This is a genomic window from Gottfriedia acidiceleris (assembly GCF_002128425.1).
GTDB lineage: Bacteria > Bacillota > Bacilli > Bacillales > Bacillaceae_G > Gottfriedia > Gottfriedia acidiceleris.
This window is the reverse complement of record NZ_NESS01000005.1, coordinates 230,685-346,027: the sequence shown is the minus strand read 5'-3', so window position 1 is coordinate 346,027 and position 115,343 is coordinate 230,685. Positions and strand designations below refer to the sequence as shown.

Sequence of the window (115,343 nt, the reverse complement as noted above, 5' to 3'; positions counted from 1 at the left end):
ATTTCTCAAAGCAAAAAAGAACAAATTGAGAAATTAAAGCTACCTGGTATTGTTTTTACTCCTTCACAACAACGATATTATCCAAATGGTGTATTTGCATCACATACGTTAGGTTATACGAATGTAAATGATGATGGCGATCTAATTGGAGAAATGGGATTAGAAAAATCATTAAATAATGAGTTAACTGAAAAAGATGGAAAAAGAAGCTTTTTACGTGATCGAAAAGGAAATATTCTACCATATGAAAATGAGAAGGTTACTCCCCCGCATAATGGTGATGATGTGTATTTAACAATAGATACAAAGATTCAAAGTTTACTAGAAGATGCAATGACTAAAGTGGAAGAAAAATATGAGCCAGAAAAGATTATGGCAATCGTTTCTGATCCGAAAACCGGTAAAATTGTTGCGATGAGTAATCGTCCTAGCTTCAATCCGAATCTTCATGACATTACAAACTATACGAACGATCCGATTTCATATGCGATTGAAGCAGGTTCTACGATGAAAATATTCACTTTAGGTGCTGCAATGAATGAAGGAGTTTATAATGGGAATGAATATTTCCAATCTGGCCGATATAAAGTACCAGGTGGAGGCACTGTCCATGACGTAAATCGAAACGGATGGGGTTCCATTACTTTTGACGAAGGGATTCAAAGGTCTTCAAATGTAGGTATTTCAATCCTACTTAATGAAAAAATAGGTCCGGATCGATTTTTACAATACTATAAAAACTTTGGGTTTACACAAAAAACTAATATTAATCTGCCAGGTGAATCAAGCGGTAAATTAGTATTTAATTATCCACTTGAAAAAACAACAACTGCTTTTGGACAAGGGTCTACAGTAACAGGAATTCAAATTATCCAAGCTGCAAGTGCTATTGCTAACAATGGAAAAATGATGAAGCCTTATATTGTTGATAAGATTGTCGATCATGATACGAATAAAGTTATTAAAGACTATAAATCTCAAGTTGTTGGTAATCCAATTTCAGAAGAAACGGCAAAAAGAGAAAGAGCATTGTTAGAAACAGTTATTACAGCACCACATGGTACTGGGCATAACTATGCGATTGATGGCTACTCTGTTGCTGGTAAAACTGGTACTGCCCAAGTTGTTGACGATCACGGGAAATATCTTAAGGGACGTGGTCAAAACCTATTTTCATTTATCGGTATGGCCCCAGCAGATAATCCAAAATTAGTTGTTTATGTAGCTATGCTTCGTCCAAAACTTGAAGCGACTGAAATAGGTTCAGATGGTGTTTCTGAAATATTTAGAACAGTGACTAAGGGCGCGTTAGAGTATATGAAGGTTAAGCCTGTTGAAAATGCTAAGGTAGATAAATTAATCGATAAAGAAAGTATAGAAATTCCGAATTTGAAAGGTCTAACTTTAGATGAAGCAAAATCATTAGCTATTTCCGAAGGGCTAAAACCTGTTCTATTAGGTAATGGGTTAGAAGTTACTGGTCAATCAATTAAGTCAAAAACTCAAGTTGTCAGAGGTACTAAAATTTATCTTAAGACAAATGGAACAAATACAATGCCGTCGATTATTGGTTGGTCAAAATCAGATGTTAACCGTTTAGGGAAATTATTTAATCTAAATATCTCATCAAAAGGATCCGGATTTGTAACAAGCCAGAGTATTAAAGAAGATTCAGAGCTAAGGGATCATGACTATTTAACGATTGAATTAGATAAACCTAATGGAACTACCAAAGATGAAAAAGATGTAAAAGTAGATGTACAAGAGTAAAAAAAGTTGAAATAAAATCAATTAAATAAAAAATACAATAGACCATTCTAGGACAATAAAGAGCTAGAAGGTCTATTGTATTTGGTACAAGCATATATTGAAACGAACATAATGTAGAGGAGTGTTCGTTTCGATGCGAGTATCTAATGTAACGGTTCGAAAACGATTATTTTTTGTATTTATTGGTGGTTTATTAATTTTTTCTATTATTGCAACGAGGCTTGGTTATGTACAATTTGCTATGGGTGATCTTTTAACAGAGCGCGCGAAAAATTCGTGGAGTCGAGACATTCCATTTGAACCAAAGCGTGGTGAAATTTTAGATCGTAATGGTGTTGCTCTTGCTACAAATAAAAGTGCTCCATCTGTATTAGTCGTTCCTAGACAAATTAAAGATCCTAAGGAAGCGACTGAGAAACTTGCCCCAATTTTAAAAATCTCCGAAGTAAAGCTTTATAAAATTTTAACGAAAAGATCTAGTATGGAACACATTCGCACAGAAGGTATAAAAATTACTAATGAGAAAGCTAAACAAATCCGAGATCTTAACATAGCTGGTGTTTACATAGCAGAGGATTCTAAAAGGTATTACCCATTTGGTGATTATCTTTCTCATGTTTTAGGTTTTGCAGGAATCGATAATCAAGGTTTAAATGGATTAGAATTATATTATGACAAGCAATTAAGTGGTGAAAAGGGTAGTGTGCAATTCTATTCTGACGCAAAGGGACAAAGAATGCCCAATATTGCAGATGACTATATTCCGCCTATTAATGGTTTAAACTTAAAATTAACAGTAGATTCACGTATACAAACAATTCTTGAACGAGAAATGAATAATGCAATAGCTCAATATAATCCTGATTCAATGATTGGAATTGCTATGAATCCGAATACGGGTGAGATACTTGCAATGAGCAGTCGTCCAAGCTTCGATCCTACTAATTTTAAAAATGTTTCACCAGAAGTATATAATCGAAATTTACCTGTTTGGTCAAATTACGAGCCAGGTTCAACATTTAAGATTATTACACTTGCAGCGGCATTAAATGAGGGATTAGTAGATTTGAATAAAGACCATTTTTATGATGATGGGGCTGCTGAAGTAGCGGGAGCTCGTTTACGTTGCCATAAAAGAGGTGGACATGGCTCTCAAACATTCTTAGAGGTAGTTCAAAATTCGTGTAATCCAGGTTTTGTAGAATTAGGTAATCGTTTAGGAGAAGACCGTTTATTTAAATATATTCGTAATTTTGGTTTCGGCCAAAAAACAGGAATTGATTTACAAGGTGAAGGTTCAGGGATTTTATTCAGCATGGATAGAGTCGGTCCAGTTGAAGCAGCAACAACTGCTTTTGGTCAAGGTGTATCAGTTACACCAATTCAGCAAGTTGCAGCCGTTTCAGCTGCTATTAATGGAGGAATTCTTTACCAACCATATATTGCTAAAGAGTTTGTAGATCCGGTTACAAATGAAGTAGTAAGTCGTAAAACACCAATATCAAAAAGACGAGTTATCTCTCCTGATACATCTAAAGAGGTACGATTAGCTTTAGAAAGTGTTGTTGCACAAGGTACTGGTAAAGGAGCATTTGTGGAAGGGTATCGTGTAGGTGGTAAAACTGGAACGGCGCAAAAAGTAAAAGATGGACGATACGATGATAGTAGCTTTATCGTTTCGTTCGTAGGCTTTGCACCTGCTGACGATCCTCAAATAGTAGTATATATCGCAGTTGATAATCCAAAAGGTACTGTTCAATTTGGGGGAGTTGTAGCTGCTCCAATAGTAGGGAATATTATTCGTGATAGTATGCAAGTTTTAGGCGTACCACCTAGAAAAAATCAGATTGAAAAAAAATTCGTATACGGTGATACACCAACGTATGAAGTGCCAAATTTAATCGGTTTGGAGAAAAAAGATTTGCAACCTTTGCTAGATACTTTTACTATTGAATATAGTGGCAGCGGAAATATTGTTGTTGACCAAGCACCAAAAGCAGGTGTTAAACTAAAAGAAGGTTCTAAAATTAGAATTTATTTAGGAACGAAAGAAGAAACTAAATCTAAATCTAAAGATAAAAAATGATTTAGTGAATACGAAAGGAATTACTATGAAACTTCATACTTTATTATCAAGATTAAAGCCTTTAGTGAATCTTCCATCTGAAAATCCGGAAATCACTGGAGTTGAAATGGATTCAAGAAATGTAAAACCAGGTTATTTATTCATCTGTATAGAAGGGTATACAGTTGATGGCCATAAGTACGTAGATCAAGCAATTGAAAAAGGCGCAGTAGCAATACTTGCACAAAAACCAATTGAATCGAATGTTCCAGTAGCTTATGTGAAAGATACAAATCGTTCGATGGCTGTTGTTGGTAATGCCTTTTATGAAAACCCAACACATAAACTAAATCTAGTTGGTATTACTGGTACGAATGGTAAGACCACAACTTCATATATTATTGAAGAAATCGTTAAACACAATAAGAAAAAAACAGGTGTCATTGGCACTATTGGTATGAAAATTGGAGAAGAGATTTTTGAAACAAAAAATACAACTCCTGATAGTTTAACTTTACAATCAATGTTTGCAAAAATGGTTGACGCAAATGTGGATACTGCTGTAATGGAAGTTTCTTCTCATGCATTACATTTAGGGCGTGTTCATGGTTGTGAATATGATATTGCTGTTTTTACAAATCTATCACAAGATCACTTAGATTATCATGGAACGATGGAAGAATATAAAAAAGCTAAAGGTTTATTATTCTCTCAACTAGGTAATAGCTTCTCTACACAAAAACCTAAATTTGCAATCCTAAATAATGATGATCTTGCTTCCAATGAATATATGAAGTTTACACAAGCAAATCTAATAACTTATGGTTTAAGTCAAGAGGCTGACTTGTTTGCTGATGAAATCGAATTAACGAATGCTGGTACTAGATTCACATTGCATTTTTTAAATAAACAATATGTTGTAGAAATGAACCTAATTGGAACATTTAACGTATATAATGTGTTAGCTGCAATTGGTACAGGAATCGCATTAAATATAGAAATGGAGACAATCCTAGACGCTGTTGCAACGATTGAAGGTGTTCCAGGACGTTTCCAAGCAGTTAATGCTGGTCAAGATTTTACTGTAATTGTAGACTATGCTCATACACCAGATAGTTTAGAAAATGTATTAAATACTGTTAAGCAATTTGCAAAAAATGATATTTATACTGTTGTTGGTTGTGGTGGAGATCGTGACCGAACAAAACGACCACTAATGGGTAAGATTGCAGCGGATCTTTCAACAAAAGCGATTTTTACATCAGATAACCCAAGAACAGAAGACCCAACTTTAATTTTAGATGACATGAAACGCGGATTAGAGCATAATAATATAACGGTAATAGAAGATCGTAAAAAAGCTATAACATTTGCGATTCAAAATGCAAAAAAACATGATATTATTGTTATTGCAGGTAAAGGTCATGAGACATATCAGATTGTAGGAACGAATGTTTCACATTTTGATGATGTTGAAGAAGCTAAAGAAGCAATTTTGCAAAGAAGAGGATAGTATCCTCTTCTTTGTACTGTGAAAAATTGATTTCATAATTCTTAATAAAAGAATTAAACTATTAAGTAAAGAACGAAGAAGAGAACTTTAGAAAGGAGGGCGTATAATGCTAGAACCGTCAATTTTAGTTGCTATGATCTCAGCATTTATCATTGCAGTCATTTTATCGCCTATTTTTATACCGTACTTAAGAAAACTTAAATTTGGACAGAGTATTCGAGACGAAGGTCCACAATCTCATAAAAAGAAATCAGGAACCCCAACAATGGGTGGGATTATCATATTAATCGCTTTAAGTTTATCTGCACTTTTAATTTCTATGTATTTTGATGTTTTATCAACACGTACATATGTATTATTATTTGTCACAATTTGTTTTGGAGTAATTGGATTTTTAGATGACTATATAAAGGTTGTTAAAAAAAGAAATCTAGGATTAACATCTAAACAAAAATTCATTTGCCAAGTTATAGTATCAATCATTGTCTTTTTCGCAATTCGTGCAATGGGAATCTCTACAACTATATCTATACCAGGGACAAATTATTCATTTGATTTAGGCTTTATCTATGTATTATTAATTATCTTTATGCTAGTCGGTACTTCAAACGCTGTAAATTTAACAGATGGATTAGATGGACTTGTGTCAGGTACAGCTGCAATCGCGTTTGGTGCATATGCAGTTCTTGCATATAACCAACACCAGCTTGATGTTGCAATATTTTCAATCGCAGTTGTAGGAGCTGTATTAGGTTTCTTAGTATTTAATGCACACCCTGCAAAGGTCTTTATGGGAGATACAGGCTCATTAGCGTTAGGTGGGGCGTTGGCTGCAATTGCAATCGTTACACACTTAGAAATTTTACTTGTTATTATTGGTGGTATTTTTGTAATTGAAACACTATCAGTAATGATTCAAGTTGCATCTTTTAAAGCAACGGGTAAAAGGGTATTTAAAATGAGTCCGCTGCACCATCATTATGAATTATCTGGATGGTCAGAATGGCGAGTTGTTGTAACATTTTGGTTTGTAGGATTACTTTTTGCATTATTAGGAATCTATATTGAGGTGTGGATGTAATTGAATAACGTATCGAACTTTCAAAATAAAAATGTATTAGTATTAGGAATGGCAAAGAGTGGTTATGCAGCCAGTAAATTATTAAAAAAATTAGGTGCGACTGTTACTGTTAATGATCGAACTCCTTTTGAACAAAATGCAATTGCACAAAAGTTAAAAAGTGAAGGTTTTAAAGTAGTATGTGGTGAGCATCCATTATCATTATTAAATGATCAACCATTTTGTATAGTTAAAAACCCAGGAATTCCATATACGAATCCATTATTAATAGAAGCTATAAAGCGTAATATACCAATCTATACGGAAATAGAGCTTGCTTATCTAATAAGTGAAGCACCATTTATCGGAATTACAGGCTCAAATGGGAAAACGACGACTACAACTTTAGCATTAAATATGTTACAAGAAGGCAATAAAAAACCACTTGTTGCAGGTAATATTGGTACTGTCGCTTGTGAAGTTGCTGAAAATGCAAATGAAGATAATATTATTGTAACTGAGCTTTCTTCATTTCAATTGATGGGAATCGAAAATTTTCGTCCAAAAATTTCATTAATCACAAATATTTTTGAAGCTCATTTAGACTATCATGGTACAAAAGACGAGTATATTAAAGCAAAAGCCAATATATTTAAAAATCAAACAGAAAATGATTTTGCCGTCGTTAATTTTGATGATGAGAATGTAATGGCAATGGCCTCTTTAATTAGAGCGAAAATTATTCCATTCTCTACAACTAAAATTGTGCAAGATGGTGCATATGTTCAAAATGGCTTTGTTTATTTTAAAGAACAAAAAGTAATTGAAGTTGAAAAAATTGTCTTACCAGGTAAACATAATTTAGAAAATATATTAGCAGCAGTAGCAATTTCTAAACTTCTCGATGTTGATAATGATGCGATTGAAAAGGTATTAACAACTTTCACTGGTGTAGAGCACCGACTTCAGTTTGTGACAGAAATAAATAAGAGAAAGTTTTATAATGATTCAAAAGCTACTAATATTTTAGCGACACAAAAAGCAATTTCCTCATTTCAAAAACCAGTCATTCTAATTGCTGGTGGATTAGATCGTGGAAATGGCTTTGACGATTTAATTCCATATTTTAAAAATGTAAAAAAAATGGTCACTTATGGTCAAACTGCAGAAAAATTAATTGAATCAGCAGAAAAAGCAGGAATGAAAGCAGTAAAATCGGTAGATAATGTTGAAGATGCTGTAAATGAAGCATTCGCTCATTCAGAAGTTGGAGATATTATTTTATTGTCACCTGCTTGTGCAAGCTGGGATCAATTTAAGACTTTTGAAGAACGTGGTAATAAATTTATACAAGCAGTGCATAAATTAATGTAAGGCTTGTTTAATTCAAAAGTTGAGGTGTATTTAAGTGCCAACAAAGAAAAATAGTCCTGACATGATTCTTGTTCTCGTTACGCTATCATTATTAACAGTAGGTATGATTATGGTTTACAGTGCTAGTGCAATATGGGCATCTTATAAGTTTCATGATTCGTTCTTTTTTGCTAAACGGCAATTATTATTTGCTGGGGTTGGAGTAGTCGGAATGTTTGTTGTTTCAAATATTGACTACTGGTTTTTCAGAACACATGCAAAAAAAATATTAATCGCTTGTTTTATCTTGTTGGTACTTGTACTTGTTCCAGGAGTTGGTCTAGTACGAGGTGGAGCGCGAAGTTGGATTGGAATCGGTGCATTCTCTATTCAGCCCTCTGAGTTTATGAAACTTGGAATGATGGTATTTCTATCAAAATACTTAGCAGATAATCAGAAAAATATTACGTCTTTTAAAAAAGGTCTAGTACCAACATTAGGTCTTGTGTTTTTGGCATTTGGTTTAATTATGCTTCAACCTGATTTAGGAACAGGTACAGTAATGGTAGGTACTTGTGTAATCATCATATTCGTAGCTGGAGCAAGAATATCTCATTTTATGGGGTTGGGTATTGTTGGGGTTGCAGGATTTATTGCCTTAATTGCTTCTGCTCCATATCGTATAAAGAGGATTACATCATTCCTAGATCCATGGTCTGATCCATTAGGAACTGGATTCCAAATTATCCAATCACTATATGCGATTGGTCCAGGTGGATTATTTGGTTTAGGATTGGGACAAAGTAGACAAAAGTTTATGTATTTACCTGAACCACAAACTGATTTTATTTTTGCTATTCTATCAGAAGAACTAGGATTTATCGGTGGATCTTTTGTCATTTTATTATTCTCTTTATTACTTTGGAGAGGGATTCGAATTGCCTTAAGTGCCCCTGATTTATTCGGTACTTTTTTAGCAGTAGGAATCGTCTCAATGATTGCAATACAGGTAATGATTAATATAGGCGTTGTAATAGGCTTAATGCCTGTTACTGGGATTACATTGCCATTCTTGAGCTATGGTGGTTCATCATTAACCTTAATGCTTTTAGCTGTTGGAGTGTTATTAAATATAAGTAGACATGCACGTTCATAAATGGACCGACTCAAATTGAAACAAGTATATTATGTACTTGAATTTTTCAAAGATGAGTCGGTCATTTTTATGAATTAGAAGAAGAAAACTCAAAGTAGTGGCCAATTTTAGAAATTATGTAAATGTTCAACCACGCCTCTTTCTTCTCCTAAAAACTCGCCAATCGGTGGGTTTTCTTTATTTTTTAAGAAAAAACAATTAGAATGATAGTGATAAAATTGGTATAATAACTACTTAAACTGCTTAAAGTTATTTATGTTTTGTAATTTAGGAGGATCTTTATGAAAATTTTAGTTAGTGGTGGGGGTACTGGTGGTCATATTTATCCAGCACTTGCGCTAATTAAAGAGTTAAAAAAACAAGATTCCAATGTAGAATGTTTATATGTTGGTACAGAAAATGGATTAGAAAAAGGGATTGTATCTAAAGCAAACATACCTTTTAAATCTATTGTTATTACAGGGTTCAAGAGAAGCATATCTTTAGAGAATTTTAAAACAGTCTATCGATTCCTAAAGGGTGTATCAGATAGTAAGAAAATAATTCGTGAATTTAAGCCAGATGTAGTCGTTGGAACTGGTGGATATGTTTGTGGTCCTGTTGTTTACGCAGCAGCAAAACTAGGGATCCCTACAGTTATACATGAACAAAATAGTATACCTGGATTAACAAATAAGTTCTTAAATCGTTATGTAACAAAAGTTGCCATTTGTTTTGAAGAGGTTGCTGAATATTTTAATAAAGAGAAAGTAGTATTTACAGGGAATCCGAGAGCTTCTGAAGTACTTGGGGAATCAAATCCAACAGTATTAGAATCATTAGGATTAAAATCAGGTAAACGCACAGTACTAATTGTTGGTGGTTCGAGGGGAGCAAGACCGATTCATCAAGCATTTTTAAAAAGTGTCGATCAATTAGGTGAAAAAGATTACCAAATGATTTATGTAACAGGTGAAGTACATTACGATTCTGTCATTGAGGAAATAAATAAAGTAGGTAACCCGGAAAATGTAGTTGTTAAACCATTTTTACATAATATGCCTGAAATTTTACGAGAAGTGGATTTAGTAGTTTCAAGAGCAGGGGCAACTACATTAGCAGAATTAACTGCATTAGGAAAACCTAGTATTTTAATACCAAGTCCTTATGTAACGAATAATCATCAAGAAGTTAATGCTAGATCACTTGAGAAAAATGGTGCAGCTATTGTTATATTAGAAAAAAACTTCAATAATGAATATTTAGTAACTGAAATTGAAAAAGTATTACTAAATCCTATTAAACTTGAAGAGATGAAAAATGCATCATTGAAAATGGGTGTACCAGATGCTGCAAAAAAACTAGTAAATGTATTAGAAAAAATGAGTAAATGAACTTGCACGAACAAGTTTGAAATAAAATAAAAATGTAATAGAGGAACTATAAGCTAAAGGGGGAAATATATCGAATGTTTGAATCAAAATTAAAGGAAATATTAAATGACTCGAGTCTTCTAATAAATGAGCCTTTAGCAAATCATACGACAATGAAAATTGGGGGGCCAGCTGAGTATTTGGTCATTCCTAAAACTGTGAATGAAATGAAAGAAATTATTAACCTTGCAAATGAACATGGCGTAAATGTGACTGTAATCGGAAGAGGCTCAAATTTACTTGTTTCAGATCAAGGTATTGAAGGTGTCGTAATTAAAATTAGTGATTGCTTAGACCACATTGAAGTAGAAGGTACAAAAGTAATTGTAGGTGCAGGATATTCAGTTATTCGTTTAGCTACTCAATTAAGTAGAAAAGGATTATCTGGTCTAGAGTTTGCAAGTGGGATTCCTGGTAGTGTTGGTGGCGGTGTATATATGAATGCGGGTGCTCATCAATCAGATTTTTCAAATATTACTTCTAGAGCACACATTCTATTTCCTGATGGAACAATGGAATGGTTATCAAATGAAGAATTAGATTTTTCTTATCGAACTTCAGTCTTACAACATAAACGTAAAGGGTTTGTATTAGAGGCAGAACTTCAGCTTCAAGAAGGATCAAAAGAAGCTTCAACTGCTTTAATGCAAAAAAACAAAGATTATCGAAGAGAAACACAACCGTGGAATTATCCATGTGCTGGAAGTATTTTCCGTAATCCATTACCACAGTATGCTGGTAATTTAATTGAGCGTGCAGATTTAAAAGGATATCAAATTGGTGGTGCGAAGGTTTCTGAAATGCATGGTAACTTTATTGTAAATGCTGGAAATGCTACTTCAAAAGATGTACTGGACCTAATAGCATTTATCAAGAAAACTATATTAGAAAAATTTAATGTGCAACTTGAAACAGAAGTTGAAATTGTTGGGAAAAAAATGTAAGTTTCTTCTAAACTAACCAAATTATATGCTATAATTTACATAGCATATGATGACCAAGATAGAATGGCATTCATTTGCTATTCTATTTTTTATTATTCTTAAATTACTTCTTGAGCAAAAGTAAATTAAAAAGGTATTTTCAGTTGAACATTGATAATGGAGGCATATTTATGCAGGAAAATAAGATTATTAGTTTAGAAGACCGTGTACCTGTTTTACGTAATAAAAAACGTAAAAAAGCAAATATGCGATTACTAGTGACAATTCTTGTGTTTTTTTCTTTGCTTTTATGCGTATTATATTTCCAAACATCAATTGGTTCAAAAATTCATTTAGTAATTAATGGAAACAAGCTGTACTCTGATAAAGAAATTCAAAAATTAGCCGATTTAAACGTTGATGATAGCTTTTTGACTATTAGGTCAAAAAGGGTAGTAGATCAGCTTGAAAGTGAAAACACAATTCAATCTGCAATCGTACATAAAAGATTTCCTAATAAAGTAGAAATCGATGTAAAAGAATTTCAGCCTGTTGGACAAGGTTTATTCAGCGGGAAAAAGTATCTATTATTAGAAAGCGGAGTCCTTATTAAAGAGAAAAATTCACTAGGAAATACTACAGCACCTGATTTAATTGGTTGGAAACAAGGAGACGAGTTACAGGAAATGGCTGCGGAATTGAAAAAAATGCCACAAAGTATATTTCATTCAATTTCTGAAATAGATTATACACCAAGTAAGGATGATCCTTTGTTAATAACGGTTTTTACAAATGAAGGGTATGAAGTAAGGACAACGATTCGAAAATTCTCAAATAAAATGTCAAATTACCCATTAATTTTAAAGTCAATACCTAAAAATCAAAAAGGGGTTATTCATTTAGAGGTTGGTGCATATTTTTCTCCGTATAGTACTGATATTAAATAGTGGATTTAACATTAGTGAACAGTACTTTCAAGTCTTTTTTAACTTTTCATGTTAGTGTAGACTAGTAGTTAAATAGAAATAATGAAAAAAATTAAAAAGATTATGAAAAATCAAACTTAAAAAAGAGGAAAAACCCCGTAAATGTTGAATAGATGTCATATATGATATTTAAGAATGAATTGATGTTCGATTATAATAGATAGAGAAAAAAAGGAGGTGCCATCATGAACAGCAATGAGATCTATGTGAGTCTTGACGTTGGAACTTCAACAATTAAAGTAATCATAGGAGAACTAGTTAACGACACACTTAACATTATCGGTGTTGGTAATGTTAAATCTTCAGGCTTAAAACGTGGGTCAATAGTTGATATAGATGAAACAGTCAAATCAATCAAAAAAGCAATTGATCAAGCAGAAAGAATGGTTGGCATTCATATTGACAAAGTAATTGTAGGGGTAAGTGCAAATCAAGTGCAATTGATTAGTACTAACGGCGTAGTAGCAGTATCTAAAGAAAATAAAGAAATTGACAATGAAGATGTTTTAAGGGTAATGGATCAGGCTCAAGTAATTTCTATACCACCGGAAAGAGAAATTATCGATGTTGTTCCACATGAATACATTGTTGATGGCCTTTCTGAGGTAAAAGACCCAAGAGGAATGATTGGTGTACGATTGGAAATGGAAGGTACATTAATCACTGGTTCAAGAACTCTAGTACATAATATACTTCGCTGTGTTGAAAGAGCGGGGTTAGAAGTAACGGATATATGCTTACAACCTATGGCTGCGAGTACAATAGGACTAAAGCAGGATGAAAAAAACCTAGGTGTAGCTCTTGTTGACATCGGTGGAGGCTCAACTACAATTTCTCTTTTTAGAGAAGGAGTATTAATAGCTACTTCAGTACTACCCGTTGGAGGAGACCATATTACAAAAGACATATCAATTGGATTGAAAACTTCAACAGATGATGCAGAAAAAATTAAAGTGAAATTTGGACATGCCTTTTATGATACTGCATTACCTGAAGAAGTATTAAGTGTTCCAATAATGGGTAGTGAACAACATCAGCAATACAGTCAACAAGAAATTTCAGACATTATTGAAGCTAGATTAGAAGAAATCTTCCTTATGGTTCAAAATGAGCTTGTAAGAATGAGAGGAAGCAATTTACCAGGTGGATTTGTTCTAACTGGTGGTACAGTAACAATGACTGGTGTAATTGATTTAGCACAAAAGGTATTTAAAAATAATGTAAGGGTAGCAACACCAGATTATATTGGTGTAAGAGAACCTCAATACATTACTGGCGTTGGACTAATCAAGTATGCTTTTTATAAATCAAAAATGCGTGGAAAAAAACTTAGCTCTAATATAGCATTCGAATCAAATGAGCGAAAACCTGTAGCTGTTACAAATTCAAATACAAAACCGAAACAGCAGGATGAAGAACGCGTCATGAGTAAAGTTAAAAGCATTTTTAAATATTTATGGGATTAAATTTGTGATGAATTTGAATAGTAGGGGGATCAATCATGTTAGATTTTGATACAAATGTAGATGCTTTAGCGAAGATAAAAGTAATTGGTGTAGGTGGCGGAGGAAATAACGCTGTTAACCGAATGATTGAACATGGAGTACAAGGTGTAGATTTTATTGCAGTAAATACTGATGCACAAGCTCTTAATCTATCAAAAGCAGAAGTGAAAATGCAAATCGGTGGCAAACTTACTCGTGGTTTAGGGGCAGGAGCTAATCCAGAGGTTGGTAAAAAAGCAGCAGAAGAAAGTAGAGAACAATTACAAGAAGCTCTTAAAGGAGCAGACATGGTATTCGTAACTGCTGGAATGGGTGGCGGTACAGGAACAGGTGCAGCTCCAGTAATTGCACAAGTAGCAAAAGAATTAGGTGCATTAACTGTAGGTGTAGTTACTCGTCCATTTACATTTGAAGGTAGAAAACGTTCAACTCAAGCAGCAACAGGAATCGCTGCAATGAAGGAAAGCGTTGATACTTTAATTGTTATTCCTAATGACCGATTATTAGAAATCGTTGATCGTAATACCCCAATGCTAGAAGCATTCCGCGAAGCAGATAATGTACTTCGTCAAGGGGTTCAAGGTATTTCTGACTTAATCGCTGTTCCGGGATTAATTAACCTTGACTTTGCAGATGTTAAGACAATTATGTCTAACAAAGGTTCTGCATTAATGGGTATCGGTGTTGCTGGTGGAGAAAACCGTGCAGCTGAAGCAGCTAAAAAAGCTATATCTAGTCCATTACTTGAAACTTCAATTAATGGTGCGCAAGGTGTACTTATGAATATAACTGGTGGAACTAACTTAAGCTTATATGAAGTTCAAGAAGCAGCAGATATCGTATCAACTGCATGTGATGCAGAAGTAAATATGATTTTCGGTTCTGTAATTAATGAAAACTTAAAGGATGAAATTATTGTAACGGTTATTGCGACTGGATTTGAAGGTGTCATTACAGCACCACCTACTCCAAAACCAATGGCAAGACAAACAATTTCAACACCTACTCAAACTCCACAACCAACTATTAAACGTGAACCAATTCGTGAAGAAGCTCCGGTTGTAGAAACGACTAAAAATGTAACTAGTCTTGATGACTTAGATATTCCGGCGTTCTTACGTAATCGTAAAAGACGCTAATAAATGTAAAAAACCAAGATAAGATTATTCTCTTATCTTGGTTTTTTTTTATTCTTTCGAGTAGTGATTTTGTAAAATATGTTGATTGCTAATGACATTTTCAAACTGATCGCTACAACCCTTAGGTAATAAAACGCCTAATCCATGTGAGTGCGTAAATTCAAAAGAAGGATGTTGTTGTTTAATGTCTTCCCAGAACTTATAAACCCCAAAATCTTGTATTCTTACTTCAGTATCATGGATTAGAACAATACCTTCTTTCGATACTTTTGGAAGCCAAGTAGTGTAATCATGTAGTACGGCTTCAAATGTATGAAACCCGTCTATATGAAGTATGTCGATCGAATCATCTTTGAAATTTTTAATTGCTCCATCAAATGAATTACGTAACATTTTAGCTTCTTTTTGATAGTGTTTTTGAATTACTCCAGAAACTGTATCAAAAACTTCATTACTATACATTCCACTATGCAAATCACCTTGCCAAGTATCAATTGCAAAACATTCACTGGAAAGCTTATGATCTTTCACACTTTGACAAAAACAAAAAAAAGAAAAACCATAGTGAGTACCTAATTCTACAATTTTTTTTGGTTTCACGAATTGAACTAAATCGTAAGCGAACTTTGCGTGACCTTTCCACGCAGAGTGCTGTCTTATTGATGGATTATTTTGATCAAACTCAAAAATAGGAGAATTATATATCCATTTATCCATATTCTCACTCCTTTTTTACGGTAGATTTAATGGTAAGTGAAGGGGATAAAGGGTAAAGATTTCTATAAAAACCTGACCTGTCCAATCCATATTTCGCAAATGTATTGTCGAAAAACTCTTCAATGATGATACCTTTTTTTGACAGACTTCTTACCGTGCTCATCCTATACTTACATATAAATGAATATTCTATAGAGGATGGCGAACAAAATTGGTGATATATGGCGATCTTGTTTGGTTATTAAACTTGTTAATGGACTTCTTGATTATTCAATTGACAGGCTTAATTCTAAAAAGAAATGTATCTATTTTGCGGTCATTGTTAGGGGCGTTATTAGGTTCAATCGTTGTTTTAATGACGTTTACTCCTTATGCATATGTTGTTGGCTCACCCTTTATGAAAATATTATTATCGTTTTTCATAGTATTTTTTGCATTTGGACGTCAACGGATTATCACTTTTTTACAGCTAATAAGTATCTTCTATTTTTCAACATTCATTTTAGGTGGCGCATTATTAGGCTTACATTACTTATTTGCTTCTAATGAATCAAATTTAACCAAATCATCTTTTTATGGGGATCCTGTTAGCTGGTATTTTGTAATTGGAATGCTACCGATCGTAATATTTTATGCTAGAAAATCAATCAATCATATCTCGTTTACAAAATGGAAATTGAATGAAATGTATGAAATGGAAATAGTGTGGCGTAACACTTCAATTAAAATTAGAGGGTTAATGGATAGTGGTAACTCTCTTCATGAGCCTCTTTCTAGGAAACCAGTTATTATTTTAGATTGTTCCACTAGTGATTATGGATTACCAATCGAACTAGTAAAGTTGGTAAGGGACACAGAAAATACGTTACATAATACTGAAGCACTCGATGTCTTAAGCTTCTTCCAAGGATCTTTTATTCCTTATAAAAGTATTGGTCAAAGTAATCAATTCCTCGTCGCAATAAAACCTACTGTTGTTAAATTGAAAATTAATGGGAAATGGTATTCATCGAGTTCGGTTTTAGTTGGATTGAGTCATGTTACTTTGTCTTCAGACAATTTATATGAATGTATCCTTCATCCAAAAATGATGCAAGGAACAATTAATGAAATTGCATAGGAGGTAGAAAATGAATCGATTTTTCTTAAAACTAAAGTTAGGTTTTTATAAGCTATTAGTAAAGCTTGGTTTGAAAGCCGATGAAGTATACTACATTGGAGGAAGTGAAGCATTACCACCTCCTTTGACAAGGGAAGAAGAAGAAAAGCTGTTACAGAAACTACCGAATGGAGATTTAGGTGCTAGATCACTATTAATTGAGAGAAATCTACGATTAGTAGTATATATCGCTAGAAAATTTGAAAATACTGGGATTAATATTGAAGATCTAATTAGCATTGGTACAATCGGATTGATAAAAGCTGTAAATACCTTTAATCCGGAAAAGAAAATTAAATTGGCTACTTATGCTTCAAGATGTATCGAAAATGAAATTCTGATGCATTTACGTAGAAATAATAAAAACCGTTCTGAAGTATCGTTTGATGAACCATTAAATATTGATTGGGATGGTAATGAATTATTACTTTCTGATGTATTAGGTACAGAAGACGATATCATAACGAAGGACTTAGAAGCCAATGTTGATAAATCATTATTAACAAAGGCATTAGATCAGCTTAATGATCGTGAAAAACAAATAATGGAACTACGATTTGGACTAGATGGAACTGAGGAAAAAACCCAAAAAGATGTAGCTGATATGCTTGGAATATCGCAATCATATATTTCCAGATTAGAAAAACGTATTATTAAAAGACTTCGAAAAGAGTTTAATAAAATGGTTTAAAAAAATAGAAGAACCGATTAGATTTGAGTTTTTCAAATACTAATCGGTTTTTTCTATGTATTTGAGGAATCCGAATAATTTTTAAAAATATTTTCTAAAACCCTACCTGCAAATTTTCATTGATTCAGCAAAGATTATCCTTGCTTTTTACCTATTCACTAGTTTTTTTATAGGCAGAATTTATTATTTTTGTATATTTTATTTTGTGCATAAATTTTCCACCGAAGGAGATACTTACCTATAGTACAGCAACTCCAAGTAGGAGGGAACATCATGACACGAAACAAAGTAGAAATATGCGGTGTAGATACATCAAAGCTTCCAGTTTTAAAGAATGATGAGATGCGTAAGTTATTTCATGCAATGCAAAGCGGTGATCGAAGCGCAAGAGAAACAATCGTAAATGGTAATTTGCGACTTGTCCTAAGTGTAATTCAGCGTTTCAATAACCGCGGAGAATTTGTGGATGACTTATTTCAAGTAGGCTGCATAGGCCTTATGAAGTCTATTGATAATTTTGATTTAAGCCAAAATGTAAAATTTTCGACGTATGCTGTACCTATGATTATTGGTGAAATAAGAAGATATTTACGGGATAATAACCCAATAAGAGTGTCTAGATCATTAAGAGACATTGCTTATAAAGCTCTACAAGTTAGAGAGCGATTATTAGCAGAGAATTCAAAAGAACCAACTCCTGTTCAAATCGCAGAAGTATTAGGCGTAACACATGAAGAAATCGTCTTTGCATTAGATGCAATTCAAGACCCAGTTTCGTTATTTGAACCGATATATAATGATGGCGGAGATCCAATTTTTGTAATGGATCAGCTAAGTGATGATAAAAATAAGGACGAGCAATGGGTTGAAGAACTTGCACTACGTGAAGGAATGAAACGATTAAACGATCGAGAAAAAATGATCATAAGCAAACGATTTTTCCAAGGAAAAACACAAATGGAAGTTGCCGAAGAAATCGGAATTTCACAAGCACAAGTATCCAGACTAGAAAAATCAGCAATTAAACAAATGAACAAAAATATACAGGGCTAACGAAAAGCGGAGGCGACTATTCAGCTCCGACAAGCATAAGACGATTTCCGGTAAATGTTGCTTTTTAACCTTTACCGGAAATTGGCTTATGACCTCGAGGAGCTAGGAGCCGGACAGCGAACACACTTCTTTCCCTGAGCAAAGAGAAACTTTATTTCAATCAAGCTTTATTCTTGTTATAAATTGCTTATTCTAATTAATGAAATTATTATAAACAAACAATTGTAAAAACTTAATAATCCAATAACTACTAAATAGTTAAACTGGAAGAATGAAAATACGATCATTATGTGTTAGACAATGGATGAACATCGAACAACATTGTCTAACACATTTTTATTTGAATTTTATCATGATGTTTGGCCCTTACTTCATATATTTTATAAAAAGGATGGTGAAGTTAATGGCCAGAATTTCAGATTTTCAAGTTAAAGATGTTGTAAATGTTGCAGATGGAAAGAAATTAGGAAATATTGTTGATTTAGATATTGATCAATCAAACGGAAAAATCACTTCGATTATTTTAACAAAGCCAGGGAAAGGTTTAAATTTTTTTAGTAAAGAAGAGGAAATGATTATTTATTGGAATGATATTGTAAAGATAGGTGAAGATGTCATTTTAGTAAAATATCGTTCATCTGTAGATTTAGATGAAAACCAAGCAAGTCCTGTAAAATTCACATAAAGAAAACTTGACGACTGAGAGACTTTTAGGAGAAGTAAGAGACGTTATACTTTATTCCTAAAATTGGTTACCACGTCGATTTGATTCCTCGTTGCCAATATATACTTTCTGAAGTGAAAAAAAATATGTGTGTTTTGTCAAAAATAATCAAAAATGTGAAATCTATGGTAAAATATAGGAAACCATCAACTGGTTTACATATATATTTACTAAAAATTAGTTTTTTGTGAGGTCTTATAAATATGAAAGAGAGCTTCATTCAATCGACTGAAAGTACTTTTATGATTCAACCTTGGGAAGACTCATATAAACATATAGTTGCAGGATTTACAACAAAAAATGATGGAGTTAGCCAAGGTTGTTTCACTTCTTTTAATCTTGGATTACATGTAAATGACTCGAAGGATACTGTAGTAGAAAATAGAGAACTCCTTGCAAGTATTCTAGAGTTTTCAAAGACAAAATGGATTTGTTCAGAACAAGTTCATGGGAATAATGTAGTGAAAGTAACAAAAAACGATTGTGGCAAAGGTGTTACTGGTTACGAGAGTAGCATCCCGGTGACAGATGGTTTTTATACGAATGAGGAAGATATATTATTAACTTCTTGCTATGCAGATTGTGTTCCACTGTATTTCCTTGAACCAACAAGTAAATTTATTGGTTTAGCTCATGCAGGTTGGAAAGGCACTGTTCAAAACATTGGCGGACGTCTAATTGAAAAATGGATTACAGAAGAAAACTTACAACTAAATAATATCCAAGTTGCAATCGGTCCATCAATTGGTGATTGTTGTTATGAAGTGGATGATTTTGTAATGAATAAGTTAAATGATGCTTTTGAACACAAGATTCCTAATAATATTTTAACCATTTTACATAACGGGAAATTCAAACTGAATTTAAAAGAAGCAAACAAACAATTACTCATTAAATCGGGTATTAGTGAAGAAAATATAATAATGACAAATTATTGTACAAGTTGTAACCCGAGCATGTTTTTTTCTCATCGTAGAGATGGTGGGAAAACAGGAAGAATGATGAGTTATATTGGTTGGAGGAAATAGCATCATGACAGTCAAACAAAATTATGAACGTATTAGTGAACAAATTAGTGCTGCTAAAGTAAGAGCAAATCGAAATGATGAAGTCACTTTAATAGCTGTTACAAAACAAGTATCTACAGAAGTGGCTAAAGAAGTTTTAGCTGAAGGTATTATTCAATTAGGCGAAAACCGTTTTGAAGGTCTAAAAGAAAAACAAGATCACATCCAAAGTGGTGTTGTATGGCATTTTATTGGCTCACTTCAAACTAGAAAAGTAAAAGACGTCATACATAGAATAGATTACTTACACTCTTTAGATCGACTATCTTTAGCACAAGAGATACAAAAAAGAGCAGCAAAACCATTAAAGTGCTTCCTACAGGTCAATGTATCTGGAGAAGACTCAAAGCATGGCTTACATCCAAATGATGTAATCGAATTTGCTAGACAGCTTTCAGAATTAGATAAAGTACAAGTTGTAGGGTTAATGACGATGGCACCTTTCACAGAGGATATAACGATCATTCGAAATAGTTTCAAAGGATTAAAGGAATTACAAGAAAAAGTAAAAGATCAACATATTGCAAATATTCCATGTTCTGAATTATCAATGGGTATGTCTAATGATTTTGAGATAGCAATAGAAGAAGGTGCTACATTCATAAGAATAGGTACTGATTTAGTAGGAAAGGGAAGGTAGAGAAAATGAGTATTATTGGAAAAGTAAGAAACTTTTTTGCTATGGAAGATGAGTATGAAGATGATTATGAGTACGAAGAGCAACAACAACATCAACAATACCAACAACAGCAGCAACAACAACAAACGTCCAAATATGTAAATGAAGAAATTAACCATGAGCGAAATGCATCAAAGCAAAAATTAGTAAGTTTACCAGGAGGAGCATCATTGACGTCAAAAGTTGTATTAGCGCAGCCGCGTGAATATGCAGAAGCACAAGATGTTGCAGACCATTTGAAATCAAAAAAAGCAGTTGTGATCAATTTACAACAAATGCAAATCGATCAAGCTAAACGCTTTGTTGATTTCTTAAGTGGTACAGTTTATGCAATAAGTGGAGATATTAAAAAAATTGGTACAAATACATTTATTTGTACACCTGATAATATAGATATTTCTGGAACGATTACAGATATGTTATTTGAGGAAGACAATTCCATTAAAAGGTGGTAATTAAATGGCTGTATTTTTATATTTATTATACAGATTAATCGGAATCTATAAAATCATCATCATTATTCATATCATTTTATCTTGGTTCCCTCAAATAAGACAATCCGGTTTCGGTCGTTTTATTGGTTCGATCTCAGAGCCATATTTAGAACCATTCCGTCGAATTGTTCCATCAATCGGTATGTTTGATTTTTCTCCAATTGTTGCATTATTTGCATTAGAATTTGCTGGATATGGAATAATAAGTATTTCTCATTACTTTTAAAAAGAGAATCTAATAGGTTCTCTTTTTTAATTAATATTGATAGTTTGATGAAAAAGAGGATTGCATCCAATGAGTATTTATGATCATTTTCGAAAAGAAGAGCATGTTTTCGTAGATAAGGTCCTCAGTTGGAAAGAACAAGCAATAGAACGCTATTCTATTAAGCTGACGGATTTTCTTGATTTAAGAGAACAAATGATTATGCAATCAATTATTGGTAATCAAGGGGAGTGTTTTGTCGCTTTTTTTGGTGGACGTGAGGATTGTGAACGAAAGCGTGCAATTATTTATCCAAGTTTTTATACACCAGTTGAAGAGGACTTTTGTTTAGTTGCATTTGACTTAGTTTATGCAACTAAGTTTCACACCTTATCTCATCGGCAAGTATTAGGAACATTAATGTCACTCGGAATAACAAGAGGAAAATTTGGTGATATTCTAATTAAAAATGATATGATTCAAGTTATTGTTGCTGATGAAATAGCAAGTTTTGTAGAAAACAACCTAAATTCTGTAGGGAAATCGCCGATTAAATTAAGGAGAATTTCATTTAAAGAATTGGTTGAATCTGATGATGTTTGGCAAACTAATAATGGGACTGTATCATCATTACGATTAGATGTCTTATTGAGTGAATTCTACAATATATCGAGACAGAAAGCTCAAAGCTTAATCAAAGCCGAACACGTTAAGGTAAATCAACGAGTTATTGATTCTACTTCGTTTATATGTGAAGAAGGAGATTTATTCTCTGTCAAAGGATTTGGTAGAGGAATGTTGATGTCAATTGATGGTTTATCAAAGAAAGAAAAATGGCGGATAAACTACGGTGTTAAAAAATAGTCAGAAATTGTAGAAGGAAAAACGTAGAAACTGTCGAAAATTTATTATAACCTATTAATAAAGAACATACATGGAGGTGGCTTAATTGCCTTTAACACCACTTGATATTCATAATAAAGAATTTGGGAAAAGTTTTCGTGGCTATGACGAAGATGATGTTAACGAGTTTTTAGATCAAGTCATTAAAGATTATGAATTAGTTATTCGTGAGAAGAAACAATTAGAAGAACAAATTCTTGATATGAAAGAAAGATTAAAGCATTTTTCTACAATAGAAGAAACTTTAAATAAGTCAATTTTGATTGCGCAAGAAGCTGCTGAAGATGTAAAAGGTAGTGCCCAAAAAGAAGCTAAATTGATCATTAAAGAAGCAGAGAAAAATGCTGATCGTATTATAAATGAAGCATTAATTAAATCTAGAAAAGTTACGATGGAATTTGAAGAGCTTAAGAAGCAATCCAAAGTTTTCCGAACTCGTTTAAGAATGGCAATTGAAACTCAATTAGAAATGTTAGGTCATGAAGATTGGGATCATATTTTAGAAGATAAAGAAACAGAAGAAATTGCAAACTAGTCGTATAAGCCTTGACGATTTGTAAAGTTTTACATATAATTTATTAGATATTAATAGTAAATCGGTGACAGGGAAGAGTACTTCTATAAAACTAGGTAGCGAGTCAAGGATAGTGTAAGCTTGATATAGAAAATAGAAGGAAAATCACCCTAGAGTGCTTTTCTGAAAATGAGTAAGAAAAGACGTTTCATTCACGTTACGAATGCTAAGTGGACAATGAATTAATGTAATTTATTGTCAATTAGGGTGGTACCACGGGAAACCTTTCTCGTCCCTTTTTGGGATGAGGAAGGTTTTTTTTCGTCTTATGCGATTTATTATACATATTTAATCCATCCAATTTTAAAGAAAGCTTTAAAATTATACAGTGTATTCATTAATTTTATTTTTTTTAGCTTTTGCAAATAGAACAAGCGCTAATAAAAGGTTTGTAAGATGGATACAATGCGTTAATGTGGAATTTAAAAAATGTAAAGTAAGCTGGCATAGAGTAGTTAGACTTGCCTAAAACGGCTAGCTTTAGATCAATCTTTTAAAAAGTTTAAAATGGAGGAAAGCAAATGGAGTACAAAGATACGTTACTTATGCCAAAAACTGAATTTCCTATGAGAGGAAATTTACCTCAACGTGAGCCACAAATTCAAGAAGAGTGGAACAAAAAAGATATTTATACAACAGTTCAAAAACATAACGAAGGAAAACCATCATTTATTTTACATGATGGACCACCTTATGCAAATGGTGACCTTCATATGGGACATGCACTTAATAAAGTATTAAAGGATTTCATTGTTCGTTTTTATAATATGAATGGATATCGTTCTCCTTACGTTCCAGGTTGGGATACTCACGGTTTGCCGATTGAACAAGCATTAGCAAATAAGAAAGTAAATCGTAAAGAAATGTCAGTAGCAGAATTCCGTAAACTATGTGAAGAATATGCTTACGAGCAAGTAGAACGTCAAAAAGAACAATTTAAACGTTTAGGAATTTTAGGTGATTGGGACCGACCATATATCACACTTGAAAAAGAATATGAAGCCGAACAAATTAAAGTATTTGGTAAAATGGCTACTAAGGGATTAATCTATAAAGGTCTTAAACCAGTATATTGGTCTCCATCAAGTGAATCTGCACTTGCAGAAGCGGAAATTGAATACCAAGATAAACGTTCAGCATCAATCTATGTTGCATTTGCAGTTGAAAATGGAAAAAATATTTTAAACGGTGGAGAGAAATTCATTATTTGGACGACAACTCCATGGACAATCCCAGCTAACCTAGCTGTATGTTTACATCCTGACTTAAGCTATGATGTAGTTTCTGTAAATGGTGACAAGTTCGTTGTTGCTAGTGAGTTAAAAGAAACTGTAGCAAAAGAACTTGGTTGGGAAGATGCAGTAGTTGAAAAGACATTCAAAGGCGCTGAACTTGAAGGAATCATTTGTAAGCATCCATTATATGACCGTCAATCAGTTGTAATTTTAGGTGATCATGTAACAACTGACGCTGGTACTGGTTGTGTTCACACTGCTCCTGGTCACGGTGAAGATGACTTCCGTGTAGGTCAACAATATGGATTAGAAGTATTATGTCCAGTAGATGAAAAAGGTGTTCTTACGAAAGAAGCTCCTGGATTTGAAGGTTTATTCTATGATGCTGCTAATAAAGAAATTACAAATGCATTAGAAGAAAAAGGTGCATTATTAAAATTACAATTCATTACTCACTCGTATCCACACGACTGGAGAACGAAAAAGCCAATTATCTTCCGAGCTACTGCACAATGGTTTGCATCAATTGAAGCAATTCGTGAGCAATTAATGCAAGCTGTTCAAGATACGAAGTGGTTCCCAGCTTGGGGTGAAACTCGTCTATTTAACATGGTTCGTGATCGTGGAGATTGGTGTATTTCACGTCAACGCGTATGGGGTGTTCCAATCCCAGTATTTTATGCCGAAGACGGAGAAGCAATTATTACTGAAGAAACGATTGAACATGTTTCAAACTTATTTAAAGAGCATGGTTCAAATATTTGGTTTGAAAAAGAAGCGAAAGAATTATTACCAGAAGGATTTACACATCCTGGTTCACCAAATGGTAATTTCACAAAAGAGAAAGATATCATGGATGTTTGGTTTGATAGTGGTTCATCACATCAGGCTGTATTAAATACTCGTGAAGAATTATCTTTCCCTGCTGACATTTATTTAGAAGGTTCTGACCAATACCGCGGTTGGTTTAACTCTTCATTAAGTACAAGCGTTGCTGTAACAGGTCAAGCTCCGTATAAAGCTGTAGTAAGCCATGGTTTCGTTTTAGATGGTGAAGGTCGTAAAATGAGTAAATCAATTGGAAACATCGTCCTACCATCAAAAATTATGAATCAGTACGGTTCAGATATTTTACGTCTATGGGTAGCTTCTGTAGATTATCAATCAGATGTTCGTATTTCTGACGCGTTAATGAAACAAGTTGCAGAAGTATATCGTAAAATCCGTAATACGTTCCGTTTCTTACTAGGAAACTTAGATGGATTTAACGCTGAACAAGATGCTTTAAAATACGAAGAGCTACGTGAATTAGATCAATACATGTTAGTTAAGTTAAACAATGTGGTTAAAACTGTACGTGAATCATACGAGAAATATGAATTTGCTAATGTTTACCACACAATTCAAAACTTCTGTACAACAGAATTAAGTTCATTCTATTTTGATCTTTCAAAAGATGTTTTATATATCGAGCCTAAAACGAATAAAGATCGTTTAGCAATTCAAACAGTATTACATGAGTCATTACAAGCACTAACTCGTTTAGTTGCTCCAATTTTACCTCATACAGCTGAAGAAGTTTGGTCACATATGGAAGGAACTACAGTTGATAGTATTTTCTTAACTGAAATGCCAGACGTTAAAGATTTCGGTGATACTCAAAGCTTAGAAGCTAAGTGGGAAAAATTCATGGATTTACGTGATGACGTTCTAAAAGCACTAGAGGTTGCACGTAATGAAAAAGTAATCGGTAAATCTCTAACTGCATCAGTGAAAATCTATCCAAATGCAGAAGTAGCAGAGCTATTAAATTCTATTAATGAAGACTTCAAACAATTATTAATTGTTTCTCAAGTAGAAATTGCAAATAGCGATGAGCAGGCTCCTGAAAAAGCGCAAAAATTTGATACATTAAGTATTGAAGTAACTCCTGCGACAGGTGAAACTTGTGAACGATGCTGGGTAGTTACAGAAGAAGTAGGAAAAGATGAAGAGCACCCAACACTGTGCTTGCGTTGTGCAAGTGTTGTAAAAGGTATGTAATCAAAAAAGTGTTTAATCACTTAAAAGAAGAGTCGAAAGATAAAACTTTCGGCTCTTTTTAATCTTTGATCATACTACTCAATGATAGGTATTGTAGTGAGGAAAACCCGAACGAGGAAATTGATCTTAAACGGGTTTTCTTTTTTGTTTGTTTTTTATTTTAACAAAAAAAAGAATCTTTAAAATTACGCTTTACATCACAATTATGAATGGAAATATCTTTATGCATTTCCTTTAAAGGAAAAAGTTTCACCTATTATCGACTTCACTTTGAGGGAAAAGTATGTTTACAAAAATAAATTGGGAGTGAAGAAGATGAGGAGCAATGAAATTTTCTATATTAAACAAGAGCTTGAACTAATTAAAAATGAATTGCTACATCGTTTATTTTCTGAACCAATAAGTTCTCTTGATATTGAGCAGCATCATTCAATTTTTGAAGAGACAAATAAACATCATATACTCGTTGAAGACATGCAAAATGATTTATATGATATTGAAATTGCTTTGCAAAAAATAGATCATGGATTATTTGGTTATTGTGAAGTAACTGGGCAAGCTATTCCAATTGAAAAATTAAAAGTGCTTCCAACAGGTCGAACGTTGGAGGATTTTAGTTTTGTAAGGAATCATTACTAATACTATTCATTGTATAAACGTTTCCCCTATGCTAAAATTTGATGAGATATCTAATAAGGTAGGGGATAAATATGGCATATATTATTGCGCTAATTGTCATTTTAATTGATCAACTGACAAAACTTGCAGTATTAAAGAAGATGTATTTAGGAGAAAATATTGAAATTATTAAAAATATTTTTTACATAACATCACATCGCAATAGAGGAGCGGCTTGGGGAATGCTCCAAGGAAAAATGGGCTTCTTTTATTTAATTACATTAGTCTTTGTAGCAGCAGTAATTTACTTTATTCAAAAGCACGCAAAAGGAGATCGCTTCCTTGGTTTATCTTTAGGGTTAGTTTTAGGTGGTGCGATTGGTAATTTTATTGATCGATTCTTCCGTAAAGAAGTAGTTGACTTTATTCATGTTTATATTTTTAATTATGATTTCCCTGTATTTAATATCGCAGATTCAGCTCTATGTGTAGGAGTTATTTTATTATTTATTATTACTTTATTGGAAGACAAAAGAGGAGTTAAGAAATGACAGTTTTTGCTTTTACAGTTCAAGAGGATCAACATTTAGAAAGAATCGATACGTTTATAGCAACTCAAAATGATGAGTGGTCAAGGTCTCAAGTACAAACATGGTTAAAAGAAGATTTTGTATTAGTGAACGGCGAAAAAATTAAACGTAATTATAAAGTAAAACAAGGCGATGAAATATCAGTTTCAGTACCTGATCCAAAGCCATTAGAAGTAATGCTTGAGAATATTCCACTGGATATTTATTATGAAGATGCGGATGTTATTGTAGTAAATAAACCACGTGGAATGGTTGTTCATCCTGCATTAGGTCATGAAACGGGTACTTTAGTGAACGCTCTAATGTATCATTGTAAAGATTTATCTGGCATTAATGGTGTATTAAGACCTGGTATAGTACATCGAATCGATAAGGATACTTCAGGTTTATTAATGGTTGCAAAAAATGATGTAGCTCATGAGAAGCTTGCAGAGCAACTACGTAAAAAAACCTCTGTTCGAAAGTATATTGCGATTGTACATGGGGTAATTCCGCATGAAGAAGGCACAATTGATGCACCAATCGGACGAGATAAAAGTGACCGTCAAAGTATGACAGTTACTGAAGATAATAGTAAAGAAGCAGTTACTCATTTTAGAGTATTAGAGCGATATGAAGAATTTACATTAGTTGAATGTCAGCTTGAAACAGGTCGTACACATCAAATTCGTGTTCATATGAAATACATAGGATACCCTTTAGCTGGTGATCCTAAATATGGACCACGTAAAACATTAGACATAGATGGTCAAGCACTACATGCAGCTGTTTTAGGATTTGAACATCCGAGAACAAATGAGTATTTAGAGTTTTCAGCACCTATACCAAAAGTACTAGAAAATATTATTGAACAATTACGCAGATAACTGTTGACAATGATCGTGATATAGGTCATAATGAGGACAGTTGAATGAACCTTTAACACAACCCCGTGAGGTTGAGAAGGAAGCGGAAAAATGAAAAGGGATAATTGTATCCCTTTGCGCTACCCTCTTGTCCATCGGGCAAGAGGGTTTTTTGCTTCTACACTATAAAAGTAGGAGGTAAGGTTAATGACGGAAAAAGCAATCATCTTAGACGAACTAGCAATCAGACGTGGTTTAACAAGAATTGCACATGAAATGCTAGAAAATAACAAAGGTATTGAAAATGTTGTTTTAGTGGGTATTAAAACAAGAGGTGTTTATCTAGCAAAACGTATTGCAGAAAGAATTAAACAAATTGAAGGTAAAGATGTAATCATGGGTGATTTAGATATTACTCTTTATCGAGACGATTTATCGACAAAGACAGAAAACAAAGAACCATTAGTGAAGGGTTCAAATGTTCCTGTTGACCTAACAAACAAAAAAGTAATTTTAGTTGATGATGTGCTTTACACAGGTAGAACAGTTCGTGCCGCAATGGACGCTGTTATGGACTTAGGTAGACCGGCACAAATACAATTAGCAGTTTTAGTAGATCGAGGACATCGTGAGCTTCCAGTAAGAGCAGACTATGTTGGAAAAAATATTCCAACATCGAGTAATGAAAAAGTAGTTGTTGCATTAAAGGAAACAGATGATCACGATAAAGTAAGTATATTTGAAAAATAGAAGTCCCTTTTAAATTTGGTCCAGAGAGGCTAACAAAGGGTCTAGTTAGTTGCTGCCTTCTTTAAAGCAACGTATTGGACTCTTTGTGTAAACCACAAAGAGTTTTTTTATTGGAAAATTGGAGGAAACAACATGATAAAACAAAAACCTGTCCTAGAGATAAATGAAAAACCGAATTTAGGTCAATGGATTTTCCTAAGTTTACAACATTTATTCGCAATGTTTGGATCAACAGTATTAGCTCCAATCTTGATCGGCATAAACCCTTCAATCGCACTAATTTCAAGCGGGATTGGAACAATCGTATTCATTCTAATCACAAGAGGTAAAGTACCATCTTACCTTGGATCATCATTCGCCTTCATCGCTCCGATGATATACGCGAAAACAAATTTAGAACCTGGTGCAGCGTTCGTAGGAGTTTTCATCACAGGTATTATTTATGCAGTAATCGCACTAATCATTAACAAAGTAGGCGTGAAATGGTTATTCAGAGTATTACCACCAATCGTAGTTGGGCCGGTAATCATCGTTATTGGATTAAGCTTATCAACCGTAGCGGTTGGAATGGCAATGAACGGAGCAAACGGTAAATATAGCACAACATCAATCTCAATCGCATTAATTACACTAGCAATCACAATAATCACAGCATTGTTTACAAGAGGTTTCTTATCAGTCATACCAATCTTAGTAGGAATTATTGGTGGTTATATTACGTCAATCTTCTTTGGAGTAGTAGATTTTACAGGAATTGAAAAAGCAGATTGGATAGCAGTACCTGATTTCTCAGTCCCATTTGTTCACTACACACCACATGTCACATTCCAGTTGCTAATCATCTTTGTACCAGTAGCAATCGTGACAATCTCAGAACATATTGGACACCAAGTCGTACTAGGAAGTGTCGTAGATAAAGATTTAATTAAAGATCCTGGATTAGATAAGTCATTATTCGGAGATGCAGTTTCAACAATGATAGCAGGCTTAATTGGTGGACCTACAACAACAACATATGGTGAAAACATCGGTGTTCTAGCAATCACAAGAGCTTACAGCGTATACGTATTCATAGGTGCTGCAATCTTGGCCATGACATTTGGATTCGTCGGAAAAATCTCAGCGGTCATTAGCTCAATCCCAACACCTGTAATGGGTGGTATCTCAATCCTACTGTTCGGTATCATCGCTTCAAGCGGATTACGAGTACTAGTAGAAAACAAAATCGATTTTGCTAAACAACGAAACTTAGTTATCGCTTCAGTCATTCTAGTATTAGGAATTGGTGGAGCAGCAATACACATTGGTAAACAATTCGCATTAGAAGGAATGGCTTTATCAGCTTTAATCGGAGTTGTACTAAATTTAGTCCTACCAGAAAACATTGGTGGCGATCGTACAATTGAAAATAAGGATGAGAGCTTAACTTCATAATTGAAATTTAAATGGGGCATTATGACAGTGAGAAGACTCCAAAAATAAAACAGATGAAATTCATTTAGGGGGATGACGGATGAATCATTTATTAACCATGTCTGATTTAACAATCGAAGAAATTCAAGATTTGCTTAACCAAGCACAAAGCTTTGCAAATGGAGAAATAAGTAGCCTAAAACGTCAGACATTTGTTGCAAATTTGTTTTTTGAGAATAGTACGAGAACTCGCTTTAGCTTTGAGGTAGCTCAAAAGAAACTTGGACTTGAAGTCATTAACCTAGCAGTTGAAAGCTCAAGCATTCAAAAAGGTGAAACTTTGTATGACACGGTTAAAACCCTTCAAGCAATTGGTGTTGAAGCAGTCGTAATTCGTCATACTCAAGACGAGTATTTTCAAGAAATAAAAGATGCAGGAATGCCAATCCTGAATGCCGGCGATGGATGTGGAAATCACCCAACACAATGCCTTCTTGACTTACTAACGATCAAACAAGAATTCGGATGCTTTAAAGGGCTAAAAGTAGCAATTGTGGGAGATTTAAGACATTCAAGAGTTGCTCGCTCTAATGCTGAAGCACTAACTAGACTAGGAGCAGAGGTATACTTCGCAAGTCCTGATGAATGGAAAGACGATAAAAATACTTATGGAACATATAAAAATTTGGATGAATTAGTCGAAGAAGTTGATGTCATGATGCTACTAAGAGTACAACATGAAAGGCATGACGAAGAGACTAATCACATAATGGAAAATTACCTACAAAAGCATGGCCTAACGGTTGAAAGAGCAGCAAAAATGAAACCTAGTAGCATTATCATGCATCCAGCGCCATTTAATCGAGATGTAGAAATCGCAAGTGAATTAGTAGAATGCGATCGATCAAGAATCTTTAAGCAAATGGAAAACGGAGTATTTGTACGAATGGCTGTGTTAAAAAGAGCCTTACCAACTGTATGGGGAGAGATGAAAAATGAAGTACTTGTTTAAAAACGGTGTCATCTTACAAGAAAATGGTGAACTTCTAAATAGAGACGTATTAGTAGTTAATGGAAAAATCTCAGTAATCGCTGAAACAATTGTTGATGAAGATGCAAAGCCAATTGAATTAGACGGCAAATTGCTTTCACCAGGTTTAATAGATGTTCATGTGCATCTTCGTGAGCCGGGTGGGGAACATAAAGAGACAATCGAAACAGGTACGAAGGCAGCGGCAAGAGGAGGATTTACTACAATTGCTGCAATGCCAAATACTCGACCAGTACCAGATACAATCGAGCACATAAGCGCATTAAATAAAAAAATAGAAGAAACAGCAGTCGTAAATGTATTACCATATGCATCAATTACGATCCGACAAGCCGGTGAAGAACAAACTGACTTTGAAGGCTTAAAAGAAAATGGCGCTTTTGCATTCACAGATGATGGTGTAGGAGTTCAATCTGCTGAAATGATGTACAAAGCAATGCAAAAAGCAGCAGAGCTAAATGTATCAATCGTTGCACACTGTGAAGAAAACACACTGATTCAAAAAGGTTGTGTCCACGAAGGTAAGTTTTCAAAAGAAAATGGATTAAATGGAATCCCTTCAATCTGTGAAAGTGTTCAAATTGCTCGAGATGTTCTATTAGCTGAAGCTACAGGTTGTCACTATCATGTTTGCCATATCAGTACAAAAGAATCAGTAAGAGTAGTACGCGATGCAAAACGTGCTGGAATTAATGTAACGGCTGAGGTTTCTCCACACCATTTAATTCTTTGTGAAGATGATATCCCAGGCTTAGACACAAATTTCAAAATGAATCCTCCATTAAGAAGTGCAGTCGATCGTGAAGCATTAATCGAAGGATTACTTGATGGAACAATTGACATGATTGCAACAGATCATGCACCTCATACAGAAGAGGAAAAAGCTCAGGGAATGCAATTAGCACCGTTTGGAATTGTAGGGTTAGAAACTGCTTTTCCATTATTAAACACTCATTTTGTTGAAACAGGTAAAATGACTTTACAACAAGTAATAAACTTTTTAACAACTAAACCTGCTGAAGTTTTTAACTTAAATAGAGGGAAAATTGAAGTTGGAGCGGTAGCAGACCTAACTGTAATCGACTTAGATTTAGAAGAGGAAATCGATTCAACAACATTCCTTTCAAAAGGTAAAAACACTCCATTTAATGGTTGGAACTGTAAAGGTTGGCCAGTAATGACAATGGTAAATGGCAAATTAGTATATGAAAGAGAGGAACTAACAGTATGATGCGTCAATTAATATTAGAAGACGGAACAGTTTTTGTAGGAGAAGGATTTGGTAGCGAAGTTGAAACAACAGGAGAAATCGTATTTACAACAGGTATGACAGGATATCAAGAGGTATTAACTGACCCATCTTACTGTGGACAAATCGTAACATTCACTTTCCCATTAGTTGGGAACTACGGTATCAATTTAGAGGATTTTGAAAGCATCGTACCAGCAGTTCACGGCTTAATTGTAAAAGAATATGCTGAGCATCCATCAAATTTCCGAAACAAAATGAGCTTGGATCAATATTGCAAAGATAAAGGAATTCCAGGTTTAGCAGGAATTGATACACGTATGTTAACTAAAAAACTTCGTGAAGTTGGAACGATGAAAGGGAAGTTCTGCAGCATGGAAGCAAATGTTGATGAAGTAGTTGCAGAATTAACAAACACACCTCTATTCACAAACCATGTTGAACGAGTTTCAACACAAAAACCTTATAGAAGTCCAGGTAGAGGACATCGAGTAGTATTAGTGGATTTCGGTATGAAGCATGGTATTTTAAGAGAATTAACAAACCGTAAATGTGACGTTACAGTCGTTCCATATAATATCTCAGCAAAAGAAATTTTCTTACTTGCTCCAGATGGAATTATGTTAAGTAATGGACCTGGAGATCCAAAAGATGTTCAAGTAGCAATCGAAATGATTAAAGAAGTAGTAGGCAAAATACCATTATTCGGAATTTGCTTAGGTCACCAATTATTTGCTCTAGCTAATGGAGGAAATACTTCAAAACTTAAATTCGGACACCGTGGTGCGAACCATCCAGTTAAACATTTAGAAACAGGAAAAGTAGCAATCACTTCACAAAACCACGGTTATGCTGTAGAAATGGATTCAATTGAAGGAACTGATTTAGAAGTAACACATGTTGCACTAAATGATGGAACTGTAGAAGGACTTAAACATAAGAAATACCCGGCATTCACAGTACAATATCACCCAGAGGCATCACCTGGACCAGAAGATGCAAACTATTTATTTGATGAATTTATTACCATGATGGAAGCACAGAAAAGAGAGGGGAACTTACAATGCCAAAACGCGTAGACATTGAAACAATCTTAGTAATCGGATCAGGACCAATCGTAATCGGTCAAGCAGCAGAATTTGACTATGCTGGAACACAGGCTTGTCAGGCATTGAAAGAAGAAGGGTACAAAGTAATTCTTGTAAACTCAAACCCTGCAACAATTATGACGGATGTACAAACAGCTGATAAAGTATATATTGAACCACTAACAGTAGATTTCGTTAGCCGAATCATTCGTAAAGAACGTCCAGATGCACTTTTACCAACATTAGGAGGTCAAACAGGACTTAACCTAGCGGTAGAACTAGATAAATCTGGCGTGTTAAAAGAGTGTGGAGTAAAAATTTTAGGAACAACTCTAGAAGCAATTAACCGTGCAGAAGATCGTGACTTATTCAGAACATTAATGAATGACTTAAGCGAGCCAGTACCAGAAAGTACAATCATTCATTCTTTAGAAGAAGCATATGACTTCGTTGAAGAAATTGGCTACCCAGTTATCGTAAGACCTGCATTCACACTTGGTGGAACAGGCGGCGGTATTTGTCACAATGAAGAAGAACTAATTGAAATCGTAGCAAGCGGATTAAAAAATAGTCCAGTTACACAATGTTTATTAGAGAAAAGTATCGCAGGATTTAAAGAAATCGAGTATGAAGTAATGCGTGATGCAAATGACCATGCGATTGTAGTATGTAACATGGAAAACATCGATCCAGTTGGTGTTCATACAGGAGATTCAATCGTAATAGCTCCTTCTCAAACATTAAGTGACCGCGAATATCAAATGCTACGAAATGTATCATTAAAAATCATTCGTGCTTTAGGAATCGAAGGTGGATGTAATGTACAGCTAGCACTAGATCCAGATAGCTTCCAATACTATGTAATCGAAGTAAATCCACGTGTATCACGTTCAAGTGCGCTTGCTTCAAAAGCAACTGGCTATCCGATTGCAAAATTAGCAGCAAAAATCGCAGTAGGCTTAACATTGGATGAAATGATTAACCCAGTTACAAAGAAAACATATGCTTGCTTCGAACCAGCATTAGACTATATCGTATCAAAAATTCCACGCTGGCCATTTGATAAGTTTGAAACAGCAAACCGTCAGTTAGGAACACAAATGAAAGCAACTGGAGAAGTAATGGCAATCGGTAGAACACTTGAAGAGTCATTATTAAAAGCAGTGCGCTCTCTAGAATTAGGAATAAATCACATCGAGCTTAACGCAGTAAAAGATCTGACTAAAGATGAAATGATTACTCGCATGGCAAAAGCTGACGATGAAAGACTTTACATTGTTGCTGAAGCAATGAGAACAGGTATGACGTTAGAAGAAATACACGATATTACAAAAATTGACTTTTTCTTCCTACACAAAATTGAAAACATTATAAAAATGGAAACACAAATTAAAGATAACCATTTTGAACTAGATGTACTTTTAAAAGCTAAGAAAATGGGCTTCAGTGATGACTACATCGCATCACAATGGAATGCAACAAATAAAGAAATTTACGAATTTAGAAAACAAAATCAAATCATCCCAATATATAAAATGGTTGATACATGTTCAGCAGAGTTTGAATCTACAACACCATACTTCTACGGAACATATGAAATCGAAAATGAATCAATTGTAACGGATAAGAAGAGCGTAGTAGTTCTTGGCTCAGGTCCAATTCGAATCGGTCAAGGGATCGAGTTTGACTATGCAACAGTACATTGTGTAAGAGCAATTAAAGAAGCTGGCTACGAAGCAATCATTATTAACAACAATCCAGAAACAGTTTCGACAGACTTCAGTATCTCAGACAAACTGTATTTCGAACCATTAACGATTGAAGACGTAATGCACATTATCGACTTAGAAAAACCGATGGGAGTAGTTGTTCAATTCGGTGGTCAAACAGCAATTAACCTTGCAGGTAAATTAGTAGAACGTGGTGTGAAAATTCTTGGAACTTCACTTGAAGATTTAGATCGTGCTGAAGACAGAGACAAGTTTGAAGAAGCACTTCAACATTTAGGAGTACCACAACCTCTAGGAAAAACAGCAATGACACCTGAAGAAGCAGCAAATATCGCTGATGAAATTGGTTATCCAGTATTAGTAAGACCATCATATGTACTAGGTGGACGCGCGATGGAGATTGTCTACCACCGTGAAGAAATTCTACATTACATGCAAAATGCAGTGAAAATTAATCCAGAGCATCCAGTATTAGTAGACCGTTACTTAACTGGTAAAGAAATTGAAGTAGATGCAATCTCTGACGGAATCGATGTATACATTCCAGGTATTATGGAGCATATCGAACGAGCTGGAGTTCACTCAGGAGATTCAATCGCAGTATATCCTACACAAAATGTATCAGAAGCTGCAAAGCAAAAATTAATCGACTATACAATCAGACTAGCAAAAGGCTTAAATATCAAAGGATTACTTAACATCCAATTTGTTGTAACAGATAAAGATGAAGTATTCGTACTAGAAGTAAACCCAAGATCAAGCCGTACAGTACCATTCTTAAGTAAAATTACAAATGTACCAATGGCGAATATCGCAACAAAAGTGATTCTAGGTCAAACATTAGCTTCATTCGGATATGCAACAGGCTACCATCCAGAAGGAAATGAAGTTTATGTAAAAGCACCAGTGTTCTCATTCGCTAAACTACGCTCAGTAGATATAACATTAGGCCCTGAAATGAAATCAACTGGAGAAGTAATGGGTAAAGATGTAAGTCTTCAAAAAGCGTTATACAAAGCACTAATTGCTGCGGGAATGCAAATCCCAACACACGGTTCAGTAATCATTACAGTAGCTGATAAAGATAAAGAAGAAGTAGTAAATATCGCAAAACGCTTCCATGAAATTGGATTTACAGTATTCGGTACAGAAGGAACTAAAAATCATTTAGAAAACAACGGTGTACCTGTAAAAGCGGTAAACAAAATTAACGAGCATGAAGACAATATGCTAGATATGATCAAGCGTGGAGATGCACAGTTTGTGATCAATACGTTAACAAAAGGTAAAAAACCAGCTCGTGATGGATTCAGAATTCGTCGTGAATCAGTTGAAAACGGAGTAGTTTGCTTAACTTCACTAGATACAGCAACTGCAATATTATCAGTAATTGAAAGCTTAACATTCTCAACTTCTGCACTACCAAACAAAGAAATGAAGGCTGGCGTATTAGTATGATAAAAAAAGAACTCATGACAATTGTCTCAAACAGAGAAATTGCCCATCAAATTGTCGAAATGACATTAAAAGGTGAACTAGTTCAGGAGATGCACTCTCCTGGGCAGTTTGTCCATATAAAAGTGACTGGTGGACTAACGCCACTATTAAGAAGACCAATCAGTATATGTTCGATCGACAAAGAGAAAAGTGAGTTCACGATGATATTCCGCGCAGAAGGTGAAGGAACTAAGCTTTTAAAAGAAGCAAGCGTTGGACAACAAGTTGATGTATTAGGTCCTCTAGGTCAAGGTTATGATGTTGAAACTCTTTCAGAAGGAGATACTGCACTACTAGTTGGTGGTGGAATTGGCGTACCTCCGATGTATGAACTTTCGAAGCAATTTAAAGCTCGTGGTGTAAATGTAATTCATGTGTTAGGGTTTGCATCAAGCAATGTAGCTTTTTATGAAAAAGAATTTTCAGAATTAGGTCCAACCTTTATGGCGACAGTAGACGGAACTTTAGGTACAAAAGGTTTCGTTACAGATGTAATACGTGAAAAAGAGCTTCAATTTGATCAATACTTTGCTTGTGGTCCAACTGTTATGTTAAAGGCTTTACAACAGCAGTATAAAGGTATGAAGGATGGATATATATCACTTGAAGAACGAATGGGTTGTGGAATAGGAGCTTGTTTCGCATGTGTATGCCATACTGAAGACGGGTCATATCGTAAAATTTGTAGCGATGGACCAGTATTCCAAGCTGAGGAGGTAGTACTATGATTTCATTACAAACAAAACTTCCTGGCTTAGATTTAAAAAATCCTATTATGCCAGCTTCTGGTTGCTTCGGATTTGGTAGAGAGTTTGCAAATCTTTACGATCTAAGTATTCTTGGAGCTATTATGATAAAAGCAACAACAGTTGAAACACGATACGGAAATGAAACACCTCGAGTAGCTGAAACTCAAGCGGGGATGTTAAATGCGATTGGACTTCAAAATCCTGGTTTAGAAAAAGTAATTGCCGGTGAATTAAAATGGTTATCAAATTATGATGTACCAATCGTTGCAAATATTGCTGGATCAACTATTGAAGACTATGTAACAGTCGCAAAAGAAATTTCAAAAGTAAGTAATGTAAAAGCACTAGAATTAAACATTTCTTGTCCAAATGTAAAATGTGGCGGGATTGCATTTGGAACGGATGCACAAACAGCGGCTGAAGTAACTAAGAAAGTTAAAGAAGTAAGCGAAGTTCCGCTATATGTAAAATTATCTCCGAATGTAACGAATATTGTTGAAATCGCAAAAGCAATTGAAAATGCAGGAGCAGACGGTTTAACAATGATCAATACATTACTAGGGATGAGATTAGATTTAAGAACTGGTAAACCAATTCTAGCTAATAAAACTGGTGGATTATCAGGTCCTGCAATAAAACCAGTAGCAATTCGTATGATTCATGATGTGAGCCAAGTAGTAAACATCCCAATCATCGGAATGGGCGGGGTTATGAATGCAGAAGATGCACTAGAGTTTTTCCTAGCAGGAGCAAGTGCAATCGGTGTAGGTACGGCAAACTTTGTTGATCCATTTGTTTGTCCAACAATCATAGATGAACTACCTGAAGTGCTACACAAATATGGATATCAGTCAATTGAAGAATGTATTGGAAGGAGCTGGAAACAACATGTCATCACAAGTGGTCATCGCGCTTGATTTTTCATCAAAAGATGAAGTAATGAATTTTGTAAAAAAATTTCAAAAGTCTCTTTACGTAAAGGTAGGGATGGAGCTATTTTACAAAGAGGGTCCAGCGATCATAAAGGAATTAAAAGAATTAGGACATCAAATCTTCCTAGATTTAAAACTTCATGATATTCCAAATACAGTAAAACATGCAATGAAAAATATCGCATCTCTAGAAGTAGACATGGTTAATGTTCATGCAGCTGGTGGAACGAAAATGATGAAGGCAGCATTAGAAGGTCTAGAAGAAGGCACTCCAGCTGGTAAAAAAAGACCTTTACTAATTGCAGTAACTCAACTGACAAGTACTTCAGAAGAACAAGTAATCCATGAACAAGGAATTTCTTCTTTACAGGATTCAATTAAGCTATATGCTGCTATAACAGAAGAAAGCGGTCTTGACGGTGTAGTTTGCTCTCCACTTGATGTACAGTTAGTTCAAGCAGCAGTTGATGGTGAGAACTTCCTTACTGTAACACCTGGTATTCGCCTAGCAGATAATAGTGTAGATGATCAAGTACGTGTAACAACTCCAGCGAAAGCTAGACAATTTGGAAGCAGCTATATTGTAGTAGGACGCAGTATTACAAAAAGCGAAAATCCAGTAGAAGCATATGAAGAAGTAATTGCACAATGGGAGGGCGTAACAATATGAAAAAAAATATCGCAGCAAACTTATTAAGCATTGGGGCAGTAAGCCTTCAACCTGAAACTCCATTTACATGGGCATCAGGAATCAAATCTCCAATCTATTGTGATAATCGCCTAACTCTTGGCTATCCAGAAATTCGTAAAAACATTGCAAAAGGCTTAGTAGAACTAATCCAAACTAAATTTGGTAACGTAGATGTAATCGCTGGAACAGCAACTGCTGGAATTCCACACGCAGCATGGACAAGTGATTTAATGGAATTACCAATGGTTTATGTACGTAGCTCTGCAAAAGGCCACGGCAAAGGAAACCAAATCGAAGGCCCAATTAAAACTGGACAAAAAGTAGTAGTAGTAGAAGATTTAATCTCAACTGGCGGCAGCGTAATTACATGTGTAGAAGCTTTACGGGAAGCGGGCTGCGAAGTACTAGGAGTAGTCTCTATCTTCACATATAATCTTCCAGCAGCAGTAGAGAAATTTGATGCAAACGACGTAACATACTATTCTCTAACTGACTATGACACACTAGTAGAAGTAGCAAAAGAACAAGGCTCAATCGAAGCAGAACATGTAGCAAAACTAACTGCATGGAGAAAAAATCCACAAGATGCTAGTTGGATGACTGTAGAAGTTTAATACTTAGAATCGGAAAGATGACTTTTTGGAGTCATCTTTTTTTTGTGGGGTGAATTTGGGATGCAGATAAATAAATTGGGAGTGCAAATAAAAGTGGACTGCAAATAAATCGATCGGGAGTGCAAATAAAAAATCGACTGCAATTAACCGATCGAAAGTGCAAATAAAATCGTCGAAACTACAATTAAAATAGTCAGAAGTGCAAATAAAAAAAGTGGACTGCAAATAAAAAAGCCAAAAATGCAATTAAAAATGTCAATTCTGCAAATAAAATAATCAAAACTGCAATTAAAAAATTCAAAAGAGCAAATAAGTCTTAGATTTACCTTGGTTTAAAAGAAAAAAGGTCGTATATTGTTTAATCGTAACAAAACACATTATTAAAAATGAGGCATCGCTAATAAAAACTGGAAATCGCAAATAAAAAACAGCCATCGCCATTAAAAATAGAGAACAGCAATTAAAAAACGAAAATGGCAAATAAAAATAAGGAATCACAATTTAAAATAGTAAAATCGCAAATAAACTATAAAAGGTACACTCAACCTGACTGCTCCACAATAAAAAATTCACTTAAAACAATCATCCAAGCATAAAATCATCTAAAATGATTAGGATACATATGAAAAATCATACAAAATGAAAAATAATCTCTACTTTCGCACCATACGCCTAAACATATTATTTGATAAATAATTAATAAATTTTTAAACTATTCATAAAATTGATTGAATGAAACTTTAAATTGGAGGGCCAAGGATGTCAATCGCAAAACAATTTCTTTCGAATAGTTTAAAGGAATTCAAAGGGATAAAAAAGCTTGGTGATCGTTCGATGGATCAGCTAAATAATGAGGAGTTGCACTTACAACCATCTAGTGAATCGAATAGTATTTCCATAATTGTAAAGCATTTAAGTGGTAATATGATTTCTAGATGGACGGATTTTCTCACGACTGATGGTGAAAAACCATGGCGAAATCGTGACGTTGAATTTGAGGGGATTTACCAATCAAAGGATGAGTTATTAGCTGATTGGAATAAAGGATGGAATGTTGTTTTTAACACGCTAGAGAGCCTACAAGAAGAAGATGTATTAAAAACGATTAAAATTCGTGGTGAAGATCATACTGTTTTACAAGCAATACATAGACAAATTAGTCATTACGGGAGTCATATCGGTCAAATCATTTATATTACTAAGTTAATAAAAAATGATGAATTTAAGAGTTTGAGTATTCCTAAAGGAAAGTCTCAAGAATTCTTAGAATACAAACTGAATGAATCAAATAAATCTACGACTTAGGTTGTAGATTTTTTTACGCATTAAGAAAGTATAAATTTGCAGCGGTGAAGCAAGCTTCTCGAAGTAGCAAATTTTAGTAAAAATATTATTGCAACTACGCCCTCAGTATTCGCCTAAAAACTCTCCAATTTGCTAGTTTTCTTTAAAAATTTCTAACTTTATCTTTCACTTTACCCTGTACTATTTCGGATTGAAATATGATTAACCATATTTTAAGAAGTTAAAAACTGTCACAAAAGAGACTAAAATTTAGTAAAAATTAGTAAACTTTTCCTTATATAATATTCTTGTATAGAATTGTGATGAATGATTCATCAGTAAAAATTTAAACAACACATATCACTCTAAAATGAAAGGATTGGAACTTGGTAGCGTTGGGTTAGGAGAAGCTGGCCTATTATTAGAGGATAAAGAAACACTACGTTTAATTGGTCATAAATATAAAGAAGTTAAAATGAAGTATCAACATACAGGAGATCTAACAGGATATTTAAAAAGTTCAAATCTTTATTTTACTATTTTTAATTCAGGTTTTGTAAAAAATGGTTATGCTTCAAATGTATTATATGGAAATGACAAAGGATTTGAAAAAGGAAATATCCCCCATTTTATTTCTACATCGGGTGTTGATAAAAATGAAATACTTATTTTAACAGAAGATAATGAGACTTGTCATTTACGTAAAGTTGGTTTCGATGACAACAAACTAAAAATAAAAGATTTAACTCAGTTTAAAAAACGAAATGGTTATGACAGCTACGGTCCTAGGTCACAGATTATTAGTGATGAAAATTATTATTACATGGTACTTGGGGAAAGTAAATCAGAGAGTTTGAGTGATGAGAATGAAGTACTAGTGCGAATAAATAAGAAAACATTAAAGCAAGATATGTTCACACTTGTTTCCTATAAAAATAAAACGATCAATCAATTGTCCGCAACAAGTCCTTACAGCCCTAATCATTCGATCTATCTTTATGGAAAGGAGCTTTTCTTTGTAAATGGATTAGGTGAAGTTTACACAATGGACACTACTAGTAATCTAGTGAAAAAGAAATTTACAATTGAAAATCCACGAAAAGGTCCGTATCGGTATGGAGAGCAAACGTATTTCAAAAATGATTCACTGTATGTGGTAAGGTATCATTCAAAAAAGAAAGTTAAATATTATATTGAACAATATTCTTTAAAAACTGGCAAAAAGACAAAGGTAGTTCAAATGAAAGGAGTAGAGGAAATTTTGTCGTCAGTAAAAGGGAAATCAGTTCATTCTTATGATTTTAAAATATTGAAATAAAAAAAGGAATTATTATTTTATAAATGAACATTGTTTATATTTAAATACAAACAAAAAAATAATAGTTTAAAGTTCGCCATTTATTGTAAATTCTCTTTATGTAAAGTTTGTTGTTTTTTTAATGAATAATTTTATCAATTTATCCTTTTTTGTGTATAAAACACTAAGGGGTAATTTCAAATGAATGGAGGAATGATTATGAAGAATTTCCTTGCAACAATATTACCAAGTATAGTTTTATTAGCATTTATTTGGATAGATTCTATGTTTCCTGAAAGTAAATATATAATTTTAGGAATATATTTACTCTTCCCAATAATATTCATTATTCAGGGCATTATTTATTCAAATTCAAAAGAAAGTATGATAGTTGGCTTCACGCTATCAGCTGCTGCAGTCATTCTACCTATTTCAATATGGTATAATTTAGGAAATATAGTTACTCCAGTAATCATATATCTTTTATTAGGAATGTTATCATTCTATTTATTCAGGAAAATAAAATATAAGTCAGTCTAAAAAGTTGATTTGACTAAAAAGAATTTTACTTTTTGGTATTTCAAATATAACCCATTTTAGTCGTCAATTGACGGTTTTTTCCTTTATGAAAAACCTTTTAAAATGTTGACAGTTATTCTTTAGAAACTGGCAAAAAAACAAATGTAGTTCAAATGAAGGGAGTAGACGAAATTTTGTCGTCAGTAAAAGGGAAAACAGTTCATTCATACGATTTTAAAATATTGAAATAGAAATAGGTAATTTTTAAAAGGGAAAGTCCTACAACAATAATGTTTGGCCAAGGTAAATGATGCTTATAATCTTAAAAACTACGACTTAAGTTGTAGTTTTTTTTATAATCCTAAAGACTAATAGTGTACGAATGTTCATTCAATTTAATGAAGAAATTGATTAATTGAAAGATTAAAATGTATTTGAGACCAGATAAAAGTAAAAATATCGCACCAAATCCATTTTTAAATACATTACTTTAATCCTGATAAAAATTTTAATAGTGAAAATAGTTCGAAAATATTGTAAAATGTTACAGGTTAGGGGGATGGCAATAGATGAAAATTTTAATCGAAACAGTTAATCATTTTAAACCGTATTGGAAAGTATTTCTAGTTGCTTTTGCATGTTCATTAATTGCTGGCGCATTTGCGATTATTCCGCCGATTTTGACTGGTAAATTGGTCGATGAGATTGTAGGGGGTCCTGATTCAAAAATTATCTTTTATTTAATTTTAGGAATTATGCTTTCATTCTTATTTAAGGTCGGTTTTGAATCATTACAAGAATTTATTCAAGTAAAAATTGGTCTAGATGTAATTACAGATATGCAATTACGTGCATTTACAAAGCTTCAAAAAGCACCGATGACGTTTTTTTCAACTACACCTCGCGGGGATATGTTATATAGGTTAACGCATGATGTGGAGTCTGTTCAAAACTTGAATAATACAGTTATACCTCGTTTTATTCAACAAGTAATTGCGGCAATTGCAGCTTTTATAGCGGTGTTTCCTTTATATTGGCCAGCCGCTGTGGTCATGCTTATAGTATTTGCAATTTATTTAGTTCCTTCATTTATGATTGGTAAAAAAGTAAGGAAAATGGGGGCTATAGCTCGTGATATGAGTGCTGATTTATATAATCACACTCAAGAAAGTATTGAATCTGTTCGTCTAGTGCGAACATTTCAAACACAGGATAAAGAAAATAAAAAATTAGAAGATAAGCTGTCTGTTTGGAAAAGATTTGCTATTCGTTTGGCTTTAATTGGGAAGGTTAATTGGCGTTTAGGAAATGTGTTTAATAATGGTGCGCCAGGGGTCGTTATGTTAATTGGTGGATACTCAATATGGCAGCATGAAATTACAGTTGGTACATTAATTGCTGTTCTAGGTTTTATCCCAACAATGTTTATGCCTGTTCGCTCGTTAGCTGAAAATGCATTAACCATTCAACAAGCAATTCCAGCACTTCAAAGAATATATGAGTACTTTGACCTACCTGCCGAACAACCTGATGATTTACCGAAATTTGGAGAAGTGAAAGGTGATATAGAAGTTAAAAATATTCGATTTACTTATCCAAATTCAACTGAAGAAGTCCTAAAAGATGTTTCATTCACAATTAAAGCAGGTCAACATATTGGGATTGTTGGTTCAAGCGGTGGAGGAAAAAGTACTTTAATTCAGTTATTACTCGGATTATACGAGCCTTCTTCCGGATCGATTTCAGTTGATCATAAAGATTTATCTTCTCATGATTATCAATCATTACGCCAAAATATTGGTGTCGTTTCTCAAGAAACATTTCTTTTAAATAGTACATTAAAGCAAAATTTACTATATGCCAAACCAAATGCAACTGATGAAGAACTAGGGCTTGCTGTTGAAGCAGCAGACTTATCTGATTTAGTTGAGTCACTACAGGAAGGTTTTGAAACGATTGTTGGTGAAAGAGGGCTAAAATTATCTGGTGGTCAAAGACAACGCGTAGCACTTGCAAGAGCAATTCTACGCCATCCTCCAGTATTAATTTTCGATGAAGCTACATCATCATTAGATGGAGAAACAGAAGAAAAGGTACAATCATCGCTTGAAAAGTTAATCCCAGGTCGTACAACAATTACAATCGCCCATCGACTTGTAACAGTGAAGGATGCGGATTGCATTTTATTATTAGATAAAGGTCGCATTGCAGAACAAGGTACTCATGAAGAATTATTATCACTAAAAGGTCAGTACTATCAATTATATATGGCACAATACAGTGAACTAGAAAAGGAGAATGCTGTATGATGCAGGGGAATACTAAAAAAATAGGCGATGGAAAAAGAGTCATAAACTTTCTTAAGCCTCATAAAAAATGGGTATTTGCAGATTCGTTTGTCATCGCTTTAAGTCAAGTTTGTGCAGCATTAATACCAACTTTAGGAACGGGTTGGTTAATTGATCATATTATTCCTAATCATGACAATATGCTATTATGGGGATTAATGTGGCTACTTGTTATTGCAGCTATTCTTGATTTAATTTTAATGGTTATTGATGAGTATTTTTGTCATCACGTTGCTAAATCAGTTACTAATTGGCAAAAACTACGCTTATTTAAGCATTTGCAAATTTTACCTTATTCATATTTTCATCAATCTAAATCTGGTGAATTATTAGCAAGAGTTTCAGATGACCCAGATACACTGCATAACTTTTTAGCTTGGGAAGGCTCTACTTTTATGGCTTCTGTACAAGGAGTATTTATATATAGTATTGTCTTACTTTGGATTAATCCTTATTTAATGATTACTAGTGTTGTTTTAGGTGTTTTATTTTACGTGACTTCAAATAAAGTAGGAGCTCGTACTAGAGTTGCTTCCGCAAAAGCTAGAACTGAAGCGTCACGTTATTTAGAAAGATTACGAGAATCAGTTACAGGAATCCAGCTTTCGAGAATTCTTGGTGCAACGGATTATGAAATTCAAAGTGTTGCCGATATCCGTAAATCATTTATTAAGGAATCGATTATCGAATTAAAAGCAAGAATGCAATCAATCGTCGTAATCGGAAGCTATAATGGATTTGCTTTAGCTGCTGTCTATTTTATAAGTGTTTTACTTATTTCAAATGATCAAATCACAACGGGACAAATGTATACGGCAGGGGGACTTGTGACTATTGCAGCTAATGAGATTCAAAGAATGCTTAGAAACTGGTTATCAGTCCGTAGAACAGGCCCAGCATTAGATCGATCTGAAAAATTATTAGCTGAAGAAGTTTCAGAATTTGAAGTACAAGAAGGTGAAAGATTAAATTCTGTTAATGGGTTAATTGAATTTAAAGATGTTAAATTTGCTTATCCAACGAAGGAAGAATTTGTGTTAAATGGATTGTCATTTCATGTGAAACCAGGAGAAGCAGTAGCCGTCGTAGGTCCAAGTGGTGCTGGAAAATCAACAATTGTAGACTTGTTATTAGGTTTCTATCCGTTAAATAATGGAACAATTGAAGTAGATGGTTTACCAATTGAAAAAGCTAACGCAAAGTGGATCAGAGAAGCTATCTCATTTGTTTCACAGGATGTACAGCTAAGAAATGGTAGTTTAGCTGATAATATACGTATAGGAAATGAATTAGTGACAAATGAAGAAATGATTCAAGCTTTAAAAGATAGTGGATTATCAGACTATCTAAATTCATTACCAGAAGGACTAGAATCATCAATTGGTGAACGAGGGGCACTATTATCTGGAGGTCAAAAACAAAGATTATCTTTAGCAAGAGCTTTAGTTAAAAACTCTCCTATCCTTATTTTAGATGAAGCAAGTTCGGCTTTAGATCCGATTACAGAATTACAAATAAATGAAGCGATTCAACAGCGAAAATCAAAACAATCTGTCATTGTAATTTCGCATCGATTATCTACTGTATTAACAGCGGATCGAATCGTCGTATTAGAAAACGGAAAAGTAGTCGAAGAAGGTACGCATCATTCATTATTAGAAATAGATGGCGTTTATTCAAGATTATTTAAAAGAGAAGCTGAAACTGGTGAAAATGTAATCAGTGTATCGTAAAAAGATTAATAAGGAGTGTTAGTATGTCTAATATTTCAGTAAAACTTTACGAAACAAAAGAAGAGTTAAGAAAAGGCTTTGAAGTATTAAAACAACTTCGTACTCACTTAAATGAAGAATCATTTTTTAAAATGTACGAAGAAATGAAAAATCAAGGGTATCAATTATTTGGGTTAGAAGATCAAGGAGTGACGGTTGCAGTTGCTGGAATTAGTATATTAACTAATTTCTATAATGGTAGACATGTATTTGTTTACGATTTAGTGACCGATGAAAGTAAACGCTCAAATGGATACGGTAAGAAATTACTAGATTTTATTTCTGATTTTGGAAAAGGAAATGGGTGTCAATTAGTAACTCTACAATCTGGTGTCCAAAGAATTAATGCGCATCGTTTTTATGAACATAAAATGCAATATAAAAAGCTATCTTATTCTTTTAGTAAAAATATTGAATAACATAAAAACCCTAATTTTATTTAGGGTTTTTTTCATGTTGTCTAAAAAGACCTTTGTCAATTAAGTTGGAAATTTATCAATGATAAATAAGTTGTGTAATCTTGATTTCCACTACAGTGTGCTCGCTTTCCATGGGGCAAGATTCTTTAGCCTCCTCGGCCGTACGCATGTGGGGTCTTTAGCCTTCCCGCTAATCCCATAGGAGCCTGGCACCCTTTCGTTCCAATCAATTTCTTAATAAAAAAGAATAATCTAAATGAATTTCCCTTTATTAATCTAGTCAACGACCTAAAAATCATTATAAATATTGAGCTTCAAAAAAGATTCTCGTCATAATAAAACAATATATATCAACACTTGTTTTTTTATTTAGCACTGCTTTATCTAAATATTTATATAGCATGAGTGTATCTACACTACACTTGAGGATAAATATTGACATTTCAATAAATATGGGCCGAGTAATATGAAAAAGGAGAGAGGTTTTTAACTATTTTCAAACTTTGATCTCGGTTCCATTAGCAATAAAAAAAGATGTCTCAAAACATATGCTGGATATTGTATTGAGACATCTTTTTTATTCTATAGTTTTATAATTTTAATACCATAACTTTTAAGTGTAAACTCTGTATTATATGATTCTTTTTTATTTGTAAGAACATTTATTAAAGTTTTGCCAACTAATAAATCAGGTGTTTTAACGGTGATTTTTTTAGGATTATTACTTAAGATAAAAATAAATGTATCATTATCAAATATTTTTGAATAGACAATGATATTTTGTTCGTTATTTACTTCGATAAAGTTAAATGAACCGTCACTACCGATTGCTTTATATATTTTTCGAAGTTTTATTAATGTTCGGATAAAGTTAAATAATTTACGATTTTGACGTTCTTCATCCCAAATCATACATTTGCGACAGTCTGGGTCTTGTTTACCCGTCATGCCGATTTCATCTCCATAATAAATACATGCAGCTCCTGGAAATGATAATTGGAATGTGTATAAAAGCTTTAATTTATCTAGATTTTCGTTACAAACTGTTAAAACACGAGGAGTATCGTGACTTCCAAGTAAGTTAAAAGCTACTTCATTAATATTTTGAGGATACGAATGAAGTACCTCACTAATAATATTTGTAAATTTTTCAGCAGAAATTTTATCCTTTGCAAAGAAATCTAATGCTCCATTTGTAAAAGGATAATTCATTACCGCATCAAACTGATCTCCAAGAAGCCAAGGCATTGAATCATGCCAAATTTCTCCTAAAATATAAAGTTCAGGATTGATTGCTTTAATTTCTTTTCTAAATTCTCTCCAAAATGCGTGATCTACCTCATTTGCAACGTCTAATCGCCATCCATCAATTTTAAATTCTTTGGTCCAGTATTTACCAACCTCTATTAAATAGGATTTAACTTCAGGATACTCAGTATTTAATTTTGGCATTGAAGGTACAAAAGCAAATGCATCATAGTTAGGCATCGGATCAGTTACAACCGGGAATTCTTTTAAATGGAACCAATCTTTGTATTCTGATTTATCTTGATTTTTTAAAACGTCCTGGAATGGTGCAAAGAAATAACCACTATGATTAAACACAGCATCTAACATAACTTTTATATTTCGTTTATGACACTCATCTACTAATCTCTTAAATGTTTCTTTCGTACCAAATTGTGTATCAATTTCCATATAATCAATTGTGTCATATTTATGATTTGAGTATGCTTTAAAGATTGGTGTAAAGTAAATTCCACTAATTCCTAATTCTACAAGGTGATCTAAATGTTGAATAACTCCTTCAAAATCGCCCCCAAAGAAGTTGTTTGGAGAAGGCTCTTCACTTTCCCATGCTAATACACCTTCAGGATTGATTGACGAGTCTCCATTCGCAAAGCGCTCTGGGAAAATTTGATACCATACCGTTTCTTTTGCCCAGCTTGGTGCTTTAAATACATCTATTTCGTTTAAGAATGGAAAGCAGAAGTAATAAGCTGTATCGTCGGTTGGAATTTCATCATAAAATCCTCTTTCAGTATATGTAACAGTTTCTTCTAAACTACTAATCTCAAATCCGTATCTTAGTCTACGAAAAGGAGGTTTAATTTCTATGAACCAATAATCAAATAACTCAGTACTACCACTCTTTATCATTTCTGTTTTATTAATTACCCAAGCCCCATCTTTCCAATCATATGGATCACCATGTATTAAATGAACAGAAGTTACGTCATTTTTATTTGTACGTAAACGTATATGAAGCGTTTCGTTATTGTAAGCGTATGCATAGTTGTTTTTAGGACGGTGATATATGGCTTGCTTTAACATTATGCTACCTCCATCTCGTAATTTAGACAATCGTTTGCTTAAAAAAAGAGTATAATTAAACGTTTTCATTGTCAATTGTTTTCAAACGTTAAACGACAACCCAATTATTTTAATATTCAGTTTAATAAATCTAGAATGTGTGTTAGAGTCTAAAAGAAAAGTTAATTATAGGAGGTGAAAAATTGATTAGACGCTTTTTTAATAATCGCTTTCGTTTAAAAGATATATATGAATCGAAAGATAATAAACTAATTTTTGTTTTCATTCAATGTATCTTAGTTGGGTCACTAATTGCATTTCCACTAGTTTTCCAAATAGTACAAACAGATTCTGAGAGATTAAGTGAAAGAGTATTTGCACCATTTTACGAAAATAAAGAATGGCAAACTAAAGTTCCTAATTGTAATTTTGATAATCATTTGGCTTGTTCTATTGAAAAAACGAGAATAATAGAAAATAAAAACCAACGACTTGTAATAGATCCTAATGATCAATTTGTGATAAATGATAAAGAGAAGATAACAATAATCTTAGGAAAAACACACATTCATGTATATGTTTTAGGATTTGATTTATATGGCGGATATAATAGTCAACTAGTTGATGTATTTAATCTACAAAATTATAATCAATTATTTATCGGAGTTGTATCAAGCGTGAAAATGCAAGCAGTTGCAATAGTAATGCAACTATTATACCCAATTACGATTATTACAAATAGCATTTTTATCGCTATTATTGCTTTGATGTCTTTGTTATTTAATATTGGAAATTCAAATAAACTGACTTATAGGCAATCTTTCTCATTTCTAGCCTATTCAGCTACCATACCAGCAATCTTTGCATTTATTGTTGGATCAATGATTTCAATGGCTTTTGTCTATATTGTATTTAACTTCGGTTTTATTTTATTTAGTTATTACATTTACAGAAAATATAATAGAGTAGCCTAATTACTTTAAGTAGGAAGGGAGACTTAAAAAGGTCTCTCTTTTTTTATTTTGAAAAATTAGAATTCTAAACAATATTTTGGAGTGTAAATCTATTAGGCTTTTCTCCCTAGCTATCTATTGATTAGTAGTAAACCATGTTAAATATAAGCTTTTGGTTTTAATTTTTTAAAAAGTTTAAATATACTAAATAGTTTGACTTTAATTTATTAGTAGATTATTATAAAGTTGTGAAAACGCTTGCTATATTTTATGAAAAAAATAATCTTTTTAGGGGGAAACCAAAGTGAAGCTAAAATCAATGTTTGCTGTATTTGCCACGGTAAGCTTAAGTTTAGGTGCATTAACTGGTTGTGGTACTTCAAAGGAAACTGCAAATACTGCTAAAGAAAAGAAAGACGATCTTCCATGGGACGCACAAGCAAAAGGTTACAAAATGGAAAAGGACGTACTGAATGGTAAAGAACCATTAAAAGTCTGGCTAGATAACGATGATTATGCAAACGCTATCATTGAAGCATTTAATGCTAAGTATCCAAAAGTAAAAATTGAGTATGAAAAAGTTGGTGCTGTAGATACTCGTGCAAAAATGGAACTTGATGGTGAAGCTGGATTAGGTGCAGATGTTTTCGTTCAACCTCATGATGGTATCGGTGCATCTTTAGAATCAGCAATTATTGGGCCAATGGGGAAATACACTGATCAAATTAAAGATCGTTTCTTAGATGCTTCTGTTGGAACAGTGATGAAGGATGGTCAAGCATATGGCGTACCAATTTCTACGGAATCGGTTGCACTTTTCTATAACAAAACATTATTAAAACAATTAACAGGCTCAGACACTGCTCCTACAGAGTGGGATCAAATTACTGAATTAGCTAATACATATAATGACAAAAAGAAAAATCAATGGACGATTCGTTGGGAAGCAGGAAACTCTTACACTAGCTATTTCTTCTTATCGTCATATGGTTATGATTTATTTGGTAAAGATGGTAAAGATGCATCTAAAATTGGCTTTGATACACCAGAAGCAAAAGCTGCTCTTGAAGCTATAAAAGCTGCGCGTTCAATCTGGGATGTAAACTCGGCTGATGCTACGAATGATACAACAACTCTTGAATTTGCTAAAGGAAAAACACCATTCTTAATAACTGGTCCTTGGGCAATTGCTGATGTGCAAAAAGGTGCTGACAAAAATAAATTTGAATTTGGAATTGCTAAACTTCCAAAAATAAATGGTAACCAACCAATTACATTCTCTGGTAACCAAATTGCAAACGTATCTTCTTACTCTAAACATCCAGCAGCTGCGCGTATATTTGCAATGTTCTTAGGATCTAAAGAAGGTGCGGAAGTTCTTTATAAAACAACTGGAAAATTACCAGCTCTTAAAGAACAATATGCAAGTCAAGTTGCTGGATTAGGCAATGATGAATTGCTTAAAGGTGTTGCAGCTCAAGCTGAATTCTCAAAACCAATGCCTTCAATTCCTGAAATGGCTAACTGGTGGGATCCAGCTAAAAACATGATTGTTAACGTATGGGATGGCTTAATGTCTCCGGAAGATGCTCAAAAGAAAGCGGTTGAAGATTACGAAGCACTACAAGCAGGAAAAAAATAATTCTATTAAAATACAGCCTCTCAAACTAAATGAGAGGCTGTATTATCAACTAATTATGCAAGTGATTTCGAAAATTTGCATAATTTGAGATAATGAAATATTATTTCGAAGATTTTAGTGCCGAATTTTGGTGCGGGAGGGGGAGAGTATGGAAGCGGCTAGAGTAATTGAACATCAGCCTAAGATACCTAATAAAGGATCGAATAAAATGAACCCATCACTACCTGCCATTCTCTCTGTTTTGATTTGGGGATTAGGACAAGTAGTAAATAAACAATATTTAAAAGCTTTGTTCTTTTTTACGGTTCAAATGTTAGTTTTAGCCATTGAAGTTTTAACAGGTCATTACAATAATCTTTCAGAAGGATATTATTTAAGAGAAAATGGTGGATTTTTTATTAAAGGTTTTTGGGGATTAGTGACGTTAGGTACACAGCCCCGTACGATGGGGATTACTGGATTAACTGAAGGGGATCACTCAATTGTACTATTAATAAATGGAATAATTGCACTCATTTTTATTTCTATTCTTCTAGGAATCTATTATTGGAATATTAAAGATGCTTATAAAGTAAGAAAGATGTTTAATGAAGCAAAAATTCTTCAAACTTCAAAAGAATATCTTAGGGATTTATGGGATGGAATGTTTGAATTTATTGTTTTAATTCCATCGATCATTATGCTAACATTTATCTCTTTAATGCCAATTATCTTTGGAATATTAATTGCCTTTACAGATTATAATAAATTCCACTTGCCGCCTACTAAACTAGTAAACTGGGTTGGATTAGAGAACTTTATCAACTTATTTAGCTTACCAATTTGGACTCATACATTCACAGGGGTATTTACATGGACGTTTGTTTGGGCAATCCTTTCTACTGCTACATGTTTCTTTGGTGGTTTATTCATGGCAGTAGTTATAAATAGTAGTCTTGTAAAAGGTAAGAAATTCTGGCGTACAATCTTTATTTTACCTTGGGCGATTCCAAGCATGATTTCTCTTCTTGTATTCAAAACTTTGTTTAATGGACAATTCGGACCAATCTCACAATTTTTAGTAAATATCGGTTTGACAGATGAACGAATTAATTGGTTTACAGATTCTAACCATCCTAATTTAGCTCGACTCACAATTATTGTTATTAACTTATGGCTAGGATTTCCATACTTTATGGCTTTAATGACAGGGGTAATGACTAGCTTAGATAAAGAAATATATGAAGCTGCTAAAATAGATGGGGCATCAAAATCTCAGGAATTCTGGAAAATTACTTTCCCCTTAATAATAGCAGCAACAGCACCATTGTTAATTATGTCATTTGCAATGAATTTTAATAACTTCAATGTCATCTATTTCTTAACTGAAGGTGGACCAACAAATCCGAATTATCAATTTGCAGGATCTACTGATATTCTTATCACATGGATTTACAAATTGACCCTTGATAATCGTATGTATAATATGGCTTCTGTCATGTCTATTCTAATATTTTTAGTTATTGGATCAATTTCTGCGTGGAACTTTACTCGTACAAAGCAATTTAAAGAGGAGGAGTAAAATGTCTACTTATACACAATTAAATAGAAAAAGATTAAACTTTGGAAGAGGAGTATTAACGACTTTAATTTATTTATTATTAACTTTAATTGCTCTAATTGTTTTGTTTCCAATTATTTGGATATTGGGATCGTCGTTTGGCGAATCAACTGGACTCGCCAATGCAACACCTATTCCAAAAAATCCAACAATTATCCATTACCAAGAATTATTTGAGAAGACGAAATTTTCTCTATGGTATTGGAATACATTAAAAATTGCTTTAATAAATATGGTTCTTTCAATCTTTTTATCTACATCAGCTGCATATGTCTTTTCTCGTTTTAAATTTAAAGGAAAAAAATTTGGTATGATCGCAATGCTAGTTCTTCAAATGTTCCCTTCGTTTATGGGGATGATTGCTATTTATATCTTATTCTTAAACTTTGGTCTATTAGATAATCATTTAGGACTAGTATTAGTTTATGCAGCTGGACAAATTCCTTTTAATACGTGGTTAATAAAGGGGTATTTAGGAGCTGTTCCGAAGTCACTTGATGAATCAGCGATGATTGATGGGGCAACGAAAACACAAGTGTTCTTTAAAATAATTCTACCATTATCAAAACCAATATTAACTTTTGTTGCGTTAACCCAATTTATGGTCCCTTGGATGGATTTTATTCTGCCACGTTTATTAATTAGCTCAAATGAAAAGAAAACACTTGCCATTGGCTTGTTTGATTTAATTAAAGGACAGACAAACCAGAATTTTACAATGTTCGCAGCTGGTGCAGTGTTAGTAGCAGTACCGATCACTATTCTATATGTAGTACTTCAAAAATATGTCATCCAAGGTGTCACTGCTGGAGCGAATAAAGGTTAATCATTTTTTACTTAATAATAATACAAAAAGAGTGGGGGCTTGCATCTCACTCTTTTTTTCAAAAGAGGGTTGAAGATGATAAAAACAAGAAATATTCTTGTAGCTTTATGTTTCATTTCTTATCTTGTTGGTTGTTCAAATCAAACGGCATCAAAACCTATAGTCCCAATTGAAGAGAAGAAAATTAAGAATTTTAAAATCAGTAATACATTTACTGAAAATATTCGTACTTGTTATTCAATTTTTCCTATCTCATTTTCGGATTCTAATAATGATGGATATGGGGACCTAAAAGGAATCGAACAAAAATTAGATTATTTAAAGGATCTAGGAGTTCAATGTATTTATCTTAATCCGATACACCCTTCTCCTTCATATCATAAATACGATGTATTAGATTATTACGCAATTGATCCAAAATTTGGTACAATGCAGGATTTTGATGAATTACTAAAATCAGCTAAAGATAAAAATATAAAAATCATTATGGATATGGTTTTTAATCATACATCTATTCAACATCCATGGTTTAAAAAGGCTATAAAAGATGAGGCGAAATATAAGGATTACTATATTTTTAATGATGGTAAAGACAAAGCATTTCCTTTAAAAGGGCCATGGTATCGCGCTGGAAAGCAATATTATCATGCTTATTTTTGGGAAGGAATGCCTGACTTAAATTTAGATAATGAGAATGTAAGAAATGAAATAGATAAAATTTCAAATTATTGGCTAGATAAAGGTGTTGATGGTTTTCGTTTAGATGCCGCAGCAATGGGATTTGAATCAAGTGAATACAAACGCGGTACAAATGTCTTAGGTAAAAATATTAATTTTTGGAAGGAATATACCTCTAATGTAAAAAGGGGAAACCCAGATGCATTTGTTATCGCAGAATTATGGAAGCCAGTATATGATCAAAAAAGATATTATGAATCTTATGATTCGATGTTTAATTTTGAAGGGGCTGATCAAATAATTCATGCTGTAAAGACTGGAACCGCGTTTGACTTTTATTCGTTCTTTTCAAAAGAAATCGAAGGGAAAAAATTAAAGGATGGACAGCGTTTCATCGACTCAATTTTTATTAGTAATCATGATCAAAATCGTGTTGCTAGTCAATTAAATGGTAATATTGATCAAACTAAGTTAGCAGCTAGTATTTTACTTACAATGCCTGGATTAGCATATATTTACTATGGTGAAGAATTAGGTATGTTGGGTCAAAAGCCAGACGAACAAATCCGCGAACCATTTAAATGGAATTATAACTTAACAGATGGTACAACAAAGTGGGAACCAATTCGTTTAAATAAAGATTTAAAGTCACAAGAAGAGCAAAGTAAAGATCCTAATTCAATGTTTAATCATTACAAAAAACTAATCTCAATTAGAAATAATAATGAAGCATTTGATATTTTTAGTAATTTTATAGATGGACCATATAATATAGGTTCTAGCCTTTCGTATATAAGAGAAAGTGCAAATCAAAAAATTCTAGTTATTCATAATATCGAAGCTGAACCAATTAAGCTCGACTTAAAAGAGACGGTAAAGCGTAATTTATTCATGAATAACGCTTCCATTCATCATTCAAAAGTGATCATAAATGGGTATGGAACAATTATACTTGAGATTCAAAAATAAGGTTGTTCGACTTTTTTGACTATGTAAATGGTATCATTAGTGTATCCTTACTTAATGAAAAATCTGAAAATTTTTTTAATGATAGATCGAGCTAGAAATGAGGTTATTAGGATGGGGATTACAATAAATGAGGTAGCAAAAGCAGCCGGAGTTGCACCTTCTACAGTTTCACGAGTAATTTCAGATAGTCCACTTATTAGTGATCGTACAAAAAGAAAAGTAAAAAGAATTATGGAAGAGTTAGGTTATCACCCAAATATTAACGCAAGAAACTTAGCAAATAAATCCTCTCAAACATTAGGTATTGTCATGCCTAGTTCAGCAAGTAAGGCATTTCAAAATCCTTTTTTTCCTGAAGTAATTAGGGGAATTAGTTCAACAGCTCATATTAAAGATTATTCACTTCTAATTTCAACAGGTGAAACGGAAGAGCAAATTCTTGAAGCAGTTAAAAAAATGGTAATGGGTAAACGGGTAGATGGTATTATTTTACTTTACTCACGTGAAAATGATCCAATTATTAAGTATTTATTAAACCAAGAATTTCCGTTTGTACTTGTAGGAAAACCGTATCAACATGTTGAAAGAATTACTTATATTAATAATGACAACTATGGTGCCGCTAGGGAAGTAACAAATACGTTTATTCGAAAAGGTCATACGAAAATTGCTTTTGTTGGTGGAAGTAGAAATTTTCTTGTTACTCAAGATCGATTAAACGGATATTGTGACGCAATGAAATTAGCGGACTTACCCCTTTCCGATGAATACATTTTCCATGATGATTTCTTATTCGAAAGCGGAAAAATATCGATTGATCATCTAATGTCTCTAAAAAATCCACCAACAGCAATTGTAGCAGCAGACGATATTATTGCATTAGGAATATTAAGTTCACTTGCAGAACAAGGTATACAAGTACCTGAAAAGATTTCAATTATAAGCTTTAATAACTTAATTTTAACAAAACTTGCCACTCCAAGTCTTTCATCAGTAGACGTTAACATTTTTCAATTAGGCAATGAAGCTACTAAACTAGTAATTGAAAAAATCCAATCAAATGATTCACTTTCAAAAAGTGTCGTTGTGCCATATCGAATTATCGAAAGGCAATCTAGTATGAGTTCAAAATATTCATTTCAAGACGAAACTTGAAAACTAGATACTATAACATTGGAAAATGAATTCTGTTTTTCACTCAAAGAAAACATCAAATGAATGAGAGTGCTTTTTCGGATTTTATCGATGAATTTTCAAGAGTAGAAAAAGGACTATTTGATAGTCCTTTTTTTACATTCAATAATTTTAACGAAAGCGCATTACAAAAACAGGTATACATTTATGTTCGTTTAGTAGAATGAACATATTAAATCAGAGTTTTTTTATTATTTAAGTGTTTTTTTATTAATTCAACAACATCTAAAAGATAATTACTTTCGTGTGAAACAAACTGATTTTTATTTACAGTTTTTTGAATTGGAATTTTTTCATCATTTTCAGTAATTTGAAATCCATCTACGTCAACTGTATCTCTTAAACCATGTGTGAATTGATAAAATTGATTAAAATCTGCTTTCACTATACCTGAGACTTCATCTTTTTGTAGGTTGAAATCAGTAAATGGTTTATTGCTTTTTAGTAAAAAAACATGACTCAATTCATGATCATTTATCGTTTCTAAAATGATCGAATTTTTAATGGTGCCAAGAGGGATTATATCTTCCATTTTTACTTCAATTCCAAGTTCTTCTTTTACTTCTCTTAATCCATCTTCAACTGTTTCAGTAGATAATAAATGACCAGCAGCAGTAATATCAAATAAATTCGGATAATCCTTTTTTTGATGACTTCGAATTTGAAAATAGATTGAAGTTTGGTTTTCTACTATACTAAGTAACCAGCAATGAAATGTTTCGTGCCAAAATCCCTTTTTATGTACTTCACTTCGAGATGCTTCTCCTAAATGATTACCAAATTCATCAAAAATTTTAAGTAATTCTTCTTTCATTTAACCAACCACCTTGTATTTGAACTATGAACCATGTACTTCATTATAAAGATAAATTTTGTAGGATTGAAATATATTTTTGATAGATCATCTTAAAATTCGCCCTAAACAAAATTAGATGGATAAAAAAACGGCGGTATCCTCCTATGGCCGCCGTATCCTATAAATGTCAAAACCAACTTCATTGATATTTTATGATATTAAGAGTTTTTAGTTTGTCTATTTACATGTCTCCCTTTAGATAATACAAATACAGCCACTGCTATAAAGAGCATACCCATAAAAGCGGGTGCGGCATGACCGAGTGATACATAGATTTGACCTCCAATGATAGGCCCAATTATTCTTGCAAAAGCCTGAATAGATTGGCTACCTCCTTGAATTCTGCCTTGTTCACTAGGATCAACAGTCTTGGAGACCATCCCATTGAATGAAGGCCCGAAGATTGAATCACCAAACCCAAATATAAACATTCCAACGATGAGTAGAGGATAGAAAGAGAACAAAGCCGATGCAGCAATAAGGCTGTAGCCTATAATTTCTGAAACCATTCCAAGAGTTGCTATTTGAGCATCACTAAGTTTAATTAATAGCTTTGGCATGATGAATCCTTGTGAAATGATGTCTTGGACGCCCATAATTGAGAACATTAGCCCAATTAGTGCAGGCTTCCAATTGAATGTATCAATGGTAAATTGTGAAAAAACTGCCTGTAATGATCCGTTAGGTATCCAAAGTAGGAGGGCTGGGATAAGTAGCCATTTTAAGTTTTTTATGGAAAGTACGTTTAAAAGCTGTGTAAATGGATTTAGTCTTACAAGGGTAATCTTTTTCAGTCTATTTTTCAACTCAAGGCTCTCGGGCATATAGAAGATTCCAAAAACTAAATTTAATAAGGTTATGATTGCTCCAAAAAAAATGGGTACTGAATAACCAAACTTGGCAAGTAATCCACCTAGAGTAGGTCCAATGGCGGCGCCTATACCTGCAACCGCACTTACCCACCCAAAGTATTTAGTTCGTTGGTCGCTAGAAGTAATGTCTGCAAAATATGCGAAGATTGTGCTTATGCTCCCGCCTGTTATCCCTTCTATTATACGTCCAGCAAATAGTACCCATAGAGCACCTCCTATGCCAAAAATTAAGTAGCCGATAGCAGAACCTAAAAGGGATAGTAAAAGGATTGGACGACGGCCATATCTATCGCTTAATGCACCAAGTCCGGGTGCTGCAAAAAAAACGCAGACTGCATAAACAGAGGTCAACATCGTAACAAATATAACTTGATCTCCTTGATTGTTTATATACGGTTGAACTAAATAAGGTATGACGGGTGTAATGATACTGAATCCTATTCCACATAGAAACACAGACATAAGACCAAATAGTAAAGCTTTTTTATTACCGGTTTGTTCTATGTGCTGTTCCTTATGTGAGCTAAATTTGAACAATAAAATTCTCCTCTCAAAACAGTTTTTTTGCTTCCTTGGAAACATATTTATCGTAAAATTATATTGTTTCCTTGTCAACAAAAAAATGCAACCTGCTCTATTGGAGAGTTAGGCTGCATGAGGAATCATCATCATTATTCAAATTTATTCCGGCTTACGATCGATAACGATACCTTGTTTCTTTATTTCTTCATCTAGATGCCTACAATAATTGTCCACGAAGATAAGCATACTGTTGAACTGTTCTTCGGTTATTTGTTCAAATACAACTTTATCCCGCTCTCGGAACTCTTCATGAAGTTCCTCATGGATTTTGTCAATTACTTTCCCTTGCTCAGTAAGCCTAAAATAGACTTCTTTCTTGTTATCAGGCTTTTGGTAGTTTTCGATCAGGCCCTTATTTATAAGTTTTTTCGTTATTTTTGTTATGGCACCTCTTGTCATATATAAGGCTTCTGCAAGTTTTGTCACGTTAGAATCTACATTTCTTCCAATATACTCGATACAATGTACCTCAGAAGATTGATATCCCTTAAGAGCTTCTTCCATCTTAAACTTATTAAGCCATACCATCTTGTTAAATACGTCCCTGAAACCTATTATAAGCTGTTCTTCTTTGTTCATGATCAATCTTCCCATCCGTTGGTTTATTTACAATATTATATAAAATATTGTTTCTAATTCAACAATTTTAAAATCTTATTTGTTGCGAATAATCAGTTGTCGAGTTAACTATTTTCTGAAAAGTTTACATTCATCCATAATTAGGTTAATTTAGTATTATATATTTGTAAAAGTTTGTCCCTGTAGAGTAATGTTATGATTTGTGGACACTTTCACAAATGACTTTAAATTAAAATTATTAGGTGAATTGAAATGAGAATAGCTTTTTTTGACTCGGGAATTGGTGGGTTAACTGTCTTAAATGAGGCACTGAAAAAATTACCAAATGAAGATTTTTTATATTTTGCTGATACTCTTCACGTTCCTTATGGTACAAAGTCGAAGGAAGAAGTAAGTACATTTGTAAAAAAATCTGTTGAAATGATTATTAAAGAAGATGTAAAGGCACTTGTAATTGCATGTAATACAGCAACTAGTATTGCAGTAAATGAATTGAGAGAAATGTATGATTTTCCGATTATCGGTATGGAACCGGCTGTAAAACCAGCAGTTGAAATGAACAGAACAACTGGGAAGAGAGTATTAGTTTTTGCGACGCCACTTACGTTAAAGCAAACTAAATATAATGAGCTTATATCTAGAGTGGACGACCTTAGTATTGTAGACTCATTGCCTTTACCAGAGCTTGTCCATTATTGTGAAGAATTAAATTTTGATGAAGATTTAATGATTGATTATTTTAAAAGTAAACTTTCATTATTTAATATTGAGCAGTATGGAACAATTGTATTGGGTTGTACTCATTATCCATTTTATAAAAACATATTAAAAAAGATTTTACCTGAAGACATTCAAATTGTTGATGGAAGTAATGGTACTGTAAAAAGATTAATCCAACTACTTGGAGAAAATGGCCAACTAAATGAAACTGGTCAAACTAATGTCAAATTTATGTGTTCGAATAATGACGTAGAATATATTGAAAAGACACAAAAGGGGTTAAAATTTTTAAAAAATGAAAGATAAGCTTTAGTTAGCTTATCTTTTTTTTGTATTATTGTTTTATTAAATACAGGACTAATGATGTTTACTAAAGAATATTTGTTAATGTCTATCTTTTTCTAATTGGAGAGGAGTAATTGTGGATAAATGGTAAAAATAAAAGATGTATTAATGTATTTCGGTGTCATTACGATGCTATTTTTTGCTGCTTATTTTATGATTAAATATATAAGAGAAGATGAGATTTTCTCGAATTTAATTTTTGGATTTTGCGTAGGACTAGTACTTTTTTTAGGATCATTATTAATTAGTAAAAATGAAAAAGTTGAAATAAAAAAGTAAATATTTTTAAATTTTGTTAGATCATAAAAGTAATAAGTGTATTAAAAAGAGGAACATAATAAAAATAATATACTTATAAATTGATTCTACCGCATTTTTTTCTATGAAAATTAATGCTACCAATGTATAAATACAAATCAAACCGAAGAACATATTTTCCGAGAGCTGTAGAGAAAATTGCATTATAGTGAGTGCTATTACTACGAACAAATGGATATCATCATTTTTATATTTCATGATATAGACTCCAAATATAATTTTTTATTAACTATATTTAAAGCATAATAGAAATATAACAAAGTAATTTGGAGTATTAAAACGTAAATTAAGTAAAAATGGTGCCTTTTTATAGGCACCATTTTTTTATTTCTTCAATTTTAAAACAAGCTCTTCATCAGGTGTTACATAAACCGTATTGTTTTGTTCGTATATGACAAAACCAGGTTTTGAGCCATTTGGTTTTTTAACGTGGCGAATTTCAGTGTAATCAACTGGGACCGAGCTTGATTGACGTGCTTTACTAAAATATGCAGCGATAATAGCGGCTTCTTTAATAGCCGTTTCACTAGGATCTTTAGCACGAATGACAACGTGGGAGCCTGGGATATCTTTTGTATGAAACCAAAGCTCGTCCCTACTTGCAAGTTTATTCGTTAAATAATCATTTTGTTTATTATTTTTACCGACTAATAATTGTTCACCAGTTGTAGAGGTGTATTCATCTAGTGTAACTTTTTGTTTATTTGACTTTTGGGCTTTTTTCGACTTTTTCTTTCTTATATAACCTGTCTCCACAAGTTCTTCTCTAATTTCTTCTAAATCACGTGGAGAGGCAGATTCGATTTGCTGGATTACAGTCTCTAAATAGTTATTTTCTTCTGACGTTAATTTAATTTGTTCTTCAATATGTGCTACTGAATTTTTAAGCTTTGTATATTTGGTGAAATAAGCTTGTGCATTTTCAGAAGGTGTTTTTAATGGCGATAAAGGAATGACCATAGTGGCACCATTTTCGTCATAGTAATTAATTACTTCAATTTCCTTCATACCTTTTTGAAGTGCAAACATATTTGCAGTAAGCAATTCGCCTTGTAACTGAATTTTATCTGCTTTATCAGTATCCTCAAGACTTTTGTGTAATTTTTTAATTTTTTTCTTGTTTTTTGCAAGTTCATTTTGTAACAGTTTTTCTAAATCTCCGCTTTGTTGTTTCACACGGTCGCGTTCAGCTTTACCGAAGTAATAAACATCTAAAAGCTCACTTAAGCTAGAGAAAACAGTTTGTTCGGCTTGTAAGTGAGTTAAATTTATGAAATAAAACAATTCTCTCGATTCTAAGCGGAAAAGTGAAGGAGTAAACTTTTTTAATTGTATTTTATTCATAATTGTTTTAAACGAATTATATACATTTTCTTTTCCATTATAGATAATTTCATTTGCTAGTAATGGAGAGATTCCCGAGAAACGTTGAACAATTGCTTCCGATGGTGATTCATCTCTTTGAGTAATAAATCGATTAAATTCCTCTTTGGAAATGTCCTGAAATGGATCATGTTTTTCTTGATTAGGAGGAGAAATATAAGTAGCACCTGGTTGTACAATTCGATGACGATTAACAGCCATTGGTACATGTTTAATACTATCTAATATTACTTGTCTTTCTTCATCAATTAAAATGATATTACTATGTCTACCCATTAATTCAATGATTAATGTTCGGTATTGTTCATCGCCAATTTCATTTCTACTGCGAATTTTAATGTTAACGATTCGCTCGTGTTCTAATTGTGTAATACTTTCAACGATTCCACCATTTAAATGTTTTCTTAAAAGCATTGTAAACATTGATGGTTCTGATGGGGTATCGTAGTTTTGATTTGTAAAATGGAATCTTGCGTAGCTAGGGTGAGCACTTAGTATTAGTTTGTAATTGGCACCATTCGCTCTCACGGTAAGTAGTACTTCATAGTTACTTGGTTGTACAATTTTTGATATTCTTCCAGTTGTTAGTTTAGAAGCTATTTCGTTTGTCATGGCTCCTGTAAAAAGTCCGTCAAAAGACATATGTATCACGTCCTACTCTTTAAAACACTATTTTTATTTTTAAAATTATTATTAATATAGATGTAATTTACTATCTATTAATGAAGAATGTTGATTTTCACTGCAGAATGCTCGGTTTCCATTGGATGAGATTCTTCAGCCCCTTAATAGCGTTCGCTCTTGTGGTGTCATTAGCTTTCCACAAAAAATCCAATAGGAGTAGTGGAGCACACTTTAGTTCCTATCAACTACTCTTGCTTATTTCAAATTTGTTAATCAACCAAGAAATTTCTTAAGGGAATTCAATCATACAATAACTTGATTGGTCTTGTCACAGTTCTAGGTGGTTAAAAGCTAGAATTATTTTCATCATTATATCATTTATTTGGACGAGTCTGAATATGCTTTTATGAGAGGTAAGGGGGACAACTTACCTAATGTTTAATTAGGGGTGAACGAGAGTATGAATTTTTATCGGATGAGAGCGGAAGAGGTCGTGCAAGTAACGAATACAAATGTTTCCTCCGGTTTAACTGATGAGGAGGTAAAGCAAAGGCGAGCAACTTTTGGGGCAAATGAATTAAAGGAATCAGAGAAAACTTCCAAACTCGTTTTATTTTTAAATCAGTTTAATGATTTTATGGTATTTGTTCTATTAGGCGCAACGATTATATCAATCTTTTTAAAGGAAGTAGTAGATGCAGTTGCGATTATGGCAATTGTATTAATTAACGGGATTTTAGGATATTTTCAAGAAGCTAAAGCAGAGAAATCATTAGAAGCTTTGAAAGAATTGGCTGCTCCTCAAGTAAATGTTTTGCGTGATGGACAATTTGTTAAGCTACCTTCAAGAGACTTAGTTGTTGGAGATATTATTAAGTTTTCAAGTGGTGATCGGATTGGTGCTGATATTCGCATAATCGAAGCATCAAGTTTATACATAGAAGAATCAGCGCTAACAGGTGAATCTGTTCCCGTTCAAAAAAGATTTGAATCAATTCAGTCCGATGATATTGGTATTGGTGATCAAGATAATATGGGCTTTATGGGAACACTCGTTACGCGTGGAAATGGTAAAGGCGTTGTAGTTTCAACAGGAATGAAAACAGCAATGGGACAAATTGCGAATTTACTTCAAAATACAGAAACCATTGTTACACCTTTACAAAGACGATTAGAACAATTGGGTAAAATATTAATTGTTCTTGCATTATTTTTAACAGCTTTAGTTGTATTTATTGGAGTTTATCAAGGAAATGAATTATATCATATGTTTTTAGCGGGTGTGTCACTTGCAGTTGCTGCGATTCCAGAAGGGTTGCCGGCAATTGTAACGGTCGCTTTATCACTTGGAGTTCAACGGATGATTAAAAAGAAAGCGATCGTTCGAAAGCTTCAAGCAGTTGAAACATTAGGTTGTGCTTCAGTCATTTGTTCAGATAAAACAGGGACAATGACAGAAAATAAAATGACTGTTACAAATATTTGGTCGGGCGGATCTAGTTATGAAGTATCAGGAAATGGATATGCAATCGATGGAGAATTTACAAATAAAGAGCGAACGATTAATCCGACATTAAATAAACAATTATTTCAAACTCTTGTATTCGGATCAATTTGTAGTGATGCACGATTAGTTCAAAAGAAAAAAGAAATCATTCTAGACGGTGATCCTACTGAAGGTGCGATTGTTGTTGCAGGTTATAAAGCTGGGATCGACCTGGAATACGTAAATTCGAATTTTACTAGAATACATGAGATTCCTTTTGATAGTACACGGAAAATGATGTCGGTCGTTGTAAAAAATCGTTCAGGTGAACAATTTGTTATTACGAAGGGTGCACCAGACGTATTACTTTCAAAATGTAACACAATTTTATGGCATGAAAGAGAAGAACAATTAAATACGTTTAGACAAAACTCAGTGGAAAGTACAATTGAAGCCTATGCAAATAATGCTCTGCGTACGATTGCGATTGCTTTTAAACCATTAAATCCAAATTCGATCATTGATGAAAGGGATCTCGAAAACAATTTAACTTTTATTGGTTTACAAGGGATAATTGACCCGCCAAGAGCAGAAGTTGCACAAGCTGTTCAAGAATGTAAAGAAGCTGGTATTCGGACGGTTATGATTACTGGGGATCATAAATTAACAGCTTCTAGTATTGCTAGAAAACTAGGAATATTAAGAGATAACGGTAGAGTAGTAGAAGGAAAAGAATTAGATGCACTTTCTGTAGAGCAGATTCAGGAATTTGTTGAAGATGCTGCAGTGTTTGCCCGCGTTTCACCTGAACATAAATTAAAAATAGTTAAAGCACTTCAAGCGAATGGTCATATTGTCGCAATGACTGGGGATGGTGTAAATGATGCACCAGCAATTAAAGCAGCGGATATTGGAATTTCAATGGGGATTACGGGTACAGATGTAGCAAAAGAAGCTTCGTCCTTAGTTTTACTTGATGATAATTTTGCTACGATCAAATCTGCAATTAAAGAAGGGCGCAATATTTATAGTAATATTCGTAAATTTATACGTTATTTATTAGCTTCAAATGTTGGTGAAATTTTAGTTATGTTGTTTGCAATGTTATTAGCTTTACCATTACCTCTTGTTCCAGTCCAAATTCTATGGGTAAATTTAGTGACGGATGGTTTACCTGCAATGGCATTAGGTGTTGATTCAGCTGAAGATGATGTAATGAAAAGAAGTCCTCGCTCATTAACAGAAGGTATTTTTGCAAGAGGATTAGGATGGAAAATTATTTCAAGAGGGTTTTTAATTGGTTTCGTCACACTATTAGCATTCATTATTTCCTATAACCAGCATCCGAATCAACTAGAATACGCACAAACAGTAGCGTTCTCAACTTTAGTTTTAGCTCAATTAATTCATGTATTTGATTGTAGAAGTGAACGTTCCATTTTCCATCGAAATGTTTTTGGAAATTTATATTTAATTGGTGCTGTTATCGTTTCAATGCTATTAATGCTAGTTGTTATTTACTACCCACCATTACAACCTATTTTCAAAACGATTCCGATCGTGCCTAGAGATTGGTTCTTAATTGGAGGACTTTCATCAATCCCCACTTTTATGCTTGCAGGAGCATTATTTACAAAGAAAAAATAATTTACGAACAAAATGGATAACCAAATTAAAATATGTTATAATTCCTTAAGGTAGTAGAGGTATGCTCTATTACCTTTTCTCTTTTACATATTGAATGAAATTTGGGAAATAAATTAGAGAGAAAATTAGTGTATTGGAAGTGGAACAATGGTCGTAAGTATGACAGGGTATGGTAAAGCCATTTTGTCAAATGAACAGTACAAAATACATATTGAAATGAAAGCAGTTAATCATCGATACTTAGAGACAATCGTTCGGATGCCGAGACAATTATTAGCATATGAAGATGCAATTAAGAAAATTGTTGCTGAGTATACTAGTCGAGGTCGAGTTGAGGTTTTTGTTACAATTGAGGGCTTATTACAACGTACATTACAAATAGATGAAGGCTTAATTCAACAATATAAAAAAGCGATTGAAAATCTTTCAGGAAAAGAGCAAAATAAATCTTCTTATAATCCAATCGATTTATTAAAGCTACCTGAAGTTACTACAGTAAGTGAAGTAGAACAAATCAATGATAATTTTGAAGAATTATTATTATCAACTACTGAAAATGCATGTAAGCAATTTTTTGATGTTAAGTGTAAAGAAGGTAGACAACTTAAAAAAGATTTAATAGAAAGATTAACAGCAATTGAAGAATGTAAAAAACAAATTACTGTGCATTCTCCTCTTGTTTTGAAATCATATCGTGAAAAACTTCAATCTAAATTAGCGGAAGTTGAATTAACAGCGGTTGATGAGCAAAGATTATTAACAGAAATTATGCTCTTTGCAGATCGATGTGATATATCTGAAGAATTAGTTCGACTAACTAGCCATTTAGATTTGTTTAATGAAACTTTACAAATAAAAGAATCAATTGGGCGAAAATTAGATTTCATAGTACAAGAAATGAATCGAGAAGTGAATACGATTGGTTCTAAAGCGAACTCATTAGATATTTCGAAACAAGTTGTTGAAATTAAAAATAATCTTGAAAAAATTAGAGAGCAAGTTCAAAATATTGAATAATGTAAAAGATTTGTTTATAGTTGCAAAGGTCCGGTAACAATGTGAAATAGAAGACTAATTAATTTTTTATTAATTGACTCTGACACACCGAAGTAACAATAGATTGACCTTTAATAATTTAAACTGTCTAAGAATTAGAAGGGTAGGGTCATAAATGAGGCATGAAAGAGGCTTATTAATCGTACTTTCTGGTCCATCAGGAGTAGGTAAAGGTACGGTGCGTAAAGCTATTTTTGATAATAAGGATTTAGATCTGCAATATAGTATTTCGATGACGACAAGAAATCCTCGTGAAGGTGAAGTACATGGAGTAGATTATTTCTTTACATCAAAAGAAGATTTCAAACAAAAAATAAATGAAAATAAGTTTCTTGAGTGGGCAGAGTTTGTAGGTAATTACTATGGAACGCCAATCGATTATGTTGAAAAAACATTAAGCGAAGGAAAAGACATTTTCCTAGAAATTGAAGTTCAAGGTGCCCTACAAGTAAAAAAAGCTTTTCCTGAAGGGATTTTTATTTTCTTAGCCCCTCCAAGCATGAGAGAATTACAAAATAGAATTGTAACTAGAGGAACAGAAACTGAAGATGTGATTATGAATCGTATGAATGCAGCAAAAGAAGAGATTGAAATGATGGATGCATACGATTATGTAGTTGAAAATGATCAAGTTGAATTAGCTTGTGACCGTATTAAAGCAATTATTTTAAGTGAACATTTAAAACGTGAACGAGTTGCAAATTATTATAAAAGAATGATGGAGGCCGAATAAACTATGTTATATCCTTCGATTGACCGTTTATTAACAAAATTAGATTCAAAATATACGCTAGTAACAGTTGCTTCAAAGCGTGCTCGCGAAATGCAAGTAAATAAAGATATTCGTGTTGAAAAACCGATATCTGATAAATTTGTAGGAAAAGCATTAGAAGAAATTAATGCTGGTTTATTATCTTATCGTAAACTTGAAGAAGTTAAAGAAGATTAATATTTAACTGTGTGATGAGGCTGTCCCAAAACATTTGCTAATTATCCATATGACTGAAAGGACAACGTGGTGTTTAACACCTCCCCTAAAAGTTCGTGGTAATTAGACAAATGGGGGCAGTCTTATTTTTATGATAAAATGGCAGCTAGTAATTTAAGCGACGAAAAGCGCTAATTAAAGAAAAAAAGGATGAGTGCAAATAGGCTTCTGACTTTGATGTTTTAGGCCCATTCGCGGGTTTTCTTTATTGAAGCTTAGAACATTTATTTCAAACATATTTGTGGTATCTTAGACATAGAAAGTCCAAAAGACCTATTTTTTGACATTTTATATAGAAAGAATAAGATTTGAAAGGGTGAAGGTGAGTGGAACAAAAAAAGATTCTCCTATGTGTTACAGGTGGAATTGCGGTCTATAAAGCAGCAGCACTTACAAGTAAACTAGTACAAGCAGGATATGACGTTAAAGTAATGATGAGCCCTTCTGCAACTAAATTTGTGACACCTTTAACGTTTCAAGCTTTATCAAGAAATGATGTTTATATAGATACTTTTGATGAAAAAGATAGCTCGAAAATTGCACATATTGATTTAGGTGATTGGCCTGATTTAATAATCGTTGCTCCAGCAACTGCTAATACAATTGGAAAATTAGCAAATGGTCTTGGAGATGAAATGATTCAGGCAACATTACTAGCTGCAACTAAACCAGTTTGGATTGCACCAGCTATGAATGTTAATATGTATAACCATCCGATTGTACAAAAAAATATGAACGTATTAAAAGAAATTGGTCATCGATTTATTGAGCCAAATGAAGGGTATTTAGCTTGTGGCTATGTAGGGAAAGGTAGATTAGCAGAGCCTGAAGAAATCGTTCAATTTGTCAATGCACATTTCCAAAGAGAAGTTGGATTATTAAATGGTAAAAAAATTATCATTTCTGCCGGACCAACAGTTGAAAAAATTGATCCAGTTCGATTTGTTTCAAATCATTCAACGGGTAAGATGGGCTATAGTATCGCCGAAGTTGCAGTTTCTTTAGGAGCAGAGGTTATCCTTGTTTCTGGACCGACTAATTTAATGCCACCCAAAGGGTGTAAAGTTATCCAAACAGAGTCTGCTGAGCAAATGTTTGAAGCGATTTGGTCTCATTATGATGAGGCAGATGTTGTCATAAAAACGGCAGCGGTTGCAGATTACACACCTTCAACTACTTATGATCACAAAGTGAAAAAAGCTGAGGGTGATCTTTCAATTGCTTTTAAACGTACGAAAGATATTCTATTAACATTAGGTCAAAATAAAACACATCAAATTTTAGTAGGGTTTGCTGCAGAAACTGACCAAGTGGATGAGTATGCAAAGAGTAAACTATTAAAGAAAAATGCTGATATGATTGTTGCAAATGATGTTACGAAAATTGGGGCTGGTTTTGGATCTGATACGAATATTGTAACGATTTTTAAGCGGAATGGTGAAGTAAAGCCACTTCCTAAAATGAGTAAAAAAGAAGTAGCAAAAGAGTTACTGTTTGAAGTTCATCACTTATTAAATGAGGTAGAAAGATGACATACGCATCAGTTTTAGTTGATGTATCAGTCAGACAAACAGACCGTCCTTTTGATTATAAAGTACCAACTAGGTGGCAGGATGCAATACAACCTGGAATGCGTGTAATTGTTCCATTTGGGCCAAGGAAAGTTCAAGGTTTTGTATTGTCGATAAAAGAAACAACTAATTTGGAGAAGGTTAAAGAAATCGAAGAAGTTCTTGATGTCATGCCAGTTTTAACAGAAGAACTTCTTCTTTTAGGTTCTTATCTATCTAAAAAAACACTTTGTTTTTTTATTTCTGCATATCAAGCAATGCTTCCGACGGCTATTAAAGCTGTATATAAAAAACATGTTCAAGTAACATCTGAAGAAGCTTTAGATCAATTAGTTCCTGAATTAGCAAATCTATTTTCTGTCGTTAAAAGAAGAGAATGGATTGAAATAGAAAGTCTTGTTAGTAAAATATCATTAGTACAACGAGCAATTAAAGAAGGATTGCTTGAAATTGAATATGAAGTGAAAAATAAAGCAAATAAAAAAACAGAACGTGTAGTATCTCTATTAAAGGTATTAGACGAAGAATTGCCTTTGATCTCATCTCCACAACAAAAAGACATCATTGAATACTTACGTATGAATGGTGAAACAAGTGTGAAGGAGTTAAAAGAATGTCTTGGAATCACTGATTCACCTATAAAGACATTGGAGAAAAATGAGGTAATTACAATTAAAACAGTTGAAGTGTATCGTGATCCTTATGAAGGAAAGGAAATTGAACGATCTAAGCCTTTACCACTAATGGAAGAACAACAGATTGCATTTGAGCAAATCGTTTCTTCATTTCATGAAAAAAAGAATAAGATTCATCTTTTACATGGAGTAACAGGAAGTGGAAAGACAGAAGTTTATTTACAAGCCATTCAAGAGGTCTTATCAAAAGGGAAAGAAGCAATTGTATTAGTTCCAGAAATTTCACTTACCCCACAGATTGTAGGGCGTTTTAAAAGTCGATTTGGAAACGATGTTGCCGTTTTACACAGTGGCTTATCCATTGGTGAGAAATATGATGAATGGAGAAAGATTCAAAGAAAAGAAGTTAAGGTAGTAGTGGGTGCCCGTTCAGCTATATTTGCACCGTTTGAAAACATTGGAATGATTATCATTGATGAAGAACATGAGACGACGTATAAACAAGATGAACATCCAAGATACCATGCAAGAGATATTGCAATTTGGCGAGGAGAATATCATCATTGTCCGATCGTTTTAGGAAGTGCGACTCCTACTCTAGAATCATTTGCAAGAGCCAGTAAAGGTGTATACGAGTTAAATACAATGTCAAAAAGAGTTAATCAAGGCCCATTACCTGAAGTAGAAATAGTAGATATGAGAGAGCAGTTAAGAATCGGTAATCGTACGATGTTTTCTACAGCTTTACATGAAAAAATAATTGATCGATTAGAGAAGAAGGAACAAATCATCTTATTTTTAAACCGTCGAGGCTATTCTTCGTTTGTTATGTGTAGAGATTGTGGTTACACAATTCAGTGCCCCCATTGTGAGGTTTCCTTAACTTATCATAAACATAATCATCATTTAAAATGTCATTATTGCGGATATGAAACATATATGCCAAAGCAATGCCCATCTTGCCAAAGTGAACATATTCGATTTTTTGGAACTGGGACGCAGAAGGTAGAGGAAGCTATTACAAAAACCTATCCAGAAGCAAGAGTAATTAGAATGGATAATGATACGACTAGTCGTAAAGGTGCCCACGAAAAAATGCTTAAGCAATTTGGTAACGGTGAGGCTGATATATTACTAGGTACACAGATGATTGCAAAAGGACTTGATTTTCCGAATGTTACATTAGTTGGTGTTTTAGCAGCAGATAGTTCACTCCATTTACCAGATTTCAGAGCAAGTGAGCGAACATTTAGCCTATTGACCCAAGTAAGTGGAAGAGCTGGTCGTCATGAAAAACCAGGTGAAGTAGTAATACAAACATATTCGCCAGAGCATTATAGTATTGAATTAGCTAAAACACAGAACTATGTTGCGTTTTATGAAGAAGAAATGAAAATAAGACGCTCATTTCGATATCCACCTTTTTATTATTTAGTTTTAATATCAATAGCCCATAATGATTTAATCAAAACAGTAAAAGTAAGCGAACAAATTGCAGGCTATTTAAGAGAATACTTATCAGAAGGGTCAATTGTACTAGGCCCAGTAGCATCACCAATCGCAAAAATAAAAGACCATTTCCGTTATCAATGTGTGATAAAATACAAATCTGAACCTGCACTCTATGACGTGCTAAACAAAATTCAACAATACTACCAAGACGAAACGGACAAAGGCAAACTACAATTAACAATCGACTTTCAACCTACAATGTTTATGTAACGAAAAGCGGAAGGCGTTTGCTCAGCCCCGACAAGCATAAGACAAAGACCTTTTTATAGAAATAAAATTAAACGTACAATCAAGATAGGAGTTGTGAAATTGGCTTTATTAAAAATAGTAGAATATCCAAATGAAGTACTTGAAACAGCTTGTGAAAAAGTAACGTCATTTGATAAAAATTTAGTAAAACTTTTAAATAACATGTATGAGACAATGCTGGCAGCAGATGGAGTTGGATTAGCAGCTCCACAAGTTGGAATTTTGCAACAAGTAGCAGTAGTTGATGTTGAAGATGAGAATGGAAGAATCGATTTAATTAATCCAATCGTAATGGAAACAAAAGGCGAGCAAACTGATGTTGAAGGTTGTTTAAGTTTCCCTAACTTATATGGTGATGTAACAAGACCTAGCTATGCAAAAATTAAAGCGCAAAATAAACGTGGAAAATATTTTATTATAGAAGCTCGTGGATTTTTAGCTCGTGCACTTTTACATGAAATTGATCATTTAAATGGAGTTTTATTCACTTCTAAAGTCTCAAAATACTATGAAGAAAGTGAATTAGAAGGGTAGGCAAAAAAATGACAAAGATCGTTTTTATGGGGACGCCAGATTTTTCTGTTCCTGTTTTAAGAAGATTAATTGAAGAAGGATATGATGTAGTAGGTGTAGTAACTCAGCCAGATCGTCCTGTTGGTCGAAAAAGAGTGCTAACTCCGCCTCCTGTTAAAGTAGAGGCTTTAAAATATAATATTCCAGTTTTACAACCAGAAAAAATAAGACTTCCAGAAGAAACAGAAAAAGTGTTGGCATTGAAGCCAGATTTAATTGTCACTGCAGCTTTTGGACAAATTCTTCCTACAGATATTCTTGAAGCTCCTAAATTTGGTTGTATAAATGTACATGCTTCATTGCTACCAGAATTACGTGGTGGAGCTCCAATTCATTATTCAATTATACAAGGTAAGAGTGAGACTGGTGTAACGATAATGTATATGGTTGAAAAGTTAGATGCTGGTGATATGTTAGCGAAAGTTGTTGTTCCAATTGAAGAAAAAGATCACGTTGGAACGCTTCACGATAAATTAAGCATTGCTGGTGCAAATTTACTTTCAGAAACAATTCCACCATTATTAAAAGGTGAAATTACTGCAGAGAAGCAAGATGAAAGTAAAGTAAGCTTTGCAAAGAATATTAAGCGTGAAGAAGAACAAATTAATTGGCCAAAAACTGGTGAAGAGATTTATAATCACGTAAGAGGTTTACACCCTTGGCCAGTAGCTTATACTACATTAAACGGAGAAGTTTTAAAAGTTTGGTGGGGTGAAAAAGTAAAAACGAATCAAAATTCTACTCCAGGTGAAATAATTGATGTAATAAACGATGGCATACTAGTGGCAACAGGTAATGATACTGCTATCAAAATTACTGATTTACAGCCTGCTGGTAAAAAGCGAATGGAAGCAAAGCAATATATTAATGGTGCAGGTTCTTTTATTGAACGTGGAATGAAGTTAGGAGAATAACATGAGTAAAAATGTACGAGAGATTGCTTTAGAGGCACTTCTTTCAGTTTATAAAAATCAATCGTATAGTAATTTGTTAGTAAATAACTATATTCAAAAGAATGATTTATCTTCTGCTGATTCGGGACTATTAACAGAAATAATCTATGGAACAATCCAAAGAGATCAATTATTAGATTTTTATTTAGAACCATTCATAAAAAATCAGAAGAAATTAGAAGAATGGGTTTATATATTAATAAAACTTTCATTATATCAATTGCATTTTTTAGATCGTATACCTGCTCACGCAGTTTTAAATGAAGCTGTTAATATTGCTAAAAAGCGAGGCCATAAAGGGATTGCTTCTTTAGTAAATGGGGTTTTAAGAAATATTCAAAGAAATGGTTTACGATCAATCGATGAAATAAAGGACCCAATCGAAAAGCTTTCAATTGAAACGAATCATCCTAACTGGTTAATTGAACAATGGGTAAAAGAATTCGGAGTGGAAGAAACGAGAAAAATGTGTGAAGAGAACATACTTCCACCGTTTCAAACTGCAAGAGTTAATACAATGAAAGCTTCAAGAGAAGAAGTACTCAAAATGCTTGAAGATGAAGGAGTACAGGTCAAGGAAGGAAAACTGTCCCCATTTGCAATAGAAATCCAAAAAGGAAATGTTGCTCATACGAATGCATTTAAAGAAGGTTTTCTATCAATTCAAGATGAGAGTTCGATGTTAGTTGCACAAGTACTTGGTGTTAAAAAGGGTGACGATATATTAGATACTTGTGCAGCACCTGGTGGGAAATCAACACATATTGCTGAATTGTTAGGCGGTACTGGATCAGTCACTTCATTAGATTTACACAAGCATAAAGTAAAGTTAATAAAAGAACAAGCTAATCGTTTAGGGTTAGATAATATAGAAACGAAAGCTCTTGATGCAAGAAATGCACCTGAAGAGTTTGAAGGAAGATTATTTGATAAAGTATTAGTTGATGCACCATGTTCTGGTTTAGGGGTTATTCGTCGGAAGCCAGATATTTTATTAAAAAAGAATGCTACTGATGTGACAAATTTACAAAGAGTTCAGAAGTCTATATTAGACGAAGCTTCAAAGCTAGTTAAGCCAGGTGGAACTTTAGTATATAGTACTTGTACAGTTGGACATGAAGAAAATATTGATGTTGTTGAAGCTTTTTTAGACGAGCATCTTGATTATGAATTAGATCATTCATTAATTGATTATGTTCCGGAAAAATTAAATAAAAATAAATCGGTTCAAAAAGGGTATGTACAGCTACTACCACATTATTTTGGAACGGATGGATTTTTTATTGCAAGATTAAGGAAGAAGGTGTAACGTTGAAATTAGAAAATACTACAAATTCAGTCAAAATAGAAAAAACTCATAAGCCCTCAATTTACTCGTTAAAAGTGAGTGATATAGAGGATTGGTTAAAGGCGCAAAAGCAGCAGGCTTTCCGTGCTAAGCAAATTTATAATTGGCTATACGTACAACGAGTTGAAAGCTTTGAAGAAATGCAAAATATTCCAAAAGATCTACGTATGTTACTTGAAGAGAATTTTACAATAACGACATTAAAAACATTAGTTAAACAAACCTCTTCAGATGGTACTATGAAGTTTTTATTTGAGTTACATGACGGATATTCGATTGAAACTGTTTTAATGAGACATAATTATGGCAATTCTGTATGTGTAACGACACAAGTTGGTTGTCGAATTGGATGTACTTTTTGTGCATCAACTCTTGGCGGTTTAAAACGAAATCTTGAAGCTGGTGAAATCGTTGCACAAGTATTAGAAGTACAACGTGCTATTGATGAAGTTGAAGAAAGAGTTAGCTCAATCGTAGTTATGGGTATAGGCGAGCCATTTGATAACTATAATGGTTTAATGGATTTCTTAAGAATTGTTAATTCTGATAAAGGTCTTAACATTGGTGCAAGACATATTACAGTATCAACAAGTGGAATCATTCCAAAAATCTATAACTTTGCAGATGAAGGGCTTCAAATTAATTTCGCGATTTCATTACATGCTCCTAACAGTGAGTTGCGTTCTAAATTAATGCCAATTAATCGTGCATATAAATTACCGGATTTAATGGACGCTGTACGTTACTATGTTGAAAAGACAGGTAGACGTGTAACGTTTGAATATGGTTTATTCGGTGGTGAAAATGATCAAGTTGAGCATGCAGAAGAACTTTCTAAGTTACTTAAAGGAGTTAAATGTCATGTTAATTTAATTCCGGTAAACTATGTACCTGAAAGAGATTACGTAAGAACTCCTAAGGAACAAATTTTTGCATTTGAAAAAGTACTAAAAAATAATGGAGTTAATGTTACAATTCGTCGTGAACAAGGTCATGATATAGATGCAGCTTGTGGACAGTTGCGTGCAAAGGAGCGTAAAGAGGAGACGAGGTGAAAGAATGCAAACTTTTTTTCAAACTGATACGGGGAAAGTTCGAGAGCATAATGAAGATAGCGTAGGTATATTTACGAACGATTTAGGAATCGTATTAGCTGTAGTTGCTGACGGAATGGGTGGTCATTTAGCTGGTGAAGTTGCAAGTATGATGGCGATCAATTTCCTCGAAGCAGAGTGGAAAAATACTAGTAATTTTGAAACACCAATAGAAGCCGAATCATGGCTAAAAAATATTGTAGCACAATTAAATACAAACTTATTAGTTCATTCAGAGCAAAATGAAGAGTGCAAGGGTATGGGGACTACCCTTGAAGCGATTATTTGTACTCCTTTATTTTTTACGATTGCACATATAGGTGATAGTAGAAGTTATTTGAGGAATGATGAAGGGTTTAAGCAAATAACAGATGATCACACTTTCGTCGCTGAACTCGTTAAATTCGGGCAAATTTCGATGGAGGATGCAGAAATTCATCCTCGTAAAAATGTTATTACGCGAGCACTTGGTACAGAGGAAACGGTTGATGTTGATATTAAAACTTTAACTTGGGAAGAAGATGATTTAATCATTTTATGTTCAGATGGTTTATCGAATAAAATATCAAATGAACTTTTTTATGAAAAATTAAATGAAAATCTACCAATAGAAATTCTCGGTAACCAGTTGATTTCACTCGCAAATGATCTTGGTGGAGAAGATAATATCACACTTGCCATTATTAAGTTTGAGCCTAGAGATATAGAGAAAGGGTGATGATGAGCGTGATTATTGGTAGACGCCTAAACGACCGATATAAGATCTTAAAATTAATTGGTAGTGGTGGTATGGCAAACGTTTATTTAGCCCGTGATATGATACTAGATCGAGATGTAGCTGTAAAAATGTTAAAAGCTGATTTCTCAAACGACCCTGATTTCTTAAGAAGATTTCAACGTGAAGCATATTCAGTTACGTCACTAGCTCATCCAAATATCGTAAGCTCATATGACGTTGGGGAAGAAGATGGATTACAATATATCGTTATGGAATACGTTGAAGGTGATACTTTAAAGGAGTATATTCAGCATCATACACCAATAAAACCAAAAGAAGTATTGAGGATTATGGAACAATTAGCCTCAGCTTTAGCGCATGCGCATCATTTTCAAATCGTTCATAGAGATGTAAAACCGCAAAACATATTAATTAATAATGAAGGAAATGTAAAAGTAACTGATTTTGGAATTGCAACAGCTTCGACAGCAGCAACAATTACGCAAACAAATTCAGTACTTGGTTCTGTTCATTACCTTTCACCTGAACAAGCAAGAGGTGGGGTTGCAAATAAAAAATCAGATATTTATTCTTTAGGTATTGTAATGTTTGAGCTTTTAACTGGAAAACTACCGTTTTCAGGTGAAAGTGCAGTTGCGATTGCATTAAAACATTTACAAAGCGAAGTTCCACCACCAACAAAATTTAATCCTGAAATACCACAAAGCGTTGAAAATATAGTTTTAAAAGCTACTGCCAAAGATATCTTTTATCGATATGATACAGCAGATGATATGAAGCTAGATTTACAAACTGCTTTAGATAGTAATCGTATGAATGAAAAACCTTTTGTGATCCCTACAAATGATGATGAAACAAAGGTAATTCCGATCATAAAGGATATTCCTGTATCAACTAATGATGATACTGTTGTCGTACCGACAAAGAAAATATCAACCAAAGAAAAAGAACCTGTCAAAAAAGAACCGGATAACTTAAAACGGAAGAAGAAAAATTCATTCGCAAAGTTTATTATTGGTACATTTATTGCACTTTTAATTGGTGGTTTGTTAGCTATAACATTGATTCCTGCATTATTCTTACCTGAAGATGTAAAAATTCCAGATGTTAAAGATATGACTTACGAAAGTGCGGTTACACTGCTTGCATCAAAAGGGCTAAAGATAAGCGATCCAAAAGAAATTTTTGATGATGAAGTTGATGAAGGAAAAGTAGTAAAAACTTCTCCAAATATTGGAGAAACGGTTAAAGAAAATTCATCGATAACAATTTATAAATCAAAAGGTAAAAAAAGTAACGAGATGGAAGACCTAAAAGGTTTCCAATACAACACGATAAAATCTAGATTACAAGACGATTATCGCTCTGTTTCAACGCATTTTATCGAAAGTGATGAACGTGAAGGTGAAATAATCGACCAATCTCCGAATATGGGGGCTGAAGTCGTTCCATCAGAAACAGATTTAAATGTATGGATTAGTAAAGGGTCATCTACAATCACTCTTCGTGACTTAAAAGGATGGTCTAGAAAAGATGTTGAAACCTATGCAGGTGATAATAACCTAAAGCTTAACGTAACCAAAGAAGATTCTGGAACAGTTGCTGAAAATCATGTTATTTCTCAATCTCCATCTGCTAACGTTGCAGTAAAAGAAGGGGATACATTAAATGTCGTTATTTCTTCTGGAAAACAAAAAGAAAAGACGAAAAAAGTAACAATCAATGTACAAGTACCATATAACCCAACCAATCCTGGTTCACCTCAGCTAATTGAGGTATTTATTAGGGATAAAAATAATAATGGTGAAAAACCTGCAATTTCAAAATCGATCACCGAAACAACTACTATACCAGTAGAAGTGACAATTGATCCTGGACAAACTGCTTCCTATAAAATTGTTAAAGATGGTCAAGTTATTGCAGAAAGAGATGTACCTTATCCATCGAATTAAAGAGCTGTAGGAGTGAGTATATGCCAGAAGGCAAAATCATAAAAGCATTGAGTGGATTTTATTATGTCGAAACAGATGAGACAGTTGTTGCTTGTCGTGGCAGAGGGAATTTTCGTAATAAGAAAATAACACCGCTAGTTGGAGACGAGGTAGAATACCATATTGAAAAAAGTGGAGAAGGTTATCTACTTGAAGTTAAAGAACGAAAAAATGAACTTGTTCGACCTCCAATTGCAAACGTTGATCAAGCAATTTTAGTTTTTTCAGCAGTAGAGCCTGATTTTTCTCCAATATTATTAGATCGCTTCCTTGTTTTAATTGAGTTTAATGAAATTAAACCTTTAATTGTCATAACGAAAATAGATTTGTGTTCAGAAACACAATTAAAATTAGTATATGAATACGTTTCTTATTATCGCCAAATTGGATATGAAGTATGTTTAACTTCTTCAAAAACAGAGGAAGGATTAGAAAAAGTACTTCCGCATATGTCGAATAAAATATCTGTTTTTGCAGGACAATCCGGCGTTGGTAAGTCAACATTACTTAATGCAATTAATCCCGAGCTCGATTTAAAAACAGGTATAATATCCACTCATTTAGGACGAGGAAAACATACAACTAGACATGTTGAATTAATAAAAATTGGACAGGGGTTAGTTGCAGATACACCTGGTTTTAGTTCATTAGAATTTCTAGGAATTGAAGCCGAAGATTTATCGTATTGTTTTGTGGAAATGCGTGAAAAAAGTCAAGAGTGTAAATTTAGAGGTTGTACCCACTTAAAAGAACCAAAATGTGCCGTAAAAGCTGCGGTTGAAAGTGGGGAAATTTCTCCTAAACGATATGATCATTATGTATCATTCATAGAAGAAATAAGAGACAGAAAGCCGAGGTATTAATCATGGTTAAAATTGCACCATCAATCCTTTCAGCGAATTTTGCTAAACTTGGAGAAGAAATTTTAGATGTAGAACGTGGAGGAGCAGATTATATTCATGTCGACGTAATGGATGGTCATTTTGTACCAAATATTACAATTGGACCACTAATTGTAGAAGCAATTAGACCAGTGACGAAACTTCCACTCGATGTACATTTAATGATTGAAAAACCTGATCAATACATAGAACAATTTGTAAAAGCAGGGGCGGACATTATTACGGTTCATGTTGAAGCGTGTACACATTTACACCGTACGATCCAAACGATTAAATCATTTGGTATTAAAGCAGGAGTCGTTCTTAATCCAGCAACCCCAGTTTCTACAATTGAACAGATTATTGATGATGTCGATATGGTCCTTTTAATGACGGTTAATCCTGGCTTTGGAGGACAGAAATTTATTCATTCAGTTGTTCCTAAAATTAAACAAGTTGCTAATTTAATTAAAGAACGCAATTTATCGGTTGAAATCGAAATAGACGGTGGCGTTGACGAACATACTGCTAAACTTTGTATCGATGCTGGTGCTACTGTATTAGTAGCCGGTTCAGCAGTATATAATAAGGAAGACAGAAAAGAAGCAATAGCGAAAATTAGAGGATAATGTAATCGTCTAAAAATTGCATGGAAAATCTAATGATGAAATAAAAAATGCAATCGACTTCGATTGCATTTTTTTTAAAGGTGGAAAAAAGTTGATTATACATATTGTAGGTGCAGGACCGAAATCGAATACAATTACTGAAATTACTCAAAAAGACGAGAACCAGATGCTCATTGGTGTAGATAATGGAGCTCATTACTTAATTGAAGAAGGTCTAATTCCAGAGGTAATATTCGGTGATTTTGATTCTTTAAGCGATGAAAATTTAGAAAAGATAAAAAGACTTGTCCCAAATGTTTTTATTTACCCTCCTGAAAAAGATGAAACAGATTTAGAACTTGCTATTCAATGGGCAATTACACAAAAACCAGAAAAGATTTTCATCCATTGTGTAACTGGAAAACGTTTAGACCACGAATTTGGAAGTATTACATTATTAATTAAATTTATGAATTCGCATGTTCCAATAAAAATCGTTGATGAATATAACGAAATATATGCCATTAAGAACGGTACTCATTTTATTCGTAAAATGGAGCATTTTAAATATGTATCCTTTTTTTCATTGGGTGCAAAAGTAGAGAATTTAACATTAAAAGGGTTTAAATACCCACTAACAAATCATTTATTGGAGATTGGATCATCACTATGTGTGAGCAATGAATTGCTAGAGGATGAAGGGTCTATTTCATTTAGCGAAGGCATAGCATTAGTAGTAAGGAGCAAAGATTAACAATTTCATGTCATAGTTTTCGCTCATCGCAAGTAGAATGTAATAGGATTAATCTTTTCCTTAAAAATGCTAGAAAGCTTGTAGGAGGGAAAGCATGAGATTTTATACGATTAAATTACCTAAATTTCTTGGTGGACTTGTTCGCGCCATGCTGAGTACATTTAAAAAAGACGCTTAGTTGGAGTAAGGTTTTTTGGTTAGAGGCAATAGGAATCATAAAAAAAGTAAAAAAGCATAGCGGATCGCTATGCTTTTTAGTACGTTAATAAATTAAACGCGCTCAATTTTACCTGATTTTAATGCTCTCGCTGAAACGTAAACACGCTTTGGTTTACCGTTTACTAAAATACGAACTTTTTGAAGGTTAGCACCCCAAGTACGTTTTGAAGCATTCATAGCGTGAGAGCGACTGTTACCAGAACGAGACTTTCTACCTGTGATTACACAAACACGAGCCATCTATTTCCCTCCTAACAAAAAACGGAATAACATTTCAATGATTATTTTCATTCAAACACTACTATAATTTATCATACCGCTCTACTTAATGCAACAGTTATTGGTAAGTTGTTCAAGAAAAAAACCTTGACATCGAAATGTATGATATACTAAATATTATAGAGGGACCTTAGACTTATCTTAAAAGAAATTCATCAAAAATTGTATTTTCTATAATTAACCAAGAATATTATTGAAATGCTAATAATACTAGTGAGTCAATAGAATTATTTTGGAAAAAGGTATACAATAATAAGTAAGTAGTATAACTAACTATACTTGGATTATCCAATAAGGGGGACCAAATTATGTCATTAGAAATGAAAACTCAATATGGAACAATCGAGATTGGTACAGATGTAATCGCTACAATTGCTGGTGGAGCTGCCATTGATTGCTACGGTATTGTTGGAATGGCTTCTAAGAAACAAATTAAGGATGGTCTTACAGAAATCCTAAAAAAAGATAACTTTACAAAAGGTGTTATTGTTCGCCAAGTAGGTGAAGACGTTAATATCGATATGTACATAATTGTAAGCTATGGTACGAAGATTTCTGAAGTTGCAAATAACGTACAAAATAAAGTGAAGTATACGCTTGATCAAACATTAGGCTTGTCAGTTGACTCTGTTAATATTTTTGTTCAAGGTGTGAAAGTAGCAAACCTGTAAAGACGCATTAAGGAGGAGAATTTGTGTCGATAAAACGTATTGACGGTAAATTATTTGCAGATATGGTGATTCAAGGTGCAAATAACTTAACGAAAAATGTAAAATTTGTAGATTCATTAAATGTATTCCCGGTACCAGATGGTGATACTGGAACAAATATGAATCTTTCAATTACTTCTGGATCAAAGGAAGTAAAAGAAAAACCAAATAGTCATGTAGGGAAAGTTGGTCAAAGCTTTGCAAAGGGCTTATTGATGGGAGCGCGTGGAAATTCTGGTGTAATCCTTTCTCAATTATTTAGAGGTTTTTCTAAATCTATTGAAGCAAAGGAAACAATTTCAACAACTGATTTTGCTCATGCCTTAGAAGCAGGAGTAGAAACTGCTTATAAAGCTGTTATGAAGCCTATTGAAGGAACGATTTTAACAGTTGCAAGAGAAACAGCAAAAAAAGCAGTTGTTATTGCAAAAACTCATGAAGAATTCATTCCTTTTCTTGAGGAAACAATTATTGAAGCAAATGCATCATTAAACCGTACTCCAGACTTACTACCAGTGTTAAAACAAGTTGGAGTAGTAGATAGCGGAGGCCAAGGGTTAGTACTTGTCTATGAAGGATTCTTAGCATCATTAAAAGGCGAAGAAATTTCCCTAGAAGGTGCTGAGGCAACTCTTTCACTTGAGGAGCTAGTAGAAGCAGAACATCGTAATGTACAAAGTATGTTAAATACTGAAGACATCGTTTACGGCTACTGTACTGAATTTATGGTGCGATTTGAAAAAGATAAATTAAAAAAACATCCTTTTGACATAGACACTTTCCGTAAAGAGTTAAGTGCATGGGGTGATTCTTTATTAGTAGTTGCTGATGATGAAATTGTAAAAGTTCATATTCACGCTGAGTACCCTGGGGAAGTATTTAATTTAGGTCAACGATTTGGAAGCTTTCTAAAACTTAAAGCTGAAAATATGCGCGAACAACATACTAACTTACTACATGAAGAGGTTTCAAATGATTCTCCTTCTAAAAATGAGTCGTCTACACAATCTACTGAAAAACAAGAATTTGGTATCGTTACGGTATCTATGGGATCAGGGATTAAAGCATTATTTGAAAGTATCGGGGCAACTGTTGTAATTGAAGGCGGTCAAACAATGAATCCTAGTACAGAAGACATTGTAAAAGCGATTGAACAATGTAACGCAGAAAATGTAATTGTACTTCCTAACAACGGAAATATTGTGATGGCTGCAGAGCAAGCGGCATCTGTTGCAGAATGTAATGTAGCAGTTGTGACGTCTAAAACAGTACCTCAAGGTATGGCAGCTTTATTAACATTTAATCCTACTGCATCATTAGATGAAAATAAAGCAGGAATGCAAGATGCTTTAAAAACAGTAAAAACAGGTCAAATAACTTATGCGGTTCGAGATACTGAAATTGATGGTGTTGAAATAATAAAAAATCATTTCATGGGAATCCTTGAAAGTAAAATTGTTACAACAGATGCAAATCAATTAGAGGCTGCAAAAAAATTATTACAAGATATGATTGATGAAGATTCTGAAATATTAACAATCTTATATGGTCAAGATGTATCAGATGAAGAAATTTCAAAAATAGTCGAATTTGCCGAAGAGAGCTTTGATCACTTAGAAATTGAAGTTCACAATGGAAATCAACCATTATATTCATTTATTTTTTCAATCGAATAATAGCAAAAATGATATAATCTGAAGAAGAAGTGAGAGTCACTTCTTCTTTTTTTTGGAATTTATTTAAAGACTAATGTAAAATAACGTAGAACTCTGTAGAATTTCGTATTACACTATATGGTGGACGTTGTTTTGTCCATATACCATCTTTTTATATAAATGATTTGTTCTAACAAAACAAAAACTAAATAAAATACGCTTTTACAATAACGTATTGGGGGAAACGTGATGAAATATAAAAGTGTTTTTGACATAATTGGTCCAATTATGATTGGTCCATCTAGTTCACATACAGCCGGAGCGGCTAAAATTGGCCGTGTAGCAAGAAATCTTTATGGAAAAGAACCTAAAAAGATTTTGATTTCATTATATGGTTCATTTGCTAAAACTTATCGTGGACATGGTACAGATGTTGCGCTTATTGGTGGATTATTAGATTTTGATACATTTGATGAGCGGATTCGAGAATCATTAAATATTGCACAAGAAAAAGGGATGTCAATTGATTTCGTTGAAGAAGATGCAGTAACAGAACATCCAAATACAGTAAAAATTTCTATACTCGATGATGACCAACCATTTGAATTAGTGGGAATATCGATCGGTGGCGGAAAAATTGAAATTATTGAGTTGAATGGCTTTGAACTTAAACTTTCGGGTAATTACCCTGCCATCCTTGTTGTTCATAATGATCGATTTGGTTCAATTGCAGGTGTAACAAATGTTCTAATGAAATATGCTGTAAATATTGGTCATATGGAAGTTTCGCGTAAAGATGTCGGACAAATTGCTTTGATGGCAATCGAGGTCGACCATGATTTAGATGATAAAATTATTAAAGAAATTGAATCTTTACCACATATCATTCGCGTTACGAAAATGGTTGATTAAGAGAGGGGGATTATAAATGTTTAAAAATGTTGCTGAATTAGTTGAATTAGCTGAATCTAAAAATGTTAAAATTTCAGAAATAATGATCCAACAAGAGATGCTTTTTACAGGAAGAAGCCGTGAAGAAATTATCGGTAAAATGGAGCAAAATCTTGTTGTTATGGAAAAGGCAGTTGAAAGAGGACTTGCAGGTGTTCACTCACCAACAGGTTTAACTGGAGGAGACGCTGTATTACTTCAAAATTACATTGCAAAGGGTAATTCTCTTTCAGGCCATTTACTTTTAGATGCCGTAAGTAAAGCGGTTGCGACAAATGAAGTAAATGCTGCAATGGGTACGATTTGTGCAACCCCTACAGCCGGATCTGCTGGGGTAGTTCCTGGAACACTTTTTGCTGTAAAAGAGAAATTAAATCCTACTAGAATGCAAATGATTGAATTCTTATTTGCTTCAGGTGCTTTCGGTTTTGTTGTAGCTAATAATGCGTCAATTTCAGGTGCTGCAGGTGGCTGTCAAGCGGAAGTGGGCTCTGCAAGTGGTATGGCAGCAGCAGCGATCGTTGAAATGGCTGGTGGTACTCCAAGTCAAAGTGCTGAAGCATTTGCTATTACATTAAAAAATATGCTTGGTTTAGTATGTGACCCGGTTGCAGGTTTAGTAGAAGTACCATGTGTTAAGCGAAATGCAATGGGTGCTGCTAACGCAATGGTAGCAGCAGATATGGCATTAGCAGGTATTACAAGTCGTATACCATGCGATGAAGTAATTGATGCAATGTATCGAATTGGACAAACAATGCCATCTGCGCTAAGAGAAACTGCAGAAGGAGGACTAGCGGCAACGCCAACAGGACGTGAGTTGGAAGCAAAAATATTTGGTGTTTCGCTAAAAAAATAGTGAGTATTGAACTTGATCAAAAAGTATCTATATTAAGTGGTGTTGGTGAGGAAACTGAAACACAATTAAATGATATGGGTATTTTTACTATAAATGACTTAATCGAATATTTACCGTATCGATATGAGGATTTTCGAAATAAGGATTTATCAGAAGTGAAGCATGAAGAGCGCGTGACTGTCGAGGGGATTGTTCATAGCGCTCCTCTTCTTCAATATTTTGGCAAAAACAAATCACGACTAACATTTCGACTTTTAGTTGATCGATACTTAATTACTGTTATTTGTTTTAATCGACCATATTTTAAAACAAAGTTAAACTTAAATGAGCATGTTACTGTTTCTGGTAAGTGGGATCAACATAAACAAACCATTTCATTATCAGACCTTGTATTTGGTTCTCGTACGAATAGTCATGAAATTGAGCCTGTCTATTCAATCAAAGGTAAAATGTCTGTAAAAACAATGCGTAAATTTGTTGAGCAGTCTTTTAAAAAATTTGGACATTTAATAAATGACTTAGTACCAAAAGAACTAATTCAAAAATATAAGCTTTTAAATCGTTCAGAAACAATGAGATTACTTCATCACCCAATTGATGCGAATAGTTTAAAACAAGCTAGAAGAAGCTTTGTTTATGAAGAGTTTTTTCTTTTTCAACTAAAAATGCAAGCACTTCGAAAAATTCAGCGTAATCAATCTAAAGGTATCCCAAAAAAATTAAACATTAAAAAAATTCAACAACTAATCCAATCCTTACCATTTCCTCTGACATCAGCTCAAAATAGAGTTGTACAAGAAATATTCACAGATTTAGAAAGTCCTTATCGAATGAACCGCTTATTACAAGGTGATGTTGGTTCTGGAAAAACCGTTGTCGCTACCATTGCATTGTATGCATGTATACTTGATGGTTATCAAGGGGCATTAATGGTGCCAACAGAAATTTTAGCCGAACAACATTTTGAATCTTTAGCAAAAATGCTAGAGGATACAGAAGTTAATGTTGAGCTTCTTACAAGTTCTGTAAAAGGTAAAAAGCGTCGTGAAATCCTTGAAAGTTTAAAAAACGGTGACGTCCATATTCTAGTTGGTACTCATGCTTTAATTCAAGATGAGGTCCAATTTAATAAATTAGGCATTGTAATAACCGATGAACAACATAGATTTGGTGTAGGTCAACGAAGAGTTTTAAGAGAAAAAGGTTATTTCCCTGATGTTTTATTTATGACAGCGACTCCAATCCCAAGAACTCTGGCAATTACAGCTTTTGGTGAAATGGATGTATCGATTATTGATGAATATCCTGCTGGTCGTAAAAAAATAGAAACGTATTGGGTTAAACAAGAAATGTTTGATCGTGTTTTAGATTTCATAGGTAAAGAAATTAAAAGTGGAAGACAAGCATATTTAATCTGCCCACTTATCGAGGAGTCAGAGAAATTAGACCTTCAAAATGCTTTAGATTTACATAGTGTTCTATCTTTTCATTATCAAAATATGGCGAAGGTAGGATTAATGCATGGAAAGCTATCATCTTCAGAGAAGGATGATGTGATGAAGGCATTTGCAGCTAATGATGTTCAAATATTAGTATCAACAACAGTTGTAGAAGTAGGAGTAAATGTACCGAATGCAACTGTGATGGTTATTTATGATGCCGATCGATTTGGACTTTCACAATTGCATCAGCTAAGAGGGCGAGTTGGACGAGGTTTGGAACAATCATATTGTATTTTAGTTGGCGATCCAAAAAGTGAAGTAGGAAAAGAAAGACTAACAATCATGACGGAAACAAACGACGGTTTTGAGTTAAGTGAGAAAGATTTAGAACTTAGAGGACCTGGAGATTTCTTTGGAAAACAACAAAGTGGTGTGCCCGAATTTAAAATGGCTGATATGGTACATGACTATCGTGCATTAGAGGTTGCACGAAATGATGCAACATTACTAGTTAATTCAGATGTTTTTTGGAAAGCTAATGAATATCAGGGATTAAGAATGTACTTAGACAGAACGGGAATATTTAATTCAGAAAAATTAGATTAGTACTAGGTATTAAAAGTTTGTCAAAAAACTATTGTAATACGTGGGTTTTTAATATAAACTGTATTTAATACCTGGTCACAAATTAGTAGTTGAGGTATGTAATATGAGAAGAAATAAAAAAGATCGTCATGAATTGTTAAAAAAAATTATAAAAGAAAATCCGTTTATTACAGATGAAGATTTAGCTAATCAATTATCTGTGAGCATACAAACTATTCGTCTTGATCGTCTTGAATTATCAATTCCTGAGTTAAGGGAACGCATCAAAAATGTTGCCACTCAGCAATTAGAAGATGTAAAATCACTACCAGTAGATGAAATAATCGGTGAAGTTATTGATATTCATTTGAATGAAAGTGCCATTTCTATATTTGATGTTAAGGAAGAGCATACTTTTAGTAGAAATGGAATCGCCCGTGGTCATCACTTATTTGCCCAAGCTAACTCTTTAGCAGTTGCAGTTATTCATGATGATTTAGCTCTTACAGCTAAATCAAATTTTGTTTTTATTAAACCAGTAAGGACAAATGATCGAGTAATTGCGAAGGCAAAGGTCTTACCGCAAAAAGGAGATCCGAGGCGAACTACAGTTGATATCAATGGCTATGTTGAAAAAGAACATGTATTCCATGGCTTGTTCGAAATGTACCACCGAAGTATTGAAGAATAGGAAGTGAACAAGATGAAATTAGCTATCGATGCAATGGGTGGAGATCATGCCCCAAAAGCAATCGTTGAAGGTGCGATGCTTGCAGTTGAAAAATTGAATGATATACATATTACTTTAATTGGTGATGAATCAAAAATAAAACCATTCTTAACGAATGATAAAAATATAACGATTATCCATACAGATGAAGTAATTGAAGGCACTGAAGAGCCAGTTAGAGCGGTTAGAAGAAAGAAAAATGCTTCCATGGTCTTAATGGCAAACGAAGTAAAAGAAGGTAATGCTGATGCTTGTATTTCAGCTGGAAATACTGGGGCATTAATGACAGCAGGTCTATTAGTAGTTGGTCGAATGGAAGGTGTAGAACGACCTGCACTTTCACCTACAATGCCTACTTTAGATGGAAAAGGTTTTGTTTTCCTCGATGTAGGGGCTAATGTTGATGCAAAAGCAAACCACTTACTTCAATATGCGATAATGGGATCTGTATATGCCCAAAAAGTAAGAGGTATACATAATCCAACTGTAGGATTATTAAATGTCGGTACTGAAGATAAAAAAGGTAATGAACTTGCTAAACAAACATTCCAGTTACTAAAAGAAAGTAATTTGAATTTTATAGGGAATGTGGAAGCTAGAGATTTAATGAACTCAGTGGCAGATGTAGTAGTTACAGACGGGTATACTGGAAATGTAGCTTTAAAAGCTATTGAAGGTACTGCACTGGCAATGTTTTCATTAATTAAAGATGCGATGCTTACTAATTTCACATCGAAGCTTGCAGCAGCTGTATTAAAACCAAACTTAAAAGGTGTTAAAAAGAAAATGGATTACTCTGAGTATGGTGGAGCAGCGTTATTTGGCTTAAAATCACCTGTTATAAAGGCTCATGGAAGTTCAGATGAAATGGGGATTTTTAGCGCAATTAAGCAAACGCAAACGATGGTAGAACATAATGTTGTAAAACTAGTAAGTGATCACATGGAGAAAATCGAATCAAATGCATAAGGGGGTCACTCCAATGGGTAAAGTGGCGTTTATTTTTCCTGGACAAGGATCACAAAAAGTTGGAATGGGTAAAGATGTAGCTGAGAGCTATAATGAATGTGGATCTATTTTTGAAACTGCTAACGAACAAATTGGTTTTAATCTTTCTGAAATTATATTCAATGGAACTGATGAAGAGCTAACAGCTACATATCATGCACAACCAGCAATCCTAACAACTTCAATTGCTATGCTTGAGAAGATTAAATCAGCAGGAATTAAACCAGATTTTGTGGCTGGTCATAGTTTAGGTGAGTTTACAGCGCTTGTAGCAGCTGAAAGTATTTCATTTGAAGACGGTGTTAAATTAGTACATAAACGTGGTCAATTAATGGAGCAAGCTGTACCAGTAGGACAAGGAGCAATGGCGGCTGTATTATTTTTAGCTCCGGAAAAAATTGAAGAAGTTATATCTGAAGTTAATAAAAATGGTCATTCTGTTGGCATTGCGAATTATAATTCTCCTACACAAGTAGTTATTACTGGGGACGCAGAAGGTGTTCAAATTGCTTCAGGTTTACTAAAAGAAGCTGGAGCTAAACGTGTATTACCTTTAAAAGTAAGTGGTCCATTCCACTCATCTTTAATGAAACCTGCAAGCGAAGAATTCCAAAATGAGCTTGGTAAAATAAATGTTAATGATTGTGTAACGCCATTAATTTCAAATGTTACTGCTAAAGTAGTTACTGATGCAAATGAAATTAAGGAATTATTAGTTAATCAATTGTATTCTCCAGTAAAATGGAACCAATCTATTCAAGAATTAGTTGACCTTGGTGTTGATACATTCGTTGAAATTGGCCCTGGTAAAGTTTTAACTGGATTAGTAAAAGCAATCTCTCCATCATCAAAATTAGTAAATGTTTATGATGTTGAAACATTAAACCAATTTTTAAATGAATGGGAGGAAATAAAATCATGCTAAATGGTAAAGTTGCATTAGTTACAGGTGGATCTCGTGGTATCGGACGAGCAATCGCATTATCATTAGCAAAAAATGGTGCGAATGTAGTCGTTAACTATTCTGGAAACGAAGCTGCAGCTCAACAAGTTGTAGAAGAAATTACTGCGCTTGGTGTGAAGGCAATCGCTGTCAAAGCAAATGTATCAAGTAGCGAAGAAGTTGCGGCATTAGTAAAAAATACTGTTGATGAATTTGGTAGTATTGATATACTAGTAAACAACGCAGGTATTACAAGAGATGGTCTTCTATTACGTATGAAAGATGCTGATTGGGATGATGTAATTGATACAAACTTAAAAGGCGTATTCAATTGTATCAAAGCAGCAGCTAAGTTTATGACTCGTCAACGTAATGGCCGCATTATTAATATTAGTTCTGTTGTTGGGCAAATTGGTAACCCAGGACAAATGAACTATGTAGCTGCAAAAGCTGGCGTATTAGGTTTAACAAAAACAGCAGCAAAGGAATTAGCTTCTAGAAATATTACAGTTAATGCGATTGCACCTGGTTTTATTGAAACTGATATGACAAATGAATTAAATGAGCAAATCAGAACACAAATGTTATCGAATATTCCATTACAATCTTTTGGTCAACCAGAAGATATTGCGAATGCAGTAGTATTCTTAGCAATGGATTCAAGTAGATACATTACTGGACAAACAATCAATGTTGATGGTGGACTTGTAATGAATTAGTTTGGCGTTTGCCACATTTTTATGTATAATGCATAAGTAGACAATCTTTGGGGGGAGGTGAATAATAATGCAAGATGTATTAGAGCGCGTATCAAAGATTATTGTTGACCGTTTAGGTGTAGAAGAATCTGAGATCCAAGTTACAAGTCGTTTCAAAGAAGATTTAGACGCAGACTCATTAGACGTAGTTGAATTAGTAATGCAATTAGAAGATGAGTTTGAATTAGAAATTTCTGACGAAGATGCTGAAAAAATCGTCACAGTTGGTGATGTTGTGAACTACATAGAGAGCAACATGTAATGAGAAAAGTCCCGTATTTTATACGGGACTTCTCATCATTTTCTTGACTAGTAGGTTTAGCAGCATATCAAACTGCTTTTAGTTGGAGGTAAATATGCCGCATTCAAGAAGAGTAAGAGAATATAAACTTTCTGATGTTGAAAAAGAGAATTTTGTAAAATTACAAAAACAAATAAATATTAAGTTTAATAATGAGAACTTATTAATTCAAGCGTTTACACATTCATCCTATGTGAATGAGCATCGTAAAAAACCATATGAAGATAATGAGAGATTAGAATATTTAGGGGATGCTGTTTTAGAGCTTACCGTTTCACAATATTTATTTCAAAAATATATCACAATGAGTGAAGGCGAGTTAACAAAATTACGTGCCGCAATCGTTTGTGAACCATCACTTGTGAAATTTGCATATGAATTAGATTTTGGTCGATATATTTTACTTGGTCGCGGAGAAGAAATGACAGGTGGTCGAACACGTCCAGCACTACTTGCGGATGTATTTGAAGCATTTATCGGATCATTATATTTGGATCAAGGATTACAAACAGTTATTAACTTCTTATCTCTTCATATATTCCCAAAAATAAACGATGGTGCTTTTTCGCATGTGATGGATTTTAAAAGTCAATTACAAGAGTTTGTACAAAGAGATTCTACAGGTTCAATCGAGTATAAAATACTTCAAGAAAAAGGACCAGCACATAACCGAGAATTTGTTTCAAAAGTATTATTAAATGGAGAAACATTAGGAATCGGTAGTGGTAGATCTAAAAAAGAAGCAGAACAACAAGCAGCTAAAGAAGCATTGTTAAAACTTAAAGAGTCAAGTAAATAGATTTTCTTAAAATCTAGTAGAAACTTGTCAAATAAACGATAAAACTTGAATTTCAGACTGATTGCAAGCGCTTGACTTTCGAGGAAATAAGTCTGATGGGGAGCTTATGTTACTTTTTACGGTAATGAGCACCGCAATCAGCAGGCGAAGCAACGAAGAAAGCGAGCTTTTGGCGGGCAGTCTGCTCCCCCTTTTATGGGGGAGTTTTTGTGTATATAATTAAATCAAAAAAGGGGGAATTCAGTTGTTCCTCAAACGACTAGATATAATTGGATTTAAATCATTCGCTCAGCGAGTTACGATAGATTTTGTAAAAGGTGTTACAGCAGTTGTAGGACCAAATGGAAGTGGTAAAAGTAATATTACTGATGCCATTAGATGGGTACTAGGCGAACAGTCAGTCAAATCATTACGAGGAGCAAAAATGGAAGATATCATTTTTGCTGGAAGTGATGGAAGAAAACCTTTAAATTATGCAGAAGTTACGCTGACTTTGGATAATGAAGATCAACAATTACCACTTGAGTTTAGTGAAGTAAGTGTAACTAGACGAGTATACCGTTCTGGAGATAGTGATTTTTATATTAATAAACAATCTTGTCGGTTAAAAGATATTGTTGATTTATTTATGGATTCTGGGCTTGGAAGAGAGGCATTCTCTATTATTTCTCAAGGAAAGGTTGAAGAAATATTAAGCAGTAAGCCTGAAGAACGAAGAGGGATTTTTGAAGAAGCAGCCGGAGTATTAAAGTATAAAAACCGAAAGAAAAAGGCTGAAGCAAAATTATTCGAAACGCAAGAAAACTTAAATCGAGTTGATGATATTTTATTTGAGTTAAGCGCTCAAATTGAACCATTAAGAATGCAAGCTTCTATTGCAAAGGAATACATAGAACATAGAGATGAGTTAGAAAAAGTAGAGGCAGCTCTATTAGTATACGAAATTGAATCGCTACACCAGAAATGGGAAGAGCTTAAACAAGAAATTGCTCAAAACTCTGATTTCGAAATTGCGTTATCGACAGAGATTTCAACTGAAGAATCAAAACAACACGATTTACAAGAGAAATTAAATGCGTTAGATGAATCAATTGATCAATTGCAGCAAGTTTTATTAACCGTTACAAAAAACTTGGAAAAATATGAAGGTCAGAAAGAGCTAATGAAGGAGCGTAAAAGAAATACTTCAACTCAATCTGAACAATTAAGAAAACAAGTTGATGAAGTGACTGAACAAATAAACGAGATTAATAAATTGATCGAAGTTGAAAAAGAACAAGAAAAATTTTCTCGTCAAAATGTAAATAAAACGAAAACAAATATTGTTGAAATCCAAAACGAGATTACCTCTTATGAGGGTGATATTGAAGAACAAATCGAAATAATAAAATCTGATTATATTGAGCTTTTAAATAATCAAGCATCTATTAAAAATGAAAAAACGATGCTTGAAAAGCAAAGCGAACAATACTCAGTAAAATCAAGTCGATTAGATTTAGAAAATGAAAAATACATTCGTCAAAGAGAGCAATTACAGCATAGAAAAACTGAATTACTTAATGAGAAAGAACAGTTTGATTTAACATTTAAAAAGTTAAGTGAAAAATTTGAATCTCTGAATAAACAACTTGATGAAACTTCAGTAGTATTAAAAGAAAAAGAAGAATTACTAAATAAAGCTTATCAGTTTATTCAACAAACAAGATCAAGAAAAGAAACTCTAGAAGAGCTACAAGAAGATTTTGCTGGTTTTAATCAAGGTGTAAAAGAAATTTTGAAAGCAAGAGGCACGAGACTAGAAGGTATTAAAGGTGCAATTGCTGAACTTATTACAACAAACAAACAGTATGAAATTGCGATTGAAATTGCATTAGGAGCAGCTACACAACAAATTGTAGTTCAAAATGACGAGCATGCTAGAAGAGCAATTCAATTTTTAAAGCAGCAACGACTAGGCCGAGCTACATTTTTACCAATGAATATTGTTAAAGCTCGTTTTGTACCAGCTAATGTCATTGAAGGATTAAAAAGAAATCCTTCCTTTATTGGTGTTGCATCTTCACTTGTTAGTTATTCAAGCGAGTATGAGCAAGTAATCCAAAACTTACTTGGTACGGTTTTAATCGCACAAGATTTAAAAAGTGCAAATGAACTAGCTAAACTCGTTGGACATCGCTATCGCTTTGTCACGCTTGAAGGTGATGTAGTTAATCCTGGTGGAGCGATGACTGGTGGGGCAGTTCGAACAACGAGTTCTTCACTTATTGGAAGACAACGAGAGTTAGAAGAGATCACCGTAAAGCTAAAGGATATGCAGGAAAAGACTAACTCTCTTGAGAGTGAGGTTCAAATCCTTAAAGCTACAAATGAAGAAAGTTCTTCAGAAGCTAAAACATTAAATGATGAAATTCAAAAAGTTAAGCAATTAATTGTTTCGATTATGGAACAACTAAAAAGCATCGAATTTGAAGAAAAAAATATAAACGATGCTTTAGCAATCTATGATTTAGAAATGGGAAGTTCAGCTAGTGATTTATTAAAGGTTAAAGACCGTTTAGAGGAATTATCGTCATTAGATGCTAATGTGAAATATGAGATTATCTCAAAAGAGCAAAAAATAAACGAATTAACTGAACGAAAACTAAATCAAAAGGAAATTAAAGATGAATTACAATCCAAGTTAACTAGTCTGAAAATTTCTCTCGCACAAGAAGAGCAAAAGTTAAGTTATAGTAATGAAAGAATTCGACAATATGAAGAAAATTCTATAAAACAAAAGCAAATTCTTGAAGAAACGAAGGAAAAAATAATTTTCTTATCTAGTGAACTTATGACAAATGAAAATGGTAAGGAAGAGCTCGAAAAAATAATTTCTGATACGCGCATTGAATTTTCAAAAACGACGGAAATTATTTCTAAACGCCGAGAGCAACGAATTGCTTATCAAACAGAGCTAGAAGATTATGTTCAATCATTACGTGAAAAGCAACGTCAATATAAATCGCTTTCTGATTTACTAAAACAGCAAGAAGTAAATAGTAATCGACTTGATGTAGAGCTTGAAAATCGTCTAGAACAATTGAATGTAAAGTATATGACTACTTACGAAGCAGCAAAAATGAAATATAAACTAGAAATGACTGTTGATGATGCAAGGAAACGAGTTAAACTATTAAAACGTTCAATCGATGAGTTAGGAACAGTAAATATTGGTGCAATTGATGAGTATGAACGAGTATCTGAACGTCATGATTTTCTTCAAGAGCAAAGAACTGATTTGAATGAAGCAAAAATCACACTTTACAATGTAATAAGTGAGATGGATGAAGAAATGACAAAACGTTTCGAAACGAGTTTTAGTGCAATTCGAGAAAAATTCCAAGTCGTCTTTACACAGTTGTTTGGTGGAGGAAGAGCTGATTTAGTTCTAACGGATGAAGAAAATTTATTGTTAACAGGTGTCGATATTGTTGCACAGCCACCAGGTAAAAAGCTTCAAAATTTAGGCTTATTATCAGGAGGAGAACGAGCGCTTACGGCAATCGCACTACTTTTTGCGATTCTACAAGTGCGTCCAGTGCCTTTCTGTGTACTTGATGAGGTAGAAGCTGCACTAGATGAGGCCAATGTAGCTCGATTTGCAAAATTCTTAAAATATTTTAGTGAACAAACTCAATTTATTGTTATTACACACCGTAAAGGAACAATGGAAGAATGTGATGTATTATATGGTGTTACGATGCAAGAATATGGAGTTTCTACACTAGTATCAGTTCGTTTGGATGAAGGCGAAGCATTATTATCGAATGGTAATTAGAAAGGATTGAAATTATGAGCTTTTTTAAGAAATTAAAAGAAACAATCTCAAAGCAAACGGAGTCAGTAACTCAAAAATTTAAATCTGGATTAGAAAAATCTAGGAATAACCTTACAGAAGGATTAAACGATTTATTTGCAAGATACCGTAAAGTAGATGAAGATTTTTTTGAAGAACTTGAAGAAATATTAATTATGGCTGATGTTGGTGTAAACACAGTAATGGAACTAGTAGAGGAATTGAAATTTGAAGTAAAACGAAAAAATATTCAAGACCCAAAAGATGTACAAGAGGTCATTTCTGAAAAATTAGTTGAATTGTATAAAGGTGATGATTTAACTGATGATTCATTTGAGCTTAATCTAAACCCAGATGGTTTAACAGTTGTTTTATTCGTTGGAGTTAATGGAGTAGGAAAAACAACTTCGATTGGTAAAATCGCTCATAAACTAAAAACTGAAGGTAAAAAAGTACTACTTGCTGCTGGTGACACATTTAGAGCCGGAGCTATTGATCAATTAGAAGTTTGGGGCGAGCGTGTTGGTGTTGACACAATTAAGCAAGGTGAAGGTTCAGATCCAGCTGCAGTAATGTATGATGCGGTTCAAGCTGCAAAAGCTCGTAAAGTAGATGTATTACTTTGTGACACAGCTGGTCGTTTGCAAAATAAAGTAAACTTAATGAAAGAACTTGAAAAAGTACGTAATGTTATTGCTAGAGAAGTACCTGGCGCACCACACGAAGTATTATTAGTAATTGATGCAACAACAGGACAAAATGGTCTTGTTCAAGCAAAAACATTCTCCGAAGCAACAAATGTCTCTGGCATCGTTTTAACGAAACTAGACGGTACGGCTAAAGGTGGTATTGTTTTAGCAATTCGAAACGAACTAAAAGTACCAGTAAAATTCGTCGGTCTTGGAGAAAAAATGGATGACCTACAACCATTCCAAGCAGAACAATTTGTATATGGCCTATTTGGGGACTTAATGAATAAAGAAGCATAATTAAAAGAAATAAAGTGGATATGTTTAAATAGAAAGACATATCCACTTTTTTTACTAATGTGAATAGAGGGAATCGACAAGCATTCGATAATGGAAATTAACTTACAAAAAAAGTGAATTCTCCCTTTTTTAAGCTAAGTCAATAATGATAAAGTTCAATTTAATTTAGTGGGTTTATTTTTTATTAATCGTCAAGTAAAAAACTTGACAGATATATATGTATTAGGTAAACTAGCATATGTAAAGGCAATTCACTTAACAAAGGAGTGATAATTTTGGCAGATCATACAATGTTAGATAAGACGATGAGAATCAATTATCTATATGATTTTTATCAATCTCTTTTAACTCCTAAACAACAAAGCTATATGTCATTATATTATTTGGATGACTATTCTTTAGGTGAGATTGCGGAAGAGTTTAACATTAGTAGACAGGCGGTTTATGATAATATAAAACGTACTGAAACGATGTTAGAAGAATATGAAGAGAAATTATTACTTCTAAAAAAATTTCAACAACGAAATGAACTTTTAAATCAATTGAAAACTTATGCCAAACAAGGTAAAGTTGTAGATGACGAGTTACTTCGAGTGATCGAAGCGTTAGAGAAATTAGAATAATAAGGAGGACGGTTTTATGGCATTTGAAGGATTAGCCGACCGACTTCAAAAGACATTACAAAAGGTTCGAGGCAAAGGTAAAGTATCTGAATCTGATGTCAAGGAAATGATGAGAGAAGTACGTCTTGCTTTACTTGAAGCGGATGTTAACTTTAAAGTTGTTAAAGATTTTGTGAAACGTGTTTCTGAACGAGCTGTTGGACAAGAAGTATTACAAAGCTTAACGCCTGGCCAACATGTTGTAAAAGTTGTTCAAGAAGAACTAACAGCATTAATGGGTGGAGAACAAAGCAAAATTGCTGTTGCAAATCGCCCACCGACTGTTATTATGATGGTAGGTTTACAAGGTGCTGGTAAAACAACAACGACAGGTAAGTTAGCAAATTTACTTCGAAAAAAGTACAATCGTAAGCCGCTTTTAGTTGCAGCAGATATTTATCGTCCTGCCGCGATTAAACAGCTTCAAACATTAGGTAAACAATTAGATTTGCCAGTATTTTCATTAGGTGATCAAGTAAGTCCAGTTGAAATTGCGAAACAAGCGATTCAACACGCTAAGGATGAACATCATGACTATGTCCTAATTGATACTGCAGGTCGTTTACATATTGACGAAGGTTTAATGGAAGAACTTGCACAAATTAAAGAACTTTCAAAACCTGAAGAAATCTTCCTAGTTGTTGATGCAATGACAGGACAAGATGCAGTCAATGTGGCACAAAGCTTTAATGATCAATTAGGTTTAACTGGAGTTGTTCTGACGAAGCTTGATGGCGATACTCGTGGTGGTGCAGCATTATCAATTCGTGCAGTTACAAATACTCCAATTAAATTTGTTGGACTTGGTGAAAAACTAGATGCAATTGAGCCGTTCCATCCAGAGCGAATGGCATCACGTATTCTAGGAATGGGTGATGTGCTTACTTTAATTGAAAAGGCACAAGAAAACGTAGACCAAGAAAAAGCAAAAGAAATGGAACAAAAATTAAGAAATGCATCTTTTACTTTAGATGATTTCTTAGACCAACTTTCTCAAGTTAAAAAAATGGGCCCACTTGGTGATATTTTAAAAATGATGCCAGGTGCTAACAAAATTAAAGGATTGAATGATGTGCAAATTGACGATAAACAAATCGCTCATGTAGAAGCAATTATTCAATCGATGACAAAACAGGAAAAGCTTACACCAGATATTATTAACTCTAGTCGCAGAAAGCGAATAGCGAAAGGTTCTGGTCGCCCTGTACAAGAAATAAACCGTTTATTAAAACAGTTTGAAGAAATGAAAAAAATGATGAAAATGATGGGTGGCATGCAAAAAGGGAAGAAGAAAGGTTTCAAATTTCCGGGCTTATTCTAATCTATTTGCATAATTTTCCAGCATTTAAACATCATTTAATAAAAAATTATGCTGTTAAGAAATTTTACTTTACAAACAGTATTGGTTTTTGATAATATATAAATCGTTGTAAATATTTTCGGAGGTGCTTTAAAAATGGCAGTTAAAATTCGTTTAAAACGTATGGGAGCAAAAAAATCTCCTTTTTACCGTGTAGTAGTAGCAGACGCTCGTTCTCCTCGTGATGGACGTTTCATCGAGGAAATTGGAACTTATAATCCAGTTGCTCAACCAGCTGAAATCAAAATTAACGAAGAAGCAGCATTAAAATGGTTAGGAACAGGTGCTAAACCATCTGATACAGTTCGTAACTTATTCTCTAAAGCTGGTATCTTAGAGAAATTCCACAACGCTCGCAACGGCAAGTAATTATGGAAAAAAAGATGAATACACTCATAAATGCAATTGTTTCAAGTCTTGTAGATCATCCAGAGGATATTTCACTTCAAGTAAAAGAAGATGAGAACAATCTATTCTTTCATTTACAGGTAAACCCTGAAGATGCTGGTAGAGTGATTGGCAAACATGGTAAAATTGCTAAAGCGATTCGTACGGTTGTATATGCAGCAAGTAATGAACACGCAAAACGTATTCACTTAGATATTCAGTAATGTAAAACGGTCCTTGGCTATAGCTAAGGGCCGTTTTCAACATTACAGAGTTTTCTCCACAAAGAAAGCCCGCATAGTGTGATAGCACTTTTTATGAATAAGATAAAAGTTCATTCAGGCAAGAGATAGCTTTTCACGCCTTAGTGATCAAGAATTATGCTATACTTGACATATAGCCAAGCTGTTTTAACAGTGGGAGTCCAAATAGACATATATATAACCTAAATGGTCAAACTAATAATGAACATATGAAAAATTAATATAGAGGTAATAGAATGAAAAAATATTTAAATGTCGGAAAAATTGTAAATACACATGGAGTTCGAGGAGAGGTTCGTGTTATTTCAAGAACTGATTTTCCAGAAAAACGTTACGCAAAAGGTAATACGCTATATTTCTTTAAAGAAAACGAATCAACACCAATTGAATTAAAAGTAACAAGTCACCGCGTACATAAAAATTTTGATTTACTTACATTTGAAGGGTATGAGTCATTAAACTCTGTAGAGCCACTGAAAAATGGGATTTTAAAGATTACTGAAGATCAATTACATGAACTAGATAAAAATGAGTACTATTATCATGAAATAATTGGTTGTGTTGTTGAGACAATTGATGGAGAAGAAATCGGAAAAATAAAAGAAATATTGTCTCCAGGTGCAAATGATGTTTGGGTTATACAAAGAAAAGGTCAAAAAGATGCACTTATTCCTTATATTGAGCAAATTGTGAAAGAAATAGATGTAATGAATAAAAAAGTTAAAATCGAAGTAATGGAAGGCTTGTTATGATGAAATTAGATTTTTTAACCCTTTTCCCAGAAATGTTTGAAGGAGTTTTAAATTCTTCTATTTTAAAAAAAGCACAAGAAAAAGAGGCTGTTAAGTTTCGCTGTGTGAATTTTAGAGATTTTTCTACGAATAAACATTCAAGTGTTGATGACTATCCATATGGTGGCGGCGCAGGCATGGTACTAGCCCCACAACCGATATTTGATGCTGTAGATGAATTAGTATCTAAAAGTGAAAATAAGCCAAGAGTAGTCCTTCTTTGCCCTCAAGGAGAGCGATTTAATCAACGTAAAGCTGAAGAGCTTGCAAAAGAGGAGCACTTAATCTTTATTTGTGGACATTATGAAGGCTATGATGAGCGAATTCGTGAACATGTAGTGACGGATGAAATTTCAATTGGTGATTATGTATTAACTGGTGGAGAACTTGGTGCTATGGTAATTGCTGATAGCGTTGTTCGTTTATTACCTGGGGTACTAGGTAATACTACTTCAAAAATTGAAGATTCATTTAGTACAGGTTTATTAGAGCATCCTCATTACACGAGACCTGCTGAATTTAGAGGCCATAAAGTACCAGATGTTTTATTATCAGGAAATCATGCTCTAATCGAAGAATGGCGAACAAAACAATCATTTAAACGCACGATAACGCGTCGACCAGATTTACTCGAAAACTATTCTTTTTCTAAAAAAGAGTCAAAATGGATGGATCAAGTAAAAGAAGAATTAAAACAAGAAAACTAGTTGCGTGCATTAATAGAATATGTTAATATAACTTGTGGCTTGAGTAAATACTTAAGCCTTTATTCTCGGTGTTCCGCTGCGAGTCATTAAATCTTGTAAGAGCATCGGTTGGAAAAGGAGAGCATAAATTATGCAAAATTTAATCAACGAAATTACAAAAGAACAACTTAGAACTGACTTACCGTCTTTCCGTCCTGGTGATACTGTACGAGTTCACGTTAAAGTTGTTGAGGGTACTCGTGAGCGTATCCAATTATTCGAAGGTGTAGTTATTAAACGTCGTGGTGGCGGAATTAGCGAAACTTTCACAGTTCGTAAAATTTCTTACGGAGTTGGTGTTGAGCGTACGTTCCCAGTTCACACTCCAAAAATTGCTAAATTAGACGTTGTTCGTCGCGGTAAAGTACGTCGTGCTAAACTTTACTACCTACGTGCACTTACTGGTAAAAAAGCAAGAATTAAAGAACTTCGATAGTCTTTTGAAAGGAGCTTGTATTAAACAAGCTCCTTTTTTTCCAATATTTGTAGATTATGGATATAATAAAAAGTAAAATAGAATACATAAATAAAGTTATTAACTTAAACTGGTTATAACTGCAAAACGTAAGGTTATAAAATGGAGGGATTAGGTTGAAAGAAAGCAATAGTGGTGGAATTTGGGAATTAGTTAAAACAATTTTTATTGCGCTTGTACTTGCACTTGGTATTCGAACATTCCTTTTTACACCGGTTTTAGTTGACGGTATCTCAATGATGCCAACATTACAAGATCAAAGTAGAATGATTGTAAATAAGATCGTATACAAACTACATGAACCTAGACGTTTTGATATCGTAGTCTTCCATGCTACAAAGGAAAAAGATTATATTAAACGAGTTATTGGATTACCAGGTGACACTGTAGAATATAGAAATGATGTCCTATATGTTAATGGTAAACCATATAAAGAACCGTATTTGAACGAATATAAAAAAGAAACGACAGATGGTCCTCTAACTGAAGACTTTAAGTTAGAAGAGATTACTGGTAGAAAAACTGTACCTAAAGGACAAGTATTCGTTTTAGGTGATAATCGTCGATTAAGTAAAGATAGTCGTATTATCGGAACAGTCAGTCAAAAAGAAATTTTAGGCCGAGCAAGTTTTGTATTTTGGCCGTTATCTGAGGTTGAAATGGCAAAATAAAAGCCATATTAATCTTGATTATTTAATTTATAAGAAGGTGGCAACATGACGATTCAATGGTTTCCTGGCCATATGGCAAAAGCTAGAAGACAAGTTACTGAAAAACTTTCATTAATTGATGTTGTAATTGAATTAGCGGATGCAAGGGTACCTGCAGCTTCTAGAAATCCAATGATCGATGAAATAATTTCAAATAAACCAAGATTGCTTTTGTTAAATAAAGCGGATTTAGCAGATCCAAGAATTACTCAGCAATGGTTAGCACATTATGAAAAACAAGGCGTAATGGCAATTGCTATTGATGCAGCATCTGGACAAGGGTTAAAAGCAATTATTTCTTCTTGTGAAATACTTGTGAAAGAGAAGTTTGATAAAATGAGATCCAAAGGGATTAAACCTCGCGCAATTCGAGCATTAATTGTTGGGATCCCAAATGTTGGTAAATCGACTTTAATCAATAAACTCGCACGAAAAAATATTGCTAAAACTGGTGATCGTCCGGGCGTAACGCAAGCGCAGCAGTGGATAAAAGTAGGAAAAGAAATTGAACTGCTTGATACACCAGGTATATTGTGGCCTAAATTTGAAGATCAACTTGTAGGTCTTCGATTAGCAACTACAGGAGCAATTAAAGATAGTATCATCAACCTACAAGAAGTAATGATCTATGCGATTAAATATTTAAGAGAATTTTATCCAAATGTATTAAAAGAAAGATATGACATGAATGAGGAAGTTTTATTCTCAGAAGAAGTTGTAGATATTTTTGATCATATTGGAAAGAAACGTGGATTACTTATGTCGGGCGGAATAATAGATTATGATAAAACATCTGATTTATTTTTACGCGAGCTAAGAGCGGGGAAATTAGGAAGATTAACTTTCGAGAATCCATCAATGCTTGAAGTGACTGATGAAATATTAGAAGAAAGTGCGCAAGATTAAGCGTACTTTCTTCTTTTTTAATGAAAATTTATATGGAACAAACTGATCATGTATATAAAAGGAGTTCTAAATAATGTCTCTGAAAATAGATGAAATAAAAAATATACTAAGTGAATTAACTGACCCAACTAATGAACTCTTAAAAGAATTCGAAAGTGACCAGAGAATTGGTGTGCAAAAGCTTGTTGCTAAATGGTATAGGGAACAAGAAAAAAGAGATTTAGCTAGGGAAAAATTCTTTAAAATGATGGAATATGAACAGAATCTTTATAAGCAAAATATAAAATTAATCGCAGGAGTAGATGAAGTCGGTAGAGGTCCACTAGCTGGTCCTGTTGTAGCAGCGGCAGTAATATTAGCGGAAAATACAGAGCTAATTGGATTAGATGATTCAAAAAAATTATCTAAAGAGAAGCGACAGTATTTCGTAAAGCGAATCAAAGAAGAAGCAATTTCTTATGGAGTTGGTATGGCCAGTTCAACTGAAATAGATGAAATTAATATTTACGAAGCAACTAAATTAGCAATGAGACGCGCAATTGAACAACTTACTCATTCGCCTGAACATTTATTAATCGATGCAATGAAACTTCCGCTGGATATTACTCAAACTTCAATCATTAAGGGTGATGCAACAAGCATCAGTATAGCAGCTGCATCCGTACTTGCAAAAGAAACAAGGGATTCTTTAATGTACGAACTTAGTCTAAAGCATCCAAACTACGGATTTGAAAAGCATATGGGATATGGAACAAAGGAACATCTACAAGCGATCGATGAGCATGGAATTATTAATGAACACCGAAGATCATTTGCACCAATAAAAGAAAAGGTTTTATTGTTAAAATAATGGGTAGTTAGATTACATCAATTTAGTGAGGTAGAGTAAATAGAATAGATTAACGACGTTTAAAAATACATACTTAATTTATACTTCGGTAGATAAATGAATTAATAAATAGAAATGATGTAAACTACACATCCAAAAATTCTTAAAACTGTCGTTAATCTATTTTTATAACGTTATCTTATGGGTAAGGATAAATTATTGGAAAAATAATATTGTAATATGATAAACTACATTAACTATTGTATCTGAAAGGGTTTTCTATATAAAAACATAGAATATTAAATTCTTTTCTACTAAAGTATTTACAGTATATTCTGTAAGAGATACAATAGGGATGTGTTTTAATTTGTCTTGTTCTAAAAGGGGAGGATGGATCATGAATATCCATGAGTATCAAGGGAAAGAAATCCTACGAAGCTATGGCGTAAAAGTACCAAACGGTAAAGTTGCATTCACAGTTGAAGAAGCAGTAGAAGCAGCTAAAGAATTAGGTACAGCTGTATGTGTAGTAAAAGCTCAAATTCACGCTGGTGGCCGCGGTAAAGCGGGTGGCGTAAAAGTAGCGAAAAATTTAGATGAAGTAAATACATATGCTAGTGAAATACTAGGTAAAGTATTAGTTACTCATCAAACTGGACCAGAAGGTAAGGAAGTTAAGCGCTTACTTATCGAAGAAGGCTGCGATATTAAAAAAGAATATTATGTTGGTTTAGTTTTAGACCGCGCTACTTCACAAGTTGTATTAATGGCTTCTGAAGAAGGTGGAACTGAAATTGAAGAAGTAGCAGAAAAAACACCTGAAAAAATCTTTAAAGAGTATATTGATCCAGCAGTAGGTCTACAAGGCTTCCAAGCTCGTCGTATTGCGTTTGATATCAACATTCCAAGCAACTTAGTAAACAAAGCTGTTAAGTTCATGATGGGCTTATATACTGCGTTTATCGAAAAAGATTGCTCAATCGCTGAAATTAACCCATTAGTAGTTACAGGTGATGGAGAAGTAATGGCATTAGATGCAAAGTTAAACTTTGACTCAAATGCTTTATATCGTCATGCAGACATTTTAGCTTACCGTGACTTAGAAGAAGAAGATCCAAAAGAAATCGAAGCTTCTAAGTATGACTTAAACTATATTTCTTTATACGGAAATATCGGATGCATGGTTAACGGTGCAGGTCTAGCAATGGCTACAATGGATATCATTAAACACTACGGTGGAGATCCGGCTAACTTCCTTGATGTAGGGGGCGGTGCTACTGCTGAGAAAGTTACAGAAGCGTTTAAAATCATCCTTTCTGACCAAAATGTTAAAGGGATTTTCGTTAATATCTTCGGTGGCATCATGAAGTGTGATGTTATTGCTGAAGGTGTAATCGAAGCAACTAAACAAGTTGGTTTACACTTACCTTTAGTAGTTCGTTTAGAAGGAACGAATGTTGAATTAGGTAAGAAGATTCTTAATGAGTCAGGCTTAAACATTGTTGCAGCAGATTCAATGGCTGATGGCGCTGAAAAAATCGTTGCACTTGTAGGCTAAGAAAGGGAGGATAAAAATGAGCGTATTCATTAATAAAGATACAAAAGTCATTGTACAAGGTATTACTGGTTCACAAGGCTTATTCCATACAACTCAAATGTTAGAGTATGGTACTAAAATCGTTGGTGGTGTAACTCCTGGTAAAGGTGGAACTGACATTGCTGGCGTACCTGTATTCAATACAGTTAAAGATGCAGTTGAAGCTACTGGTGCTAATGCATCTGTAATCTACGTACCACCAGCATTTGCTGCTGATGCAATCATGGAAGCAGTTGATGCAGAATTAGATATCGCAATTTGTATTACAGAAGGTATTCCAGTACTTGATATGGTAAAAGTTAAAAAGTACATGGAAGGCAAAAAGACTAGATTAGTTGGTCCTAACTGCCCTGGTGTTATCACTCCAGATGAGTGTAAAATTGGTATCATGCCTGGTTACATCCATAAAAAAGGTCATGTAGGAATCGTATCACGTTCTGGTACATTAACATATGAAGCTGTACATCAATTAACTCAAGCTGGTATTGGTCAATCTACAGCTGTAGGTATTGGTGGAGACCCTGTAAATGGAACAAACTTCATCGATGTATTAAAAGCATTCAATGAAGATCCAGAAACTTATGCAGTTATTATGATTGGTGAAATCGGTGGAACTGCAGAAGAAGAAGCTGCTGAGTGGGTACAAGCTAATATGGCGAAACCAGTAGTAGGATTCATTGGTGGTCAAACAGCTCCAGAAGGTAAACGTATGGGACATGCTGGTGCGATCATCGCAGGCGGTAAAGGTACTGCTAAAGAAAAAATGGCTACAATGGAAAGCTGTGGCATTAAAGTTGCACTTACTCCTGCAGTAATGGGCGAAACTTTAATTGGTGTATTAAAAGAGCGTGGATTATATGAACAATGTAAGACACATGAAGCTTTAGTATAAGAATGATTAAATAAGTAGCCTTCATTAGGAGGCTACTTTCTTATAAGAAAGGATAGTACATGAAAAAGAAAATTCGACTTATACATTTGCATCATTTTTTATTTGAAAACTATCAAGCAATCAAGAAAATTCTTCTCTATGATCCAAATTTAGAAAACCTCTATCAATATTCACCTTCTACATTTAAAACTACTTTTCAAATGACTTCTAAAGCCGCAGAAAAGCTATATGATCAACTTCATTCAACTTCCATTTTTGATATTTTAAAAGAAAACTATAAAAAAAATATTAAAATTATTACTATTTATGATGATTTATATCCTGAATTGTTAAGAGAAATATGTGACCCTCCGTTTGTTTTATACTTAAAAGGTAATCAAAATATCCTTAATAAACAATTTATGATGAGTATAATTGGTGCTAGAAAACCATCTTTATTTGCGAAAATTATATGTGATTCAATAATATTAGGGCTGATTATGGAAAATTGTGTTATTGTAAGTGGAATGGCATCCGGATGCGATTCCATTGCACATAAATCTGCTATTGTACATAATGGAACAACGATTGCAGTTATAGGATGTGGGTTAGACTATATATATCCGAAAGAAAACCGTAACTTATTTAATGAAATATCTTTAAATCATTTAGTTATTAGCGAATATCCATATTATATTAAACCAGAAAAAAGATACTTTCCTAGAAGAAATAGAATTATTGCAGGTTTATCAAAAGGTTTAATCGTTTTAGAGGCAAAAGAGAATAGTGGGACGATGATTACTGCAAATTTTGCAATTCAATATAATAGAGAGGTATTTGCAGTGCCAGGTCCGATTATAATGGAAGAATATAAAGGAAATCATCGATTAATACAGGATGGAGCGAAATTAATTACATGTACAAATGATATTTTAGAGGAATTTTAGGAATATACTAAAAAATAAAAAAATATGTTTATATTACAAAATATTGACAATACTAATGCGACTTGTGTTATTTTATATCTAAATAAAATTTGACTAATGTATAGAATAAACTATACAATTTGAAATTGTATGAAGGAAAATCAAAAATATAAATTGAACTCTTCTTATTATGAATCTATTTGAGAATACATAAGAATAAAAGAAAGAAATAAGGAATACAGAGAGTAATGAATAGGAAACTCTCGGGAGGCTTAAAAGATGGCAGAAAATTTAGTTATAGTGGAGTCCCCTTCAAAGGCTAAAACAATAGAAAAGTATTTAGGTAAAAAATTCAAAGTAATCGCATCAATGGGACATGTTCGAGATCTACCTAAAAGCCAGATGGGGATTGAAATAGAAAACGATTACAATCCAAAATACATAACAATCCGTGGAAAAGGTCCAGTTTTAAAGGATTTAAGATCTGCTGCAAAAAAAGCAAAAAAAATCTATCTAGCAGCCGATCCAGATCGCGAAGGTGAAGCAATAGCATGGCATATTGCGAATACACTAAATATCGATACATCATCGGATTGTCGTGTAGTGTTTAATGAAATTACAAAAGATGCTATTAAAGAGTCTTTTAAAAAGCCTAGACCAATTAATATGAATTTAGTAGACGCTCAGCAAGCGAGACGTGTCCTAGATCGTTTAGTAGGGTATAACATAAGCCCATTACTATGGAAGAAAGTGAAAAAGGGCTTAAGCGCTGGTCGAGTTCAATCTGTCGCTTTAAGATTGATCATCGAACGAGAAAAAGAGATTGAAATCTTCCAACCTGAAGAATATTGGACAATCAAAAGTAAAGCTATAACAAAGAAAGAAACATTTGATACATCTTTTTACGGAGTTAATGGTAAAAAAGTAGAATTGAATTCTGAAACTGATGTGAAAAATGTTTTATCACAAATTAAAGGTGAACACTTTGAAGTTCAAAGCGTAACGAGAAAAGAACGTAAACGTAATCCAGCAACTGCTTTTACTACTTCCTTACTACAGCAGGAAGCAGCTAGAAAATTAAATATGCGTGCAAAGAAAACGATGATGATTGCTCAGCAATTATATGAAGGAATTTCCCTAGGTAGTGGAGGACAAGTCGGATTAATCACATATATGAGAACTGACTCGACTAGAATATCCGATGTTGCCGCTGAGGAAGCAAAATCTTATATAATTGATACATATGGTGCTGATTTTGTTGCTACAACTAAAAAAAATGAAAAAAAATCAGAAAAAGTACAGGATGCACACGAAGCAATTAGACCGACGTCCACTTTACGTTCGCCTGATACAATCAAAGCACATGTAAGCCGTGATCAATATCGACTTTATAAATTAATATGGGAACGATTTGTTGCTAGTCAGATGGCATCTGCAGTACTAGATACCGTTAAAGTTGACTTAATTAATAATGATGTAATATTTAGAGCAAATGGCTCAGTAGTTAAATTCCCAGGCTTTATGAAGGTATATATAGAAAGTAATGATGATGGCACAGAAGAAAAGGATCGCATTCTACCACCGTTAGCTGAAGGTGAAAAGGTTAAATTAGAAGATATATTACCTGAACAACATTTTACACAACCTCCACCACGTTACACGGAAGCAAGATTAGTAAAAACTCTTGAAGAGTTAGGAATTGGTCGACCATCAACATATGTACCAACGTTAGAAACGATTCAAAAACGTGGATATGTTTCATTAGATAATAAACGATTTGTACCTACTGAACTAGGTCAAATAGTATTTGATTTAGTAGTTGAGTTTTTCCCAGAAGTAATTAATATTGAGTTTACGGTTCAAATGGAAGGTGACCTTGATAAAATTGAAGACGGCAATGTGAACTGGATTCAAATCATTGATCAATTTTATAGAGGTTTTGAGAAGCACTTAGAAATAGCTGAGAAAGAAATGCAAAAAGTTGAAATCAGAGATGAACCTGCTGGTGAAGACTGTGAAGTATGTGGAAACCCAATGGTTTTTAAAATGGGTAGATACGGAAAGTTTATGGCATGCTCAAACTTTCCAGAATGCAGAAATACAAAAGCAATCGTAAAAGATATTGGGGTTAAATGTCCTACATGTAAAGATGGTAATATTATTGAACGTAAATCGAAAAAGAATCGAATATTCTATGGATGCACGAATTATCCTGAATGTGAATTCTTATCATGGGATAAGCCAATCGCAAGACCATGTCCGAAATGTGATAGCTTATTAGTTGAAAAGAAAATGAAAAAAGGTATTCAAGTTCAATGTGTATCATGTGACTACAAAGAGGATCAACAAGTGTGAGCAATTAATTTGCTCACTTTTACTTTTCATATCAACTTTTGATTAAGAAATCTTTAAGAAAAAAATTATAAAATATTATTACGTAATGTAGATTGAATCAGCGTAGAAGGAGTTATCAATGAAAGAACAATTTATTAATGTAATCGGAGCAGGTTTAGCAGGAAGCGAGGCCGCTTACCAAATTGCAAAAAGAGGAATTAAAGTACATTTATACGAAATGAGACCAGTTAGACAAACACCAGCTCATCATACTGACAAGTTTGCCGAGTTAGTTTGTAGTAATTCACTAAGAGCGAACACATTAACAAACGCTGTAGGTGTATTAAAAGAGGAAATGAGAAGATTAGATTCAGTTATTATTCGTTCTGCTGATGAGTGTGCTGTACCTGCAGGTGGGGCATTAGCTGTAGACCGACATGAGTTTGCAAGCCGTGTAACTGAGTATGTGAAAAATCATCCAAATGTAACTGTGCATAACGAAGAAATGACTAAAATTCCTGAAGGACCAACAGTAATCGCAACAGGACCTTTAACATCACCTGAGCTTTCACAGCAATTAAAAGAATTAACGGGTGAAGATTATTTCTATTTTTATGATGCAGCGGCTCCTATAGTAGAAAAAGAAAGTATTGATTTAAATAAAGTATATTTAAAATCTAGATATGATAAAGGTGAAGCAGCTTACTTAAATTGCCCGATGACAGAAGAAGAATTTGATCGTTTTTATGAAGCATTAACTACAGCAGAAACAGTTCCTTTAAAAGAATTTGAAAAAGAGATTTTCTTTGAGGGATGTATGCCAGTAGAAGTTATGGCTAAACGTGGAAAACAAACGTTATTATTTGGGCCAATGAAACCAGTAGGCTTAGAGGATCCAAAGACTGGTAAGACGCCACATGCAGTTGTACAACTACGTCAAGATGATAGTGCTGGAACTTTATATAATATAGTAGGATTCCAAACGCATTTAAAATGGGGACCTCAAAAAGAAGTACTACAATTAATACCAGGTTTAGAGAATGCTGAAATTGTACGTTATGGTGTAATGCATCGTAATACGTTTATAAATTCACCGAAACTATTAGAGGCAACATATCGTTTTAAAGGTCGCAAGGATTTATTCTTTGCAGGTCAAATGACTGGAGTCGAAGGTTATGTAGAATCTGCAGCATCTGGTTTAGTAGCAGGAATAAATGCAGCTAGATTCGTAATGGAGAAAGATTTAGTCGTATTCCCAGCAGAAACTGCAATTGGAAGTATGGCTAATTATATAACGACAACAAGTGAAAAACACTTCCAACCTATGAATGCGAACTTCGGTCTTTTCCCTAGACTTGATGTGAAAATTAAAAGAAAACAAGAACGATATGAAGCTTACGCAAACCGTGCATTAGAATCAATTATGAATTTTGTAGAATGTTAAGAAAATAAATTGCAAATAGCTACTTAATATGTTAGTATGTAGTGGCTTGTGAGGAGAAATTACCTTGAATATTAAAATATTGTGTCAATTATTCATTCAGTATTTACAATTAGAGAAAAACTCTTCACAATACACATTAAATAGTTATAAAAAAATTGTTGAACAATTTCTAGTTTTTATGGAGCAACAATCCATTATTTCATTTTCTTCAGTTACTTATTCTGATGTTCGTCTCTATTTAACAACTTTGCATGACAAACAGCTATCAAGACGTACAGTCTCAAAGCATATTTCTTGTTTAAGAAGTTTCTATCGTTTTCTTATGAGAGAAAATGAAGCAAAAGAGAATCCTTTTGTATTAGCGTCACTTCCTAAAAAAGAAACTATGATACCAAGATTTTTATACAAGGAAGAACTTGAAAAACTATTTAAGATTAGCGATCTAGATACGGAACTTGGACAAAGAAATCAAGCTCTATTAGAATTGCTATATGCTACCGGAATCCGAGTAAGCGAATGCTGTAATTTGAAATTAAAAGACATAGATTTTCAAATTGGGACTATTTTAGTAACAGGCAAAGGGAATAAACAGCGGTATATTCCCTTTGGCAGTTATGCAGAAAAAGCTCTTCATACATATATAGAAGATGGCCGAAATAGACTGATAGTAGCTAACAAGCAAATGAATGACGATCTTTTTTTGAATCACCGTGGTACAAAACTTACGGCAAGAGGTGTCCGTGGTATATTAGAAAAAATGATCAAAGATACTTCGTTGACTAATAAAATCTATCCACATATGTTAAGGCACACCTTTGCTACGCATATGCTTGATAACGGTGCTGATATTCGAAGTGTTCAAGAATTACTTGGACATGAGAATTTATCATCTACTCAAATCTATACACATGTAACGAAGGAAAGATTACAAAAAGTATACAATTTACATCATCCTAGAGCATAAAAAGAGCTCAATTTTAGAAATTAATCGACATTTCTAAGGAGGATTCAAATGTCCAATTTTCATGCTACAACGATTTTCGCAATCAGACACAATGGAAAAAGTGCCATGGCTGGTGATGGCCAAGTAACATTTGGAAATGCAGTAGTAATGAAGCATACTGCAAGAAAAGTTAGAAAGCTTTTTAATGGAAAGGTTTTAGCTGGTTTTGCAGGATCTGTTGCAGATGCATTTACTTTATTCGAACTTTTTGAGGGCAAGTTAGTTGAATATAATGGTAATATTCAAAGAGCTGCTGTTGAATTAGCAAAAAAATGGAGAACAGATCGAGTATTACATAAACTTGAAGCATTACTAATCGTAATGGATCATAATTCATTATTATTAATTTCTGGTACTGGTGAAGTAATCGAACCTGACGATGGAATTCTTGCAATCGGTTCTGGGGGGAATTACGCTCTTGCAGCAGGCCGTGCACTAAAGGAAAACGCAGGGGAAAATCTTTCAGCAAAACAAATCGCATATGCTAGTTTAAAAACTGCAAGTGATATTTGTGTGTATACGAACGGAAATATAATTTTAGAAGAATTAGAATAGGAGAGTGTATTATGAGTACTTCTTTCACGCCTCGTCAAATTGTTGAAAAACTTGATCAATATATTGTTGGACAGCAACAAGCGAAAAAAGCAGTAGCAATTGCACTCAGAAATCGATATCGTAGAAGTTTACTTGAAGAGTCATTCCGTGAAGAAATTTCACCAAAAAATATTTTAATGATTGGACCAACAGGTGTTGGTAAAACTGAAATTGCTAGAAGGATGGCAAAACTAGTTGGTGCTCCATTTATTAAAGTTGAAGCTACTAAATTTACAGAAGTTGGATATGTTGGTAGAGATGTAGAATCAATGGTTCGCGATTTAGTCCAAACTTCTATTCGAATTGTAAAAGAAGAGCGTATGAATAAGGTGAAAGATCAAGCTGAAAAAAATGCTAATCAAAGATTAGTAAAACTTCTGGTACCAAGTACGAAAAAACAAGCTTCATTTAAAAACCCACTTGAGATGCTTTTTAATCAAGATTCGCAAAACTCGAATGCTGAGCAAGAAGAGAATGATACAGAATTAACATCTAAAAGAAGAAATATAGAATTTCAACTATTATCTGGAAAACTAGAAGAAGATCTTGTGTCAATTGAAGTAGAGCAACAGCAAGCTCCGATGTTAGATTTTATGCAAGGAACTGGAATGGAACAAATGGGAATGAACTTCCAAGAGTCATTAGGTAGTCTATTTCCAAAGAAAACCAAAAAAAGAAAGCTTCCTGTTAAAGAAGCTCGTAAGATTTTAACGAATGAAGAAGCTCAGAAATTAATCGATATGGATGAAGTAACACAAGAAGCAGTTTATAGAGCTGAACAATTAGGCATTATTTTCATTGATGAAATTGATAAGATTGCAAGTAAGCAAAACTCTACTCAAGATGTTTCGAGAGAGGGCGTACAAAGAGATATCTTACCAATCGTTGAAGGAAGTACTGTTGTAACCAAATATGGCCCAGTAAAAACGGATCATATTCTATTTATTGCAGCTGGTGCATT

At 33.6% G+C, this 115,343-nt stretch carries 103 protein-coding genes and 1 other annotated feature (2 of these 104 cut by a window edge); of the genes, 96 read left to right on the top strand and 7 right to left on the bottom strand.

Features of this window, described 5'->3' with window-relative positions; all coding sequences use genetic code 11:
- From B6K90_RS12215 to ftsZ, 11 genes are all read left to right on the top strand, one after another.
- Nucleotides 1-1,770, top strand: the 3' portion of a protein-coding gene (locus B6K90_RS12215) for a penicillin-binding protein (RefSeq protein ID WP_088013043.1). Its footprint begins 423 nt before the window's first position; 1,770 of the gene's 2,193 nt are visible here — the last part of the coding sequence; its start codon lies beyond the left edge, outside the window; its stop codon occupies nt 1,768-1,770.
- Nucleotides 1,771-1,903: 133 nt separating this feature from the next.
- On the top strand, nt 1,904-3,856 hold the full coding sequence (locus tag B6K90_RS12210; protein WP_088013042.1) for a stage V sporulation protein D: 1,953 nt from the start codon (nt 1,904-1,906) through the stop codon (nt 3,854-3,856).
- A 25-nt stretch (nt 3,857-3,881) separates the two neighbouring features.
- Nucleotides 3,882-5,348, top strand: coding sequence for a UDP-N-acetylmuramoyl-L-alanyl-D-glutamate--2,6-diaminopimelate ligase (locus B6K90_RS12205; protein ID WP_088013041.1), 1,467 nt, complete (start codon nt 3,882-3,884; stop codon nt 5,346-5,348).
- 106 nt (nt 5,349-5,454) lie between these two features.
- Nucleotides 5,455-6,429 (top strand): phospho-N-acetylmuramoyl-pentapeptide-transferase, encoded by a 975-nt coding sequence (mraY, locus tag B6K90_RS12200; protein WP_088013040.1) that lies wholly within the window; start codon nt 5,455-5,457, stop codon nt 6,427-6,429.
- Nucleotides 6,430-7,782: a UDP-N-acetylmuramoyl-L-alanine--D-glutamate ligase gene (gene murD / locus B6K90_RS12195; RefSeq protein ID WP_088013039.1), complete on the top strand. Its 1,353-nt coding sequence runs from the start codon at nt 6,430-6,432 to the stop codon at nt 7,780-7,782.
- A 61-nt stretch (nt 7,783-7,843) separates the two neighbouring features.
- Nucleotides 7,844-8,917, top strand: a complete 1,074-nt coding sequence (gene spoVE, locus B6K90_RS12190; RefSeq protein WP_088013112.1) for a stage V sporulation protein E — start codon at nt 7,844-7,846, stop codon at nt 8,915-8,917.
- 281 nt (nt 8,918-9,198) lie between these two features.
- Nucleotides 9,199-10,290, top strand: coding sequence for an undecaprenyldiphospho-muramoylpentapeptide beta-N-acetylglucosaminyltransferase (gene murG / locus B6K90_RS12185; protein ID WP_088013038.1), 1,092 nt, complete (start codon nt 9,199-9,201; stop codon nt 10,288-10,290).
- A gap of 74 nt (nt 10,291-10,364) precedes the next feature.
- Complete coding sequence (murB, locus tag B6K90_RS12180) at nt 10,365-11,273, top strand: UDP-N-acetylmuramate dehydrogenase (RefSeq protein ID WP_088013037.1); 909 nt, start codon at nt 10,365-10,367, stop codon at nt 11,271-11,273.
- 170 nt (nt 11,274-11,443) lie between these two features.
- Entirely contained in the window at nt 11,444-12,199 is a 756-nt protein-coding gene (locus B6K90_RS12175) for a cell division protein FtsQ/DivIB (RefSeq protein WP_088013036.1), read from the top strand.
- A 224-nt stretch (nt 12,200-12,423) separates the two neighbouring features.
- Nucleotides 12,424-13,704: a cell division protein FtsA gene (ftsA, locus tag B6K90_RS12170; RefSeq protein ID WP_088013035.1), complete on the top strand. Its 1,281-nt coding sequence runs from the start codon at nt 12,424-12,426 to the stop codon at nt 13,702-13,704.
- Nucleotides 13,705-13,739: 35 nt separating this feature from the next.
- Nucleotides 13,740-14,882: a cell division protein FtsZ gene (ftsZ, locus tag B6K90_RS12165; RefSeq protein WP_069035599.1), complete on the top strand. Its 1,143-nt coding sequence runs from the start codon at nt 13,740-13,742 to the stop codon at nt 14,880-14,882.
- A gap of 48 nt (nt 14,883-14,930) precedes the next feature.
- Here the strand turns inward: ftsZ and B6K90_RS12160 are convergent, their stop codons facing one another.
- Nucleotides 14,931-15,599, bottom strand: a complete 669-nt coding sequence (locus tag B6K90_RS12160; protein WP_088013034.1) for a class I SAM-dependent methyltransferase — start codon at nt 15,597-15,599, stop codon at nt 14,931-14,933.
- A gap of 214 nt (nt 15,600-15,813) precedes the next feature.
- On the opposite strand from B6K90_RS12160, the gene spoIIGA reads away from it, so the two are divergent.
- The 30 genes from spoIIGA (at nt 15,814) to B6K90_RS12010 (ending at nt 47,882) form a co-directional block, all read left to right on the top strand.
- The gene (spoIIGA, locus tag B6K90_RS12155) at nt 15,814-16,719 is read left to right on the top strand and encodes a sigma-E processing peptidase SpoIIGA (RefSeq protein WP_181868993.1); all 906 of its coding nucleotides are present in this window, start codon (nt 15,814-15,816) and stop codon (nt 16,717-16,719) included.
- Nucleotides 16,720-16,729: 10 nt separating this feature from the next.
- The gene (sigE, locus tag B6K90_RS12150; RefSeq protein WP_088013032.1) at nt 16,730-17,449 is read left to right on the top strand and encodes an RNA polymerase sporulation sigma factor SigE; all 720 of its coding nucleotides are present in this window, start codon (nt 16,730-16,732) and stop codon (nt 17,447-17,449) included.
- 273 nt (nt 17,450-17,722) lie between these two features.
- Entirely contained in the window at nt 17,723-18,502 is a 780-nt protein-coding gene (gene sigG, locus B6K90_RS12145) for an RNA polymerase sporulation sigma factor SigG (RefSeq protein ID WP_056471070.1), read from the top strand.
- Nucleotides 18,503-18,905: 403 nt separating this feature from the next.
- Nucleotides 18,906-19,187, top strand: a complete 282-nt coding sequence (locus B6K90_RS12140; protein WP_088013031.1) for a YlmC/YmxH family sporulation protein — start codon at nt 18,906-18,908, stop codon at nt 19,185-19,187.
- Between the two features lie 242 nt (nt 19,188-19,429).
- The gene (pgeF, locus tag B6K90_RS12135; protein WP_088013030.1) at nt 19,430-20,254 is read left to right on the top strand and encodes a peptidoglycan editing factor PgeF; all 825 of its coding nucleotides are present in this window, start codon (nt 19,430-19,432) and stop codon (nt 20,252-20,254) included.
- Nucleotides 20,255-20,258: 4 nt separating this feature from the next.
- Nucleotides 20,259-20,933 (top strand): YggS family pyridoxal phosphate-dependent enzyme, encoded by a 675-nt coding sequence (locus B6K90_RS12130; protein WP_167555352.1) that lies wholly within the window; start codon nt 20,259-20,261, stop codon nt 20,931-20,933.
- Between the two features lie 5 nt (nt 20,934-20,938).
- Nucleotides 20,939-21,427, top strand: coding sequence for a cell division protein SepF (locus B6K90_RS12125; RefSeq protein ID WP_088013029.1), 489 nt, complete (start codon nt 20,939-20,941; stop codon nt 21,425-21,427).
- Between the two features lie 4 nt (nt 21,428-21,431).
- Nucleotides 21,432-21,692, top strand: a complete 261-nt coding sequence (locus B6K90_RS12120; protein ID WP_088013028.1) for a YggT family protein — start codon at nt 21,432-21,434, stop codon at nt 21,690-21,692.
- A 69-nt stretch (nt 21,693-21,761) separates the two neighbouring features.
- Nucleotides 21,762-22,535 (top strand): YlmH family RNA-binding protein, encoded by a 774-nt coding sequence (locus B6K90_RS12115; RefSeq protein WP_088013027.1) that lies wholly within the window; start codon nt 21,762-21,764, stop codon nt 22,533-22,535.
- Between the two features lie 85 nt (nt 22,536-22,620).
- Complete coding sequence (locus tag B6K90_RS12110; RefSeq protein WP_088013026.1) at nt 22,621-23,109, top strand: DivIVA domain-containing protein; 489 nt, start codon at nt 22,621-22,623, stop codon at nt 23,107-23,109.
- A gap of 55 nt (nt 23,110-23,164) precedes the next feature.
- Nucleotides 23,165-23,388 (top strand) — a binding site (T-box leader).
- A gap of 281 nt (nt 23,389-23,669) precedes the next feature.
- Nucleotides 23,670-26,426, top strand: a complete 2,757-nt coding sequence (ileS, locus tag B6K90_RS12105; protein WP_088013025.1) for an isoleucine--tRNA ligase — start codon at nt 23,670-23,672, stop codon at nt 26,424-26,426.
- Between the two features lie 315 nt (nt 26,427-26,741).
- Nucleotides 26,742-27,065, top strand: a complete 324-nt coding sequence (locus tag B6K90_RS12100; protein WP_088013024.1) for a TraR/DksA family transcriptional regulator — start codon at nt 26,742-26,744, stop codon at nt 27,063-27,065.
- A gap of 71 nt (nt 27,066-27,136) precedes the next feature.
- Nucleotides 27,137-27,595 carry a signal peptidase II gene (gene lspA, locus B6K90_RS12095; RefSeq protein ID WP_088013023.1) on the top strand — a complete coding sequence of 153 codons (459 nt, stop codon included), beginning with the start codon at nt 27,137-27,139 and terminating at the stop codon, nt 27,593-27,595.
- Nucleotides 27,592-28,500, top strand: a complete 909-nt coding sequence (locus B6K90_RS12090) for an RluA family pseudouridine synthase (RefSeq protein ID WP_088013022.1) — start codon at nt 27,592-27,594, stop codon at nt 28,498-28,500. Before lspA ends, B6K90_RS12090 begins: the two co-directional genes overlap by 4 nt.
- Nucleotides 28,501-28,686: 186 nt before the next feature.
- Complete coding sequence (gene pyrR / locus B6K90_RS12085; RefSeq protein ID WP_056471028.1) at nt 28,687-29,229, top strand: bifunctional pyr operon transcriptional regulator/uracil phosphoribosyltransferase PyrR; 543 nt, start codon at nt 28,687-28,689, stop codon at nt 29,227-29,229.
- 135 nt (nt 29,230-29,364) lie between these two features.
- Nucleotides 29,365-30,663, top strand: coding sequence for a solute carrier family 23 protein (locus tag B6K90_RS12080; protein ID WP_167555356.1), 1,299 nt, complete (start codon nt 29,365-29,367; stop codon nt 30,661-30,663).
- Nucleotides 30,664-30,742: 79 nt separating this feature from the next.
- Entirely contained in the window at nt 30,743-31,654 is a 912-nt protein-coding gene (locus B6K90_RS12075; RefSeq protein WP_088013020.1) for an aspartate carbamoyltransferase catalytic subunit, read from the top strand.
- Nucleotides 31,638-32,924 carry a dihydroorotase gene (locus tag B6K90_RS12070; RefSeq protein ID WP_088013019.1) on the top strand — a complete coding sequence of 429 codons (1,287 nt, stop codon included), beginning with the start codon at nt 31,638-31,640 and terminating at the stop codon, nt 32,922-32,924. Before B6K90_RS12075 ends, B6K90_RS12070 begins: the two co-directional genes overlap by 17 nt.
- A complete protein-coding gene (locus B6K90_RS12065) occupies nt 32,921-34,021 on the top strand; it encodes a carbamoyl phosphate synthase small subunit (protein WP_088013018.1) in 1,101 nt (366 codons plus the stop codon). Before B6K90_RS12070 ends, B6K90_RS12065 begins: the two co-directional genes overlap by 4 nt.
- Nucleotides 34,006-37,218: a carbamoyl-phosphate synthase large subunit gene (gene carB / locus B6K90_RS12060; protein WP_088013017.1), complete on the top strand. Its 3,213-nt coding sequence runs from the start codon at nt 34,006-34,008 to the stop codon at nt 37,216-37,218. The genes B6K90_RS12065 and carB overlap by 16 nt, the downstream gene beginning before the upstream one ends.
- Nucleotides 37,215-37,985, top strand: coding sequence for a dihydroorotate dehydrogenase electron transfer subunit (locus B6K90_RS12055; protein WP_056471012.1), 771 nt, complete (start codon nt 37,215-37,217; stop codon nt 37,983-37,985). Before carB ends, B6K90_RS12055 begins: the two co-directional genes overlap by 4 nt.
- Nucleotides 37,982-38,923 carry a dihydroorotate dehydrogenase gene (locus tag B6K90_RS12050; RefSeq protein WP_088013016.1) on the top strand — a complete coding sequence of 314 codons (942 nt, stop codon included), beginning with the start codon at nt 37,982-37,984 and terminating at the stop codon, nt 38,921-38,923. Before B6K90_RS12055 ends, B6K90_RS12050 begins: the two co-directional genes overlap by 4 nt.
- Complete coding sequence (gene pyrF / locus B6K90_RS12045) at nt 38,895-39,608, top strand: orotidine-5'-phosphate decarboxylase (protein ID WP_088013015.1); 714 nt, start codon at nt 38,895-38,897, stop codon at nt 39,606-39,608. Before B6K90_RS12050 ends, pyrF begins: the two co-directional genes overlap by 29 nt.
- Nucleotides 39,605-40,243: an orotate phosphoribosyltransferase gene (gene pyrE / locus B6K90_RS12040; protein WP_088013014.1), complete on the top strand. Its 639-nt coding sequence runs from the start codon at nt 39,605-39,607 to the stop codon at nt 40,241-40,243. The genes pyrF and pyrE overlap by 4 nt, the downstream gene beginning before the upstream one ends.
- A 759-nt stretch (nt 40,244-41,002) precedes the next feature.
- Nucleotides 41,003-41,548 (top strand): DUF1572 family protein, encoded by a 546-nt coding sequence (locus B6K90_RS12035; RefSeq protein WP_088013013.1) that lies wholly within the window; start codon nt 41,003-41,005, stop codon nt 41,546-41,548.
- Nucleotides 41,549-41,906: 358 nt separating this feature from the next.
- Entirely contained in the window at nt 41,907-42,845 is a 939-nt protein-coding gene (locus B6K90_RS12030; protein WP_088013012.1) for a hypothetical protein, read from the top strand.
- Between the two features lie 180 nt (nt 42,846-43,025).
- The gene (locus tag B6K90_RS12025) at nt 43,026-43,364 is read left to right on the top strand and encodes a hypothetical protein (RefSeq protein WP_088013011.1); all 339 of its coding nucleotides are present in this window, start codon (nt 43,026-43,028) and stop codon (nt 43,362-43,364) included.
- Nucleotides 43,365-43,912: 548 nt separating this feature from the next.
- Nucleotides 43,913-45,652: an ABC transporter ATP-binding protein gene (locus B6K90_RS12020; RefSeq protein ID WP_088013010.1), complete on the top strand. Its 1,740-nt coding sequence runs from the start codon at nt 43,913-43,915 to the stop codon at nt 45,650-45,652.
- Nucleotides 45,649-47,424 carry an ABC transporter ATP-binding protein gene (locus B6K90_RS12015; RefSeq protein ID WP_088013009.1) on the top strand — a complete coding sequence of 592 codons (1,776 nt, stop codon included), beginning with the start codon at nt 45,649-45,651 and terminating at the stop codon, nt 47,422-47,424. Before B6K90_RS12020 ends, B6K90_RS12015 begins: the two co-directional genes overlap by 4 nt.
- 23 nt (nt 47,425-47,447) lie before the next feature.
- Nucleotides 47,448-47,882, top strand: coding sequence for a GNAT family N-acetyltransferase (locus B6K90_RS12010; protein WP_088013008.1), 435 nt, complete (start codon nt 47,448-47,450; stop codon nt 47,880-47,882).
- A 582-nt stretch (nt 47,883-48,464) separates the two neighbouring features.
- Here B6K90_RS12010 and B6K90_RS12005 read toward each other — a convergent pair.
- Nucleotides 48,465-50,216: a glycoside hydrolase family 13 protein gene (locus tag B6K90_RS12005; protein ID WP_088013007.1), complete on the bottom strand. Its 1,752-nt coding sequence runs from the start codon at nt 50,214-50,216 to the stop codon at nt 48,465-48,467.
- Between the two features lie 182 nt (nt 50,217-50,398).
- Here B6K90_RS12005 and B6K90_RS12000 point away from each other — a divergent pair, with 182 nt between their 5' ends.
- From B6K90_RS12000 to B6K90_RS11975, 6 genes are all read left to right on the top strand, one after another.
- Nucleotides 50,399-51,169 (top strand): DUF1189 family protein, encoded by a 771-nt coding sequence (locus tag B6K90_RS12000; protein ID WP_167555351.1) that lies wholly within the window; start codon nt 50,399-50,401, stop codon nt 51,167-51,169.
- 283 nt (nt 51,170-51,452) lie between these two features.
- Nucleotides 51,453-52,790 carry a sugar ABC transporter substrate-binding protein gene (locus tag B6K90_RS11995; RefSeq protein WP_088013005.1) on the top strand — a complete coding sequence of 446 codons (1,338 nt, stop codon included), beginning with the start codon at nt 51,453-51,455 and terminating at the stop codon, nt 52,788-52,790.
- A 148-nt stretch (nt 52,791-52,938) separates the two neighbouring features.
- The gene (locus tag B6K90_RS11990; protein WP_235821789.1) at nt 52,939-54,351 is read left to right on the top strand and encodes a carbohydrate ABC transporter permease; all 1,413 of its coding nucleotides are present in this window, start codon (nt 52,939-52,941) and stop codon (nt 54,349-54,351) included.
- Between the two features lies 1 nt (nt 54,352).
- Nucleotides 54,353-55,216: a sugar ABC transporter permease gene (locus tag B6K90_RS11985; protein WP_088013004.1), complete on the top strand. Its 864-nt coding sequence runs from the start codon at nt 54,353-54,355 to the stop codon at nt 55,214-55,216.
- A gap of 75 nt (nt 55,217-55,291) precedes the next feature.
- The gene (locus tag B6K90_RS11980; RefSeq protein WP_088013003.1) at nt 55,292-56,863 is read left to right on the top strand and encodes an alpha-amylase family glycosyl hydrolase; all 1,572 of its coding nucleotides are present in this window, start codon (nt 55,292-55,294) and stop codon (nt 56,861-56,863) included.
- A gap of 111 nt (nt 56,864-56,974) precedes the next feature.
- On the top strand, nt 56,975-58,018 hold the full coding sequence (locus B6K90_RS11975) for a LacI family DNA-binding transcriptional regulator (protein WP_088013002.1): 1,044 nt from the start codon (nt 56,975-56,977) through the stop codon (nt 58,016-58,018).
- 211 nt (nt 58,019-58,229) lie between these two features.
- Here B6K90_RS11975 and B6K90_RS11970 read toward each other — a convergent pair whose 3' ends face one another.
- From B6K90_RS11970 to B6K90_RS11960, 3 genes are all read right to left on the bottom strand, one after another.
- Complete coding sequence (locus B6K90_RS11970; RefSeq protein WP_088013001.1) at nt 58,230-58,871, bottom strand: NUDIX hydrolase; 642 nt, start codon at nt 58,869-58,871, stop codon at nt 58,230-58,232.
- Between the two features lie 200 nt (nt 58,872-59,071).
- Nucleotides 59,072-60,322, bottom strand: coding sequence for an MFS transporter (locus B6K90_RS11965; protein WP_088013000.1), 1,251 nt, complete (start codon nt 60,320-60,322; stop codon nt 59,072-59,074).
- Between the two features lie 144 nt (nt 60,323-60,466).
- Nucleotides 60,467-60,946: a MarR family transcriptional regulator gene (locus B6K90_RS11960; protein WP_088012999.1), complete on the bottom strand. Its 480-nt coding sequence runs from the start codon at nt 60,944-60,946 to the stop codon at nt 60,467-60,469.
- 252 nt (nt 60,947-61,198) lie between these two features.
- On the opposite strand from B6K90_RS11960, the gene murI reads away from it, so the two are divergent.
- Both murI and B6K90_RS11950 read left to right on the top strand, forming a co-directional pair.
- Nucleotides 61,199-61,972 (top strand): glutamate racemase, encoded by a 774-nt coding sequence (murI, locus tag B6K90_RS11955; RefSeq protein WP_088012998.1) that lies wholly within the window; start codon nt 61,199-61,201, stop codon nt 61,970-61,972.
- Between the two features lie 123 nt (nt 61,973-62,095).
- A complete protein-coding gene (locus B6K90_RS11950) occupies nt 62,096-62,290 on the top strand; it encodes a hypothetical protein (protein ID WP_088012997.1) in 195 nt (64 codons plus the stop codon).
- 363 nt (nt 62,291-62,653) lie between these two features.
- Here B6K90_RS11950 and B6K90_RS11940 read toward each other — a convergent pair whose 3' ends face one another.
- Nucleotides 62,654-64,354, bottom strand: coding sequence for an Rqc2 family fibronectin-binding protein (locus tag B6K90_RS11940; RefSeq protein WP_088012995.1), 1,701 nt, complete (start codon nt 64,352-64,354; stop codon nt 62,654-62,656).
- Nucleotides 64,355-64,796: 442 nt separating this feature from the next.
- Here B6K90_RS11940 and B6K90_RS11935 point away from each other — a divergent pair, with 442 nt between their 5' ends.
- The 16 genes from B6K90_RS11935 (at nt 64,797) to spoVM (ending at nt 82,599) form a co-directional block, all read left to right on the top strand.
- Nucleotides 64,797-67,469, top strand: a complete 2,673-nt coding sequence (locus B6K90_RS11935) for a calcium-translocating P-type ATPase, SERCA-type (protein WP_088012994.1) — start codon at nt 64,797-64,799, stop codon at nt 67,467-67,469.
- Between the two features lie 147 nt (nt 67,470-67,616).
- Nucleotides 67,617-68,486, top strand: coding sequence for a YicC/YloC family endoribonuclease (locus B6K90_RS11930; RefSeq protein ID WP_088012993.1), 870 nt, complete (start codon nt 67,617-67,619; stop codon nt 68,484-68,486).
- Between the two features lie 154 nt (nt 68,487-68,640).
- Nucleotides 68,641-69,258 (top strand): guanylate kinase, encoded by a 618-nt coding sequence (gmk, locus tag B6K90_RS11925; protein ID WP_088012992.1) that lies wholly within the window; start codon nt 68,641-68,643, stop codon nt 69,256-69,258.
- A gap of 3 nt (nt 69,259-69,261) precedes the next feature.
- Nucleotides 69,262-69,474 carry a DNA-directed RNA polymerase subunit omega gene (gene rpoZ / locus B6K90_RS11920; protein ID WP_088012991.1) on the top strand — a complete coding sequence of 71 codons (213 nt, stop codon included), beginning with the start codon at nt 69,262-69,264 and terminating at the stop codon, nt 69,472-69,474.
- Nucleotides 69,475-69,839: 365 nt separating this feature from the next.
- Entirely contained in the window at nt 69,840-71,045 is a 1,206-nt protein-coding gene (coaBC, locus tag B6K90_RS11915; protein WP_088012990.1) for a bifunctional phosphopantothenoylcysteine decarboxylase/phosphopantothenate--cysteine ligase CoaBC, read from the top strand.
- Complete coding sequence (gene priA, locus B6K90_RS11910; protein WP_088012989.1) at nt 71,042-73,441, top strand: primosomal protein N'; 2,400 nt, start codon at nt 71,042-71,044, stop codon at nt 73,439-73,441. Before coaBC ends, priA begins: the two co-directional genes overlap by 4 nt.
- A 99-nt stretch (nt 73,442-73,540) precedes the next feature.
- Nucleotides 73,541-74,014, top strand: coding sequence for a peptide deformylase (def, locus tag B6K90_RS11905; protein ID WP_088012988.1), 474 nt, complete (start codon nt 73,541-73,543; stop codon nt 74,012-74,014).
- 8 nt (nt 74,015-74,022) lie between these two features.
- Nucleotides 74,023-74,967, top strand: a complete 945-nt coding sequence (gene fmt / locus B6K90_RS11900) for a methionyl-tRNA formyltransferase (protein WP_088012987.1) — start codon at nt 74,023-74,025, stop codon at nt 74,965-74,967.
- A gap of 1 nt (nt 74,968) precedes the next feature.
- Nucleotides 74,969-76,315 (top strand): 16S rRNA (cytosine(967)-C(5))-methyltransferase RsmB, encoded by a 1,347-nt coding sequence (rsmB, locus tag B6K90_RS11895; protein ID WP_088012986.1) that lies wholly within the window; start codon nt 74,969-74,971, stop codon nt 76,313-76,315.
- Between the two features lie 2 nt (nt 76,316-76,317).
- The gene (gene rlmN / locus B6K90_RS11890; protein ID WP_167555350.1) at nt 76,318-77,409 is read left to right on the top strand and encodes a 23S rRNA (adenine(2503)-C(2))-methyltransferase RlmN; all 1,092 of its coding nucleotides are present in this window, start codon (nt 76,318-76,320) and stop codon (nt 77,407-77,409) included.
- Nucleotides 77,410-77,413: 4 nt separating this feature from the next.
- A complete protein-coding gene (locus B6K90_RS11885; protein ID WP_088012984.1) occupies nt 77,414-78,166 on the top strand; it encodes a Stp1/IreP family PP2C-type Ser/Thr phosphatase in 753 nt (250 codons plus the stop codon).
- An 8-nt stretch (nt 78,167-78,174) separates the two neighbouring features.
- Nucleotides 78,175-80,139 (top strand): Stk1 family PASTA domain-containing Ser/Thr kinase, encoded by a 1,965-nt coding sequence (gene pknB, locus B6K90_RS11880; RefSeq protein ID WP_088013108.1) that lies wholly within the window; start codon nt 78,175-78,177, stop codon nt 80,137-80,139.
- 20 nt (nt 80,140-80,159) lie between these two features.
- Nucleotides 80,160-81,041 carry a ribosome small subunit-dependent GTPase A gene (gene rsgA, locus B6K90_RS11875; RefSeq protein WP_088012983.1) on the top strand — a complete coding sequence of 294 codons (882 nt, stop codon included), beginning with the start codon at nt 80,160-80,162 and terminating at the stop codon, nt 81,039-81,041.
- A 2-nt stretch (nt 81,042-81,043) separates the two neighbouring features.
- The gene (gene rpe, locus B6K90_RS11870) at nt 81,044-81,688 is read left to right on the top strand and encodes a ribulose-phosphate 3-epimerase (RefSeq protein WP_088012981.1); all 645 of its coding nucleotides are present in this window, start codon (nt 81,044-81,046) and stop codon (nt 81,686-81,688) included.
- A gap of 91 nt (nt 81,689-81,779) precedes the next feature.
- Nucleotides 81,780-82,421: a thiamine diphosphokinase gene (locus tag B6K90_RS11865; protein ID WP_167555349.1), complete on the top strand. Its 642-nt coding sequence runs from the start codon at nt 81,780-81,782 to the stop codon at nt 82,419-82,421.
- Between the two features lie 94 nt (nt 82,422-82,515).
- Nucleotides 82,516-82,599, top strand: coding sequence for a stage V sporulation protein SpoVM (gene spoVM, locus B6K90_RS11860; protein WP_056470930.1), 84 nt, complete (start codon nt 82,516-82,518; stop codon nt 82,597-82,599).
- A 92-nt stretch (nt 82,600-82,691) separates the two neighbouring features.
- Here the strand turns inward: spoVM and rpmB are convergent, their stop codons facing one another.
- The gene (rpmB, locus tag B6K90_RS11855) at nt 82,692-82,880 is read right to left on the bottom strand and encodes a 50S ribosomal protein L28 (protein ID WP_025568947.1); all 189 of its coding nucleotides are present in this window, start codon (nt 82,878-82,880) and stop codon (nt 82,692-82,694) included.
- A 347-nt stretch (nt 82,881-83,227) separates the two neighbouring features.
- On the opposite strand from rpmB, the gene B6K90_RS11850 reads away from it, so the two are divergent.
- The 31 genes from B6K90_RS11850 to hslU all read left to right on the top strand — a co-directional run.
- Nucleotides 83,228-83,590: an Asp23/Gls24 family envelope stress response protein gene (locus B6K90_RS11850; RefSeq protein WP_088012978.1), complete on the top strand. Its 363-nt coding sequence runs from the start codon at nt 83,228-83,230 to the stop codon at nt 83,588-83,590.
- Nucleotides 83,591-83,613: 23 nt separating this feature from the next.
- Entirely contained in the window at nt 83,614-85,305 is a 1,692-nt protein-coding gene (locus B6K90_RS11845; protein WP_088012976.1) for a DAK2 domain-containing protein, read from the top strand.
- Nucleotides 85,306-85,533: 228 nt separating this feature from the next.
- Nucleotides 85,534-86,196, top strand: coding sequence for an L-serine ammonia-lyase, iron-sulfur-dependent subunit beta (gene sdaAB, locus B6K90_RS11840; RefSeq protein ID WP_088012974.1), 663 nt, complete (start codon nt 85,534-85,536; stop codon nt 86,194-86,196).
- Nucleotides 86,197-86,212: 16 nt separating this feature from the next.
- Complete coding sequence (gene sdaAA, locus B6K90_RS11835; RefSeq protein ID WP_088012973.1) at nt 86,213-87,094, top strand: L-serine ammonia-lyase, iron-sulfur-dependent, subunit alpha; 882 nt, start codon at nt 86,213-86,215, stop codon at nt 87,092-87,094.
- Entirely contained in the window at nt 87,094-89,142 is a 2,049-nt protein-coding gene (gene recG, locus B6K90_RS11830; protein WP_088012971.1) for an ATP-dependent DNA helicase RecG, read from the top strand. The genes sdaAA and recG overlap by 1 nt, the downstream gene beginning before the upstream one ends.
- Before the next feature lie 103 nt (nt 89,143-89,245).
- Nucleotides 89,246-89,812: a transcription factor FapR gene (fapR, locus tag B6K90_RS11825; RefSeq protein ID WP_025568940.1), complete on the top strand. Its 567-nt coding sequence runs from the start codon at nt 89,246-89,248 to the stop codon at nt 89,810-89,812.
- 12 nt (nt 89,813-89,824) lie between these two features.
- On the top strand, nt 89,825-90,820 hold the full coding sequence (gene plsX / locus B6K90_RS11820; RefSeq protein WP_088012969.1) for a phosphate acyltransferase PlsX: 996 nt from the start codon (nt 89,825-89,827) through the stop codon (nt 90,818-90,820).
- A gap of 13 nt (nt 90,821-90,833) precedes the next feature.
- Nucleotides 90,834-91,784: an ACP S-malonyltransferase gene (gene fabD / locus B6K90_RS11815; protein WP_088012967.1), complete on the top strand. Its 951-nt coding sequence runs from the start codon at nt 90,834-90,836 to the stop codon at nt 91,782-91,784.
- Nucleotides 91,778-92,521: a 3-oxoacyl-[acyl-carrier-protein] reductase gene (gene fabG, locus B6K90_RS11810; RefSeq protein ID WP_088012965.1), complete on the top strand. Its 744-nt coding sequence runs from the start codon at nt 91,778-91,780 to the stop codon at nt 92,519-92,521. Before fabD ends, fabG begins: the two co-directional genes overlap by 7 nt.
- A 67-nt stretch (nt 92,522-92,588) precedes the next feature.
- Nucleotides 92,589-92,822 (top strand): acyl carrier protein, encoded by a 234-nt coding sequence (acpP, locus tag B6K90_RS11805; protein ID WP_088012963.1) that lies wholly within the window; start codon nt 92,589-92,591, stop codon nt 92,820-92,822.
- Nucleotides 92,823-92,916: 94 nt separating this feature from the next.
- On the top strand, nt 92,917-93,660 hold the full coding sequence (gene rnc, locus B6K90_RS11800; RefSeq protein ID WP_088012961.1) for a ribonuclease III: 744 nt from the start codon (nt 92,917-92,919) through the stop codon (nt 93,658-93,660).
- A 244-nt stretch (nt 93,661-93,904) separates the two neighbouring features.
- Nucleotides 93,905-97,477 (top strand): chromosome segregation protein SMC, encoded by a 3,573-nt coding sequence (smc, locus tag B6K90_RS11795; protein WP_088012960.1) that lies wholly within the window; start codon nt 93,905-93,907, stop codon nt 97,475-97,477.
- Nucleotides 97,478-97,491: 14 nt separating this feature from the next.
- Complete coding sequence (ftsY, locus tag B6K90_RS11790; RefSeq protein ID WP_088012958.1) at nt 97,492-98,484, top strand: signal recognition particle-docking protein FtsY; 993 nt, start codon at nt 97,492-97,494, stop codon at nt 98,482-98,484.
- Between the two features lie 290 nt (nt 98,485-98,774).
- The gene (locus tag B6K90_RS11785; RefSeq protein ID WP_088013107.1) at nt 98,775-99,107 is read left to right on the top strand and encodes a putative DNA-binding protein; all 333 of its coding nucleotides are present in this window, start codon (nt 98,775-98,777) and stop codon (nt 99,105-99,107) included.
- A gap of 16 nt (nt 99,108-99,123) precedes the next feature.
- Nucleotides 99,124-100,467, top strand: coding sequence for a signal recognition particle protein (ffh, locus tag B6K90_RS11780; protein ID WP_088012957.1), 1,344 nt, complete (start codon nt 99,124-99,126; stop codon nt 100,465-100,467).
- Nucleotides 100,468-100,602: 135 nt separating this feature from the next.
- Complete coding sequence (rpsP, locus tag B6K90_RS11775) at nt 100,603-100,875, top strand: 30S ribosomal protein S16 (protein ID WP_025569022.1); 273 nt, start codon at nt 100,603-100,605, stop codon at nt 100,873-100,875.
- Between the two features lie 14 nt (nt 100,876-100,889).
- The gene (locus B6K90_RS11770; RefSeq protein WP_025569023.1) at nt 100,890-101,117 is read left to right on the top strand and encodes a KH domain-containing protein; all 228 of its coding nucleotides are present in this window, start codon (nt 100,890-100,892) and stop codon (nt 101,115-101,117) included.
- A 275-nt stretch (nt 101,118-101,392) separates the two neighbouring features.
- Nucleotides 101,393-101,908: a ribosome maturation factor RimM gene (rimM, locus tag B6K90_RS11765; RefSeq protein ID WP_088012955.1), complete on the top strand. Its 516-nt coding sequence runs from the start codon at nt 101,393-101,395 to the stop codon at nt 101,906-101,908.
- Nucleotides 101,908-102,654 (top strand): tRNA (guanosine(37)-N1)-methyltransferase TrmD, encoded by a 747-nt coding sequence (gene trmD, locus B6K90_RS11760; protein WP_088013106.1) that lies wholly within the window; start codon nt 101,908-101,910, stop codon nt 102,652-102,654. Before rimM ends, trmD begins: the two co-directional genes overlap by 1 nt.
- 130 nt (nt 102,655-102,784) lie before the next feature.
- Nucleotides 102,785-103,129, top strand: coding sequence for a 50S ribosomal protein L19 (gene rplS, locus B6K90_RS11755; RefSeq protein WP_088012954.1), 345 nt, complete (start codon nt 102,785-102,787; stop codon nt 103,127-103,129).
- Nucleotides 103,130-103,284: 155 nt separating this feature from the next.
- On the top strand, nt 103,285-103,839 hold the full coding sequence (lepB, locus tag B6K90_RS11750; RefSeq protein ID WP_056470894.1) for a signal peptidase I: 555 nt from the start codon (nt 103,285-103,287) through the stop codon (nt 103,837-103,839).
- Nucleotides 103,840-103,884: 45 nt separating this feature from the next.
- A complete protein-coding gene (gene ylqF, locus B6K90_RS11745; protein WP_088012952.1) occupies nt 103,885-104,784 on the top strand; it encodes a ribosome biogenesis GTPase YlqF in 900 nt (299 codons plus the stop codon).
- A 70-nt stretch (nt 104,785-104,854) separates the two neighbouring features.
- Nucleotides 104,855-105,634, top strand: a complete 780-nt coding sequence (locus B6K90_RS11740) for a ribonuclease HII (RefSeq protein WP_088012951.1) — start codon at nt 104,855-104,857, stop codon at nt 105,632-105,634.
- 376 nt (nt 105,635-106,010) lie between these two features.
- Nucleotides 106,011-107,171, top strand: a complete 1,161-nt coding sequence (gene sucC / locus B6K90_RS11735) for an ADP-forming succinate--CoA ligase subunit beta (protein WP_088012950.1) — start codon at nt 106,011-106,013, stop codon at nt 107,169-107,171.
- Nucleotides 107,172-107,187: 16 nt separating this feature from the next.
- Nucleotides 107,188-108,102 (top strand): succinate--CoA ligase subunit alpha, encoded by a 915-nt coding sequence (gene sucD, locus B6K90_RS11730; RefSeq protein WP_088012949.1) that lies wholly within the window; start codon nt 107,188-107,190, stop codon nt 108,100-108,102.
- A gap of 59 nt (nt 108,103-108,161) precedes the next feature.
- Complete coding sequence (gene dprA / locus B6K90_RS11725) at nt 108,162-109,028, top strand: DNA-processing protein DprA (protein WP_088012947.1); 867 nt, start codon at nt 108,162-108,164, stop codon at nt 109,026-109,028.
- Between the two features lie 258 nt (nt 109,029-109,286).
- Entirely contained in the window at nt 109,287-111,362 is a 2,076-nt protein-coding gene (gene topA / locus B6K90_RS11720) for a type I DNA topoisomerase (RefSeq protein WP_088012945.1), read from the top strand.
- Between the two features lie 118 nt (nt 111,363-111,480).
- Nucleotides 111,481-112,785 (top strand): FADH(2)-oxidizing methylenetetrahydrofolate--tRNA-(uracil(54)-C(5))-methyltransferase TrmFO, encoded by a 1,305-nt coding sequence (gene trmFO, locus B6K90_RS11715; protein ID WP_088012943.1) that lies wholly within the window; start codon nt 111,481-111,483, stop codon nt 112,783-112,785.
- A 64-nt stretch (nt 112,786-112,849) separates the two neighbouring features.
- Nucleotides 112,850-113,749, top strand: coding sequence for a tyrosine recombinase XerC (xerC, locus tag B6K90_RS11710; RefSeq protein ID WP_069034515.1), 900 nt, complete (start codon nt 112,850-112,852; stop codon nt 113,747-113,749).
- 48 nt (nt 113,750-113,797) lie between these two features.
- The gene (gene hslV / locus B6K90_RS11705) at nt 113,798-114,343 is read left to right on the top strand and encodes an ATP-dependent protease subunit HslV (protein ID WP_088012942.1); all 546 of its coding nucleotides are present in this window, start codon (nt 113,798-113,800) and stop codon (nt 114,341-114,343) included.
- A gap of 11 nt (nt 114,344-114,354) precedes the next feature.
- On the top strand, nt 114,355-115,343 hold the 5' portion of the coding sequence (gene hslU / locus B6K90_RS11700) for an ATP-dependent protease ATPase subunit HslU (RefSeq protein WP_088012941.1). 403 nt of this gene lie beyond the right edge of the window; the window shows 989 of its 1,392 coding nt (coding positions 1-989); the start codon lies at nt 114,355-114,357; its stop codon lies off the right edge, out of view.

Excerpts from the sequence above, each read along its gene's own strand:
- B6K90_RS12210 (WP_088013042.1), top strand. The coding sequence starts at position 1,904 with ATGCGAGTATCTAATGTAACGGTTCGAAAACGATTATTTTTTGTATTT.
- B6K90_RS12205 (WP_088013041.1), top strand. The coding sequence starts at position 3,882 with ATGAAACTTCATACTTTATTATCAAGATTAAAGCCTTTAGTGAATCTT.
- mraY (WP_088013040.1), top strand. The coding sequence starts at position 5,455 with ATGCTAGAACCGTCAATTTTAGTTGCTATGATCTCAGCATTTATCATT.
- spoVE (WP_088013112.1), top strand. The coding sequence starts at position 7,844 with ATGATTCTTGTTCTCGTTACGCTATCATTATTAACAGTAGGTATGATT.
- murG (WP_088013038.1), top strand. The coding sequence starts at position 9,199 with ATGAAAATTTTAGTTAGTGGTGGGGGTACTGGTGGTCATATTTATCCA.
- murB (WP_088013037.1), top strand. The coding sequence starts at position 10,365 with ATGTTTGAATCAAAATTAAAGGAAATATTAAATGACTCGAGTCTTCTA.
- B6K90_RS12175 (WP_088013036.1), top strand. The coding sequence starts at position 11,444 with ATGCAGGAAAATAAGATTATTAGTTTAGAAGACCGTGTACCTGTTTTA.
- ftsA (WP_088013035.1), top strand. The coding sequence starts at position 12,424 with ATGAACAGCAATGAGATCTATGTGAGTCTTGACGTTGGAACTTCAACA.
- ftsZ (WP_069035599.1), top strand. The coding sequence starts at position 13,740 with ATGTTAGATTTTGATACAAATGTAGATGCTTTAGCGAAGATAAAAGTA.
- B6K90_RS12160 (WP_088013034.1), bottom strand. The coding sequence starts at position 15,599 with ATGGATAAATGGATATATAATTCTCCTATTTTTGAGTTTGATCAAAAT.
- sigE (WP_088013032.1), top strand. The coding sequence starts at position 16,730 with ATGAATCGATTTTTCTTAAAACTAAAGTTAGGTTTTTATAAGCTATTA.
- sigG (WP_056471070.1), top strand. The coding sequence starts at position 17,723 with ATGACACGAAACAAAGTAGAAATATGCGGTGTAGATACATCAAAGCTT.
- B6K90_RS12140 (WP_088013031.1), top strand. The coding sequence starts at position 18,906 with ATGGCCAGAATTTCAGATTTTCAAGTTAAAGATGTTGTAAATGTTGCA.
- pgeF (WP_088013030.1), top strand. The coding sequence starts at position 19,430 with ATGAAAGAGAGCTTCATTCAATCGACTGAAAGTACTTTTATGATTCAA.
- B6K90_RS12130 (WP_167555352.1), top strand. The coding sequence starts at position 20,259 with ATGACAGTCAAACAAAATTATGAACGTATTAGTGAACAAATTAGTGCT.
- B6K90_RS12125 (WP_088013029.1), top strand. The coding sequence starts at position 20,939 with ATGAGTATTATTGGAAAAGTAAGAAACTTTTTTGCTATGGAAGATGAG.
- B6K90_RS12120 (WP_088013028.1), top strand. The coding sequence starts at position 21,432 with ATGGCTGTATTTTTATATTTATTATACAGATTAATCGGAATCTATAAA.
- B6K90_RS12115 (WP_088013027.1), top strand. The coding sequence starts at position 21,762 with ATGAGTATTTATGATCATTTTCGAAAAGAAGAGCATGTTTTCGTAGAT.
- ileS (WP_088013025.1), top strand. The coding sequence starts at position 23,670 with ATGGAGTACAAAGATACGTTACTTATGCCAAAAACTGAATTTCCTATG.
- B6K90_RS12100 (WP_088013024.1), top strand. The coding sequence starts at position 26,742 with ATGAGGAGCAATGAAATTTTCTATATTAAACAAGAGCTTGAACTAATT.
- lspA (WP_088013023.1), top strand. The coding sequence starts at position 27,137 with ATGGCATATATTATTGCGCTAATTGTCATTTTAATTGATCAACTGACA.
- B6K90_RS12090 (WP_088013022.1), top strand. The coding sequence starts at position 27,592 with ATGACAGTTTTTGCTTTTACAGTTCAAGAGGATCAACATTTAGAAAGA.
- pyrR (WP_056471028.1), top strand. The coding sequence starts at position 28,687 with ATGACGGAAAAAGCAATCATCTTAGACGAACTAGCAATCAGACGTGGT.
- B6K90_RS12075 (WP_088013020.1), top strand. The coding sequence starts at position 30,743 with ATGAATCATTTATTAACCATGTCTGATTTAACAATCGAAGAAATTCAA.
- B6K90_RS12070 (WP_088013019.1), top strand. The coding sequence starts at position 31,638 with ATGAAGTACTTGTTTAAAAACGGTGTCATCTTACAAGAAAATGGTGAA.
- B6K90_RS12065 (WP_088013018.1), top strand. The coding sequence starts at position 32,921 with ATGATGCGTCAATTAATATTAGAAGACGGAACAGTTTTTGTAGGAGAA.
- carB (WP_088013017.1), top strand. The coding sequence starts at position 34,006 with ATGCCAAAACGCGTAGACATTGAAACAATCTTAGTAATCGGATCAGGA.
- B6K90_RS12055 (WP_056471012.1), top strand. The coding sequence starts at position 37,215 with ATGATAAAAAAAGAACTCATGACAATTGTCTCAAACAGAGAAATTGCC.
- B6K90_RS12050 (WP_088013016.1), top strand. The coding sequence starts at position 37,982 with ATGATTTCATTACAAACAAAACTTCCTGGCTTAGATTTAAAAAATCCT.
- pyrF (WP_088013015.1), top strand. The coding sequence starts at position 38,895 with ATGTCATCACAAGTGGTCATCGCGCTTGATTTTTCATCAAAAGATGAA.
- pyrE (WP_088013014.1), top strand. The coding sequence starts at position 39,605 with ATGAAAAAAAATATCGCAGCAAACTTATTAAGCATTGGGGCAGTAAGC.
- B6K90_RS12035 (WP_088013013.1), top strand. The coding sequence starts at position 41,003 with ATGTCAATCGCAAAACAATTTCTTTCGAATAGTTTAAAGGAATTCAAA.
- B6K90_RS12025 (WP_088013011.1), top strand. The coding sequence starts at position 43,026 with ATGAATGGAGGAATGATTATGAAGAATTTCCTTGCAACAATATTACCA.
- B6K90_RS12020 (WP_088013010.1), top strand. The coding sequence starts at position 43,913 with ATGAAAATTTTAATCGAAACAGTTAATCATTTTAAACCGTATTGGAAA.
- B6K90_RS12015 (WP_088013009.1), top strand. The coding sequence starts at position 45,649 with ATGATGCAGGGGAATACTAAAAAAATAGGCGATGGAAAAAGAGTCATA.
- B6K90_RS12010 (WP_088013008.1), top strand. The coding sequence starts at position 47,448 with ATGTCTAATATTTCAGTAAAACTTTACGAAACAAAAGAAGAGTTAAGA.
- B6K90_RS12005 (WP_088013007.1), bottom strand. The coding sequence starts at position 50,216 with ATGTTAAAGCAAGCCATATATCACCGTCCTAAAAACAACTATGCATAC.
- B6K90_RS11990 (WP_235821789.1), top strand. The coding sequence starts at position 52,939 with ATGGAAGCGGCTAGAGTAATTGAACATCAGCCTAAGATACCTAATAAA.
- B6K90_RS11985 (WP_088013004.1), top strand. The coding sequence starts at position 54,353 with ATGTCTACTTATACACAATTAAATAGAAAAAGATTAAACTTTGGAAGA.
- B6K90_RS11980 (WP_088013003.1), top strand. The coding sequence starts at position 55,292 with ATGATAAAAACAAGAAATATTCTTGTAGCTTTATGTTTCATTTCTTAT.
- B6K90_RS11975 (WP_088013002.1), top strand. The coding sequence starts at position 56,975 with ATGGGGATTACAATAAATGAGGTAGCAAAAGCAGCCGGAGTTGCACCT.
- B6K90_RS11970 (WP_088013001.1), bottom strand. The coding sequence starts at position 58,871 with ATGAAAGAAGAATTACTTAAAATTTTTGATGAATTTGGTAATCATTTA.
- B6K90_RS11960 (WP_088012999.1), bottom strand. The coding sequence starts at position 60,946 with ATGAACAAAGAAGAACAGCTTATAATAGGTTTCAGGGACGTATTTAAC.
- murI (WP_088012998.1), top strand. The coding sequence starts at position 61,199 with ATGAGAATAGCTTTTTTTGACTCGGGAATTGGTGGGTTAACTGTCTTA.
- B6K90_RS11950 (WP_088012997.1), top strand. The coding sequence starts at position 62,096 with ATGGTAAAAATAAAAGATGTATTAATGTATTTCGGTGTCATTACGATG.
- B6K90_RS11940 (WP_088012995.1), bottom strand. The coding sequence starts at position 64,354 with ATGTCTTTTGACGGACTTTTTACAGGAGCCATGACAAACGAAATAGCT.
- B6K90_RS11935 (WP_088012994.1), top strand. The coding sequence starts at position 64,797 with ATGAATTTTTATCGGATGAGAGCGGAAGAGGTCGTGCAAGTAACGAAT.
- B6K90_RS11930 (WP_088012993.1), top strand. The coding sequence starts at position 67,617 with ATGGTCGTAAGTATGACAGGGTATGGTAAAGCCATTTTGTCAAATGAA.
- gmk (WP_088012992.1), top strand. The coding sequence starts at position 68,641 with ATGAGGCATGAAAGAGGCTTATTAATCGTACTTTCTGGTCCATCAGGA.
- rpoZ (WP_088012991.1), top strand. The coding sequence starts at position 69,262 with ATGTTATATCCTTCGATTGACCGTTTATTAACAAAATTAGATTCAAAA.
- priA (WP_088012989.1), top strand. The coding sequence starts at position 71,042 with ATGACATACGCATCAGTTTTAGTTGATGTATCAGTCAGACAAACAGAC.
- fmt (WP_088012987.1), top strand. The coding sequence starts at position 74,023 with ATGACAAAGATCGTTTTTATGGGGACGCCAGATTTTTCTGTTCCTGTT.
- rsmB (WP_088012986.1), top strand. The coding sequence starts at position 74,969 with ATGAGTAAAAATGTACGAGAGATTGCTTTAGAGGCACTTCTTTCAGTT.
- B6K90_RS11885 (WP_088012984.1), top strand. The coding sequence starts at position 77,414 with ATGCAAACTTTTTTTCAAACTGATACGGGGAAAGTTCGAGAGCATAAT.
- rsgA (WP_088012983.1), top strand. The coding sequence starts at position 80,160 with ATGCCAGAAGGCAAAATCATAAAAGCATTGAGTGGATTTTATTATGTC.
- rpe (WP_088012981.1), top strand. The coding sequence starts at position 81,044 with ATGGTTAAAATTGCACCATCAATCCTTTCAGCGAATTTTGCTAAACTT.
- spoVM (WP_056470930.1), top strand. The coding sequence starts at position 82,516 with ATGAGATTTTATACGATTAAATTACCTAAATTTCTTGGTGGACTTGTT.
- rpmB (WP_025568947.1), bottom strand. The coding sequence starts at position 82,880 with ATGGCTCGTGTTTGTGTAATCACAGGTAGAAAGTCTCGTTCTGGTAAC.
- B6K90_RS11850 (WP_088012978.1), top strand. The coding sequence starts at position 83,228 with ATGTCATTAGAAATGAAAACTCAATATGGAACAATCGAGATTGGTACA.
- sdaAB (WP_088012974.1), top strand. The coding sequence starts at position 85,534 with ATGAAATATAAAAGTGTTTTTGACATAATTGGTCCAATTATGATTGGT.
- sdaAA (WP_088012973.1), top strand. The coding sequence starts at position 86,213 with ATGTTTAAAAATGTTGCTGAATTAGTTGAATTAGCTGAATCTAAAAAT.
- fapR (WP_025568940.1), top strand. The coding sequence starts at position 89,246 with ATGAGAAGAAATAAAAAAGATCGTCATGAATTGTTAAAAAAAATTATA.
- plsX (WP_088012969.1), top strand. The coding sequence starts at position 89,825 with ATGAAATTAGCTATCGATGCAATGGGTGGAGATCATGCCCCAAAAGCA.
- fabD (WP_088012967.1), top strand. The coding sequence starts at position 90,834 with ATGGGTAAAGTGGCGTTTATTTTTCCTGGACAAGGATCACAAAAAGTT.
- fabG (WP_088012965.1), top strand. The coding sequence starts at position 91,778 with ATGCTAAATGGTAAAGTTGCATTAGTTACAGGTGGATCTCGTGGTATC.
- acpP (WP_088012963.1), top strand. The coding sequence starts at position 92,589 with ATGCAAGATGTATTAGAGCGCGTATCAAAGATTATTGTTGACCGTTTA.
- rnc (WP_088012961.1), top strand. The coding sequence starts at position 92,917 with ATGCCGCATTCAAGAAGAGTAAGAGAATATAAACTTTCTGATGTTGAA.
- ftsY (WP_088012958.1), top strand. The coding sequence starts at position 97,492 with ATGAGCTTTTTTAAGAAATTAAAAGAAACAATCTCAAAGCAAACGGAG.
- B6K90_RS11785 (WP_088013107.1), top strand. The coding sequence starts at position 98,775 with ATGTTAGATAAGACGATGAGAATCAATTATCTATATGATTTTTATCAA.
- ffh (WP_088012957.1), top strand. The coding sequence starts at position 99,124 with ATGGCATTTGAAGGATTAGCCGACCGACTTCAAAAGACATTACAAAAG.
- rpsP (WP_025569022.1), top strand. The coding sequence starts at position 100,603 with ATGGCAGTTAAAATTCGTTTAAAACGTATGGGAGCAAAAAAATCTCCT.
- B6K90_RS11770 (WP_025569023.1), top strand. The coding sequence starts at position 100,890 with ATGAATACACTCATAAATGCAATTGTTTCAAGTCTTGTAGATCATCCA.
- rimM (WP_088012955.1), top strand. The coding sequence starts at position 101,393 with ATGAAAAAATATTTAAATGTCGGAAAAATTGTAAATACACATGGAGTT.
- trmD (WP_088013106.1), top strand. The coding sequence starts at position 101,908 with ATGAAATTAGATTTTTTAACCCTTTTCCCAGAAATGTTTGAAGGAGTT.
- rplS (WP_088012954.1), top strand. The coding sequence starts at position 102,785 with ATGCAAAATTTAATCAACGAAATTACAAAAGAACAACTTAGAACTGAC.
- ylqF (WP_088012952.1), top strand. The coding sequence starts at position 103,885 with ATGACGATTCAATGGTTTCCTGGCCATATGGCAAAAGCTAGAAGACAA.
- sucC (WP_088012950.1), top strand. The coding sequence starts at position 106,011 with ATGAATATCCATGAGTATCAAGGGAAAGAAATCCTACGAAGCTATGGC.
- sucD (WP_088012949.1), top strand. The coding sequence starts at position 107,188 with ATGAGCGTATTCATTAATAAAGATACAAAAGTCATTGTACAAGGTATT.
- dprA (WP_088012947.1), top strand. The coding sequence starts at position 108,162 with ATGAAAAAGAAAATTCGACTTATACATTTGCATCATTTTTTATTTGAA.
- topA (WP_088012945.1), top strand. The coding sequence starts at position 109,287 with ATGGCAGAAAATTTAGTTATAGTGGAGTCCCCTTCAAAGGCTAAAACA.
- trmFO (WP_088012943.1), top strand. The coding sequence starts at position 111,481 with ATGAAAGAACAATTTATTAATGTAATCGGAGCAGGTTTAGCAGGAAGC.
- hslV (WP_088012942.1), top strand. The coding sequence starts at position 113,798 with ATGTCCAATTTTCATGCTACAACGATTTTCGCAATCAGACACAATGGA.